Source organism: Rhizobium sp. LCM 4573, assembly GCF_001854865.1.
GTDB lineage: Bacteria > Pseudomonadota > Alphaproteobacteria > Rhizobiales > Rhizobiaceae > Neorhizobium.
Genome location: NZ_MDDW01000030.1, coordinates 1 through 113,876, shown reverse-complemented (window position 1 = coordinate 113,876; position 113,876 = coordinate 1). Strand labels below are relative to the sequence as shown.

Sequence of the window (113,876 nt, the reverse complement as noted above, 5' to 3'; positions counted from 1 at the left end):
CATCAACAGCGGCAACCGTGCGGTATTCGCTCCGGCCGACAAGGCAAACATCGGCCACGGCGATTACTACGAAGGCGCAAACCGCCCGAACTAAGTCACGGCGTCTCATCGAAGCGTGAGCTTCGCTTGAAGATCGTACGAAAAATGCCAGCCGCTCCGCGGCTGGCATTCGCAGTTCATTCAAGACACCGATTGGAAAAGGCGGGTCGCAATCGCCCTTCCGGTGCTGATGTTATCGCCGGATACGAGCGGTAACATCAATGCGAGCTTAGAATAGCGCCGCGATCGAATCAACGAGAACACGGCGTGATCTTGAACTATTCTTGCTCTCTTGATTCAGGGGTGTGGCCGACGCGCCGCAGAACAGCCTTCACGAGCCCTTGAAAATTTCTCTCCTCATCGTGAGCGGGARACTCAGCTTTTCACGGAACGATGTCCATTCTTGCCGGTTAATATCAGGCAAGCCATGGCGATATCCGTGGCCTTGCTGCCGAAACGCATGGAAAGGACAAAGCAATGAAATCCTATCTCAAGTCCGGCATTGCAGCCACTCTTCTCGCTTCCGCAGCTTTCGCGGGCTCCGCCTTTGCCCAGAGCACCGTCTATGGCGATCGATTTGACAATCGGCCTTCTCTGAATACCGAGCGGCAGAACCTCGACGAGGGCCGTTATGTAGACCCGATGTCGACCGGTAGCATCGATGGCGGTGGCCAGGTGATGTGGAGATCTCAGGGTCCTGCAGATACCTATATCGACGGCTCCCAGGATCGCGGTGACTTTTATGAGGGAGCCTTGCGTCCGCAGGACTAAAGCAGCTCTTTCAAGATACCGCTCCGCAACGGTCGCAAGCATCATGCGGAGGCAAACAAGACGAAAGCCGGCCATTTCAGGCCGGCTTTTTTTATGCGAACCGCTTGGGCAGCGCCACAGATCACCCAATGTAACACTCATGAACATCAGATGAACCAGGCTCTCAGCCGAGGTTCAGCCCGTCGCCCCTATTCTGCCGTCACTGGATCTGGGAGACGACCATGTCTGTCATCGCACGCCGTTTCGCAATCATGACGCTGATCGTGGCGCTTTTCGCGATTTCCTTCTCCGCGCTGGTCGCCAGCAACGACCGCAGCCACCGCGTTCTCGGCGGCGTCGCGCCTTGCCACCAATCGGCCGCGCCGGGCTGCGTTGCCCTGCTCTAAGGCATTCCAGCTGGCAAGCGAACGGATGACGAATTCGGCGCCTCACGTCTCGACGTCGTTTGCTTGTCAACGACTTCAGCATATAATGGCGCATGAACACACGAATCTTTTCGCTATCTCCTTTGAGCTTCATCAGCCCCAGCCCCTACGAGCCGCGCGTCTTCGACGATCCCGAACAGGCCGTCGAAGCCTTGATCGAGCTTTACGAGCGAAATACGAAATTCCTGAACGGCGCGTTCGGCGCATTGGCTGAAGGCGCTCCGATAACCGGCCGCTACCGGGCCTGCTATCCGCAGGTAAGCATCGAGACGACCTCGTTCGGGCATGCGGATTCCCGCCTCTCCTATGGACACGTGACGGCGCCGGGCATTTACACGACCACGGTGACGCGCCCGAAGCTCTTCCGRCACTACCTGATCGAGCAGCTCGATCTTCTGATGCGGAACCACGGCGTTCCGGTAAAGGTTTCGGAATCGACGACGCCGATACCGCTGCATTTCGCCTTCGGCGAAGGCGCCCATGTGGAAGCCTCCGCGGCAGCCCTCTCCGATATCCCGCTGCGCGACCTCTTCGACACGCCGGATCTCAACAATACCGACGACCTGATCGCCAACGGCGAGTATGAGGAAGTGCCGGGCGTGCCGGCGCCGCTCGCGCCCTTCACCGCGCAGCGGATCGACTATTCGCTTGCCCGCCTCAGCCATTACACGGCGACTAACGCCGAGCATTTCCAGAACTTCGTGCTTTTCACGAACTACCAGTTCTACATCGACGAGTTCGCCGCCTGGGCGCGCAAGCTGATGGCGGACGGCGGCGAGGGCTACACCGCCTTCGTGGAACCCGGCAACATCATCACCCCGGCGGGTTCCGACAAGCCGGAAACGACGATTGCCGCCCGGATGCCGCAGATGCCGGCCTACCACCTCAAGAAGGAAGGCCATGCGGGCATCACGCTCGTCAACATCGGCGTCGGCCCGTCCAACGCCAAGACGATCACCGACCATATCGCCGTGCTGCGCCCGCATGCCTGGCTGATGGTGGGGCATTGCGCGGGTTTGCGAAACAGCCAGCGGCTCGGCGACTACGTGCTTGCGCATGCCTATGTGCGCGAGGACCACGTGCTCGACGACGACCTGCCCGTCTGGGTGCCTATCCCGGCGCTGGCCGAAGTGCAGCAGGCGCTGGAGAGCGCCGTGGAGGAGGTCACCGGCTATGAAGGCTTCGAGCTGAAGCGGATCATGCGCACCGGCACGGTCGCCACCATCGACAACCGCAACTGGGAACTGCGCGATCAGCGCGGGCCGGTGAAGCGCCTGTCACAATCGAGGGCGATCGCCCTCGACATGGAATCGGCGACGATCGCGGCGAACGGCTTCCGCTTCCGCGTGCCCTACGGCACGCTGCTCTGCGTCTCGGACCGGCCGCTGCATGGCGAATTGAAGCTGCCGGGCATGGCGACGGCCTTCTACCGCACACAGGTGAGTCAGCATCTGCAGATCGGCATTCGCGCCGTCCAGAAACTCGCCGCCATGCCGGTGGAGAAGCTGCATTCCCGCAAGCTGCGCAGCTTCTACGAGACGGCTTTCCAGTAATCGGCCCTTATCAAGCGCCGGCGGCGAGCCGGCGCTTCCCATGCGCCAGGAGTATCGACAGTGCCGCCCCCATCAGGGCGGAGACGATGATGATCAGGTGCATGTTGACGCTTGCCTTCGCGAGCGTCGCGACGGCCGGACCCGCCCTGTCCGCGCCGAGCAGGAGAGCGCCTGCGGCAATTCCCGAAGGATAGGTCCCGACGCCGGCCGGCGCGTGCAAGGGCAGTACGGACGAAAGCTCTCCGCCAAGCGCGCCGCCGAAACTGGCCGCAATCGGAAAAACGCCGAGCAGCCGCAGGCACCAGGCAAACACCAGGACTTTGGTTCCCCAGTTCACGATGGTCAGCACCCAGGCCCRCACGAAGACCCCGGCATCGGCCGGAAGTCCCTCGCGAATGCTCTCGATGATCCTGTGCAGCTTGCCGGAGGATTTGCGCAGCGCAAAGCCGAAAAGCGGCCCCTTCATGGAAAAGGCGACGAGCGGGGCGGCCAGAAAGGCGATCCATAGCGGCCATTCCAGCCAGGGCCTGTTCCCTTGAAGAACGAGCCCCAGGCCGCCTGCCGCAAGCAGGGCGTGAAGATCGAGCAGCCGCATTACCAGAAGCGCCGCCGTGCCGTGCAGCAGGCCAACGCCGAACTCGCTGCGCATCAGGAGCGGAAAGCTCGTCTCGCCGCTGCGGAAGGGCAGCATGATATTCAGAATGTTATGCACCTGGGTAACATGGAAGACCTCCACGAACCTCCCCTTCGTCTGCGAAGGGAAATAGTCGTACAGGCGGTAGGCCCGGACGAAATAGGTGGAGACCAGGAGAAGCATGGCAAGCGCGACCGTGCCGTAGCCGACGACATGCCACTCGGCGACCAGGGAAGACCAGCCCCAGACATATTGGAGGAAGGCGGCATACAAGATGACGCAAACGGCGGCGATCAGCGTAAGCCGATGGCGCTGAAAGACCGAAGGCCGCCGTTCCTCTTCTATCTTGTCCACTTCAAAATCCCGAATATCGATGGCCCCTGCTATCTCTGGAGATTGGCGTTGTATGGGCTCGGGCGTTCGTATAACAAACGCCGAACGAAAGGCCAGTATTTTCCGGAGCCACCGCCTTGCACCAAATGTCCGCAGCAACACATCCGCAGCCCGTGGATTACTACCCCTACGAGCTGACGGTCCTTATCCCCGTCATGAACGAGGAGGAAAGCCTCCGTCCCATGCTGGATAGGGTCTGCGATGCCTTGAAGGGGCTCGGCAAGCCCTGGGAACTGATCCTGGTCGACGACGGCAGCACCGACCGGACGCTTCTCTATGCGCGCGAATATCTCGGCCGCGAAGGCCTGGATCTCAAGATCATCGAGTTCCAGCGCAATTTCGGCAAGGCCGCAGCCTACCAGGCCGGTTTCGATGCCGCGCAGGGCCGCCTGATCGTAACGCTCGACGGCGATCTCCAGAACGATCCTCACGACATCCCCGCCATGATAGAGGAACTCGAAGCACGCGATCTCGACCTGCTTGCCGGCTGGCGCAAGGCCCGCCAGGACGCCCTGGTCTTGAGGAAGATCCCCTCTTGGTGCGCGAACCGCCTGATCGGCTGGGTGACCGGCGTGAACATCCACGATAACGGTTGCGGCCTGAAGCTTTACCGCTCCTCGATCATCAAGCAGGTGCAGATCATCGGCGGCATGCACCGCTTCATCCCGGCCTGGGTGGCAAGCGTGATCCCGAGCACGCGCATCGGCGAAACGGTCGTAACCCATCATCCGCGGCAATTCGGCGAATCCAAGTACGGGATTTCGCGCACATTCCGCGTCTTCCTCGACCTTCTGTCGGTGCTGTTCTTCATGCGCTTCAAGGCGCGGCCGGGCCATTTCTTCGGGATGATCGGGCTGGTGCTCGGTTTCCTGAGCGGCCTGATCTTCCTTTATCTCGCCTATGTGAAGTTCCTCCTCGGGGAGGATATCGGAACGCGGCCGCTTCTACTCGCCGGCGTCGTCCTGTTCCTGTCATCGATGCAGATGATCACCACGGGCATCGTCGCGGAACTCATCACGCGCAGCTATATGGGCAGCGAAAATGCGCCCCTCTACATCGTGCGCACGACCCATAGAAAAGAAGGCTGATGGTCGAAGCCCTGAGACGACAGCCTGCACTGCTCTACCTGCTGCTCGCGGGCTATTTCGTGCTGCAGGTGGTCGCCCGGCTCAGCCTGCCGCAGTCTCTGGAACTCGATGAAGGGCAGCAGCTCTTCCTCGCCCAGTGGCTTGCGGTCGGGTACGATACTCAGCCGCCCTTCTACAACTGGCTGCAATATGCGGTCGTGTCCCTCACCGGCGCTTCGGTCGCCAGTCTTTCCGTGCTCAAGAACGGACTGCTGTTTTTCTCCTATCTGCTCTACGGCCTGACCGCCAACCGGCTGCTGCAGAACAGGGATCTCGCGATCATCGCCACTCTGGGACTGCTGACGATCCCTCAGGTGAGCTTCGAGGCACAGCGGGATCTCACCCATACGGTCGCCGTCATCTTTGCCGCCTGCCTGTTTCTCTACGGCTTCACCCGGACGCTGAAGACGCCTTCGCTCATCGGCTACGCCTTGACCGGGGCCGCGATCGGCATAGGGCTGATCTCGAAATACAATTTCGCCCTACTTCCGGCCGCGGCATTGCTCGCGATGCTGATGGAGGAGGAGTTTCGCCGCCGCCTGTTCGACTGGCGCATGCTGGCAACGATCGCGATCATCCTCCTGATCGTCGTTCCTCACGGGCTCTGGTTCCTCGAACACATGGATGTCGCGACCGGGCGCACGCTGGGGAAACTACACATAGAAGAGGAAGCTGGCCTACTGGCGACGCGGGCGGAAGGCCTGCTGTCGCTTGCGCTCGCGCTGGTGGGTTTCTGCGCCCTCACCCTGGTGCTCTTCGCCGTGATCTTCGGTCGAGGGCTTCGCGAAGCCATTCGCGCGGAAAACATCTGGACGCGCCTGATCGGCCGCATCATGGTGATCATTCTGATCGCGCTCGCCTGCATGATCCTGTTCACTGGAGCGACGCATATCAAGGATCGCTGGCTCGCGCCCTTCTTCCTGGTTCTGCCGCTCTACCTCTGCCTGAAGATCGAAGCCTCCAGCGTGCCGACGCTTCAAGGTGCCTTGAAGCGCACGCTCGGAATTTCGGCGGTCATCGCGGTTCTCGTCCTCGGGGTACTGACCTTACGGGTTCCTTTCGATTCCTGGACAGATGACGACTACGAGAAGGTGAACGTCCCCTACGGGCCCGCGGTCACGAAAATCCTGTCGGAAGGGCCGCATCGGCCCGTGATCATCGCCGCGAACGACATGCAGATGGCGGGCAATATACGCCTTCACGAAAGCGGCATTCCCGTTACCGTTCCTGGCTATCAGAGTTTCGAGCCCTCCTATCCCTGGGATAGCGAGCACCCGATCCTGCTGATCTGGAAGCGGGATGGCGAGGAGACGCCGCTGCCGAACAATCTCGCCGCATGGCTCGCCGCCAAATCGCCGGCGGCGAAAACGGTCACCGGCCATGTCACCCTGCCCTATCACTACGGGGATGGCGACGATTTCTTCACCTTCGGCTATGTCTGGGCCTATCCGCCGGAGCAGTAATCCTCGCCGTTCTCGCGAGAGTGGCCGGCACTACTCCCGCATCGCCTTCCAGCCGTGATCGAGACCCTTGCGGGTGGTTTCGATCATTTCATCCACTTTGGCGCGCGTGACGATCAAAGGCGGCGAATAGAGCATGCGGTCGCCCGTGGCGCGCAGAACCAGACCGTTGGCGAGGCAGTGGTTACGGACCTCGACACCGGCGCGTTCGCCGTCCTTGAAGCGTCCGCGTGTCTCCTTGTCGGCGGCAAGCTGCACGGCTCCGATCAAGCCGACGCTCTGGACCTCGCCGACCATGGGGTGATCCTCCAGCGACTTCAATCCGGCTGCGAAATAAGGGCCGATATCATCGCGCACGCGCTCCACCAGCCCCTCCTCCTCGATGATGCGGATATTCTCGAGTGCAGCGGCGGCGCAGACCGGATGGCCGGAATAGGTGAAGCCGTGATTGAAGTCTCCCTGGGCCATCACCTCCGCCACGCGGTCGCTTAGCAGAACACCGCCGATCGGCAGATAGCCGGAGGAGAGTCCCTTGGCGATCGGCGCCAGATCCGGTTCGAAGCCGTAATGTTGATGGCCGAACCAGGTGCCGAGCCGGCCGAAGCCGCAAATCACCTCGTCGGAAACCAGCAGGATATTGCGCGCCTTGCAGATGCGGGCGATCTCGGGCCAGTAGGTTTCCGGCGGGATGATGAYGCCGCCAGCCCCCTGGATCGGCTCGRCGACGAAGGCGGCGACGCGATCCTCGCCGAGTTCATCGATTTTCTCCTCCAGTTCGCGCGCGACCTTGAGGCCGAATTCGGCGGGAGAAAGATCGCCCCCTTCCCCGTACCAGTAGGGCTGGCCGATATGGTGAATGCCCTCGATCGGCAGATTGCCCTGCTCGTGCATCCATTTCATGCCGCCGAGCGAGGCGCCCGCGACGGTCGAGCCGTGATAGGCGTTGCGTCGGGCGATCACCAATGTCTTTTCCGGCTTGCCGAGAGCCTTCCAGTAGACTCGCGCCATGCGGAACCAGGTGTCGGTGGCTTCGGAACCGGAATTGGTGAAGAAGACGCGATTGAGCTTGCCGCCGGTATGGGAGGCGATCTTCTGCGCAAGAAGCGTGGTCGGCGGCGTCGTGGTGCCGAAAAAGCTGTTGTAATACGGTAGTTCCTGCATCTGCCGAGCGGCGGCCTCTGCGATCTCCCTTCGGCCATAGCCGACGTTCACGCACCAGAGCCCGGCAAAGGCGTCCAGGTATTTCTTGCCGRTCGAATCATAGATGTGCACGCCCTCCGCGCGTTCGATGATGCGGGTGCCCGCCRCATTCAGCTTCTTCATGTCAGAAAACGGGTGAAGATGATGGGCGGCATCGATCGCGGCGAGATTGGAAAGCGCGGGCTTGTCGTTCACGGCGTATCTCCCTGGCCGAAGGCTCTGATTGTGCCGCCAATTCTTATCGGCTACGAACTGTTTTCGGCAACACCCTTAGAAGAACGAACTCATGGCCGCTGAGACAGCCCCTCCTCGCATCGAAATCCTTCTCGTCGGCATGAACGGCGATCTTCGCGGCAAGCAGATCCCGCTCGAGCAGGAAAAGAAGGTCTGGGATGGGACGGTCCGTCTGCCCTCCTCCACCCAATCGCTGGATATCTGGGGCGACGACAACGACGACATTACGGGCCTGTCGCTCACCATCGGCGATCCGGACAGCGTCTGCATTCCCGACGAGCGCAGCCTTGCGCCCATGCCCTGGGCGCCGGAAGGCTCGAAGCAGGTGCTCGCCACCATGCACGAGATGGACGGCTCCCCGAGCTTCATGGACCCCCGCGGCATTCTTGCCGCCATGCTGAAGCGCTATGAGGACCGCGGCTTGACGCCGGTTGTCGCGACCGAGCTGGAATTCTACGTGGTGCGGGACGACTGGCGGGATACAGGCAGGCCGCGTCCACCCGAAAAACTCATGTACCGCGACGAGCCGAACGGTTTTCAGCTCTACGACATGAGTGCCGTCGACGCGCTGGACGATTATCTCCAAACGGTGCGCGCCTGGACAAGAGCGCAGGGGCTGCCGGCGGATGCGACGACCGCCGAGTTCGGTCCCGGCCAGTTCGAGATCAACCTGCTGCACCGGGCTGACGCGCTGGCCGCCGCCGACGATTGCATCTATCTGAAACGCATCGCCGAACAGGCAGCGAAGCGGCACGGGCTCAAGTCTACCTGCATGGCCAAGCCCTATGCGGACCATGCGGGTTCCGGCCTGCATGTGCATGCGAGCGTCATCGACCGTGACGGCAACAACGTGCTGGATGCCAAAGGCGGCGATCCGGTGCGGCTGAAATCCGTCTGCGCCGGGATGCTGAACACCATGCGCGACGCGCAGCTGGTCTTTGCGCCGTTTGCCAATTCCTACCGACGCTTCCAGCCCGGCTCCTTTGCGCCGGTCGATGTCGACTGGGGCTTCGGCCATCGTGGCACGGCAGTCCGCATTCCCGACAGGGACGGCCCGGCGGCCCGGATAGAGCATCGCGTCGCCGGCGCCGACGCCAACCCCTATCTGCTGCTGACCGCCATCCTCGGAGGCATGCTGCTCGGCCTGGACGAAACACTCGATCCGGGCCCCGCCACCGAGCCCGGCAAGCAGCCACCCGAAGGCACAAGGCGGCTGACGCACGACTTCCTGACGGCGGTGGAGGGTTTTTCCTCGTCACCCTTTATCCGGGATGTTTTCGGGAAGCGCTATCAGAAGCTTTATGGCGACACGAAGCGCAAGGAGGCGATCACCTACCTGCGCACCGTCTCGGATTTCGATTACCAAACCTATTTGCCGAGAATTTGATCAGCTGAGAGACTGATCCCATCAATATAGTCCCTGATTTTCATCTATCTTAAAGTCATGGTGCTTAAGGAGGCGGAATAGTTCTTAGCTTCCGGCGCTATCGATGCGTAGAGTTATAGTCAAAGCACTCCTGACAGGCCTTCTTTCCATGTTGGCGTCGCTGGCTCTTTCATTCATCTTCGTTCCGATGATGGGGGGACAGGTGGCCGGCGCCGGGCTGGTCATGACCATCCTTTGCCCTCTTGCGATTTCCATTCCCGCTTCCGGGCTGCATTACTGGCAGTCGGAAAGGGTCCGGCGTGCCGAGGCGATGACGGCAGATGCCTTGAATAAGCTGGCATTTGCCTATGAGCAGTTGCGGCTTCAATCCCGCCGGGACGGGCTTACAGGCGTGCTGAACCGGAACGCCTTTCTCGAAGAGCTGGATGCCTTCAGCCGCAAGGGCATGACCGGAGCGCTGATATTCTTCGACCTCGATCATTTCAAATCGATCAATGACCGTCATGGCCATGCGACCGGCGATGAAGTTCTCCGCCGGGTGGGCCATATACTGACCGCCTATCGAGGCCAGTTCGATATAACGGGCCGGCTCGGCGGCGAGGAATTCGCTCTTTTCCAAGGCGGGGCAAACTCCGGGGACATGTTGAAGCGATGCGAGGAAATTCGCGAACTCATCGAACGCATCGAGATTCATTCCGCTTCCGGCGCACGTGTTGCTGCATCAGCAAGTATCGGAGCATTTTACTGCTACCGGGGCTTTGATCCGCAGGACTGCCTCAAGGCTGCGGACATCAATCTCTATCAGGCGAAAGCGCGCGGGCGGAACCAGGTCGTATCATCGGCTTAGCACAAACGGCCTTCAAGCTCCTCAAATCCCGCTGCCGAACTCTTCTTCATCGGCGCGCGGCTGCGGAGCGCTGACCAGCACTTTCAACTCGCCCGCATGGATGCGCAGCTTCACGTCCCGATCCATCGGCAGCAGTTCGCCATCAATGACACAGCGGATATCGCGCCGTTCGCGAGGAAAATGGAGATCCACTTCCGTCGCCGTCATGGCGGTCACCGAGGCGTTTTCCTTCAGTTTCCCGCGCAGGATATCGAGGGTCAGCCTCGCCACGCCGGCAGGCGTCAGCGGCTCGGCGATGTAGAATCCGAGATGTCCGCGTGTCAGGCTATCGGCATACATCAGCGGATCCGGTCCAAACTCGTTGTTGGAAACCGAGATCGCCGAAACCTTGCGATGGCCGGTCTGGCCCTCGGCGTTGAACTCCACCTCGAACTCGGGCGGATTGAACATGACGCCGACGGCCGCGCGCGTGCTTGCCCTGATCTTGCCTAGCCGGGAGCCGAAGGTCATGGAATTGCGGTAGCGGACCATGCGCGCGTGCAGGCCGGCGGAAAACTGGTGGACGAAGCTCCGGCCGTTGGCGCTGGCGATATCGATATGGTCCGCCTCGCCATTGGCAAGCGCACCGAGCACCTGCCAAATATCCAGCGGCAATTTCAAGGAGCGGGCAAACAGGTTCATGGTGCCGGCCGGAACCACTCCCAGCATGGTCCCGCTCTTCCAGGCTATTCCAGCTGCCGCCGAAATCGTACCGTCGCCCCCGCCGGCGATCAGACCGTCGACGCCGGAGATGGAGGCCGCGTTTTCCATGGTCTCAACCACCTGATCGCCCGAAACCACATGGCATTCGATCTCGTGGCCTGCCGCCTTGAAGGTTCTGACGGCATGATCGCAATAGGCCTCCATGTCCGTGGTCCTGAAAGTACCGCCATCGCGGTTGAAGACGGCTACGAAATACATGGTGTCGGGGCTCTCAAGGGTAGGATAAAAGGCGGCATCATAACGGATCATCTGCCATTTGGTTGCGCATTGCGGCTTAAGCGAGATTGCGGTCTTACTGCGCTGCGCACGATGCCGTGAAATCCGGCAAAGGCGAAATTTCGCCCTACCGCAACGCACAATGAAATGATATCGTTGGATTGTCATTTCAATGATGCGCTCGCCGTTCCGGCGAAAAGCGCTCCCTTACTTCTCTTATTCCCGCCGTTCCCGTGCCATGACCGATACTGCCATTTCCTATGAATCCGCCTCCAGCGCGGAGAACAGCGCTGCCGAAAGCGCGCCGCTTTCGAAGCTTGCCATCATCCTGATCGAGATCGCTCTTGCCGTCGGCGGCTTCGGCATCGGTACGGGCGAATTCGCCATTATGGGCCTGCTGCCGGATGTGGCGGCGACTTATCAGGTGAGCATTCCCCAGGCGGGCCATGTGATCAGCGCCTATGCGCTCGGCGTGGTGATCGGCGCCCCGATCATCGCGGTCGCCGCGGCACGCATGACGCGCCGGGCGCTGCTGCTCATCCTGATGACCGTCTTTGCGCTCGGCAATATTTCGAGCGCGATCGCGCCGGATTTCTGGAGCTTCACGATCCTGCGCTTCATCACCGGCCTGCCGCACGGCGCCTATTTCGGCGTCGCAGCGCTGGTGGCCGCCTCCATGGTGCCGCCGAACAAACGCGCCCGCGCAGTCGGCCGCGTCATGCTAGGACTGACGATCGCCACGCTTGCCGGCACCCCGCTCGCCACGTTCATGGGCCAGATGATGAGCTGGCGAGCCGCCTTCCTGCTCGTCGGCGGGATCGGCGCGCTAACCGTGGCGCTGCTCTGGTATTTCCAGCCGCGCGACAAGGTTCAGGAAGGCGCCAGCATCCGCAGGGAACTCAGCGCTTTCGGCCGTACGCAGGTATGGCTGACGCTGGGCGTGGCCGCCGTCGGTTTCGGCGGCATGTTCTCCGTCTTCAGCTACATCGCCTCGACGACGACCGAGACCGCGCAAATGCCGGTGGCGACGGTGTCCATCGTGCTCGCTCTCTTCGGCATCGGCATGAATGTCGGCAATATCGTCGGCTCGCGTCTCGCGGATGTCTCGCTGAACGGCACGATCGGCGGCACGATGGTCTTCAACGTGATCGTCATGACCTTGTTCGGCGCCTTCGCGCAATATCCGGCGGTGCTCTGCCTCTGCGTCTTCCTGATCGGCTGCGGCTTTGCTGCCGGCCCTGCCCTACAGACGCGGCTGATGGATGTCGCGGCCGACGCCCAGACGCTCGCGGCGGCCTCGAACCATTCCGCCTTCAACATCGCCAACGCGCTCGGCGCCTGGCTTGGCGGACTGGTCATAGCCTGGGGCTGGGGTTTTGCGGCGACCGGCTATGTGGGCTCGGTGCTGTCGCTCGCCGGGCTTCTCGTCTTCGCCCTATCAATGGGCCTTGAACGGAAGGCGTCAGGCCGCGGCTGAAGGCGCTTCTTCCTGCTCCATGACCATGTATTTCCGGCCGTCGCGGCAGATGACATGCTCGCTGCCCCATAAGCGCAGGGCCGCAATAACCGGCTCCAGCGTTTGGCCGAGCGGCGTCAGATTGTAATCGACGCGAGGCGGCACGACCGGAAATACGGTACGCTGTACCAGTCCCGCCTCCTCCAGCTCGCGAAGCTGTTTGGTCAGCATGCGCTGCGTCACCGATGGAATGCGGCGGCGCAGCTCGTTGAAACGCAGCGTGCCCTCCTCCAACAGATGATGGAGGATGACGCCCTTCCATTTCCCATCGAGGAAACTCAAGGTCGATTCCACCGGGCAGCCCGGAAAATTATCGGTCAGTTTCGCGCGGGGTTTCGACATGGCCTCGTCCTCTCACGGTATACTTTTTGGCACTATAGACCAAAAATGTGCATTCTTGCGCGTTCGAAACATAGGCTCCATCTAGTCTCCGCACAATGAGTTCCATCGAAAGACCAAGGAGAATTCCCATGCGCGCAGTCGGGTTCAACAAGCCTCAGCCCATCAATGCCGAAACCTCGCTGATCGACATCGAGCTGCCGGTTCCGGAGGCCGGGGGGCGCGACCTGCTGGTCGAGGTCAAGGCGGTTTCCGTCAACCCGGTCGATACGAAGGTTAGGGCCTCGGCCGCGGTCGAGAACGGCCAGCATCGGATTCTCGGCTATGACGCGGCGGGCGTCGTTAAGGCCGTCGGCGCCGAAGTCTCCCTCTTCAAGCCGGGTGACGAGGTCTATTACGCCGGTGCGATCAACCGGCCGGGTACGAATTCGGAATTCCATCTCGTGGACGAGCGGATCGTCGGCGCCAAGCCGAAGACACTGAGTTTCGAGGAGGCGGCGGCGCTGCCGCTCACCGCGATCACCGCCTATGAGACGCTTTTCCACCGCATGAAAGTACAGGACAAGGTATCGGGCGCGGCCAATGCCATCCTCATCATCGGCGGTGCCGGCGGGGTGGGCTCGATCGCCATCCAGCTTGCCCGCGAGCTTACGGACCTGACGATCATCGCAAGCGGCTCACGGCCGGAAACGAAGGACTGGATCAAGTCGCTCGGAGCCCACCACATCGTCGATCACAAAAGTCCGATGGCACCGCAGATCGCGGGCCTCGGCATCGGCGCGCCTCCCTTCGTCTTTTCCACGACACAGACCGAACAGCACGTTACCGACATCATCGAACTGATCGCACCGCAGGGCCGTTTCGCCCTTATCGACGATCCGAAGGAGCCGATCGGCATCGGTCCGTTCAAGGGCAAATCGCTGTCGATTCATTGGGAAATGATGTTCGCGCGGCCCGTCTGGCAGACGGCGGACATGATCGAACAGCACAAGCTGCTCAACCACGTGGCGGAACTGGTGGATGCCGGCCGGATCCGCACCACGCTTTCGGAGACGCTCGGGCCTATCAATGCGGCAAACCTGAAAAAGGCTCATGCGATGATCGAGAGCGGCCGCACCAAGGGAAAGCTGGTGCTTTCCGGTTTTTGACGTGCGGTTTCTGACGGAGCGCCGGACCGCATAGGCGCATCCCTCGCCAAATAGGCGTAAACCACCGGGTGACATCTTACCGAGGCCGCACCGATAAGCTATGAAATCCCCTGGGCACTCTGCCGTGGGGGATTTCATATGGCGACACTTCAGACGAACAGTTTCGGCAATCCGGTTTCAGCCATTACGGGCGCGACCTGGTTCGGCTATCTTGCACGCACCGTACTCACGTTCATGTTCTGGGCGAGCGGCCTTGCCAAGCTCATCGGCTTCGATGCCGGCGTGGCCGAGATGGCGCATTTCGGGCTGGAACCGGCAACCCTCTTCAACATCGCGACGATCATCGTCCAGCTCGGCGGCTCGCTGCTCATCATTTTCAACCGCTGGACATGGCTCGGCGCGGGCGCGCTCGCCGTTTTCACCGCGCTCACCATCCCGATCGCCCACAATTTCTGGACCATGGAAGAGCCGATCAAGACAATCGAATTCCACGTGGTGATGGAGCACATCACCGTTATCGGCGCGTTGATGGTGGTGGCGTGGAAGTCTCGCTGAGGCGCGACTTTTCTCAGGCCTGCTGGACGACCACGCGGCCGCCGACCTTGGCCTTTTCGAAGAGGTCGATGACATCGTGGTTCATCATGCGGATGCAGCCGCTCGACATGGCAAGCCCGATGGTCTGGGGCTGATTGGTGCCGTGAATGCGGAACATCGTGTCGTTGCCGCCGCGATAAAGATAGAGCGCGCGGGCACCGAGCGGGTTGTTGGGACCGCCCGGCACGCCCCCGGCGTATTTCCGGTTGCGCGGATCGCGGCGCATCATGTTGGCCGTCGGCGTCCAGCTCGGCCATTCCGCCTTGCGTCCGATATAGGCATTGCCGGCCAGCGCAAGGCCGGCACGCCCCACCCCGACACCATAGCGCATGGCACGCCCCTCACCGAGTACGTAATAGAGGCGGCGTTCGGGCGTGTTGACGACGATCGTGCCTGCGGGATAGGGCGTCTCATAAGCCACTTCCTGACGGCGCAGCTCGGGCTTGATCCTGTCGATCGGCACCCTTTTCACCGGATGCTCTTCATCCGGCAGGGCGGCATACCGGTCCTGGGGGTTCATCACGCCGCTGGAAGCGCATCCGGCAAGCAGCAGAGGCAACCCGATCAGAAGTCCGCGGCGCGAAATCGACATAAAATACATCCCCGTAATTCATACCCTCATGAGTCGTACGCTACGGAGATTATGGTTAACGAAATGCTAACCGGAGATGGCAGGCGTTAATCACGAGCGCGTTAACGGGGTAAGAGGCGCAACCATCGCAATCCGCCGCTCAGGATCGAGACCGGCTTCGACCTCTGCCGCCAACGTCTCTTGAAGGTCTGGCGGAAGCTCGGATGAAGCGAGTTCCCGAAAACCCAGCGAGGCATAGAAGGGCGCATTGAAGGTAATCAGGCGGTCGGTGGTCAGCGTCGCCGCCGGAAGACCGCGCTTTCGTCCCTCCTCGAGCACCGCTTCCATGAGGCGGCGGCCGATGCCTTTCTTCTGCCAGGCGGTCTCGACGCTCATCTCCCCGATGTGAAGCCGGCCTTCCCGCTCCATGGCGGCAAGAAAGCCGACAGCCCTGTCGACTTCATCGGCGGCGACAAGCAGCAAGTCTTCTCCTAATGCCTTCTCCAGCGCCTCGCGAGGCATGACCGACGGTTCGCCGGCGAAACCGCAGGCCGCCGCCCAGACGTCGTGCGCATCTAGCTCGATCTCGGCCATCCTGCCGAGATCATCCAGACGCGCCAGCCTGATGGTTACGCCGCCCGTGCTCATTACATGTTCGGATAGACGGGGCCCTCGCCACCTTGCGGCGGTACCCAGTTGATGTTCTGGTTAGGGTCCTTGATGTCGCAGGTCTTGCAGTGCACGCAGTTCTGCGCGTTGATGACGAAGGTCGGCTCGCCGTCCTTCTCCACCCATTCATAAACGCCGGCGGGACAATAGCGCGCCGAAGGCCCGGCATAGATCTCGTACTCGGAGCGCTTCTGCAGGTCCATGTCCTTTACCTGCAGGTGGACCGGCTGGTCCTCCTCGTGGTTGGTGTTCGAGAGAAATACCGAGGAAAGGCGGTCGAAGGTCAGTACGCCATCGGGCTTCGGATAATCGATCGGCTTGTGTTGGGCAGCCGGCTCCAGCGAGGCCGCATCCGTCTTGCCATGCTTCAGCGTGCCGAAGAAGGAGAAGCCGAAGAGCTGGTTTGTCCACATGTCGAGCCCGCCGAGCGCGATGCCGACAGCCGTGCCGAACCGCGACCAGAGCGGCTTGACGTTGCGGACCCGCTTGAGGTCCTTGCCGATGGCGCTCGCGCGCCATTCATTTTCGATTTCCACGACTTCGTCGTTGGCGCGCCCCGCTTCGATCGCGGAGGCGATCTTGTCTGCCGCCAGCATGCCGGACAGAACCGCATTGTGGCTGCCCTTGATACGCGGCACGTTGACGAAGCCCGCCGAACAGCCGATCAGCGCGCCGCCGGGGAAGGAAAGCTTCGGCACCGACTGGAAGCCACCCTCCGTGATCGCGCGGGCGCCATAGGAGATGCGCTTTGCCCCTTCGAAGGTCTCGCGGATCGCCGGATGCGTCTTGAAGCGCTGAAACTCCTCGAACGGGTAAAGATACGGGTTCTTGTAGTTCAGATGCACCACGAAACCGACCGCCACGAGGTTGTCGTGCAGGTGATAGAGGAAGGAGCCGCCGCCGGTCTGCATGCCGAGCGGCCAGCCGAAGGAATGCTGCACGAGACCCTGTTTGTGCTTTTCCGGCTTCACCTGCCAGAGCTCCTTGAGRCCGATGCCGAACTTCTGCGGCTCGCGGCCCTCATCGAGCTTGAACTTGGCGATAAGCTGCTTGGCGAGCGAGCCGCGCACGCCCTCGCCGATCAGCACGTACTTGCCATGCAGCTCCATGCCACGCGTAAAGTTCGGTCCGGGCTCGCCGCTGCGCTCGATGCCCATGTCTCCGGTGGCCACGCCGATGACCGCACCTTCGTCGTTGTAGAGCACTTCGGTCGCAGCAAAGCCGGGATAGATCTCGACGCCGAGCGCCTCTGCCTTCTCGGCGAGCCACCGACAGACCAGCCCCAGCGAGACGATGTAGTTGCCGTGATTGTTCATCAGCGGTGGCATCATGAAGTTCGGCAGGCGCAGCGAACCGGCAGGGCCCAAGAACAGGAACTGGTCGTCCGTCACCGGCGTATCGAAGGGATGCCCCTCCTCCTCGCGCCAGCCGGGYAGAAGCGCATCGATGCCGACCGGATCGATAACGGCGCCCGAAAGAATATGCGCGCCGACTTCCGAGCCCTTCTCCAGGACGACGACGGAAAGCTCCGGATTGACCTGTTTCAAGCGAATGGCCGCCGACAAGCCGGCAGGCCCCGCCCCGACGATCACGACGTCGAATTCCATCGATTCGCGTTCGGGGAGTTCCATGTCTTCGCTCATTATCGATCAACCTCCACTTGGGGTTCCCTTTTTATCCGCTTCTCCTTGGCAAAAGCCGGAAAACTTGTCGAGCCGGGATGCGACACCCTCTGACCAGATAAACAGAACCGCGATTTTTTAGCGAGGATAATTAACGTTTACGTTAACGTCAATAATTCTCCTTGCTGTTTCAATAAGCATTAGTTGTCATACAACCTGATGACTTAGCAAGAGGGTTTGCGCATATCCTTGCTACGCCTTAGAGATTGGCAACCGAATCCGCAGTCGAGCCGACCCCAACATGACTTTCAACCCAGATCACCTTGCCGCGCGCCTCGCCGACCTTCATCCCGATCTTGCCGTTCTGGGGCCGGAACTGCTGAACGGCCGGCATCCTGGCGAGCACCGCAAAAATTTCGATGCAGGCGTCATGGCGCAGCCCTCCTCCCCCGAGGCCGCCGCCGCGCTCATCTCCTGGTGTGTCGAAAACGGCGTCGCCATCGTGCCGCAAGGCGGGCTCACCGGACTCGTCGGCGGCAATGTCAGCAGGGCCGGCGAAGTCATCCTCTCTTCCGCGCGGCTCAACCGGATCGTTGCCATCGATCCGGAAGAGATGACCGCCATCGTGGAGGCGGGCGTCACGCTCGAAGCGCTTCAGGCCTCGCTTGAACCTCTCGGCCTCACGACCGGCGTCGATCTCGGCTCGCGCGGATCGGCGACGATCGGCGGCATGGTTTCGACCAACGCCGGCGGCATTCTCGCCTTCCGCAATGGCGTCATGCGGCATCAGGTGCTCGGCATTGAGGCGGTGCTGCCTTCCGGCGAAATCTTCTCCGATCTGACCCGCGTGGTGAAGGTCAGCGCCGGCCCGGACCTGAAGCAGCTTTTCATCGGCGGAGAAGGCGCCTTCGGCTTCGTGACACGGGTGGTACTGAAGCTGGAACCGCAAAGGCCCTACCGCGCCACCGCGATGATCGGGGCTCAGAATGCGCGAACGGCGCTGCGGGTGATCCGGCATTTCCGATCGCTGCCGGGTATCACCCTAGAGGCCGCCGAGATGATGTGGCCCCGCTATATCCGCGACCATGCCAGGCTCAAGTCGCTGGATATATCAGGGCTTGAGGACGGCGCCTCGGCTCTGCTGATCGAGGTTTCCGGCGAAAGCGTCGAGGCAGCAACGGCGGCGCTGGAAGAAGGATTGGAAAGCCTCTGGGAGCCGCTCTCGCTCCAGGGCGGCATCATCGCCCAGTCGCTCGCTCAGGCGCGGCGCTTCTGGGATATCCGGGAGGATTCCGGCTTCTACTATGCCGAAATCCCGGATGCGGCCTCCTTCGACATTTCCGTGCCGCCAACCTTCCTCGATGCCTATGTGGCCGGCCTCGAAACACGCCTCAAAGCCATCGATCCCACCTATGCGGCCTATGTCTATGGCCACATCGCCGACGGCAACCTGCACCTGACGCTCATCAAGCGCGGTCCGCTGCCGGAGAAAGAGTTGCGCGCGGTCGAGAACGCCGTTTATTCCGGCATTTCGGAAGCCGGCGGCAGTTTTTCCGCCGAGCATGGCGTGGGCGTTGAAAAGCGCCACGGCTACGAGACCTTCGTTTCACCGCAAAAGCAGCAATTGGCACGGGCCTTGAAGAAGGCCCTCGATCCGAATGGCCTGTTCAATCCCGGCAAGGTACCATTCTGAAAGAAGCCGCATTAGCCTGAACCGGCCTTTCAAAACCGGATCACCTGCTTATAACAAGTCAGCATTCGATTTTCGTCAGGGAAGGACTTCACCATGGATCTCGGAATTTCCGGCAAGCGCGCTCTCGTTCTCGCCTCCTCGCGCGGGCTTGGCCTCGGCATCGCGAAGGCGCTCGCCCGCGAGGGAGCAAACGTCCTGCTCGTCGGCCGATCCGGTGACCGGCTTGCCGAGAACTGCAAGGCGATCAACGCCGAGGGCAAGGGCAAGGCCGACTGGGTGTGGGGCGATCTTTCCGACGACAATTTCGTGGAAGCGATGACGGTTGCCGTCAAGGAAAAGCTCGGCGGCATCGATATCCTCGTCAACAACACGGGCGGACCAACCCCTGGCACGGCTGAGGAAATGACCGCCGACAAGCTCGAAACCTTCTTCCAGTCCATGGTGCTGCGCGTCATCACGCTCACCAATGCCTTCCTGCCGCAGATGAAGGGACAGGGCTGGGGCCGCATTCTCACCGTCGCCTCCTCCGGCGTGTTCGAGCCGATTTCTAACCTCGCGCTCTCCAATACGCTGCGTTCGGCGCTGGTCGGGTGGAACAAGACGATCGCCACGGAAGTCGCGGGCTTCGGCATCACCGCAAACATGCTGCTTCCCGGCCGCATCCATACCGACCGCATCGACGAGCTCGACGGCGCGAACGCTAAGCGACAGGGCAAGTCGGTGGAGGAAATCCGCGCCGCATCGGTCAAGTCCATTCCCGCCGGCCGGCTCGGCAAGGTGGAAGAGTTCGCCGCCGCCGGCGCCTTCCTCTGCTCCGAACCCGCGAGCTACGTTACCGGCACCATGCTGCGCGTCGATGGCGGCGCATCGAAATCGGTCTAACAGAAGATAACGGCTTCTCGCGAATTTCATTTCGCTCCGGCGCAGGCAAGGTCTAAAATGCCTGCGTCAACTTGCGGAGGAGTGGAGCCATGGCATTCTCCAGGTTAGCTCTCACCACTATCGGCATTATCGCTATCGTGATCGGCCTCGTCTGGATTGGCCAGGGTAGCGGCCTCTTCCCCTATCCAGCCTCCAGTTTCATGATCAACCAGTCGCCCTGGATCGCTTACGGAGCGCTGGCGGCGCTGATCGGCCTCGGGCTCCTCTGGACCGGGCAAAGGCTCCAGAGATAGGCGGAGAGCCTTCGAGGATAAAACGGCATGCGCGCATTGCAGCGCCGCAAAGCCGCATGGAAGTTGAATTGGATTAACTCAGCTTCATAAAGCCCCATCATTACAAAGATTTAACCTGAGATCGCCGGTTTGTATGCCACGTTGGGCAAATCGGTCTTTTTTGCGCCGCAATGCAGGCAGCTCGATGGAAATATCGGGCGAAACAAGCGAGCGGTCTCATGAAGAAGCTCTGGATTCTGGCAGGCATCATCGTCGTCGCGGGGATCGCGGGTTGGGAGTTCCGCGAGCGGCTTCCCTTTCTCTCTTCCTTCGTTCACCAGGCTTCCGCCGATACGGGCGAAAGCGCGGGAGGAAGCCAGCAGCACCGCCGCTCGGGCGGACCGCCGCCGACGGTAAAGACGGTGGCGGCTCTCCGCGCCACGCTGCCCATGGAGGTCACGACGACCGGCTGGGCCGACGCGGACGAGAACACYACCATAGCGGCGCAGCAGGCGGGAACCATCCTGAGCATCGCGGCTCATGACGGCGCGATCGTCAAGACCGGCGACCTGATCGCCCAGCTCGACGACCGTACGGCCAAGGCCACGATCGAGAAGGACAAGGCACTTCTCCTGCGCGACCAGGCGACCCTTGCCCAGGCTGAAACCGCGCTTGCCAGGGCAAGCAACCTTCTCAAGGGAAATGCCGGCACTCAGCAATCCGTCGATGAGGCACGCGCCGCCCGCGACACCGCGGCGGCGACCGTCGAAAGCGACAAGGCGACGATTTCCGCCGACCAGGTGGAGCTGGACAATACCGATATCCGCGCCCCGTTCGACGGCCGGCTTGGGGACATCGCGGTCAGCACCGGCGCCTATCTCAGCGCCGGTGCTGCCGTGGTGACGATCGCCAAATACGATCCGATCTACGTAAAGTTCCACCTGCCCGAAGCCTATCTCGATACCTTGCGGAAAGGTTTTGCCGCAGGCAGCGTCGGCATCGATGCCGCCCCACAGGACTCCGCTGACGCCCCCCTTAAGGGAAAGCTGAGCTTCTTCGACAATACGGTGGATTCCGCCTCGGGCACGATTCTGGCCAAGGCGAGGTTCGACAATCCCTCAGGCGCTCTCTGGCCGGGCCAGTCGGTGAATGTGACGGTCCATTTCCAGAGTGACCGCCAGGACATCGTCGTGCCGACCGTCGCCGTCAGCCCCGGCGCCGCGGGCTCCTTCGTCTACACGGTGGGCGAGGACGGCAAGGTGCATGTGACGCCGGTGACAGTGGCGCGCGCAAACGGCAGCACTACCGCAATCGCCAGCGGCCTCGAGGCGGGCGCCCACGTGGTAATCGAAGGCCAGGTGCAGCTCGTGGACGGGGCGCAGGTGACGGAGGAGTTTGCCAATCCGCAGGATAGCAGCCTGCTCAACGCCAACGGCAATGATGGGCAGGTCGAAGTGGGAGCCGCGCGATGATCCCGCAATTCTGCATCCGCCGCCCGGTCGCCACCACGCTTCTCGCCATCGGCGTAATCCTGGCGGGCCTTGCGGGCTACCGGCTATTGCCGGTGGCGGCCCTGCCGCAGGTCGATTTTCCGACCATCAACGTCTCGGCACAGCTGACCGGCGCCTCCCCTCAGACCATGGCAACCGCCGTCTCGACGCCGCTCATCAAGAAATTCGAGACCATTCCCGGCATCAGCGAGATCAGCGCGACGAATTCGCTCGGCAATACGTCGATCGTGCTGCAATTCGATCTCAACCGGAATATCGACGCGGCGGCCGCCGACGTGCAGTCGGCCATTTCCCAAGCCAGCCGGCAACTACCGGACAACATGACGACGCCGCCGAGCTATCGCAAGACCAATCCGGCGGACGCGCCCGTGCTGCTGCTTGCCGTGCGCGGCGACAACCTGCCGCCCAGCAAGGTGGACGAGATTGCCGAGGACGTGCTTTCCCCTGCGCTCTCCACCTTGCCCGGCGTCGCGGAGGTGTCCATCTATGGCGCCAAGACCTATGYGGTGCGCGTCGAACTTGATCCCGCCAAGCTGCAGGCGCGCAATCTCGGTGTCGATACCGTTGCCACTGCGATCGCCAATGCCAACAGCCAGGCTCCGGTGGGCTCGCTGAAGAACAGCGCCCAGCAGCTCACGATCAATGCCGATACGCAGCGCACCAATGCTGATGAATTCTGTTCGCTGGTGATCGCCAATCCGAACGGCGCACCGATCCACCTGGGAGACGTGGCGGAGGTTCAGGACAGCGTCGAAAACCCGGATGGCGGAAGCTGGTATGACGGCAATTCGGCCATCATCCTCGCCATCCAGCGCCAGCCGGACGCCAATACGGTGGACGTGGTGGATGCCGTGCGCGCTAAGCTGCCTCAACTTACCGAGGAACTCCCAGCCTCGGTCTCGATCAGCGTCATGAACGATGCCTCGACCGCGATCCGCTCCGCGATCGACGACGTTCAGTTCACGCTGATGCTGACGATCGCGCTCGTCGTGCTCGTTATCTATCTCTTCCTCGGCCGGCTTTCCGCCACCATCGTTCCGGCGCTCGCCGTGCCGCTTTCTCTCATCGCCACCTTCGGCGTCATGTACCTGCTCGGCTACAGCATCGACAACATATCGCTGCTCGGGCTCACGCTGTCGGTCGGCCTCGTCGTGGACGATGCGATCGTCATGCTGGAAAACATCATGCGGCATGTGGAGGACGACATGCCGGTGATGCAGGCGGCAATTCAAGGCGCTTCTGAGGTCAGCTACACCATCGTTTCCATGTCGGTCTCGCTGATCGCGGTTTTCATCCCGATCCTCCTGATGGGCGGCGTGGTTGGCCGGCTGTTCAACGAGTTCGGCATGGTGGTGACGCTCGCCATCGTCGCCTCGGCGATCGTCTCGCTGACGGTCACGCCGATGCTCGGCTCCAGGCTTTCCGGCGCCGAGCATCATCCGGGCCTGCTCGCCCGCGTCTTCGATGCCGGCTTCAGCCGCGCGCTGAAAGCCTATGAGCGATCGGTCGGCTGGTGCCTCGGGCACCGGGCAGTCATCATGCTGCTATTTTTCGCCTCGGTCGCCGGCTCGATATATCTGTTCGAGACACTCCCTTCGAGCTTCTTTCCGACTGAGGATATCGGCCGGCTGACGATCTCGACCCAGGCGCGTCAGGATATTTCCTATCCCGCCATGCGGGACCTGCAGGCGCAGGTCGCAGCCGCCGTGCAGAAGAACCCCGCCGTCGCACATGTGACCTCGATCGTCGGCAGCAATGGCCGAAGCCCGCTCAACAACGGTACGATCTTCGTGGAGCTGAAGGACCGCGATCAGCGCCCTCCCCTGCAGCAAACGCTTCGCGAGCTGCGGCAGGCAACCGCCAAGACCGCCGGCATAAAGAGCTTCATCACGCCACAGCAGAGCCTGCGCTTCGGCGGGCGCTCGACGGCAAGCCAATACCAACTCGTGGTGCAGGCCCTCAACGCGGCGCAGACCAATGAATGGTCCGACAATATCCAGACTGCGATGCGAAGCGACCGCGCGCATTTCACCGACGTCACTTCCGATGCCCAGAGCAATGCGATCGAGGCGAATATCAAGGTCGATCCGGAAAAAGCAGCCGCCTTCGGCATTACCGACCAGCAATTGCGCGAAACGCTGCAGATGGCCTTCGGCGGCTATACGGCGGCGGAAATCCAATCGACCGGCGACAGCTACGACGTCATTACCGAGTTCGACAGCAGCCGGCAGTGGAACGACCAGATGCTGCAGGATGTCCGCGTGATGTCCTCCAACGGCTCGCTCGTGCCGCTGTCGAATTTTGCCCAGGTGGTGCGGACGACGGCTCCGGTCACCATCAACCAGACCGGCCAACTCGTCTCGACCACGGTTTCGTTCAACCTGCCGTCAGGCGTATCGCTCAGCGATGCGACGGCGGCGATCGACCGGATCAAGACGAACCTGCATATGCCCAACGACGTGTTCACCACCTATGGCGGCACGGCGCAGATATTCCAGCAGAGCCAGGGCAATACGCCGCTGCTGATCCTCGCCGCCGTGCTGACGATCTACGTGGTGCTCGGCGTGCTTTACGAGAGTTTCATTCACCCGCTGACGATCCTCTCCGGCCTGCCGGCGGCGGCCTTCGGGGCGCTTCTTGCCCTGAGGCTCTTCGGCTTCGACCTCTCCATCATCGCTCTGATCGGGCTTCTGATGCTGATCGGCATCGTCAAGAAGAACGCGATCATGATGATCGACGTGGCGGTGGAAACCATGCGGACCAAGGGTGAAATGGCAGCGGCCGCGATCCACGAGGCTTCAGTGCGCCGCTTTCGACCGATCATGATGACGACCTTCTGCGCGCTGCTCGGGGCGTTGCCGATCGCGCTTGGAACGGGCGCGAGTTCCGAACTGCGCCAGCCGCTCGGCATCGCCGTCGTGGGCGGCCTCGTGGTCAGCCAGGCGCTGACGCTGTTCATCACGCCTGTCATCTTCGTGGAGATGGACCGTTTCGGCCGCTTCCTCGCGGGGCTCGGCCGTAGGAAGGATCGCGGCCTACGGGAGGCGAACGACGATATGCCGGCGACGGTCGCGGCGGAGTAAGTCTGCCCCTCATCCGGCTGCCGCCACCTTCTCCCCGCATGCGGGGAGAAGGAAAATATGCCGCGCCATCTTTCCCTTCAGGCGGCCTGTGGAGCAAATCCCCTCTCCCCGCACGCGGGGAGAGGGTTAGGGTGAGAGGCAAGCCACTTCCCTCAAAACCCCTCCGCGAGCTTCGGAAAATCGGCTATCAGCGAATCCCTTACCCCGAAGCTGATCGGCGATCCGCGATGCTGCTTGGTATCGACCAGCAGCCTTGCGAAGATCACGCGGCGCTCGCCCTTCACGGCCCAGCCCACGAACCAGCCGAGCGGGCGGTCTCGGTCAATCTTGCCATCCTTGCCGCGCAGCCAGCCGGCGCCGGTCTTGCCCTGAATTTCCCAGCCGTCCCCGGCTTCGAAACGCGGCAGGATCGTCATGGCCATGTCGATGGCATGTTCGGAGATGGGCAACCCGCCCGTCAGAAACCGGCGCAGGAAGGCGACCTGCTCGTCGGGCGATATCCTCAGCGACGACATCAGCCAGGATTCGGTGAGCCCATCCGAAACATCGGTATTCCCGTAGCCGAAGCGCTGCACGTAATCAGCGAAGGCTTTTTTGCCCAAACGGCGCGTGATCTCCTGCGAATACCAGACGATCGAATCCTTTTCCCATATCACCGGATCGACGGATTTCCGCTCCCGCTTCGGGCGGTCGAACTTTTCCTGATAATCCCAGCGGGGATGTTCCGCATCGATCAGTATGCCCGCATCATAGCCCATCATGGCCAAAGGCAACTTGAAGGTGGACATCGGATAGAAGGCCTGGTCGCAGGCACCCCGACGATAAAGAGTATCGCCGCTGTTTTCATCGATGACGACCGTGCAGCGGATCGGCTCCGCCGCCTTTGCCGAGGCAAAATCAAGAAAAACCGCTGAAAAACCAAGAGATACTGCAAGAAGTAGGGAATTTCTGAATGCCATCGATGCGCTCCGATCAAGTTCGATGGCGCTGTTTTAGGTCGGCTTGCGGGCGTCCGACAAACGATGATATCTGCGGAGAGACATGAATCAAACTAGGCCATCGCCATGGTTCGACCACATTTGCCRCTGAACGCGCTGCGCGCCTTCGAAGCGGCCGCGCGGCATCTCTCTTTCACGCGGGCGGCGATCGAACTCTGCGTCACGCAGGCCGCCGTCAGCCATCAGGTGAAGCTGCTCGAGGAGCGGATCGGTGTCACCCTCTTCCGCCGCCTGCCGCGCGGGCTGATGATTACCGAAGAAGGCCAGGCGCTTCTGCCGACGCTGCAGGAAAGCTTCGACCGCATGGCGGAAATGCTGGAACGCTTCGAGGGCGGACATATGCGGGAGGTGCTGACGCTCGGCGCCGTCGGCACCTTCGCGGTCGGCTGGCTGATGCCGCGCCTTGCCGATTTCACCGAGCGCTATCCCTTCATCGATCTTAGGCTTTCGACCAACAACAATCGGGTCGATATCGCGGCGGAAGGGTTGGACTACACCATCCGCTTCGGCAATGGCGCCTGGCACGATATCGAAGCGGAAGCGCTGTTCGAGGCGCCACTTTCGGCGCTCTGCATTCCGCCGATCGCAAGCCAGATCAAGCATCCGGAGGACCTGGCGCGCCAGCCGCTCCTGCGCTCCTACCGGGCCGACGAATGGCCGAGCTGGTTCGAAACCGCCAGGGTCACGCCGCCGCCCATCCACGGCATGGTCTTCGACAGTTCCGTGCTGATGATCGAGGCGGCAGTTCAGGGCGCTGGCGTCGCRCTCGCGCCACCGCTGATGTTCTCGCGCCACCTTGCCGCCGGCACCATCGAGCAGCCCTTCCCGATCTACATATCGAAAGGCAGCTATTGGCTCACGCGGCTCAAATCCCGCAACGTCACGCCCGCCATGGAAGCCTTCCGCAACTGGATCATCGCGAAGGCGGAGGAGACGCGCGAGAGCTGAATTCCGCCCCTTGTCATCCGGCCGGCCTTGTGCCATCACGCGCGCTCTCAAAAACATGGGGGCGGGCAAGCGCCCTTTTCGCGTTCGGGGCTTCCACGTCCCGTTTCAAGCAGTCTTTAGCGGATCGATTTAAGGAGCACGGCCATGGCACGGGCGCTCGGGCTTGATTTCGGCACGACCAATACGGTTCTGGCACTGGCGGATGGCGGCAATGCCACACATTCCATGACCTTCACGAGCAGCGCCGGCGTGACCGATACGATGCGCACGGCATTGTCGTTCATGAAGGACCCGGTGATGGGCGCGCAGGCGCTCAAAGTCGAGGCGGGCCAGGCGGCTATCCGCCAGTTCATCGACAATCCGGGCGATTGCCGCTTCCTGCAATCCATCAAGACCTTCGCGGCAAGCCCGCTCTTCCAGGGCACGCTGATCTTCGCCCGCCGGCACGCTTTCGAGGATCTCATGGAGATTTTCCTGCGGCGGCTGAAAACCTATGCGGATGGCGCGTGGCCTTCGGATATCTCAAGCGTGGTCGCCGGAAGGCCGGTGCGTTTCGCCGGAGCGAGCCCAGATGAAACGCTCGCGGTGGAGCGCTACAATGCAGCGCTCGCCCGGTTCGGCTTTCCGGAAATCCGCTATGTCTACGAGCCGGTCGCTGCCGCCTACTATTTCGCGCAGACGCTGAAGAAGGACGCGACCGTGCTGGTGGCCGATTTCGGCGGCGGCACGACGGACTATTCGCTGATCCGCTTCGAAAGACAGGCAGGCAGGCTTTCCGCCACCCCGGTCGGTCATTCCGGCGTCGGTGTCGCCGGCGATCATTTCGATTTCCGGATGATCGACAACCTCGTCGCACCCGAGATCGGAAAAGGCGGTTTCTTCAAGAGCTTCGACAAGGTTCTGGAAGTGCCCGCCGGCTATTATGCCAATTTCGGGCGTTGGAACCAGCTTTCGATCTTCAAGACCAGCCGCGAATTCGCGGACCTGAAATCGCTGGTGCGCACGGCGCTCGAGCCTGAAAAGCTGGAGCTTTTCATCGATCTCGTGGATCACGACGAGGGCTATCCGCTCTATCAGGCGATTTCCGCCACCAAGATGGCGCTCTCGCAGACGGAAGAAGCCGAGTTCAACTTTCCGCCGCTCGGTCGTGCCGGCCGCAAGGTCGTGAAGCGCGCCGATTTCGAAACCTGGATCGCCGACGATCTGGAGAAGATCGAGGGCGCGCTCGATGAGGTGCTCGAAAAGACGAAGACGGAGCCGCAGCATATCGACAAGGTGTTCCTTACCGGCGGCACCTCCTTCGTGCCGGCAGTCAGGCGCATCTTCACCCGCCGCTTCGATGCCGACCGGATCGAGAGCGGTGGAGAACTGCTCTCCATCGCCCACGGGCTGGCGCTGATCGGGGAAAGTGGCGAAGCGGAAAAATGGGCGGCGTAAGTCTCTTTTGTGGGTTTTGTCGGTTTTGTCGACCGACAACGTCCGCTAATATCCGACAATGACCTACATCACGGACCTCGATCCCAGCCAGCTGACCGCACTTCTGCATTTCTATGCGGATGCAGGCGTAGAGTGGCTTGTCGAGGACGAGCCCGCCGACAGGTTTGCCGAGTTCGCCGCTCAGAAGGCAGCACGGGCGGAAGCCCGCGCCACGCAGCAGAGGCCGCAGCAACCGGCACAGAATGAGCCCCCCACGTCCCGAACGGGGGCGGGCTCACCGACTCAAGCTCGCACCGCTCCCGCTGCCCGCGCGGCACCCGCCGCACAACAGGCCCCGGTCGCCGTGCCGGATGGCGAAGCCGTCTCCGCCGCGCAATTTGCGGCTGAAAGCGCCCGTTCGCTCAGCGAACTCAAGACGGCACTGGAGGCCTTCAACGGCTGCAATCTGAAGAACGGCGCCCGCTCCACGGTCTTCGCGAGCGGCGATCCGGCCTCGCGGATCATGGTTATCGGCCCGATGCCGAATGCCGATGACGACCGGGACAGCATTCCCTTTTCCGGCCGACAGGGCCAGTTGCTCGACCGCATGCTCGGCGCGATCGGCCTTACGCGCGAGGCGGTGATGCTCACCAATGTCATCCCCTGGCGCCCACCGGGAAACCGCATGCCCTCGCCCGCCGAGCAGGAAATCTGCAGACCGTTCCTGGAGCGGCAGATCGCGCTTGCGGAACCCAGATACCTGCTGCTGCTCGGCAATTTCCCGGCCCGCTTCTTCTTCGGCGACGGCGGCACGATCCACAGCATGCGCGGAGAATGGCGCGACATCCGCTTCGCCGGGCTGGAGCTTGCTGCGATCGCCACATTGCATCCGCAGGAGCTGCTGGCGGCGCCGGCCAACAAGGCGCTCGCCTGGCAGGATCTTTTGACCTTCAAGTCACGACTTGAGGCCGTCTAGCGGCTGTATTTTGATCAAGATTACCAAATTATGAAAATCGCTATGCAATAAGCGCATGGCAGCGCAGCGTCTTGCCGCGTTGCGAAATCTATGTTGCGATGCAATATAAGGCGTGTCTTGGGAGGAAGATCAGGTCAAGGAACCAAGGCAATGACGACCCGCTACCGTCCGATCCATTCGGGCTTCGAAACCCTCCGCATCGCCGGCCTCTCGCCGCGCTCGAGCGAGGGTTATCACCGTTTCGGCTCCGCCACGAACGAGCAGATCACCGCGCGCGCCCTCGGCCGCTCGGGCTATATCACGCGTCCTTCGGCCATCTTCGCCGATTTCCGCGAACGTTGATCCCGGAAAGCACGCAGGAGAGCGAACCATGACGGCAGCCTTGCAGACGATCCGCACCCTTCGCGAGACCCTTCACCAGATCGGCACAGCCGTGAACGCCGCCCGCGAATACAACCGCGCCGGTGCTGATCAGGACAAGCGCGCCAACCCGGCATCCGCCGCGATCCCGCTCTAAGGATCAGCTCGCCGGCGGCGATGCCCGCCGCGCCGCCTTGCGCTCCAGCCCGAGCTGGTGCTCGCGATAGATGATGAAAATCCCCGCCGAAACGGTGATTGCCGTGCCGATCAGCATGGTCGTGGTGGGAATGTCGCCGAACAGCACGAAGGCGACGGCAATTCCCAGCAAAATCGACGTATATTCGAACGGCGCGATGGTCGAGACATCGGCGTGCCGATAGCTTTCGGTCAGAAAAATCTGGGCTATCCCGCCGCATATGCCGGAGGCGATCAGCAGCAGGGCCGATTTCAACGGCAGCGATGCCCAGCCGAAGGGAAGACTGACAAGCGCAAAAACCGAAGCCGTGAGCGAGAAGTAGAGCACGATCGTCGAAGTTTTTTCGGTACGCACCAGCTGCCGCACCTGCACCATCGCAAGGCCGCCAAGCACGGCCGACAGCAACACCGCGAGCGCGCCCAGCGCCTGTTCGGAGGCGAAGCCGCCTTCCTGGAACAGGGTAAGCTTCGGCCATGAAATGACGAGCACCCCGAAAATGCCGATGAAAACCGCCGTCCAGCGGTAGACACGCACCGTTTCTCCAAGGATCACCGCCGCGAAGACCACCGCCATCAGCGGCGATGCGTAGCCGATGGCGATCGCCTCGGGGAGCGGCAGATGCACGAGCCCGTAAAAGCCGCAGGCCATGGCGAGAATGCCCAGAAAGCCGCGCTTCAGATGCCCAGGGAAATTGTCCGTCCGGAACGCCGCCAGGAGATCGCGGCGGAAGGTCAGATAAATGACGATAGGGAGTATGGCGAAGGCGGAACGATAGAAGGTGATCTGTCCTGCCGGGATATCCGGCCCCGCCGCCTTGATGCAGGTCTGCATCACCAGAAACACGACAACGGAAAGTACCTTGAACATGATCCCCCTGAGGGGATTTAAGGCATCGGCGGCCATTTACAGCTCATCGGGGACTGGGCGGGCAAAAAATCACTGCCGCGGAAAGAAAATCGAATCCAAGTGGAGAGACCCGTCACAATTAACGGAGCGGACAAGAAAACGGGATGAAAACTGCTGACGGATCGATCAATATACGTGTCGGAAAGTTAAAATCCGTGGGCGCGCCCGCTAAGCGTCTGCCCCGGAGGAGTTTCAACAATCGTTTAGCTTTGCATGCGATTGTGCCCGCGGCAAACGGGCAAGTGCCAGTCGAACGGGCATCGGAGGTGCCCGACGCCATACCATAGCCGGTTCAGGAAGCACCATGCGAACAGATACGGGCCAGATCGTTCATCTGGCAGACTACCGCCCCACCGATTTCGTCCTGGAACGCGTCGATCTGACCTTCGAGCTTGATCCGGCCAATACCAAGGTGGAGGCAAGGCTGATCTTTCATCGCCGCGAAGGTGTCGATCCCTTGGTTCCGCTCGAGCTCGACGGCGACGAGCTGACCCTTTCCGGCCTGCTGCTCGACCAGTCCGAAATCCCGGCCGGCCAGTACGAGGCGACGGCGGAAAAGCTGACGATCCGCGATCTGCCGGCCGAGGCACCGTTCGAGATCACCATCACGACCTTCATCAATCCGGAGGCCAACAGCCAGTTGATGGGGCTCTACCGCACCAACGGGGTCTACTGCACCCAGTGCGAGGCGGAAGGCTTCCGCCGCATCACCTATTTCCCCGACAGGCCGGATGTGCTCGCGCCCTATACGATCACCATCATCGCCGACAAGGCGGCCAATCCGGTGATGCTCTCGAACGGCAACTATCTCGGCGGAGGCAATTTCGACGAGGGCCGGCATTTCGCCGCCTGGTTCGATCCGCATCCGAAGCCCAGCTATCTCTTTGCACTGGTGGCCGGCGATCTCGGAGTGGTCGAGGACACGTTCACGACGATGACCGGCCGTGAAGTGACGCTGAAGATCTATGTCGAGCACGGCAAGGAGCCGCGCGCCGCTTATGCCATGGATGCGCTGAAACGCTCGATGAAATGGGACGAGGAGCGCTTCGGCCGCGAATACGATCTTGACATTTTCATGATCGTCGCGGTCTCCGATTTCAACATGGGGGCCATGGAGAACAAGGGCCTCAACGTCTTCAACGACAAATATGTGCTGGCCGACCCCGAGACCGCGACCGATCAGGATTACGCCAATATCGAAGCGATCATCGCGCACGAATATTTCCACAACTGGACCGGCAACCGCATCACCTGCCGCGACTGGTTCCAGCTCTGCCTCAAGGAAGGCCTGACGGTCTATCGCGACCACGAATTCTCGGCCGACATGCGCTCGCGCGCCGTCAAGCGCATCGCCGAGGTGCGGCATCTGAAAGCGGAACAGTTTCCCGAGGATGCCGGTCCGCTCGCCCATCCGGTGCGGCCGACGCAATATCGCGAGATCAACAACTTCTACACGGCGACCGTCTACGAAAAGGGTTCCGAAGTCACCCGCATGATCGCCACGCTTCTCGGCCGCGACGGGTTCAAGAAGGGCATGGATCTCTACTTCGAACGCCATGACGGCGAGGCGGCGACCGTCGAGGACTTCGTGAAGTGCTTCGAGGACGCCACCGGCCGCGATCTCTCGCAATTCTCGCTCTGGTACCATCAGGCGGGTACGCCGCTGGTGACTGCCTCGGGCAACTATGACGCCAAGAGCGCCACGTTCACGCTTTCGCTCGAGCAGAAGGTCCCATCGACGCCGGGGCAGCTCATCAAGGAGCCGATGCACATCCCGCTCAGCTTCGCGCTGATCCTGGACAACGGATCGCTTGCCGCGCCCCAAAGCGTCAGCGGCGGCGAGGTGACCGGCGACGTGCTGCACCTGACCCGTGCCAAGCAAACCTTCACCTTCTCCGGGATCGCATCCCGGCCGGTGCTGTCGCTCAACCGTTCCTTCTCGGCACCGATCAACCTGCGCCTCGACCAGGCGCCGGACGATCTCGCCCATATCGCGCGGCATGATACGGATCTCTTCGCCCGCTGGCAGGCGCTGACGGACCTTGCCATGCCGAACCTCATGCAGGCGGCGCGCGACGTCCGCGAAGGCCGGGAACCGAGCTGCGATCCGGTGCTGATCCGGGCGCTTCTCGAAGCAGCAGCGGACGAGGCGCTGGAGCCTGCCTTCCGCGCTCAGGCGCTGACCCTGCCAGGCGAGGCCGACATCGCCCGCGAACTCGGCAAAAACAACGATCCGGACGCCATCCATACAGGCCGCAATGCCATCCTGTCGGCAATCGCCGAAGCCGGCTGGAAGACCTTCACGCGCCTTTTCGATGGAATGGGGGCCGAGGGAGCCTACACGCCCGATGCGGCGAGTGCCGGCAGACGGGCGCTCCGCAACGTCGCGCTTTCCTATCTGACCTATGCCGAGAATTCGCCGGTCCGCGCGGCCGAAGCCTTCGCCCTGGCGGACAACATGACCGATCTCGCGCAGGCGCTCACCCTGCTTGCGCACCGCTTCCCCGATGCGGCCGAAACGACGGCAGCGCTTGCGACCTTCCTCACCCGTTTCGACGGCAATCCGCTCGTCATCGACAAGTGGTTCTCGGTTCAGGCGACCATTCCGAGCGCCAACACGCTGGAGCGGATCAAGGCGCTGATGCAAAATCCGCGCTTCGTCTCCACCAATCCGAACCGCGTTCGCGCCCTGATCGGCACCTTCGCCTTCTCGAACCCGACGGGCTTCAATCGCGCCGACGGCGAGGGATACCGGTTCCTGGCCGAGCAGATCCTTGCGATCGATCCGAAGAATCCGCAGCTCGCCGCGCGCATTCTCACCTCGATGCGTTCCTGGCGCTCCCTCGAACCCCAGCGCGCCGATCACGCACGCGCCGCACTGATGACGATCGAACGCGCCTCCTCGCTTTCGACCGATGTGCGCGACATCGTGGAGCGTATCCTGAAAGGATGATCCTGCGGCCGGCGCCGCTTTTTCAGCGCCGGCCTAACCGTCGTTCGCCACGACTATTTACCGCTGAGCCCTTTTGGGCGCCCGGCGCCAGTGATTTGCCATATCACTTCTGCCTGAGCGCATCGAGGACGACCTTGAACGCTGCGGACGACTGGCGACGGCTTGGATAGTAAAGGTGATATCCGGGGTAAGACGGGCACCAGTCCGAGAGAACCTGCACCAGGCGTCCCGCTTCAATGTCCGGGATCGCCAGGCCGTCAGGCACGAAACCGAAACCGTAGCCGCTGATCGCTGCGTTCAGAATCTGCCTGATCCCGTTGCAGATGACCTGGCCGTCCACTCGGACCCTTAGCTCTTCTCCGTCTTTCTCGAATTCCCAGGCATAGGTTCCGCCATGTGTCGGGAGTCTGAGATTGATGCATTGATGCGATGTCAGTTCCTGCGGCCTTTTAGGAATGCCGTGCTCCTTGACGTATTCCGGGCTGCCAATCACGATCATCCGTTGATAGGGGCTGATGCACACCGAGATCATGCCTTGTGAGACGATCTCCCCAAGTCGGACGCCCGCATCAAACCGTTCGGCGACGATGTCGGTCAGCCCATAATCGACGATGAACTCGACCTTGATGTCGGGATATTGCCGCAGGACCTTCTCGAGTTTCGGCCAGAGAACCGTGTCGATGGCGTAGTCTTCTGCGGTGATGCGGATGGTACCAGCCGGCTTCTCTCCCAGCTCGGTGATTGAAAACAGCTCGCCCTCGATCTCTTCGAACCTCGGAGCGATCACGTTCAGCAGACGCTCTCCCTCGGCGGTCGGTGACACGCTGCGGGTGGTGCGGGTCAGAAGTCGAAGCCCCAGCCGAGACTCCAGCGCCCGGATCGCGTGGCTGAGACCAGACTGCGACATGCCCAACTGCGCCGCGGCTTTCGTGAAGCTCCGCTCCCGCGCCACGACAATGAAAGCCAAAAGATCGTTCACGTTGGCCCGCAGCATATCCATACACTCCATCGATTGATCGGCCACACATGCGGCCTAGGCCGCATACAACATCTGCGATTATTGCTCCTCAAGAATAAGTCATCGAAATTGGCATGTCCTCAGATACGAAAACAGCAGATTCTCGCTGACGGCAACCTTCTTTTCCCTAAGTTCGATGCGCTTCGGGGCTGTTGGCGGCAGCTTTCCCACATGTCAAATTAATGCATGGAGCACATAAGCGCTTGCGAATTGCAGCCGATAATCATTCAGACCCGCCCAGATTATATTCCTTCCGCAACCATCAGACGGCGAAGGAGAATGGCAATGGACAATGGACCTGTTGAATCTAACGACCGGCTGGCACCCGCCGGCATCGGTCGGCGCGAGCTTCTCAAGCTGACAGGAGCAGGTGCGGCTGCGGCCGGCGTAATCTCTCTCAATGCAAGTCCAGCGCTCGCCCAATACGCCGGGACCTGGGACAAGACTTTCAAGCAAAGCGATCGCGTGGTGCACCGCAAGGTCTCCTACGTCAACCGCCTCGGCATCAACCTCGTTGCGGACATGTATGTCCCGAAGGACCTCGACACGTCGCGCCACCACCCCGCATTGATCGTCGGCCATCCCTATGGCGGCGTGAAGGAGCAGACCGCCGGACTTTACGCCCAGACGATGGCGGAACGCGGCTTCATCACCATCGCACACGATGCCTCGTACAACGGCGAAAGCGGGGGCCAGCCGCACTTCATCTCTTCGCCGGAAGCCGTTGTCGAAGACTTCAGCGCAGGCGTCGACTTCCTGGGTCTCGATCCGCGCGTCGATCGAAATCGCATTGGCGTCATCGGCGTTTGCGCAAGCGGCGGTTTCGCGCTTGCCGCCGCGCAGATCGATCCTCGCTTGAAGGCGGTGGCTACCGTCAGCATGTACGACATGGGCGGCGCGAAATGGGCGTGGCAGGGTAACGAAATGCCTGCCGATGCCCGGATCGACATGCTGACCAAAATCGGCGGGCAACGCTGGGCCGAGGCCGCAGGCGCGCAGAAGCAGTATGGCGCACTGCCGGAAACCTTGACGCCGGAGACGGACGCGATCACGCGGGAATTCTTCGAGTACTACCGCACACCCCGTGGCGCTCACCCGCGCGCGACGACCGCGATGAATGTTTCAGGAGACCCGTCCTATCTGCATTTCCGGCCGTTTGACCATGTCGACATGATCTCGCCACGACCCGTTCTGCTCATCGCAGGCGAGAACGCGCACTCGCGCTTCTTCAGCGAACAGGCGATTGCGAAGGCAGCCGAACCGAAGGAACTGTTCATCGTTCCAGGCGCCGGTCACGTCGACCTCTACGACAAAGTCGACATGATCCCGTGGGACAAGTTGAAGTCCTTCTTCGACCAGCACCTGTCAGCCTAGAGCAATTCCAGCAAAAGAGCATGCGGGTTTTGCGCGCCGGAATTGCGTAAAACAAAGAGATGGAGGGGCTTCGCTATTCGGAGAAAAGCGAAACCCCTCTAGCCGGCGACTGTTAGCCGAGACTGTATCGCCACGAATGGGACGGGAATGGTCCGACCGGCCGAAGATGGCGAACACCCTCCGACCAAATCCTCGGACGGCATCAACTTCCATCAGAACAACGAGTGAGTGCTATGAACATCTCCTTTGAAAACAAAGTCGCTCTCGTCACCGGCGCTGCTTCCGGCATGGGGCTTGCGGTGGCGAAGGCCTTTGCGGAGGCTGGCGCAGCGGTCGCACTTGCCGATGTCAGCGAGAGCGCGGTTCGCGCCGCGGCTGACTCCCTGACTTCTTCGGGACACCGGGCCATCGCCATTCAATGTGACGTCGCCGACATGGAGCAGGTTGCCGCCATGGTGGAAAAGACGGTCGCGGAATTCGGTCGTCTTGACGCCGCTTTCAACAATGCGGGGGTCCAAAGCCCCGTCGCCGAGACCGCCGACGCAGATCCCAAGGATTACGACTTCGTCATGGGGGTCAATCTGCGGGGCGTGTGGAACTGCATGAAGTATGAGCTGCTGCAGATGCGCAAGCAGGGTTCGGGCGCAATCGTGAACAACTCATCGCTTGGTGGATTGGTCGGGATTGCAGAACGCGGGATTTATCATGCCTCGAAGCATGGAGTGGTCGGCTTGACCAAAAGCGCCGGGCTTGAATATGCCGCCAGGGGAATTCGGATCAACGCCATCTGCCCAGGCATCATCGAGACGCCGATGGTGACGGGAATGCTTGAAACCCAACCGGAAGCGATGGATGCACTGATGCAAGTCGTGCCCATGGGCAGCTCGGCAGAGCGGAAAAAATCGCCGACGCCGTCCTGTGGCTTTGCAGCGATGCCGCGAGCTTCATCGTCGGGCATGCCTTGCCTGTAGATGGCGGCTATACCGTTCAATAGTGGTCAGCCTTCCCAATGCTGGCCGGCACGCCGGATGAATGTCGATCGTCTTCATCCGGCGTGCCTTGCTCTTGCAATGACAGCGCGCCCTCCACGTCATTCATAGACACTAACCGCGAAGAAACCCCGAACCAATGTCCGGCAATAATCCGGCGAGAGTTCGCGATCTCCGAAGAGGATGTGATAGACGATCGGAGCCATAACCCGGTCGATGGCCTCCTCGACATCGAAGGGCGTCTCGCCGCGCGCGACTGCGCGCTCCCTCAGCGTTTCCAGATGGTGGTAGGTATATTGGCAGCATTGCGCGGCGGCTCCGCTCTGCACGCTGCCGACGACATCGACCAGCATGGCGCGGCCGACCCGCGACGACATTTCCTCGGCATATTGAACGACGAAGGCTTCCATATCCGAAGCCAGCGCTCCGGTATCGTCCGGATCGGCGATCGGCCGCATCCGGGCAACCGCGACATCCGCGAGGAGCTCGGAAAGATCGCCCCAGCGGCGATAGATCGTCGAGGGTGTCACCCCTGCCCTTTCCGCGATCATCGGAACGGTGATCTCGCTGCGGTCCATGGTTTTCAGGAGATCCTGGACGGTGCGGTGCACCTCCGCCTGGATGCGGGCGCTCCTGCCTCCCTGACGCAGCATCTCTCTTGCCATTCTTCTTCTCCTTGCCGGCTTGAGGCCGGAAACTCACAACCTTTAATGCAAAGATATTGCGTTAAGCCGTGAATGCAACTATATCCCGCTAACGCTAAAAATTTGCGTTAAGGTGAGCGCCATGAGTAAGCCGACTTCTCCCGCGATTTTCACTTCCACCTCCCGCATGACCGTCTACAGCTTCCTCGGAGCGGTCACGATTTCCGCCTGCAGCAGCGCGCCCACACCGCTTTACCACCTCTATCAGGAGCTGTTTCATCTCTCTCCGGCGATGATTACGCTGATCTTCAGTTCCTACGCCTTCGCGCTTCTGGCAACTCTGCTCACCCTCGGCGGGCTTTCGGATTATATCGGGCGCCGGCCGCTCATCCTGCTCGCTCTGTTTTTCAACGGCGCGGCCCTGATGATCTTCATGCTGGCGGAATCCGGCGCCATGCTCATGGCCGCGCGGATCGTGCAAGGCATGGGAACGGGCATTGCCTTCCCCACATTCGGCGCGGCGATCCTCGATACAGACAAGGAAAGAGGTCCGCTCCTCAACAGCGTCACCGCCTTTCTCGGCCTGATGATCGGCACGCTCGCCGCCGGCACGCTGGTTGCCTTCGCACCGGAACCCACCCGCCTCATCTATGAAGTGCTGCTCGGCGTCACGATTGCCGGCATTCTGATGCTCGCCTTCATGCCGGAAACAGCCGCCGGCCGGCCCGGCGCGCTTGCCGCCATGCGGCCGCAGGTCAGCGTTCCGCGGGCGGCGCGCTCCACGCTTCTCAGGGTCACTCCGGTCAACGTCGCCGGCTGGGCGCTCGGGGGCTTCTATCTCTCGCTTATGCCGACGCTGGTTGCCATCGCGACCGGCCTCACCTCGCCCTTCGTCGGCGGCTCCGTCGTCGCCACCCTGATGCTCAGCGCCACCGCTTCCGTCTTCATCTTCCGCACCTGGAGACCGCAGCGGGTCCTCTTTACCGGCGCGGTCGTTCTGATCGCGGGCGTCGCCGTCACACTCGTCGGCGTACACCTGCAGAATGTCGGCGTGCTTTTCCTTGGAACCGCGATCGCCGGCCTCGGCTTCGGATCGATCTTCGCCAATATCCTGCGCATCATGCTGCCGCTGGCGGCCGCGCATGAACGGGCCGGCCTTTTCTCCGCCTTCCTGGTGGAAAGCTACCTTGCCTTCGCGCTTCCGGCGATCGCCGCCGGTCTTGCGGCTCCCGCCCTCGGCCTTTCCATGACGGCCTATGTCTATGGCGGCGGCATCATCCTGCTTGCGGCGATCTCGCTTCTGGCGACCCGCGTAAGCTCTGCTCAAAGTCCCGCGACCTGCTGAAAGCGAAAGGCGCCGACTCGATTCCTGCAGATTCGCTTTCGATTCAATTGGTTAAAAAAATCTTACCGACCCTCTGGACAGCGCGAATCACTAATGATTCATTAGGGTAGATTCGGGCGAGCGGCGCGCGAATCACCACGAGGGACAACATGAATACGATGGCGGACGTGCGGCGGGCAACCGCGGCCGAGGGGCGTTTGCGTCTCAAATTTCCGGGCTTTGCGCGGCTGCGGCAGGCGCTTCCCGAAGGTGCAAAACTTTCCGTCAGGCCTATCTCCCGGCAGGAGCCACGGGTGGAGCTGGTTCTGAAACGCTCCATCCCGCTTCTCATCCTCGCCTTCCTCGCAGTCGTCGCCGCCTCCCGCATTCTCGGCATCGTCGCGGAACATGACCGCATGCATCAGACGGCGCAGCGTACCACGGCGCTGATGGCCGCGACCGGCACCGCAGCCTTTTCCGGCATGGAAAGCCTCGTCCAGAATGGCGACCGCACGGCGGCGGAGCAGCGTTTTGCAGCCTTCCTGCCGCAGGACCGCATGGAAGACGGTGCCTTCGTGCTTTTCGTCAATGAAGCGGGCCGGATATTCGGCGGCTCGGCGGCTGCCAGCGGCTATGCCGGCATGCCTCTCGCCTCCCTGCTGCCCGAAACCACGACACCTCGCCAGTTCGGCGTATTCGAGACCTCTTTCGGCGCCACGCCCTTCTATGCGGCGATCGAGCCCATCGGAAATGAGGGCGCGCTGATCGTCGCTGCCCATTCGATCGAGACGATAAACCGGCTCTGGCGCCATGAGGTTTCGCTCAACGTCACGCTCTTCACCGGCATCTCGGCAATCCTGCTGGTCATCCTCTACGCCTACTACATGCAGGTGAAGCGGGCCCGCGACGCCGACGACATATTCGTCGAGACGAACATGCGCATCGAGACCGCGCTGTCGCGCGGCCGCTGCGGCCTGTGGGATTTCGATGTCGCCAACCGGCGCCTCTTCTGGTCCAGCTCGATGTACGAGATGCTCGGCCTGCCGCCCGCCGGCAACGTGATCTCGTTTTCCGACGCGGCGCGCATGATGCATCCGACCGATGGCAATCTCTATGCACTTGCCCGCGCCATCAGCCGCGGAAACGCCAAGCAGGTCGATCAGGTCTTCCGCATGCGCCACGCCGCCGGTCATTACGTCTGGATGCGCGCCCGCGCCCAGGTCATCCGCACCGCAAGCGGCCRCACCCACGTCATCGGCATCGCCATGGACGTCACCGAACAGCACCGCCTCGCGCAGCGTTATGCCGAAGCCGACCAGCGCCTCGCCGACGCCATCGAATGCACGTCCGAAGCCTTCGTGCTGTGGGACAAGAACGACCGGCTCGTGATGTGCAACACCCATTTCCAGCAGGCTTACGGCCTTCCGGACAGCGTCCTGGTTCCCGGAACCGAGCGGACCGTCGTCAATGCCGCGGCCGCCCGGCCGGTGATCGAGCGGCGCGTCGTGGATCCGGACGGCAGCGGCCTTTCACGCACGACGGAAGTGCAGCTCGCGGACGAGCGCTGGCTGCAAATCAACGAACGCCGCACGCGCGACGGCGGCATGGTCGCGGTCGGCACGGACATCACCCTCCTGAAACGCCACCAGGAACGCCTGCGCGAAAGCGAGCGCCGGTTGATGGCCACGATCGGTGATCTTTCCGCCTCGCAGAAGAAGCTGGAGCGGCAGAAGACGGAACTCTCGATCGCCAACTCCAACTACCAGGCCGAGAAGGAGCGCGCGGAGGCCGCCAACAAGGCGAAATCCGAATTCCTGGCCAACATGTCCCATGAGCTTCGCACGCCGCTCAACGCGATCCTCGGCTTTTCCGAAATCCTGACGAACGGCATGTTTGGCCCGCTCGGCTCTCCGAAATACTGCGAATATTCGAAGGACATTCACGATAGCGGCAAACACCTCCTCAACGTCATCAACGACATTCTCGATATGTCGAAGATCGAGGCAGGACATATGAAGATCGAGACGGAAACCGTCGATCTCGCGCCCCTGATCGAAGAGAGCCTGCGCCTCACCGCCGTCCAGGCCGAGGAAAAGAATATCGCCATACGCCAGCGCCTCTCTACCGGCCTCACCATGAACGGCGACCGGCGCGCCATGAAGCAGGTCATGCTGAACCTACTCTCCAATGCCGTGAAGTTCACTGACGACGGCGGCCGGGTGGAACTCCGGGCCTGCAAAACCGAGCGGGGGCTGGCGTTGACCATCGCCGATACGGGGATCGGCATCCCGAAGGCAGCGCTCGGCAAGCTCGGCCAGCCCTTCGAGCAGGTGCAGAGCCAGTATGCCAAGAGCAAGGGCGGCTCGGGCCTCGGGCTGGCGATCTCCCGTTCGCTGATCGCGCTGCATGGCGGAACGATGCGCATGCGCTCCTGCCCCGGCAAGGGAACCGTCGTTTCGATCAATATCCCGGAAGGCGCGCTGCCCGCCGTCAGGGTCGCTTGACGGTCCGTTTGAAGACCGCCCGTACTTCCTTCGAAAGGCGAACGACCTCCGCTTCCAGCGTCCTGATGTCCGAGCAATCCCCCGCCCGGCAGACGCGCTCCAGGAGCCCCGCCGGCGCATCTTTCGGATCGAAAGGCCCGTCGATGCAAAGGCGGATGATCTGCGAAAGCTCCGTAAAGAGCCTCAGCGCCGTCAGGCAGGTTTCCAGGTCGTCCGGCTTTATCAGCCTTTCTCCGAGCGTCTTCAGCGTTTCGGCCGTGCTGAAACCGTAGGTATCGGCGGCGACACCCTTGGCCGGCGCGGCAAGCCGCAGATATTGCGCAATGAACTCGATATCGATGAGACCGCCGGGGATAAGCTTGAAATCCCAGATGTCGCGCGGCGGTTTTTCGTTTTCGATCAGCTGCCGCATCTCGGCGACATCGGCGGCGATCTTCGCGACGTCCCTCTCGGCCGAGAGCACCTCGCCTACGACGCTGCGGACTTCCTTTTCAAGGCTATCCTCGCCGCAGACCAACCGGGCACGGGTGAGCGCCATGTGCTCCCAGGTCCAGGCCTCCTCCCGCTGATATTTGCGAAAGGAATTGATCCTCGTTGCCACCGGTCCCTTGTTGCCCGAGGGGCGCAGGCGCATGTCCACCTCGAAGAGGATGCCTTCGGCCATGGGCGCCGAGAGAGCGGAGATCAGCCGCTGCGTCAGACGGGTGAAGTAACGGCTGGAATCGAGCGGCTTCGGCCCTTCGGATTCGAAGGCCTCGCCGTCGTAGTCGTAAAGCAGGATGAGATCGACGTCGGAGCCTGCCGTCAGTTCGAAGCTTCCGAGCTTGCCCATGCCCATGACGGCGATTCGCCCGCCGGGATAGGTGCCATGCGCCGTCTCCACTTCCCTGACGACGGCGCCGAACGCCGCCTCGATCACGAGGTCGGCGAGATGGGTGAAGGCGCGGGCGGCCAGCGCTCCGGAAATAGCGCCGGTCAGAAGCCTGATGCCGATCAGGAAACGCTGCTCGGCCGCGAAAATGCGCAGCCGGTCCAACAGATCCTCGTAATGGCGCGCGCCATTGAGGAAGGTGGCGAGCCGTTCGGAGAGATAGTCGCGGGTGGGCAATTCCGCCATCAGGCCGGGATCGAGCATGCCGTCGAAGACATGCGGCTTCGAAGCGATGATATCCGCCAGCCTCGGCGCGGAAGACATGATCGTCACGATCAGCGAAAGAAGGGCGGGATTGTTGCCGATCAGCGAGAAGAGCTGGATGCCCGCCGGCAGGCCCTTCAGAAAGCTGTCGAAACGCAGAAGCGCTTCGTCCGCCCGCTTGCTCTCGCCGAAAGCCCTGAGCAGGTCGGGCGTCAGTTCGGTCAGGCGCTCGCGCGCTTCCACCGATTGCGTGGCGCGATACCGGCCATAATGCCAGGTCCGGATCACGCGGGAAATGTCGGCCGGCCGCTCGAAGCCGAGCGCGGCAAGCGTCTTCAGCGTGCCGGGGTCTTCCTTCTGGCCGGTGAAGACGAGGTTTCCGTCGCTGGACGAAAGCTTGGCCTCCTGCTCGAACAGGCGTGCGTAACGCTTCTCGACCGTTCGCAGCACACTTTCGAGCTTCTCGGAAAATCCCACCGTATCGGCAAAGCCGAGCATCAGGGCGATGCGCTTCAGTTCGGCATCGGTTCCCGGCAGGTCATGGGATTGCTCGTCGCGCACCATCTGGATGCGGTGCTCGACATCACGCAAGAACCAATAGCATTCCGTCAGTTCGGCGGCGATCTCCGGCGTGATCCAGTTCGCGTCGGCCAGCGCCGCAAGCGCCTTCTCCGTCTCCCTGGCTCGCAGCGGCGGCATGCGTCCGCCGGCGATGAGCTGCTGCGTCTGCGCGAAGAATTCGATTTCCCGGATGCCGCCGCGCCCGAGCTTCACGTCATGGCCCTTCACCGCAATCGCGCCATGTCCCTTGTGGACATGGATCTGCCGCTTGATCGAATGGATATCGGCGATCGCCGCATAATCGAGATATTTGCGGAAGACGAAGGGGGTGAGCTGGCGGAGAAAATCCTCGCCCGCCGCGAGATCGCCGGCGATCGGTCGCGCCTTGATGAAGGCCGCCCGCTCCCAGTTCTGCCCGCGGCCCTCGTAGTAGATGAGCGCCGCCTCTACCGCTACCGCAAGCGGCGTCGAGCCCGGATCCGGCCTCAACCGAAGGTCGGTGCGGAAGACATAACCGTCCGCCGTGCGCTCCTGCATGATGCGGATCAGCCGCCGCATCATCCGGCCGTAGGTTTCCGAGGCGTCCAGCGGGTCGGCAAGTATGCCCGCCTCAGGATCGAAGAAGACCACCAGGTCGATATCGGAGGAGTAATTGAGCTCCCACCCGCCGAGTTTGCCCATGCCGAGCACGAGCAATCCGGAACCCTTGGCAGGATCGCCCGGATCGATAAGCCTCAGCTTGCCGCCCTCATGGCCGGCGAGCAGCAGGTGATCGATGGCCGCGGCTACGGAAGCCTCGGCAAATGCGCTCAGCCAGCGCGTCGTGTCCCTCGCGGAAAAGATGCGGGCAAGATCGGCAAGCGCCACGAGAAAGCTCAAGGCCCGTTTTGCGGCCCTCAGCGCCGTCATGACGTCGGCTTCGGTCGGTGTCTTGCCGTCCTTCGGCCGCCAGCTTTGTCGGGCAGTCTCGACCAGTCCCGCAAGCGCCGGCTCCAGCGGCGCGCTGACGGCAGTCGCCAGGAGATGAGGGGAAACCGCAGCCGTATCACGCAGATAGGGCGAAAGGCTGAACGCCGCTATGAGGAAATCCCTGAGCGAACCGTTTCCGTCCATCAGCTCGGCGATCCGAGGCTCGGTCTTGCCGATTTCCTTCAGCACCGCCGCAGCGGCTTTCGCTTCCGTCTGGTTCAGCGGACGGATAACATCCGCCCTCACCGCATCGAGCCGCCTTTCGCTCTCCGACACCTGCATCCTCCTCGAATCTCTCCCCTTCCCCAATTAGGGCTTCGGTGCGGGAAAGACCATGGTGATGGCAAGCCCCGGCGCCTCGGCATTCGTCTCGTCCGTGGCGGAGAGCTCCAGCGAGCCGCCATGCAGCTCCATGACCGCCTCAACCAGCGACAGGCCCAGACCCGTTCCCGGCTTCGAGCGGCTTTCATCGAGCCGCACGAAGCGCTTCGTCACTTCGCTTCGCTTGTCGGCCGGAATACCGGGACCGTTATCGCAGACGGAGAGGCGGAACGCGCCGTCGCGCTGGCCGAGCTTCACCTTGATGGCCGGTTCACCATCTCCTTCGGCGGAGTATTTGATGGCATTGTCGAGCAGATTGAAGATCGCTTGGCCGATCAGCTCGCGGTTTCCGCTGACCGTCAGCCCCGGCTCGATCTCGGTCTCCAGCCTCAGGCCCGCCTCTTCCGCGACCGGCTCGTAGAGTTCGGCGCTGTCGGCAGTGATCGCCGATAGGTCGACTTCCGACATTTCCGCCGCGATCGAGCCCGCCTCCACGCGGGAAATCATCAGGAGCGCGTTGAAGGTCCTGATGAGCTGGTCGGATTCGCCGATAATGCCTTCGAGCGCCGCCTGGCGGGTATCCTCGTTCTTCTCGGCCAGCGCATCGGCCGCCTTGTTACGCAGCCGCGTCAGCGGCGTCTTCAGGTCATGAGCGATGTTATCGGAAACCTGCCGCAAGCCCTCGTTCAGCTTCTCGATGCGCCCGAGCATGGCGTTCAGCGAATCCGACAGCCGGTCGAACTCGTCGCCGGAACGCCCAACCGGCAGGCGCTGCGAAAGATCCCCCGCCATGATCTTCTGGCTTGCCGCCGACATGCGGTCTATGCGTTTGAGCGCATTGCGCCCGATGCCGAACCAGATCACCAGGGCGCCGACGCCCATGATAGCCAGCGCCACCATCAGCGCCCGCCGCACGATGCTGCRGAAGCGCGCCGGCTCGCCGAGATCGCGGCCGATCATGATCCTCAGGCCGCTGTCGAGAAAGAGCACGTTGGCGGTCGCCATATGTGGACGCGCGTTACCACTCTCCGAATAGGGTTCGTAGCTGAAGGGAAAGCGCGTCCAGCCCTCTTCGTCCAGAACGCCGGGCTGCACGGAAGCGACGTTGCCGGCCAGCATCTCGCCATTGGGTCCGGCGATCACGTAGAGATTGGCGCCCGGCTGGCGGGCTCGGCGCTCCATCATTCGCAGAAGCAGATTGACCCCGCCGCGGCCATAGGCGCGCTGGATATCGCCTACCTCCTCCTCCAGCGACTGACGCGTCTGCTGCACGAGCAGCCGTTCGGACATCGCCGTCACGTAGAATACGAGGAAGGCGGCGCACAGCGCGAAGAGCAAAATATAAAGCGCCGACAGGCGTACGGCCGTCGAGCGAAACATCAGGCGGGCTCGCGTGAACAAACAGGCTACCCTTCATCCTTGATCATGTAGCCGGCGCCGCGAATGGTCTTCAGCAGCGGCCGGTCGAAATCCTTCTCGATCTTCGACCGCAGCCGCGAGACGTGCACGTCGATCACATTGGTCTGCGGGTCGAAGTGATAGTCCCAGACATTCTCCAGCAGCATGGTGCGGGTCACCACCTGTCCGGCGTTCTTCATCAGGTATTCGAGCAGGCGGAACTCGCGCGGCTGCAGCAGGACTTCCTTGCCGTTCCGTTTCACCTCGTGGGAAAGCCGGTCGAGCTCCAGGTCCCCTACCCGATAGACCATGTCCTGTTCAGGCGTACCCTTGCGGCGGCCCAGCACCTCGACGCGGGCGAGCAGCTCGGAAAAGGCATAGGGTTTCGGCAGGTAATCGTCGCCGCCGGCACGAAGGCCGGTCACCCGGTCGTCCACCTGCCCGAGCGCGGAGAGGATCAGCACCGGCGTATTGATACCGCGCTTCCTGAGCTCGCTGATCACCGAGATGCCGTCGCRGCGCGGGAGCATCCGGTCGATGACCATCACGTCATAGGCGTTTTCCGTGCCCATGAAGAGGCCGCTTTCGCCGTCGCTCGCATGATCCGCCACGATGCCCGCCTCGCGAAAGGCCTTCGTCATGTAGGCAGCGGCTTCCAGATCGTCTTCTATAACCAGAATCTTCATGTGCGGAACAATAGCGTCAGCGCCCGTTTTTGCACCATCGGATTCGCCGGCGCGGAGAGAATATCCGGTACTTGTCGCCATCTGTCGCTCCATCAAAATGTGGGAGGGCGAAATATGGGAAGGGCGCCGGCCGTTGCCGGCGGCGCCCTTCTTCAAGCCTGGTTGAACTCAGGGCGCTCAGCCCTGGTCGATCGGCAGGGCCACGAAGCGGTTGCCGCCATCGGATTCGACCTGGAAGAGCGCGCGGGTGCGGCCGTCCTTGYGGGCGGCTTCGAGCACCTTGCCCACGTCTCCGGCGGATTCGACCTTCTGGTTGTTCACCGAGAGGATCTTCTCACCGCTCTTGATGCCGCGTGCCGCAGCCTCCGAGTCCGGATCAACATCCGTTACGGAAAGGCCGGAACCGTCTTCAGCCGGGGCAACCGTGATGCCGAGACTTGCCAGCGCTTCGTCGGTCGAAGGCTTCGGCGCATCCGGCTCGGTCGTCTCGGCGGATGCCGCCTCATCGCTTGCAAGATTGCCGAGCGTCACCGGAAGCTTCTCGGCACGGCCATCACGCCATATGTCAACCTCGACCGTGGTGTTGGGGCCGAATGCGGCAACCCTCTTGGCGAGATCGCGGGCGTCCTTCACCGGCTGGCCATTCAGGGCGGTGATCACGTCACCTTGCTTGATGCCTGCCTTGGCACCCGGAGAGCCTTCCTGGGGAGAGACCACAAGGGCACCGGAGGGTTCCTTGAGGCCGAGCGATTCGGCTATATCCTGGTTCACGGGCTGGATCTGCACGCCGAGCCAGCCGCGCTCGACCTTTCCGTCCTTGATCAGATCCTGCACGACATCGTTGGCGACCGAGGCAGGGATCGCGAATGCGATGCCCACATTGCCGCCGGAGGGCGAGAAGATCGCGGTGTTGATGCCGACGACCTGGCCTTCGAGGTTGAAGGTCGGTCCACCGGAATTGCCGCGATTCACCGCCGCATCCACCTGGATGTAGTCGTCATAGGGGCCAGAGCCGATATCGCGGCCGCGGGCCGAAACGATGCCTGCCGTTACCGTGCCGCCGAGACCGAATGGATTGCCGACGGCGACGACCCAGTCACCGACGCGAACCTTCGCGTCATCGGCGAAGTTGACATAGGTGAACTTGCGGTTCGCATCGACCTTCAGCACGGCGAGGTCCGTGCGGCTGTCCTTGCCGATCAGCTTGGCTTCCAGCTCGGTGCCGTCGTCCATCACGACGGTATAGGCCGAGCCGTCCGATACGACGTGGTTGTTCGTCACGATGTAACCGTCTTCCGAAATGAAGAAGCCGGAGCCCTGAGCGGTCGGGCGCAGGCGATGCGGACGGTTGGCGTTCGGACCACGGTCGCCGGGAGCGCCCGGGCCACGGAACTGCGGGCCGCCGAATTCACGGAAAAAGCGCTTCAGCGGATGGTCGTCCGGCAGTTCGTCGAATCCACGTCCGCCGAAGTTGAAGCTGAAATTGCCGCTGTCGTCGGAGACCGGCTGCTGATCGGACTGCACGCGAACGGAAACGACCGCGGGAGAAACGGCGGATACGACGTCCGCGAAGCTCGGAGCCTGCGGCGCGTTGACTTTTACCGGATCGGCGAAGGAGGAGTAGACCTGGGCCGGAATGCCCGTCGAGAGCATGACGGCAGCAAGGCCGGCAACGGTCGATGTCTTGAGGACCGTCTTGAGGGAGGGGCGTCCAATTTTGCTCATGTTCAAGCTACCTTCTTCTCTTCAGTCACATTTGGCCGGAGCGGTCCGGCGAGGGATGTCTGGGCAGAGATATAGGAGCCTTCAGGTTAACTGCACGTGGCGAGCGGATGAAATCTTGTTAATGTTCACCGAACCCGACGGGCGCCGGAAGCACGGGAACAGCCGTTTCTGCAACGACATCCATCAAATCAACGGCTTGCGCAAAATGCGATCGCTCCCGCCATTCACTTCTTCAAAAGCTCCTCGATGCGAGCCTTCTCTTCGGCCGTCAGCGCCGGAACCGCCTGCTGGGCGGGGCGCGTACGGATGAAGACGAGAACTGCCGCAAGGCCGATCAGCAGCAGCACGATCGGTGCGGCCCAGAGAAGAATGGTCTTTGCGCTGACGCGCGGTTTCAGAAGCACGAACTCGCCATAGCGCGACACGACGTAATCGATGACCTGCCTGTCCGTATCGCCGTCGACCAGACGTTCACGCACCAGCACCCGCAGGTCGCGCGCCAGCTCCGCATTGGAATCGTCGATCGACTGGTTCTGGCAGACCATGCAGCGCAGTTGCGCCGAGAGGTTTCGCGCCCTCTCCTCCAGCACCGGATCGGAGAGGATTTCGTCCGGATTGACGGCGAGCGCCGGGAGGGGGGCGAGGAGAGCAATCAGAAGCAAAAGAAATACAAAAAATCCCCCTCTGGCCTGCCGGCCATCTCCCCCACAAGGGGGGAGAAAGCTCGTGGCACGGCCCCGCCCGGACGGAAACGGTACAGTGGGGCAGTTAAGCCCCTCCCCCTTGTGGGGAGGGGTTGGGGAGGGGTCTATCCAACGAGGCAATAGGGAACCCGCCATCACTCCGCCGCCTCCAGCACAGCCTTGGCCGGCCTTGCCCTCCTGCTCGGCGCGCCGACGCGCAGACGCCGGTCGGAGAGAGACACGAACCCGCCGATCATCATGACGAGGGCGCCGCCCCAGATGCACAGGATGAAGGGTTTCCACCAGATGCGCACGACGATGCCGCCGCCTTCTATCGGGTCGCCGAGCGACACGTAGAGCTGGCTCAAGCCGAAAGTCAGGATGCCCGCCTCGGTCGTCGGCATGCGCCGCGCCGTATAAAGCCGTTTCGATGACCAGACGTCGGCGACCGTCACGCCGCCGCGGCTAATGGTGAAATGGCCGCGCTCCTCGGTATAGTTCGGGCCGACCGCCTCGCGCATGCCGTCGAAGATGATCGAGTAGCCGCCGGCTTCCGCCGTCGCGCCCTGCTTCATCTCCATCACCGCTTCGGTCTCGAAGGTCGTCACCGCCACGACCCCAAGCACGGTGATGCCGAGCCCGAAATGCGCAAGCGCCGTGCCGAAGGCGGAACGCGGCAGGCCCTTCAAGCGGCTCCATGCGACACTGAACTTCGCCTTGCCGAAATTGGCGCGGTACCAGAGGTCGGCGATCGCGCCGAACATGCCCCAGAAGCCGAGCGCCAACCCGGCGACCGCCATGACCGGGCCGCCGTTTTCGGCGTAATAGAAGGCAAGCCCGGCAACCAGCGCCATTCCGGCCACCAGATAGAGGCGCTGAAGGGCGCCGAGAAGGTCGCCCCGCTTCCAGGCCAGCAACGGCCCGAACGGCACGGCGATCAGGAGCGGCAGCATCAGAAGACCGAATGTCATGTTGAAGAAGGGAGCGCCGACCGAAATCTTCTCTCCCGTCAGCGTCTCCAGCACCAGCGGATAGAGCGTGCCCGTCAGCACCGTTGCGGTCGCAACCGTCAGGACGAGGTTGTTCAGCACCAGCGATCCCTCGCGCGAGATCGGCGCGAACAGCCCGCCCGCCTTCAGCATCGGAGCCCGCCAGGCGAAGAGAGCGAAGGCACCGCCGATGAAGACCGCCAGAATGCAGAGGATGAAGATGCCGCGGCTCGGATCGGTCGCAAACGCATGCACCGAGGTCAGCACGCCGGAGCGTACGAGGAAGGTCCCGAGCAGCGATAGCGAGAAGGTCATGATCGCCAGCAGCACGGTCCAGATCTTCAGCGCCTCGCGCTTTTCCATGACGAGCGACGAATGGAGGAGCGCCGTTCCCGCAAGCCAGGGCATGAAGGAGGCGTTTTCCACCGGGTCCCAGAACCACCAGCCGCCCCAGCCGAGCTCGTAATAGGCCCAGTAGGACCCCATGGCGATGCCGGCGGTCAGGAAGGTCCAGGCGGCCAGCGTCCATGGGCGCACCCAGCGCGCCCAGGCCGCGTCGATCCGCCCGCCGATGAGTGCCGCCACGGCAAAGGAGAAGCTGACCGAAAAGCCCACATAGCCGAGATAGAGAAGCGGCGGATGGATGGCGAGGCCGAGGTCCTGGAGGATCGGATTGAGATCCTGCCCCTCGGCGGGTGCCGGATCGAGCCGGAGGAAGGGATTGGAGGTGAGCAGAATGAACAGCAGGAAGGCGATCGAAATCCATGCCTGAACGCCGAGCACGTTGGCCTTCAGCGTGTCCGGCAGGTTGCGCCCGAAGATCGCGATCAGCGCGCTGAAAAAGACGAGGATCAGCAGCCAGAGCAGCATGGAACCCTCATGGTTGCCCCAAACGCCCGAATATTTGTAGATCAGCGGCATCAGCGAATGGGAATTCTCCCAGACGTTCTTCACCGAAAAATCCGAGACCGCATAGGCCCAGGTCAGCACGGCGAAGGAAATAGCCACCAGGCCGAAGAGCACCAGCGACCCCAGTGGAGCGAGCGCCATCATCACCGTGTCGCGGCGGCGCGCGCCGATGACCGGCACGACCCCGACGATCAGCGCCACGGCAAGCGAAAGGACAAGGGCATAGTGACCGATCTCGATGATCATTGCGCCGTACCCTCCTCTTCCTTCCACACGCCCTGCTCCTTCAGACGGTCGGCTACCTCCTTGGGCATGTAATTCTCGTCATGCTTGGCAAGCACGCTGTCGGCCATGAAGGAATGGGTCGCCGCATCGAAGGAGCCTTCGGTCACCACGCCCTGCCCTTCCCGGAAGAGATCGGGCAGGATGCCGGTATAGCTCACCGGCACGCTTCCGCTGCCGTCCGTCACCGTGAAGGTCACGGTCGATCCGCCGCCGCGCTTCACCGATCCCTCGGCCACCAGACCGCCGAGCCGGATGCGCGTGCCCGGTGCTATGTCGGTCGTCGCAAGATCGGCCGGCATGTAGAAATAGGCGACCGACTGGCTGAAGGCGAACATCACCAGAAGCACCGCGGCGATGATGAAGCTCATGCCGCCCGCGATGATCGTGAGCCGTTTCTGTTTGCGCGTCATTGGCTCACCCCTTCCACCGCGACGCCCATCTGTTGCGCCAGCGCGACGAGCTCGCCGGAACCGGGAAACTGCTTCAACCCGCTTTTCAGCGCCGCTTCCGCTTTCTCGCGATCGCCCAGAACCGCATAGGAACGGGCGAGCTGCAGCCAGCCTTCCAGATTGTCCGGGTCTTCCTGCATCTTCGCCGCAAGGCTTTCCACCATGCCGCGGATCATCTCCTGCCGGTCGCTCTCCGACATCTGTTGAGCGGCCCTCATCTCCTCCTGCGTCGGCCCTGYGGGCGCGGCCGAGGTCGCAGGCGGCACGGTTCCGCCGTTCCTGGCGATATGCTCGCTTACCAGCTCCATCCAGGGCGCACCGGGCGGCGAATCCTTTGCCAGGGCTTCGAAAGCCGTCCGGGCTTCGTCGCGCTTGCCGGATTGCTCGAGCGCCAGCGCAATATAGAAGCGGGCGTTCGGTGTGTTCGGCTCCAGACGGAGAGCCTCCTCGAACGAGACGCGCGCAGCCTCAGTCACGACGCCGTCGCTGGCTACCACCAATGTCTCGCCGAGGCCCGCCAGCCGCGCCGGGCTGGCCCCAAGAAGCCGGATCGCATTGCGATAGGCAAGCTCCGCGTCGCCGAGCCGCATGGAGCGGTAATAGATCGGCGCCAGCAGATCCCAGCCCGCGCCATCATTCGGGTTCTGGGCAAGGTGCCGTTCGGCCTTTGCGACCAGGAGCGCGATATTGTTGCCGGGATTGGCGAGCCGCGCTTCGAGCGGCTGGGCCGGCAGGTTCGGGCTGCCGAGCATGAGGTAGAGACAGAGTCCGGTCGCGGGCAAGAGAAGGGTCATTGCGGCGGTCGTCAGTCCGTAACGGCGCGGCTTGCCTTTCTCGTCTTCCGCGCCATCGTCGCCGTCGGCGGCGGCCAGCAACCGCCGGCCGATCTCGGCGCGGGCATAATCCGCCTGCTGGGCGTCGATCAGTCCGAGCCCCTGATCCCGCTCCAGTTCCTTGAGCTGATCGCGATAGACGGCGATTTCACCGGCGTGCTCGGCCGGCTCCACCCTGGCGCTGCGCGCGAAAGGCAGGATCAGGATAGCGGCGACACCTGCCGTCAGGATTGCAAGGACGATCCATAAAACCATACTGGCCCATTACTTCAACCGGCTGGGCTTTCCAACCGCGACGCCCGTTTTGACGCGAATTTGAGGCGTTTAGCCGCAAGTTCGGCCACAGATATGAGCACTTCGCAGCCGTTCGGCCATGATCTGCGTCAAAATCCGCAACTTCTTCAGGTCAGGGGCGTCCAGGTTCCGTCGCTGTTGCGGCAGGCTGCGCCGCGTGCCGTCACGTCGCGCCCCTCGGCCGTCACCGTGTGTCGATACTGGCGGCAGTTCTGCGTGCCGACCTGATAGGGCGCGCTCGCCACGACCTCGCCCTTTACGCCGCTGCCGGTCCAGGTCACCGGCTGCCCTCCGGGCGATCCCTCAAGTGCGCGATACTCGGCCTCTAGCGCCCGCGATCGATCGCTGCCGGAAATGTCGAGTCCGCTGCGGCTGACGATGCCGCCCTGCAGCGCAGTGATATAGGGCGTTGCGGCAGCCGGCCGAGGCGAAAAAATACCCCGCGCAGGAGCATCGCCCTTGGTCGCGCAACCGCCGAGCAGGCCTGCGACGAGAAGCAGTGAGGTGGTAATTTTAAAGCTGGAACAACGCATCTTGTCAGAACCGGATGGCGGAATCGAAACGACGTGGACAGCCGACGGAACCGCTGCGGTCCCGGCATGGCATCATTATGGCATCATTGGGAAAATTCGCAAACGTGCCTATCTTGTTCTCCCATGTTTTGAGAGGCGCGAAGGAATGCGGGGCCTCCGGCTGAACGTCATCGTAGCCCTTGCCCTTTCCGGAAGGAAGTATGGCTGTTCCGATGGCATGGGTCAGGCCGCATCCTTGGTAACGCCCGGCAATAGGAGCCTGGCCTTGAGCCCGCCGCGGGGACCGCGCGAAAGCTCGAAAACGCCCTGGTATTCGCCGGTGATCTCCCGCACGATGGAAAGCCCGAGGCCGGCGCCCGGCTTGCTTTCGTCGAGCCGCCTGCCGCGCTTCATCGCCTCCTTGATCTGGTCCGGCTCGAGTCCCGGCCCGTCGTCCTCCACAGCCATTTCCACCCAGGAGCGGCGAGGCTGATCACCTCCCTCCATTCCCGGCGGCTGGGGAGCGGGAACGGCGGTCACCCAGACGCCGGTCTTGCAGAAACGGGCGGCATTCTCCAGCAGGTTTCCGACCGTCTCCTCCATGTCCTGCTGCTCCATGGCGAGCGCCAGACTGGAAGGCTGGATGGAAAGATGGAAATTCTTGTCGGGGTTGAGCCGCCGCATCACCCTGATCAATCGCTCCAGCACGGGCTCGGCCTCCGTGCGGGCGAGCACCGATTCGCGCTGGGCGGCGATACGGGCGCGGTTGAGATAGGATTGGACCTGCGCCTGCATCGCCTCCGCCTGGGATTTCACGAGTTCCGATTGCGGGCGGTCGAGCGTGCGCGATTCGTTGAGCAGCACGGCAATCGGCGTCTTCAGCGAATGAGCGAGATTGCCGACCTGCATGCGGGCGCGCTCGACGATGCGGCGATTGCTGTCGATCAGCGCGTTGATGTCGTTGGCAAGCGGCATGATCTCGCGGGGAAAATCGCCCTCGAGGCGCTCGGCTTCCGCGCGGCGCACCTTTTCCAGCGCCTTGCGCGCCGCATCGAGCGGCAGCAGGCCGTAGAGGATGGCCAGGCCGTTGACGATGAGGCTCCCCAGGCCGAAAACTGCAAGCGCGATATAGAGGCTGCGCGAAAAGGTACGGATATCCTCTTCCACCACGGCAAGATTGCCGGAAACCCTGAACCGCGCCGCGCGTCCCTCCCCGTCCAGCACGACTTCCGTCTCGGCCACCAGCACATGGTTCCCGAAGGCGTCGTTGGTCTGGTAAAACCGCTCGTAGCGGTTGTCGAAAGGCACGTTTAGGATCGAAGGCACCGCGATATTCGAGACGCCGAGCGAGGAAGAGGAAAGCGGCGTCGCCGCGAAAGTGCCGAGCGGTTCGATGATCCAGTACCAGCCGGTCTCCGGCTGCGAGAAGCGCAGGTCGCCAAGCTGCGGATTGCCGACGAGGGCGTTGTCCTCGCCGATCGAAACCGAATTGATGACGTTGTAGAGCTGGGCGCGCAGAAGATCTGTGAAGGCCCGTTCCGCCGATTGCCGATAGAGCGCCGAGATCACGATCGCGATCACCACCAGCGCCAGCGCCGACCAGGCCGTGGCGAGCAGCAGAACGCGGGCGGTGAGCGATCTCGGACCGATCCTCGTCATTTAGCCGCTTCGCTCGGGGCCTGCATCCGGTAGCCGAGGCCGCGCACGGTCTCGATCAGATCGACTCCGAGCTTCTTGCGCAGGCGCCCTACGAAGACTTCGATCGTGTTGGAATCCCGGTCGAAATCCTGGTCGTACATGTGCTCCACCAGCTCGGTCCGGGAGACCACCTGTCCCATGTGGTGCATCAGGTAGGAAAGCAGCCGGAATTCATGCGAGGTGAGTTTCAGCGGCACGCCGTCCACCGTGGCCTTCGAGGCCTTGGTGTCGAGCCGCACCGGGCCGCAGACGATCTCGGAAGAGGAGTGCCCGGCGGCGCGGCGGATGAGCGCCCGAACCCTGGCGAGCACTTCCTCGACATGGAAGGGCTTGGCGACATAATCGTCCGCGCCCGCGTCGATGCCCGCCACCTTGTCGCTCCAGCGGTCGCGCGCCGTCAGCATCAGCACCGGCATTCCCTTGCCTTCGGAGCGCCATTTCTCGACAACCGAGATGCCGTCCATCATTGGCAGGCCGATATCCAGAATCACCGCGTCATAGGGCTCGGTCTCTCCAAGATAATGCCCCTCTTCGCCGTCGAAGGCCTGGTCGACCACATAGCCGGCTTCCTTGAGCGCATCGGAAAGCTGCCGGTTGAGATTGACGTCGTCTTCGATCACCAGAATACGCATGAACCGTCCTCGTAATAATAAGCTCGGGCTTCCGTGGCCACGGCAGCATTCAGCCTACATCGGCACCCTTACGGTGACCTTACGCGGCCTTTCGCTGCCGCTACCCTGCACAAGCACGGTCACGACGCAAGTCTGCCCGTCCRACGAAGGCTCGGCGGAAAGAAGCTGGCCGCCGGTTTCGCGCACGACCCGCGATGCGGCCGATCCGCAGTCGCTTGCAACGAGAATAAGGTAATCACGCGCGGACGCTCTTTCCGGCAAAAAACCGGAGCCCCCGGCAATGCCGGCGGCGAGTATCGCTATGATCGGCAGTCGCGCCATGGTTACAACTTCCACTTATGTGACGGACAGGTTTCATATCCAGAGCATGTGGGAACTATGTAACCAAAGGCCCCTGAATGGCAAATGAATGATGCCCTCCATCCCCGCTGCGGCCTACCTGCCGCGGATGCCGCTTCCTGCAACTATCCGGCCGTAAAGAGCCACCAATCCGCCGCCCACACCGGCCAGCGTCACCGCGATATCCGCAAGCTCGGACTGCACTTCCTCGCCGAGATTGAGGCCTGTTGCCTGCAGGAGCGATGCGGCGACCGCGATCAGCGCACCCCACACCGTCTTCGACTGATACCACGCCTTCATGCCGTCCATGCTCGTCTCCTTTTTCTAGAGTAAAATGATTGCGGAGGCCGGAAGGCCGAGCGCGACTGCCCGCCCGAGCTGACATATCCGCACCGAAAGCCGCTCCTGCGGAGCGCCGAAATCCACCATCTCCGCCGCCGCCGCATAAGTGAATTGGGGGACACTCACCTCAGCCATCCGCTTCGCAACCATGTCGGACATGATCTCGACCCGATAGCGTTCTTCCGGCTCGTCCAGCGGTATCTCCGCCCCTTCCCAGGTATCAGCGTCAATCCGGCTGCGGCGCGTCCATGTCAGCCGAATATCGCCGTTCGCCTGCCGCATCCCGCGCAGATGCACGGGGGCAAGCGGCGTCTCGGCACGGGTTCCGCCCGCAAAGACCTGCGGACCGATTCGCCCTCCGCCGCTGGCTGCCGCTTCCGCCAGCCAGTTGAGGCCAAGGCCCCGCTCCTCGGGCGCCAGCCCGAGAGGCATGACGGCCCCGTCCAACACGACGACCGGCGCTGCCGTCGCGGCTCCTGCGGCAGCCGCGTCCTCGGTGCCGGCGAGCCCACGCAGCAGTCCCGATAATCGCCAGCGGTTCGGCCCGATCTCTTCCGCCTCGGCAAAGTCGATCACCTCCCAGACGCCATTCACCGCCTGGACCGCGATACGGTTTTCGCCACTGAGCAGAGAGAGCCTATCCACCGAGGAAAGGCCTCCGAAGGAGAGGTCGATCACCATCGGCCGCGCCTTGTCGAACCTCCCGAAAATGCCCGAAGGGGAAAGCGCCTCCGCGAGCAGACCTACCCGTGCCGGGCGATCCAGCACCGCCCGCGTTCGATATCCCTCGCCCGAGACGGAAGCCGAAATTACGATGCGCCGCCACGGTTTCGCAAAGCCCGCCACCCGCGCAAAGCTCGTGGCTTCTCCGGAGGAAAAGCGTGGCAGGTCGAGGAAGTGCAGGACGGGCGAGAAAGCATTCGAAGCCGTGCCTCCACCCGCCGGGTTGCCGGTTTCCGCGATCGGCGCCGTCGCGCTGGCGGGCAAATGCCGCCTGGCTTCGATGCGGCGCGTCGTCCCCTCCTCGATCCGCTCGATGATGAAGGCGCCGTCCGGCCCGTCCGCGAGCTGAACCGCATCGCCCGGCTCGGGCGATACCTCGTTTGGGGGAAGAGTGAAGTTCAGCGTCCGCCTGGCGATCCGGTGGTCGCGCAGGAGGTTTTCCACCGCGATCAGCGCCGTCTCCTCCGCCAGTACGGCCGGCAGGTCGTAGCCGAGCACGCGCAGGCTTTCCGCCCGCGCCCTTCTGGAGCGGGTGCTTGCCTGCTCATAATTCAGCGCCGGGTTATAGGACGTCAGGATCGCTTCCGCGGCGAAATCGCTGTCGTGACCGCGAAGCTCGCTCCAGAGCGGCCCGTCGTCCGGGTCAGCCAGCACGGTCAGCCGGCGCGGGGCAAGGCCGGCCTTGCTCCGGGAGCGGAAGCGCAGCCTGCCCGCATCTTCCCGCACATCCACCTGAAAGACCTCCAGCAAGGGCTCCAGAAGCGCCCGCGCCGAGGTCACCTCCCCCTGCACATAGCCAACGAGATCACCGCTGACCTCCGAGACGTCGAAATCGGCAAAACCGTGTTCCGTCAGAAGTGCTGCAATCGCATCGCCAAGCGTCGTCGCACCCAGCCGGCCATTCAGCCAGTGTCCGGTGCGCCAGTTGCCGCCGTCACTCCACACAGAAAGATCGCCCGGAAAGGCCGGATAGGGCCGCGCGTCCCAGGTCCAGACGAAGACGTGGTCCGGATCGACCATGCCCGGCCACGCGCCGCCGTCCCGCCACCAGCCGTGGTGAGCCTCCAGAAACCGCCGCTGCATGCTGTCGGAGCGTGCGCCGCTGGAGAAATGCGGCACCGCGCTTTCGGTGGATTTCGGGTCGAGAAAGACGTTCGGCTGGTTCGCGCCCTTGTCGATCGCCGCGCAGCCGAGTTCGGTGAACCAGACCGGCTTCATCCCCGGCTCCCAGGCCGTCGGTTCCGGCCTCTCCGCCCCACCCACGCGGTCGTAATGACGGCTCGACCACCAGCCGAAGATGTCCTTGTGCCGGAATGTCCAATGCTTCTGCGCCAATCCATCCTTAATGGGAGACCTGATGCGGTTTTCCCGGTCGGCGGCGCCGGCATAGTACCAGTCGTAACCCTCCCCGCCCTCGATCTGCCGCTGCAGGGCCTCCGCATCGTCGGCGGTCCGGAAGCCGTCCGGATTGCCCTTTGCGAGGTCGTCGTCCCGCCAGTCTCCGAGCGGCATGTAATTGTCGATGCCGACCGCATCGATCGAGGGCGAAGCCCAGAGCGGATCGAGGTGGAAATGCACCTCGCCGGAGCCGTCCTGCGGGTGGTAACCGAAATACTCGCTCCAGTCGGCGCCGTAGGTGACCTTGGTACCCGTTCCGACGATTTCCCGCACGTCCTCCCCCAGCCGCACCAGTTACTGCACGAACGGAAAGCCGCCTGTATCGTCGCGAAGCTGGGTCAGCCCACGCAATTCCGAGCCGATGACGAAGCCGTCGACACCGCCCGCCACCGTCGCCAGATGCGCATAATGCAGGATCATGCGGCGATAGCCTTCGTCCCGTCCCGCATATCTCACGCTATCGCCGCCCTTGCGGAAATCACCCGCGGTCGCAAAGCCGCAGAAGGCATCCACCTGTGCTCTTGCCGCTTCCGTCCTGTCGGCGCTGCCGGGCTGCGTAGGCGCCGGAAAGCAAGTGATCCGCCCGCGCCAGGGAAAGGCCGCCTGCTCGGACCCGCCATAGGGGTCGGGCAGGCCGTTTCCGGGCGGCACGTCCATCATCACGAAGGGATAGAGATAGACCTTGAGCCCACGAGCCTTGAGGTCGGCGATCGCCTGAAGAATGCTGCGGTCGCTCGGCGTTCCGCCATAGGACGGCCCACCATTGACCTGACTGATGCGATAGGCGTCCCCTCGCGAAATGCCGCTCACAAACCAGGCGCGGCTTTCCTCGCTTCTCGCGCCCATCTCGACTCCCGGCACGATCCGGCAATGGCCGGCCCGCAGGTCCGTGCCGAACCAGGAGACGACCAGCGCCACCCGTTCCAGGTTCGGGCAAACCGCCGTCAGTTCGTCCAGCGATGCCTCCCAATCGGTGGAGGCCGTCAGAGTGTTGCGGTTCATGATGCGGGCGCTGCTCTCGCCCGTCTTTTCCGTCACCCGCTCCGTCGCATAACCATGCTCCGTCGCGCCGGGGATCATCGTCACGGCGCGTATCTGCGTCTCCAACCGGCCCACCGGCCGCACCACCTCGAACTGCAGCAGCGGTATGCGATTGCCGAAAGTCTCGAGCGGCAACCTTTCGAAAACCACATAGGCAACGCCCCGATAGGCCGGCGCCTTGCCCTCCTCCTGCTTGGCTTCGATCAGCGGATCGGGAAGCTGGTCCTCCGTCCCGCAATAGACACGCATTTCCAGCGAGGTCACATCCAGCTCACGCCCGTCGGCCCAAACGCGCCGGATACGGGCGATCGGCCCCTCGCAGAGCCCCACCGCGAAATTCGCGAAATAGCGGAAGTTCTCGATCCTCGGCCCGCTCCCCTTGCCGCCCGAGCGCTCTTTCGTGACCTCTTCCTCGAAGCGCGTCGCCCAGATCAGCGTTCCGCCGATCCGCGCCGTGCCGTAGAGCCGGTTGATCGCGGTCCCCTCGTCTGCGCCCGGAATGCGTGCAGTCGCAAGGCGTGCTCCGGAAATCGTGCTGCCGCCGCCGAGTAATGCCCGGTCGACGACGCTACCTGCAAGAGCTCCGACCGCCCTGCCGACAATTGCGCCGACAGGACCGAACACGCCGCCGAGTGCAGCACCCGCAGCCTGGAAGAGGATGGTGGCCATCTGAATCCTTCAGCGCCCAGCGCTTGCCACTGGATACTCGCTTAAATTGTGATAGCGTCGGGAAATTCGGGAGCAGAAGCAGCAAGCGCCGAACCAGCCGGCGCGTCAGTGGAGATAGGCTACACTGACTCAGGCAGGAGCCCTGCTCTCGAATATGGAGGTAATGTTATGAGGCTTGTACCGATTAGCATTACGCTTAGCTTGCGAATAACCCGGACGGGCTGGTCGATCGCCGTCCGGGCCAACTTCAAAGCTTAGCAAACGGTGGGCGAGGTAGCAGCCTAGCTCACCACTCCATTACAATAGGCCAATCAGCGGATTTTTTCAATCACACCGCGTGATACGGGAAACCTGTGCACAGCTGCAATCCGCCTCCTCCACGAAGGCACGAGCGCCGAGCGCGTCACCGCGCTCTGCTCGTAGGCGTGAATGAAATGGTCCGGCCCGGCCAGAATGCCCGCATGCTTTGCGGCGCAATCCGCCCGCCAGCGGAACAGCAGGAGATCGCCCGGTTCCGCTTCACGCAGCGGCAAGGCCTGCCCGAACAGCCGCAGCGCCGCCTCGACCAGCCGGTCCTCGCCGGAGCGCTCCGCCCAATCCGGCGCATAGGGCGGCACGGCTTCCGGCTCTTCGCCATACAGCTCCCGCCAGATACCGCGGATCAGGCCGATGCAATCGCAACCGATGCCTTTCGCCGCGCCCTGGTGCCGGTAGGGCGTGCCGATCCAGCCTTCCGCCAACGCCACGATCCTCGCACCGACCGTATTCATTCGAAGATCGGGCTGCCATCGTGCACCCGCTCCCCGTCGGCATAGGAATAGGCGAAATCCGCGCCCGGAACATGCGGAAACCCGCGAAAGTTCAAGTGATTTGAGAAGCGCACCTTGCAGGTCGCGAAGGTCTTGTCGCAGCCCGCAACGATGGTGAATGCCTGCCTGACTACCAGCGCCTCGTCAGGCGGAATCCAGAAGGCCAACTCCACGGTCCCGTCTGCATTCACCTCGTGCCCCTCGACGTCGAGACTTGCTCCATCCGCCAACATCATAATCCCGCGCCGGAAAAAGCCGTCAGGAAATGCCCCGAGCCCCGAAACCACGATCCGGCTCATATCCCTTACCTCGGCAATCGCGCCCTCCGCCCGCCAAGCCGCCAAATCGACCCTGCAGCGGCTGTCTCCGAGGCTTGCGTCGCATCGCCTGCCGTAAACCCGCCCCTGCGGCTGGCTCAACCGGTGCGCGATGCTGCGCAACTCCGCGCGGAATTCTCCGCCGGCGCGTGAGACCTCGCCGATTTCGCGAACGGCCAGCAGTATATGTTCTGCTGGCGCCTGCCAGTTGACGAGGAAAAGCTCCACCTGCGCGCCGTCATATTTCCCTGCCGCCAGATCGGCCTCGCTGATCGCCGCGCTCGAAAATCCACCCGCCACTTCCGATGAATCCGCCTGAAGCCCGGTCGCCGCCTCCGTCTCACCCGCAGCAAAGCCGCTCGCCGCCAGGAAGATCGTGCCGGCGAAACTCAGATCTCCGTCATGTTCGGTGAAACCAAGTGTCACGCCATCGCGGCGCGTCACCCGCCAGCAATGGCAGATAGTCGTCGCCTCGCCCTTCAGATGCGCGGCCAGAGCCTCCGGAACCTGTCTCATGCGAGTATCTCCGTCAACGGAATGGTCGGAATGCGCCCGGCATCGAAATGCGCGAGATTGACGTCGATCCGGTCGGTATCGAAGCGAACCGGCACGTCGAATTCATAGCCGGACGTTACCGGCACACCCGCCGGCGGAATGTGCCCGGCCGCAAAGGTCACGATCCCCGTCGCCGTATCGACCTCATAGGAGGAAAACGGCTTCACCGCTCCGCCAACCGCGATCACCACCGATCCGGCCACCGGCTTGACGATCCGCCGCTGCCAGCTTCCACCCGCATCGCCATAGGTTTTCGTGAGCTGGAATGCCGCCGTCGTCCCGTCGCCGGTGCCGATCGGCTGGTCGGTGGCGGAGACGTCCCGTCCCGGCGCGCAGGACTTCCAGTCGACGGGATCGCGGAACCGGAATCCATAGAGCTGCCCGCCCCGCGCCTCGAAGAATTCCAGCACCGCGTAGAGATCGTCGATCGATTTGACGCCCGATCCGGCATCGTAGCTGCGCCGGGAATTGCGCCAGCGCTGATTGCGGTTCTCCCGCCCGTTGGAAAGGTTGACGATATCGGTGCGCCGAACCGGCCCGCCGCTGACGCCAAGCGCCAGCCGCAGTGGAAACCGCACCTCGTGAAAGCCGCTCATCGTTCAGCCTCCATTACAATCCACGCCGGCCGCGCGCGACGCTGCGCGCCAGCATGGCGGAGATCTGCCCCTCGCTCTTCCGGAAGCTCGCCGCATCGGTCGCCGTCACGTTGAAGACGATCTGCGGCATGCCCCCGCCGCCGCCCGCGGAAACGCCGAGCGATCCATCCGGACCGCGCTTCAGCGGCAGGATCGCTTCCGCGCCCGCCTCGCCCATCAGGCCCATGTCGCCGCCCATCGGAAAGAAGCTCGGGGATCGCACCACCCCGCCATCGGCGAAAGGCACCACCGAGCCCATCATGCCGCCGATCGCATTGCCGAGCAGGTTTTCCAGCGGCTTCAAACCCGCTGCGAGCCCGATGTCGGAAAGCCTGTTGCCGAGGCCGCRCAGCACGTCCTCCAGTCCCTTCCCGCCCACCGTGGCGGATCGGAGAGCACCGGTCAGCGCCGCACCGAAGCGCTGCGATCGCGCCTCCAGGTCGGCCATCACATCGGCCAGCGCCTCGGCTCCCGAAAGCGACCCGGCAAATTCGTTGTCTTCGTTTTCCATTGATGCCTCACCTGATTTGCGCATCACCGTCAGCTTGGAGAGCACGGGAAGGTGGCGCGGCATACTCACACCTCCCCCTTGAGGGGGGAGGTCATCGCGAAGCGATGGGTGGGGGTGAAACCTATTGACTTCAAACGGTCACCCCACCCCGGCACTACGTGCCGACCCTCCCCCTCAAGGGGAGGGTGACTGTCATCAATCCGGAAACGCCCGCATCAACGCCTCCAGCCCATCCCGTCCGAAAGCCGCGCCCTGCGGCCGCATCCCACCCGTCATGGCGGAAAGCTCCAGGGGCGTCAGCGCCCAGAAATCCCTGGAGGAGAGCCGCAGCAGGCAGAAACCGGTATGCATCGCCGCCTTCCAGGGAAAGGGTTCCGCCCGCACCGCTCCTCTGCCTGCTGCGGCATTCAAGGGTTTTGCGTCACGCCCTCCTCCGGGCCGGCGAAGGTTGCCGTCAGAAGATCGCCGACGATCCGCGCATAACCGGCGATCCCGCCCTCCACGCTCATCGCGGCCACCTCGTCGTCGGAAAAGAGATTGCCGCCGCCGCGAAGGCCTGCGCCGATCACCCGTATCATGTCAGCCGCCTTCAGCCGGCCGGAAGCGAAGCGCTCTGCAAGCCCGTTGAGGTCGCCGGCAGCGAATGCCGTCTCCAGTTCCGCCAGTGCCCCCAGCGTCAGGCAGAGGATGCGGTGCTCGCCGTCGATCACCGCCTCCACTTCGCCGCGTCTGCGGTTCGCCCGCCCGCCCATCCGCGATGTCATCGGATCGCTCCGAAAGTCAGTGCGCCGGCCGATTCCAGCGCCAGCTCGAACTGCACCTCGCCATTGTGGTCGCCGGAATATTCCAGCGCCGTCACCTGAAAGGGGCCGCTCACCATTCCGAAATCCGGGATCACCACCTGCCAGTTCAGGATGCTGCCGGCAAAGAAGGCCGTCCGCACCAGTTCGTCGCTCGCCTGGTCCTTGAAGATACCGGCCCCCGTCAGCGAGGCGCGCTGCACGCCCGCCCCGCCCAGAAGCTCGCGCCATCGCCCGGCGCTTTCGGCATCGGTCACATCCACCGTTTCGGCGTTGAAGGCGAGCCGTCTCGAACGCAGCCCCGCCACGGTCAGATAACTTCCGCCGTCGTCGATCTTCAAAAGCAGGTCCTTGCCCTTTTGCGCCACCATGTCCTGTCCTCTCGAAAATTGAGAAAGGCGCCGCAGGGGCGCCCGCCGTCATCGAAATGTCGCTTCCACCGAAATGCGCCGCCTGCTACTGCAAGGCGATACGCTCTTCCTCTATCGCCCCCGTCACCATGGCCTCTCCTCCTATGCGCTCCACCCAGACCGTCGCGGTGCTGGCCATCACGCAGCTCACCGGCTGGGGTACGAGCTTCGAGGTGCTCGGCGTCATGGGGCGCGTGATCGCGCCGGAACTTGGTCTTGCGAACGAAATCATCTTCGCGGGCCTGACTATCATGATGATCGTCAGCGCACTTGCCGGCCCCTTGACCGGCCGCCTGCTAGAGCGTCATGGCGCAGCCCGCGTGCTTGCTGCCGGCGCCCTGGCATTCGCGCTGGGCCTTGCGATGCTGGCGGCCGCAAACGGCCTCATGATCTATATCCTCGCCTGGATCGTCATCGGCATCGGAGGCGCATTCGGGCTCTCCGCTCCGGCCTATACCGCGGTGGTCGAGCGCGAGGGGCCGAACGCCAAGCGTACCATCGCCATCCTCATGCTCTTCACCGGCCTCTCGGTTACAATCTTCTGGCCGCTATTGAGCCTGCTCAACGGCCTGATCGGCTGGCGCTCCACCTTTGCCGCCTGCGCAGCCATTCAACTGTTCGTATGCCTGCCGCTCTATCTCTTCGCTCTTCCGAAGCCGATCGCCCGCCAGGAACAGGGTTCGAGCGCCGATCTTGCGCCCGTCGAACTCTCGGCAGCCGAACGCCGAAAAGCCTTTCTCCTCGTCGCGGCCACCACCACCATCGCCTCCTTCGTCACCTTCGGCCTCGCGCCCTCGCTCCTCGAACTGCTCCGCCAGTCGGGCGCAACGCCCGAATTCGCGCTGCAGCTCGCCGCCGCGCGCGGCGTCATCGGCATATCGGCGCGCGGCGTCGACATGCTGCTTGGCCGGCGCGGCAATCCGTTGCTGACCTCCATTGCCGGCACCGGCATGATACTGCTCAGCTTCGCCTGCCTTATGGGCCTGCCGTCTTCGACCGCCAGTCTTTGCGCCTTCATACTGCTCTACGGTTTCGGTTCCGGCGTTCTGGCCGTGGCGCGCGCTCTGCTGCCGCTCGCGCTCTTCTCGTCTCGGGAATACGGACTGCAGGCGGCCCGTCTCTCCCTGCCGCAGAACCTCGCCAATGCGGCCGCTCCCGTGGTCTTCACGGCGCTTCTCGATCGCGCCGGCTATCAGACAGCCATCGTCTTTGCCATGGCGCTTGCGCTCGCCGTCCTTGCCGCCGTCCTCATGCTGATCGCCCTGGTGCGCAGGGCGCGCGCAAAGGCATCATGACGCCGGCTCCGTCAACGCACGGAAACGAACCTCGGCGCAAAACAGCTTCGATTTCGCTTCGCGCCATATGCGCATATCCCGATACCTGAGATTCACGAGAACCGCGCCATCGAGCGCAAGCGCCGCATCGTCGAGCAGCGCACACGTCCGTCCGGCGATCTCCACCACCTCCCTGCGCCCTTCCGCACCGGACCAGATCTCCAGCGTCAGCAGATGCTCTTCCGCGTCCTCCGTCGAGCTCGAATAGTCCCTCGTCTCCATCTCGCCGAACACGATAGAGGGCATATGCGTACGGGCGAGCCAGCGATCGCGGATGCCGTCCCGGCCGATCATGCCCATCAGCGCCCCGTCGCCGGATAGCCTCGCATGGATCGCCGCAAGAAGCGCGTTCGCCGCGGTCATCGTCCTTCCTCCTCGCACTGGCAGACGAGATAGCGCCGCCTCTCGTCCGGGTCGCGCACGAGCTTCACCATGAAGGTCCGCGCGCCCTTGCGGAACCGCTGCCCCGCAGCCACATCCTCCCGAAACCGCATCCAGATGCGGTGGCTCACCGTGCCGGTTTCCGCCACGGCTTCTTCCCGCACCACATGCGAGACCGGCTCGATGCGCGCCCACATGGAGGCGAGCACGTCCCAGGTCGTGAGCGCCCCACCCTGCCCGTCCGGTTCCGAGCGCGGCACCTCGAGGTCGAGCCTGGCGGTCATCTGCCCCGGATCGAAGAAGACGATCGCCATGCTCAAAGCCTCCGCATCCGGAACGGCCCGATCAGCCGCTCATAGCCGACCGGAATCCCGGCCGGCTGCTGGTCGGGCGAAATCGCACCCCGAAAGGCAAACATGTGGCCGATATGGATCGACATTGCCCGCTTCAGCGTGTCCGGCACGTCCGCGCCCGTCTCGCCAAAGCCTGCGGCAAAATCGATCTCGATACCGTTTACCGCCCGTCCCGGCTCCGGCCTCTCTCGCAGCCAGAGCCTTGCCGGACGACCCGTCCCGTCCAGAAGATGATCTTCAAGTGAAACTTCAGAAGCGGCGCCATCCGCGTCGTAAACGGTAATCTTCTGAATCGCTTGCACCGGCGATTTCAGAATCCGAATCACGCCATCGCGGGGCCAGCGATCGAGATAGAGCCGCCAGCCCTGCGCGATCAGGCAAAGCCCGGTCTCGCGCTCCAGATGCTCGCGCGCCGTGCGGATGAGCGAGGAAAGGAGCGCATCTTCTTCGCCGCCATCGAGGCGCAGATGCGCCTTCACCTCGGCAAGCGTCAGCGGCTCCGCCGCGGGCGGACTGGTCAGGGCGTAGGTCATGGAACCTCAGTGAGTAGTGATTAGTCGGTAGTAGTCGGTGGCGAGCAGCGGCGACGAAGTGATCAAGGCGGCCGAATAGCCGCCCCTACTCACTAATCACTGCTCACTAATCACTCGCGCATCAGTTCGCAGCAAACTTCACCAGCTTGATCGCCTCGAAGTTCTGCACCCCGCCCCCCACGCGCTTGGTCGTATAGAAGAGCACATAGGGCTTGGCCGAATAGGGATCGCGCAGGATGCGAACGCCCGCCCGGTCGACGACGAGATAGCCGGCGCGGAAATCGCCGAAGGCGATCGCGAAGGCATCGGCCCCCACATCCGGCATCTCCTCGGCTTCCGCGATCGGGAAACCCATCAGCGAAGCAGGCTGGCCAGCCGTCGCCGGCGGGCGCCACAAGTAATTGCCGTCCGCGTCCTTGAACTTGCGGATATCGGCCTGGGTCTTGCGGTTCATCATGAAGGTGCCGTTCTGGCGGTGTCCGGCCTTCAGCGAATAAACGGCGTCGATCAGCGTGTCGGAGGGGCCGTTTGCGGCCCAATCGCCCGCCCGCCCCGTCGCCACGTAGCCGAGGCTGCCCCAGGCCCAGACTTCTTCCGCCACGGTGGAATAGGAAAGGAAGCCGCGCGGCTTGTTCACGCCGTCGCCGCGGATGAAGGCATCGCCCTCCTGCTCGGCGAAGACGATGTCCACCTCGCCTGCGATCCAGGCCTCGATGTCTACCGCCGCATCATCCAGCAGCGACTGCGTCGCCGCCGGCATGGCATAGAGCTCCATGGTCGGGAAGGAGAGCTCGGAAAGCTGCGGCGTGGCGGTCTGCGGCCGCGCCGCCGTCTCCGCCACCCAGCCGGTGGCAAGCCCCGTCGCGGCAAACGGCTTCTTCAGCACGGCGGAGGAAACGGTCCTGACGGTCGAGAGCGCCCGCATCGGAGAGACCACCGAGATCCGGCGGCCGATCTCCGTGTCGGTTTCCGGCGGCACGAGATAACCGCCGTCAGCGCCGGCGCCGGAGGAGAAGGCCTTGGCCTCCAGCTCGCGCAGCCCCGCTTCCTCGCCGCGCCTTACATAGGCGTCGAAGGCAGCCTTGTGCTCGGTCGCGTCCGCGGAGAACTCTCCGCCGCCACGCCCAAGCGGCGGGCGGGCCTTCTTCAGCGCCAGCTGGTCGAGCACCTTCTTCTGCTCGTCCATGGCGCGGTTGATGCGGTCCATCTTGTCGCGCGTCACCACATCCGAAGTGAGTTTCGTCTCGATCTCGTCGAGGCGGCGGTCGTTTACCTCCTTGAAGGCTTCAAAAGCCTCCATGAAATCGTCGAAGGCCGCCGTCACCGTCTCGGGCATGGCCTTCACCTCGGGCGCAATCTTTGCCTGWTCCGTCATATCGTCTTTCCCTTGAAGCTGGAGTTCAACATGAGTTTCGCCGCCCGCCGCATCTGGCGGACGAGCTCGGTTTCCTTGTCCCGGAAGAACCGCGCATGCTTGACGTTGGAGACCCTGGCCGATGGCAGCATCGGGAAGGTCACCACCGAGATTTCCCAGAGATCGGCCTCCAGGATGCGCCGCACGCCGGTCCTGGCATCGGCCCGCGCCTTGACGGTGCGAAAGCCGATCGAAAGTCCGTCGAGCGCACCGCTCTTCATCAGCGAATGCACCTCACGGGCACGGGCGACGCCTGCCGAAAGCACTCCCTCGACATAGAGGCCGCGCGCATCCTCGCGGATCACCTTCCAGGCGCCGATCGGCTCGGCCGGATCGTGCTGGTAGAGCATCCGTACGCCCTTCGCGCCGCGCTCCGTGAGGGAGTTCATGAAGGCCCCGCGCTCGATCGTATCCTTGCCGAGATCGACCTCGCCGAAGATGCTGGCATAGCCGGAAAAGGAACCGTCGCCGGTCACCCCGGCAAGCTCCAGGTTGGCGAATTTGCGCATGGCGGGACGCGGCCCGCGGTAAGCGTGCATGGGTTTCTCCTGAAATGTTTGAAAATGCGCGGTTAGCGTCCGTTCGGACGCGAACCATACCTCTCAGCCACACGGGCGAGCGCGCCGAGCACCCACCAGGCGGAAAGGCTCGCGGCGGCGGCTCCCGTCAGCATCACCTCCGTGCCGGAAAGCGCGTCTGCAATGCCGAGCCGCTCCGCCAGCCACAGTCCCGTCGGACCGCCGAAGATCAGCCCGCAGCTCATGCCTGTCATGAAACGGCTCGCCGCCTCGCGACGGCTCTTCGGCAGAAGATAGATCAGCGAAATGCCGGCTCCCGCCGTGGCGCCAAGCGCCTTCGCGGCCCAAATACCGGATAGGGCGTCCGGTTCGTTTCCAAGGTCAGCCATCGTTAATCTCTTGTTGAGGTGAAGCACATAGATCGGCGGCACGCGCGCCGCCGCAAAGCATCGGCTCAAGATGCCGGATGCCATTTCCGCAAATCTTGCGAATCCCTTAGCGGGCTTTGTTCGGACTTCGAGTCCGGCAGTTCAGAAAATGATTCAACTGTGCATCCAGGCGATGTTACCCGCCGTACACGTCCTCATCCTCGTCATGCCGGTCATCCTGCCGCCCATGCCGGACAACCAGTACTAGAATTTCATCCGGATGGATTTCATACTCGAAGAGATAGGGATCAGTAGCCGCACACCGTTCGAACCCGGCTTGACCTTGCCAATCTCCGGATGACGCGCGAGCAACTCTCGCGTGCTCCGCAGTTTCCTGCTGAATTCCCGCGCAGCCTGCGCGTTGAATTTCGCCAGATAGGTCCGTTCCGACCGGATGTAGTCCCCGGCCATAGTGGAGATACGGACTCTGTCTCATGCGGCATCGTTCCGCGATTTCTCATCCTGCGCATTCAATGCGTCTAATTCATCGAGAAGGTCGTCCATATCCATGACCTTGCCTTCACGAACCTCTTGGCGCGCCGTGGCAATTTCCAAGAGTTCACTCCCCTCCGCCATCAGGTAATATTTCAATGCCCTCACGATCACCCAGCTCCGGCTTCTGTCCGCCGTCTCGGCGATCTTCTCGATATCTTCCAGAATGTCGAGCGGCAGGCGCAGGGTGATCGGGTCGGAAAGAACGGGCTTGGTCATGGCAGCCTCCATTTGTAATACCGCGTATTACAATACAGACCATCTCCGCTCCGACTAATACCCCACCGCCTCGCGCTTCTCCTCGTCCGTCAGGAAGCTCGCCGCCCCCACCCGCGTCCAAAGCGCCTCGCGTTCGGCGGAAAGCCCTGCCACCTTGTCGAGGTCCGGCTCCAGCCGCAGCCGTTCGCCGTAAGCATCCGAAAGCCAGGCCGAAAAGCTCGCCGCCGTGCGGGAAATCAGCGGCAACACCGTCAGCCGGTAGAAGGCGCGGTTCGCCTCCTGATAGTTCGCGTAGGTATTGTCGCCCGGAATGCCGATCAGCATGGGCGGCACGCCCAAGCCCAGCGCGATGTCGCGCGCCGCCGCATTCTTCGCCTCGATGAAGTCCATGTCCTTCGGCGAAAGCCCCATGGATTTCCAGTCGAGCCCGCCTTCCAGCAGCAGCGGCCGCCCGGCATTCACCGCGCCGGAATAGCCGGCTTCCAGCTCGTCCTTCAGCCTTTGATACTGGTCGGGCGAAAGATTGCCGCCGTCCTTCGGCTGGTAGACGAGCGCGCCGGAAGGCCTGGCCGAATTGTCGAGCAGCGCCTTGTTCCAGCTTGCCGCCGCATTGTGGAGATCGAGCGCGGCACCCGCGGCCGCAAGCGGCGGAAAGCCGGAATGATCGTCGAGCGGGTGAAATAGCTTGAGATGCAGCAACCCCAAGCCTTCCGCATCGACAGGCAACCTGCGCGTCACCCCGCCGGCGCGATAGTCGTAGGCGGCCACCCAGCCGTCGCGGCCCTCCACCACGCTCACCCGGTCGGGGCGAAGCAGGTGCAGTTCGCGCAGATCTTCGCCTAGCACCAGCGGCTCCACATAGGCATTGCCGGAAAGCATCAGGTGCCCGTAGAGCGCCTCGAAGAAATCCGGCCCGCCCTGCCGGCCGTTCGGTCGCGCCAGCAGTCCGAGAACGGGATGTCCGGCAAGCTCGGTCGCGCCGTCATAGGCGAGCCAGGGCACGGCCGCCGCCGTCTCGGCGATCATCCGCACCGCCCGATGCGCGACCGGATTCCTCATGAACCCGCCACGCGAAAGCGCCGCATAGGAACGGCCGGACCAGTGCGCCGCCCCTTCTCCGGAAACCACGGCGAACCCGCCCGCCATCTTCTTCTCGACACGCTGTTCTTCAGGCACGCGCCCTCGCCCCGCCGTGGAGCCCCACGGCAGCCGGAATGGAGATTTCATGGGAAAATCCTTGCTTAAAGTGAGCAGTGATTAGTCGGTAGTGAGTAGTTAAATGCGAGGCGGCGACGCGAAAGCAGACGAGGGCGCGCCCTCACACTAATCACTAATCACTAACCACTACCGACTACTCACTAATCATCAAACCGGCCGCCTCGCCGCCTTGTCCGTGTCGTAGTCCGCCGCGATCCGCATTTCCCGAAGCGGCCTCACCCTGTCGATGGATTTCTGATAGAGCGGATGCGCCTTGTAGGCGATAAGTGCGGCCTCATCGTCGAACTCGCCATAGACCACGAAATCCACCGCATTGCCGAGCTGGTCTGTCTTCGCATTGCTGCCGATCTCCAGAAGCCGCGCATGCGGTATCTCGGTCAGCAGCGACAGGCCGGCAAGCACCGCGTTGCGATCCTCGTCGCTCCGGGCGGTGAAGAAGACGATATGGCGGATCATGTCTCACTCCAGTCTCATGCAACGCCCACGCGGCTATCACATATCCGTCCGGCCTCAAACCCCGGCAAGCGCGCGGCAAAACGCCCTTCCATATCCGGCCACCAGTTCCGCCCGGTCCGTGCCGTTTATGATGCGCCGCGCGCCCAGCCAGTCGTCCCGGCGGGGCCCGAAATAATCGCCAAGCCGCATGCCGGTGAAGCTGCCCGCCCGCATGCCTTCGATCAGGATCGTCACCGAAACCTCCATTTCCATGGCGCGGGACGGATCGCTCACCAGATCCACGCCGGTCAGTTCCGACATGGCCTCGTAGTTCCGCCGGTGGGTGAGCTGCACGAGCCCACGGCCGAGCCAGCTCTTTCCTTCCGCGTCCGGCCGCCAGTAGGGCGTCCGGACCGAGCCGAGCCGGCCGCTCGCATAGGCCTTTTCCAACCTGGCGATCGCCGCCGCGTCGGTCCTCGCCAGCGTCTCGCGCATCGGCTGCATGGTGCCGGCGGTCTCGTGAAAGGCGGTCGCCAGCACATAGGCCAGCGATTGCGTCAGCGCCTCCGGCTCTCCGCCCCCACCCCGCTTCCGCCATCCGTCGAGAACCGCGTTCAGCCCCTCCACCTGCTTCGCCCGCAGCCTGCCGCCGAAGATTTCGGCCCGCACACGCTCGAAGAAATAGCGCCGCTCGACATGCATGCCGCCCCTCCCGTTTACTGTTCTTGAGGAAATCCGAAAGTTTCAATCGGTTTAGAAAAACTAAATCGTTTTAAGCCGTTAGGCGGGTGATTTACTTTTGTGAAACCCTGTGGAACCAAGAGGCAGAAGCAACGTTAGATGGCTCGCTGAAAGGAGATCATGATGATGCACCAATCTGCCCCAGTCGCTGTCGATAACGCCCCGGCCAAGCAGCCCATCCCGCAGCATGTGCTGGACCGCCTCGAATCCGAATGGCAGCAGATGCGCGAAAACGCGCCCGCACCATCCGTCCAGATCCCCTTGAAACGCCCTTAAAGCGCGGCCGAGACATCAGACCCCGCGCACCCTCGGCTCGCCCTGTCCTTCGAGCATCAGCGCCGTCAGCGCCCAGACCAGCGCGTCCAGCCGGTCGGGCGAACGGCCACTGGAGAGCCCCTCCGGTCCGAAGTCGCACATCTGGTCCTCCAGTTCTGCGAACCGTCCGGCATGGGCCACCCGGCCCTGCTCATAGAGAGCGGCCACCGGTTCGGCGCGCAGGAATTTGCCGCGCGTCGCCCGCACCATGACCACGGGCAGGTTCGCGTCCACGCTTTTCAGCATGGCTGTCACCATCTCGCCGCCCTGGTTGACTTCGGCCACCACCCGGTCCGCCTGGAAGCGTTCGTAGGCTCTCGCCACCGCATGCGCCCAGCCGGCGGGGCTTTTTCCTTCCACCGAACAGTCCGCCAGCACCACGCCACGCCCGCCCGCCTCTATCCCGGCCACCACGATGCCGCAGCAGGAGCTTGCTCCTGCGCCTGAGGGCGGATCGACTGCCACTACGACGCGACGCAGCGCTCCGGCAAACCGGATCACGCAGGTTTCGAGGTCGGTGCGCTTCCACAGCGCATCCTCGCGGTCCTCGATCAGCTCGCCCTCGAGTTCCTGTCGCCCGAGCCGCGTGCCGCCATAGCGTCCTTCGAGCACCTGGATGAAGCCCGGCGCCAGATTGCCGGCATTGTCTCTCGTCGAAATCCTCACGAGCCGCGTTCCCGGCTCGGCGATCAGCCGTTTCAGCACCGGCACGGGACGCGGCGTCGTCGTCACGAGCTGGCGCGGATCGGCCCCGAGCCGAAGCCCGAACTGCAGCATGTCGAAAGTCTCTTCCGGGTATTTCCACTTGGCGAGCTCGTCGCACCACGCGAAATGGAACTGCGGCCCGCGCAGGCTCTCCGGGTCTTCGGAGGAGAAGATCTGCGCCACCGTACCGTTCGGCCACACCAGCCTTCGCCGCGAGATCTCGAATTCCGGCCGCTTGCTCCGAGCAACCCGGCAAATGCCCGAAACGCCGTCGATCATCACCTCGCGGGCGTCACCCAGCGTCTCTGCCACCAGCGCGATCCTCAGGTTCGAGCGCTTGGAGGCGCAGGCCAGCGCATGCACCCATTCCGCGCCCGCCCGCGTCTTGCCCGATCCCCGCCCGCCCATGATCAGCCAGGTCCGCCAATCGCCTTCGGGCGGCTTTTGCTCGCGACGGCCGAAGAGAAACCATCCGCGCTGCAGGCGCGGCGCATGTCTCGGCCACGTAGGGTGCTTCGTCGTATCAGGTTCTCTCGGCGAAGCTGATGGTACTTTCCCCCCGACGGGGAGAAGAGAGGAAGATAGACCTAGCGGCACACTCCCTCTGATCTCCCCCCTTGAGGGGGAGATGTCACCGGAGATGACAGAGGGGGGTGGCAACGGCTCGGCAGGATCAGCCTGCACGTCTGTCGAGGCGATATCCCCCTCTGCCCTGCCGGGCATCTCCCCCTCAAGGTGGGAGATCGATACGCCGCGCCCTTTCTTTCCACATGCCATTACACCACTATCAAGGGTAAGATCGCTAGCAGAGCCAGCAGGGGTTTGAAGGCCCTCGATCACCGCCGCACCGGCCTGATTGGCCTTGCGAGCAATCGTGCAAAGCTCGCCGATCCGCGTCATGCCAACCTCATGCTTGGCTAGGACTTCCGAAAAGCTATCGGGAACCGCTTCCTCACCCGGTGTCAGGCGGTTGCGGTCGATCCCCTCCCGGACCGCCGGGCTCACCGCCGTCAGCACGCCCCTCGCACTTCCAGCTCTCAAAGCGTTCGCGCGCGCGTTCCTCGATAAGCCGCTCGACTTCGCGCACCGCATCCTCATACCCGCCCTCCTCCGCCTGCCGTTCGGCCTCCAGCTCCCGGTCGCGGGCAAGCTGGCGCTGCAGGGCATCCACCTTTTCGAGCGTCCGCACGATCAGCGACATGGCATCGGTCGCGGCCTTCACGTCGGCGCGGGCGAGCTTCTGCGCTGCCTCGTCGCCGCCGTCGAGAAGCGCTTCGGCGGTGGCGCGCAGCTTGCGGAAGGTCGAAAACTGCGCGCGCATCTCCACCGTCATCTCGTTCAGCAACCGCCGCAGTTCCTCGCCGTCGGAGCGCATGCCCTCGGCGGACTTCGTCTCCAGCAGCACCCCGCGCACCGCATCGGCCAGGCGCAGATCCTCCATCCGTACGGTCTCGCCAAAGCGCGGCTGTTCCGCCCAGAGCCCGAACAGCGCCAGGTCCAGCGTCTCGAAATCATCCATGGCCGATATCCGTAAGGCGCGCGAATTCGCGCCGGTGGCCGAAACCCCACCCGCGTCAAAAGCGCTGCCGAATCCTGAAAAAAGAAAGCCCGGCTTGATTGAGGCCGGGCCAGTTGACTGGAAGCCTTGCGACCGCTGCCCTCAAAGGCTGCCCGCGGCCGCAATTCTTCGACTATGCCAAGAACCTATCAAACCACCGTCACGCCGTCAAGGATTATTTTCCTATCTCGGTGATTTTTATTGCTGTGCTCTGTTTCCGGCAGCTCATAGCTTCCGCCGCCTCCTCGTTCTGGAACAAACCGGCTCAGCCCCGGTTACGTCGCCAACCGATTGCGGAAAGGGTAGCTCATGGAAACCGGCGCAAGTCATTCTCTCCCCACCATACCCGTGATGCTCACCGTCAACGGCGAGCGCCACCGGTTCGAGCTTCATCCCTGGGTCACGCTTCTCGATCTCCTGCGCGGCCCCCTGCAACTCACCGGGACCAAGAAGGGCTGCGATCAGGGCCAGTGCGGCGCCTGCACGGTTCTCATCGATGGCGAGAGGATCAATTCCTGCCTCAAGCTCGCCGCCAGCCTCGACGGCGCCGAGATCACCACCATCGAGGGCCTCGGAACGCCGGAAAACATGCACCCGCTGCAGAAGGCCTTCCTTGACCACGACGCCTATCAGTGCGGCTATTGCACGCCGGGGCAGATCTGTTCCGCCGCCGGCCTGCTCGCCGAAGGCCATGCCCGGTCCCGCGCCGAGATCCGCGAGCTGATGAGCGGCAATCTCTGTCGCTGCGGCGCCTATACCAATATCGTGGACGCCGTCGAGGAAGTCCTGGGCCACCAGGCGGCTCTCCGGGAGGCGGCGGAATGAGGCCCTTCGATTACACCCGCGCCGAAACCGTTCGCGACGCTGTTGCCGCGCTCGTCGCCAATCCCGAGGCGCAACTGCTCGCCGGCGGCACCAATCTCGTGGACCTGATGAAATACGACGTGGCGCACCCCGCCGCCATCATCGATATCAACCACCTGCCGCTCAGGCAGATCGAAGAGCTTCCGGACGGCAGCCTGCGCATCGGCGCGCTCGTCAGCAATGCGGCCGTCGCCCATAATCCGCGCATCCGGGAGCGCTATCCGCTGCTCGCCAGTGCGATCCTGGCCGGAGCCTCACCGCAACTCAGGAACGCGGCCACCACCGGCGGCAACCTGCTCCAGCGCACCCGCTGCTATTATTTCTACGATCCCGCGAGCCCCTGCAACAAGCGCCAGCCGGGCTCCGGCTGCTCGGCGATCGGCGGCGTCAACCGTATCCACGCCATTCTCGGCGCCAGCGACAAATGTATCGCGGTCCACCCTTCCGATATGTGCGTGGCGCTCGCCGCGCTCGCCGCGATCGTCGAGGTCGAAGGGCCGGAGGGCCGCCGCGACATCCCCTTTGCCGAATTCCACCGGCTGCCCGGCGATCATCCCGAGCGCGACAACACGCTGAGCCAGGGCGAAATGGTCCTCGCCGTACGGCTGGAGGGCAATCACTTCGTCCCCCACCACAGCTACCTGAAGCTTCGCGACCGGCTTTCCTTCGCCTTCGCGCTGGTCTCGGTCGCCGCGGCCATGGATATCGCCGATGGCGAGATCATCGATCTGCGCGTGGCGCTCGGCGGCGTCGCCCACATGCCCTGGCGCGACAGTCTGGCGGAGGCCGAATTCGCCGGCGCCCCGCCGACGGAGGAGACTTTCCGCAAGGTCGCCGCGCGGCTTCTGGCCGGCGCGAAGGGCCAGGGCGGCAATGATTTCAAGATCCCGCTCGCCCATCGCGCAATCGTGCGGGCCCTCTCCCAGGCCGCCGCCGGCACGCCGCAGGATCAGACCGTTAAAGCCTTCCAATAGAGAAGCTTCGCCCATGCAAAATCATTCGCGGATCGTCGGTTTTCCTTTTTCCCGCATCGAGGGACCGCTGAAGGTCACCGGTCAGGCACACTATGCCGCCGAGCATCCCGCGCCGGGCCTGCTATACGGCTTCGTCGCGGTCTCCACCATCGCCGCCGGCCGCATCGCGGAGATCGATACGGCCGAAGCCGAGCGATTTCCCGGCGTAGTGAAAGTCTATACCCACGAAAATCGGCCCGGCGCGACCCGAAGCGACGAGAAATGGAAGGATACGGCCGCCGTGCCTGGCCACCCCTTCCGGCCTCTGGAAAACGACCGCATTCTCTATGACGGCCAGCCCGTAGCGCTGGTGATCGCCGAGAGCTTCGAGGCCGCCCGCGATGCCGCCGCCCTCATCCGCATCCGCTACGTCGCGGACGAGCCCCATACCGATATCCTCCGCGAAAGGCGGCAGGGCTATGTGCCGCCCGAGCCGCGTGGGGAAAGCATGGTGCCGCCCCCTCCCCGCGGCGAACCGGAACTGGCCTTCGAGGCCGCGCCTTGCACGGTCTCCGCGGAATACGTGCTGGAGGGAGAGCACCACAATCCGATGGAACTCTTCGGCACGACGGTGCTCTTCGAAAACGGTGGCCTCACCATCCACGACAAGACGCAAGGGCCGCAGAACACCCATGACTATGTCTGCAACGTCTTCGGCCTCGATCCCGAAAAGGTCAGGGTGAAAAACAGTTTCGTCGGCGGCGCCTTCGGCGCGGGCCTTCGCCCCAAGCACCAGCTTTTCCTTGCCGTCATGGCGAGCCTCGATCTCAAGCGCTCGGTCAAGGTGGAGCTTTCCCGCCGCGAAATGTTCTATCTCACCTGGCGCCCCGCAACCGTGCAGCGGATTTCGCTCGCGGCCGATCGGGACGGCAGGCTGCAATCGGTCATGCATCATGCCGTACAGGCCACATCGCGCTACGAGGATTATCAGGAAAACGTCGTCAACTGGTCGGGCCTCGCCTATCGGTGCGACAATGTCAGGCTTTCCTACGAACTCGCCAGGCTGGACGTCTCCACGCCGGGCGACATGCGCGCTCCTGGTGCCGCCACCGGCGTCACCGCGCTCGAGGCGGCCATGGATGAACTCTCCTACGAGGTCGGTATCGATCCGGTGGAGCTGAGGCGCCGCAACTTCGCGGATCATGACCAGAACCGGGGCAAGCGGTTCACCTCCAAGGCGCTCGACGCCTGCTACCGCGAAGGTGCCCACCGCTTCGGTTGGGACCGGCGGTCCTTTGCGCCCCGCTCGATGCGTAAGGGCCGCGATCTCGTCGGCTGGGGCATGGCGGGCGGCGTCTGGGAAGCGGCGATCGCGCCGGCCGAAGCCCGGGTCCGCCTTTCCGCCGATGGCAGCCTCACCGTCTCGGCGGCCGCCTCCGATATCGGCACCGGCACCTATACCATCCTCGGCCAGATCGCGGCCGAAACCTTCGATGCATCCCTCGACAGGGTGGAAGTCCGGATCGGCGATTCCACCCTGCCGAAAACCGGTGTCGAAGGCGGCTCGCGGACCGCCGCCTCCTCCGGCTCTGCTGTCCACGCCGCCTCGAAGGCTGTCGTCAGGACGCTGCTTGCCCATGCGAAGGGAATGGCGAACTCGCCGCTTGCCCGCGCATCGGAGGAAGACGTCTCGGTCAGCGAAGGCCGGCTCGTGCTCGAGCGCAATCATCAGATAGGGCTTTCCATAGGCGACATCATGGAGGCCGCCGGCCTCTCCTTCATCGAGGAACACGGCAAGGTCGAGCCCGATGAGGAGCAGATGAAGACGTTCATCAGCTACACCCATTCGGCCGTCTTCGTGGAAGTGAAGGTCGATGAGGAACTCTRCATCCCGCGCGTCACCCGCGTCGTCAGCGCGATCGCCGGCGGGCGCATCCTCAATCCCAAGACCGCCCGCAGCCAGATTGTCGGCGGCGTCGTCATGGGCATCGGCATGGCGCTTCACGAGGAAGGCATGATCGACCACCGCACAGGCCGGATAATGAACCACAATCTGGCGGAATATCACATACCCGCCCATGCCGATATCGAGGAGATCGAGGTGATCTTCGTGGAGGAGGAAGACGACAGGGTGAGCCCGATCGGCGCCAAGGGCCTGGGCGAGATCGGCATCGTCGGCGTCGCCGCCGCCGTCTCCAACGCCATCTTTCACGCCACCGGCAAGCGCATCCGGCATTTTCCCATTACGGTCGACAGGATTTGGGGGGCATGAGATAGGCGCTGGGTACTGGCGTCGAGTTTGCCCCTCACCCTAACCCTCTCCCCGCTTGTGGGGAGAGGGTTAGGGTGAGGGGGCAAATTCCACAGACCTTGCGAACTCCGCCAGCCCGGCAACTCACGTTCCGCAGAACGTCTTCGTTACCCGCTCCTCCGGCTTCGGCGGCACGGTGAATTCGGCAAACCCGGCGATATCCTCATAGGGCCGTTCCAGTGCCGCCAGCAGGCGCTCGAAGCGCTGCATGTCGCCGGCCGTCGCGGCAACGATCGCCTCCTCGATCCGGTGGTTGCGGGGAATGACGGCCGGGTTGACGGCTCGCATCGAGGCCGCCCGCGCGGCTGCGGATTGCGGCTCTTTCGCCAATCGCTCACGCCATGTCGCCAGCCATTCGCGTGCCTTTTCCGGCTCGGAAAAGCTTGAGAGAAAACCCTCGTCCGCCCCTTCGGCCGCATCGCAGAGCCGGCGGAAGGCCAGCGTGAAATCCGCCTGCCCCTCGTGCATGGCGCCAAGCAGCGCCTGCACCAGATCGCCGTCGCCTTCCTCCTGGCGGAAGAGCCCGATCTTGGCGCGGAAGACTTCGAGCCAGCGCGCCTGGAAATGCTCGCCGAATTCCTTCAGCACGGCATTCGCCTCGTCCACCGCCCGATCCTGGTCATGGCCCTGATCTTCGCCCAGAAGCGGCAGCAGGCATTCGGCGAGCCGGGCGATGTTCCACTGGGCGATCCCCGGCTGGTTGCGATAGGCATAGCGGCCCATGTGGTCGATGGAAGAGAACACCTTCATCGGATCGTATTCGTCCAGAAAGGCGCAGGGTCCGAAGTCGATCGTCTCGCCGGAAATCGTCATGTTGTCGGTGTTCATCACCCCGTGGATGAAGCCGATGCCGAGCCAGCGCGCCACGAGATCGGCCTGCGCCAGCGCCACGGCCCGCAGCAGCGCGAGATAGGGTTTTTGCTCACTCTTCAGCGCCGGATAGTGCCGTTCGATCACGTAGTCGGCGAGCACCTTGATCGCCTCGTTGTCGCCGCGCGCGGCGAAGAACTGAAACGTGCCGATCCTGACATGGCTTGCCGCGACCCGCACAAAGATCGCGCCCGGCTCCACCCGCTCGCGATAGACCGGCTCGCCGGTCGCGACCGCCGCCAGCGCCCGCGTGGCGCGAATGCCGAGCGCGTGCATGGCTTCCGAAACGATGTATTCCCGAAGCACCGGACCGAGCGCCGCCCGCCCGTCACCCCTTCGCGAAAAGGGCGTCGGCCCGGAACCCTTGAGTTGGATGTCGCGGCGCTTACCGCTCGCGTCCACCACCTCGCCGAGCAGGATCGCCCGCCCGTCGCCGAGCTGCGGCACAAAGCTGCCGAACTGGTGGCCGGCATAGGCCATGGCGATCGGCGCGGCCCCCTGCGGCACGACATTGCCGGCCAGCATGGCCGCAAGCCGCTTCGGGTCGGTCAAGTCTGGTTCGATCTTCAGTTCCGCCGCCAGCTTTTCATTGAACTTCAGAAGCACAGGCCCTTCCACCGGCTCGGGATAGACCGAGGCGTAGAACCTGTCCGGCAGGCGGGCATAGGAATTGTCGAACTGGAACAAGCAAAACTCCTTCACAAGCGGGCATCGGCCGCTTCCTTCAATATGGGAACAGCCGATTCTCCGAACAAGGAAAAAGCGGATTGGTTGCGCCCTTATCCTCCTCGAAGGTCCGCTTTTACCCCCCTCTGCCCCGCCGGGCAGAGGGGGGTGAACAACATGCTCCTAGTTGGAAAGAGTGCCTTGCCGGCTCACTCCTCCCTCAGCCGCACCCCGAAGCCGAACAGGAAGGTCACGAGCGCGCCGGCAGCGGCAATGCCGTAGAGCCAGGCGGCCGGACCGCTCGCCTCGCCCGCCGCGAGCTTCTCCACCAGCCCCGTCGCCGAGGCGATCATGCCGGCAAGGCCGGCGCCCACCGCATAGCCGGCGGTGGAGATGGTCGGCAGAAGCGCGCTCGTCAGGTCCCGTTCGGCAAGCGTCGCCGCCTCCATGGCCGCCTGGTTCACGTTCGCCCAGGCGGTGCCGAAGCCGGTGCCGATCGCCATCTGCCCCAGGATCAGCAGCCAGATCGAACCCTGGCTCAGCGCGACCGCGATGGCGATGAAGCCGGCGAACTGGAAGAGCGGCCCGCTGCGCAGCCAGAAATGCCGCTGCGGCAGGCTTCTCGCCCGGCTCGCCACCACGGCCACCACGCTCCAGGTCAGCGCCATCAGCACGACGATATAACCCACGACCGCCGGACCATAGCCCCAGGTTTCCGCCACCATCGGCGCCAGATAGACGCTGGCGACCGAATGGGCCGCAGACATTAGGAACAGGACCCAGAACCCGTGGCCGAGCACCGAGCGGAAACGGAAAGCGCCTTCGGGGAAGAGCTTTTTCCCCACCCGGCCGTCGAGCCTCAGCGTCAGTATGAAGAGCCCGGCGCCGGCCGAAAGCGTTGCCACCTGCATCTCCGCCCGTTCCATGACGGCCGAAAGCGACAATACCAGTGCTGCGGCAAGGCAGAGACCGATCGAGACCGGCTGGAAATGGGTGGCGGAGGCTTCGGTGGTGCGGGGCTTCACGGCCAACACGAAGACCGGCAGCAAGAGAAGCAGCGGTGCGCTCGCAAGGAAGGATATCCGCCAGGAGAAGGCCTCGGTCAGCCATCCGCCGGCCACCGGGCCGGCAAGCGCCGTCACCGCCCAGACGATCGCCTCCACCGCGAATACCTTGGCGATCAGCGCCGAAGGGAAATTGGCCGGGATGAGGCTGTAGCAGATCGCCACGATCAGCCCGTCCGCTATGCCCTGCAGCAATCGCCCGGCGAGAATCCAGGAGAAGGAGGGAGCGGCGAGCGCCATCAGCCCGCCCAGGGCGAAGACGAAGCTGGAGAAGAGGAGAGCGGTCCGCGTGCCGAAGCGGTCGCGGAAGGCGGCCGCCCCCGTGCCGCCCGCGATCGAGCCGATGAAATAGAGGCTGTAGGCCCAGCTGAAGGCGCTCATGCCGCCGAGTTCGGCGGCGGCGAGCGGCATGGCCGCGACGATCGCGAACTGGTTGAAGGCATGCAGGCCGATGCCCGCCGAGATCAGGCCCAGCATGAGCCCATGGCTGCCGGCGAACAGAGCCGACCATTCCGATTTCATATCCCCGTGCACGCCGTTTGTCGCCGAAGCCTCTGCCATTTCGTATCCTCTGTTTCAGGTCGGCGGGGAAGCTACAACCTCAAGCACGCTTGAGGTCAAGGGCGGCAGGCTGAATCATAGTTCAATAATAACAACCACTTGCATGAAACGTCGTCGCCATGCTCCATGACACGGCCGGTAATCGCGAAAAACCGATTGAAGCCTCCCGAATCTTCATCTCCCATCAGAATATCCGCCCGGATCGGCCAGGCATGCGCGCCTGCATGGGTACTGTTTCTAACAGGCGTGATATTTTAGCTACAGCTTTTTAAGCATTTTGCCCTACCATTCCCTCACCCACACGAACGGAGGGAAGAATCATGAAGGCAATTTTCATCCTCGCAGCGTCGGCCGCCATGACCGCCTCTTCCGTGGCTTATGCTGCTGACGCTGTCGAACAGATTCCCGAAGCTCCCGCAGCCGTGGAGACGCCCGTCTTCACCTGGGACGGCGCCTATATCGGTCTGCACGCCGGCCATGGCTGGGGTGACGGCGAGGTCGAAATCCTCGGCGACGAGTCCTTCGACGGTTGGCGCATGGGCGGCTTCGTCGGTTATAACTGGCAGATGTCCAGCGGCTTCGTCGTCGGTGTCGAAGGCGACGTGAACTACGACTGGAACGACCACGACTATGCCGGCGGCATCGAAGTCAAGTCCGGCTTCTCCGGCTCCGTACGCGGCCGCGTCGGCTATGCCTTCGACCGGGCGCTGCTCTATGCGGCAGGCGGCTGGACGGCCACCAACCTCAAGATGGAAGGTGCCGGCCTCGATGAAGACGACACTCTGCACGGCTGGACGCTCGGTGCGGGCCTCGACTATGCCTTCACCGACAACGTCTTCGGCCGCCTCGAATATCGCTACAACGACTTCGGCAGCGGCGATCTCGGCGGCCTCGACGCCGATTTCAACCAGCATGTCATCAACGTCGGCATCGGCGTGAAGTTCTAAGCACCCGGGATGCGGGGACAGGCCTGCCGGGGACGGCGAGCCAGAATGGAGAGGAAAGCCGCCCGAAGTGGAAGCTTCGGGCGGCTTTTTCTGTGATGCGCATGCCAGGTGGCCTGGTGGAATCCCTCCCTGCACTGCGCTAGTCTCGATACGGTCGTATCGAGGGAGGGCGAGCATGGCCAGAACCCTGCGGATCGTGTTGTGGAGCGTTTTTGGCGCTGCGGCCCTGTTCCTGCTCGGCGGTGCGGCATGGCTCCTTTCTCTGCCGCAGGACGTTGCTGCCATAGCGGCTCCGCCCGTCCCGCAGGAGGAGACCCGCGCCACGCTCGAAGCCCTGAAGCCGCCGAAGCGCCAGCGCCCGCTGGTGGCGATCATCGGCATCAATGATGCCACGGAAACCACCGACTACCTGATGCCCTACGGCATTCTCAGACGGGCCGGCGTCGCGGACGTGATGGCGCTCGCGACAGGTCCGGGCCCCGTGACGCTCTATCCGGCACTCAAGGTCGCTCCGCAGGCGACCACGGCCGAGTTCGATACCGCGCATCCGGAAGGCGCCGATTACGTGATCGTCCCCGCGATGAGCCGCGATGACGATCCAGCCGCGCTGCGATGGATCAGGGATCAGGCCGCCAAGGGCGCGATCATCATCGGCGTCTGCGCCGGCGCCAAGGTGGTGGCCGCCGCCGGACTGCTCGACGGCAGGCGGGCAACCACCCATTGGCATTACCTGGACGAGCTGCGGGAGAAGCATCCGGCGATCCGCTATGTCGCGGACCGGCGACTGGTGGTCGACCGGGGCGTTGCGACCACCACGGGGATCAGCGCCTCCATGCCGATGTCGCTGACGCTCATCGAGGCGATCGCCGGGCGCGAAAGGGCCGAAGAGGTTGCCCGCGATCTCGGTCTCGCGGACTGGGATCTGCGTCATGCGAGCGAAGCCTTCAAATTCACCCGCTCCTTCGCCACCACCGCGATCGGCAATACCGCAGCCTTCTGGAACCGCGAACAGCTCGGTCTGGAGCTCGCTCCCAATGCCAATGAGGTGGCGCTGGCGCTGGTGGCCGATGCGTGGTCGCGCACCTATCGCTCGCGCGCCGTCACCTTTGCCGCCTCCGCAGACGGCGAGACCAGCCTCGTGGGCATCCGCATCCTTCCTGACCAGATCGCCACGGATTGGACGCAAGCCCGGGCACTTCCGGCCATGGGCGGCCTGAAACCGGCGGACGCTCTGGACCGGGCGCTCTCCGCAATCGAAAGCCGCTACGGATCGCGCACCGCAGATTTCGTCGCCTTGCAGCTCGAATATCCGCGTCAGGACAACGACCGCTGAACGTTAGTCGCCATTCTGCCGGCATCTGGCTGCGAGATAAAACGACAACTCACTTTCGTCTCCCCCAAAAGGGTGATGTCAAATCCTCGGGATGTGCCATCATCCTCATGCCTAAAACAGAACTGCCGGGGGCTCGGACGGGAAAAACGGCCGGGCCCCCACTTTTTTGAGGCTCGTACCTGCGTCACTGGCCGGAAGGTCCGCGCCCTGGCGGACCGGCCCGGACCTTCCGGCCCCTGATGTTGCCGGCGAGCAAAGCGGATTTCGCGCACCCCATTTTTTTGCACCGCCCCGTGTCGGTTTCCGCAAACCTCGAACGTCCTTCGTTCGTGAACGTCCCCGAGCGCGCCTTGCAATGCGCTTCGGTTTTTTGAGCCCATGAACGAAGGAGGACCCGATGACGCGTGTTGTTTCAACTCTCTGGTTCGATAAGGAAGTCGAGGAAGCGGTCGAATTCTATGTCTCAATCATTCCGGATTCCCGGATCATCCGCAAATCCACCATGCCCGCCGAAACGCCGAGCGGCCCGCCCGACAGCGTCATCAGCATCGATCTTTCGCTGGGCGGGCAGAACTTTTCCGCCTTCCAGGCCAGCCGGCCGGAAGCCTTCAACTTCTCCTTCTCGGTCGCGGTCGGATGCGAGAGCCAGGCGGAAATCGACCGCATCTGGAACGCGTTTCTTGAAAACGGCGGCTCGCCCCAGCAATGCGGCTGGCTCAAGGACCGATGGGGCCTTTCCTGGCAGATCGCTCCGCGCGGCCTCGTCGATATGATTGCCAGCCCCGACCGGCAAGCGGCGAAGCGGGCGGCGGAGGCCATGTTCGGGATGGTGAAGCTCGACATCGCGGAACTGGAGCGGGCGTTCCGGGGATAGCTGGCACTCGCCGTCAATAGAGCCACATGCTTGCCAGGATCGCGCAGGCAAGGGCCAGATTGAGCCCGATATAGAACGCCATATCATGATGGTGGTTCGGAAGGCGCTGCATGTTCATCTCCTCCTTGGAAGAAGAACATGCAGGACGCCTTCAGGTTCCGTAGGACTGAATACCGGAGCAGGCCGCTGCCTGCGAAGCGAACTAAGCCCCTACCCTCTCCGGGCTGTAGCCCGCCTCGCGGATCGCTTCCTCGGCCACGGCGGCATCGCCCTCGACCGTCACCCGCTTCGATACGAGATCGACGGTGACCGAGGCGCCCGGCAAAGCTTCGCCGAGCGCTCCGCGCACGGACTGCTCGCAATGGCCGCAGGTCATGTCGGGGATATTGAAAATCGCAGTCATCGGTAACTCCTTTTCTATAAAAATCCTTCTGCACCTTCCCATGGCAGGAAGGTCAAGGGATGGTTGGAAATTCCCCCTCTGGCCTGCCGGCCATCTCCCCCACAAGGGGGGAGAAACACGCGGCAACGCCTATGCCCCAGACTGGAGCGGCGCGGCGGGCTAAGCCCCTCCCCCTTGTGGGGAAGGGTTGGGGAGGGGTGTTTCAAACAGATTCTCCGCAGGCGGTCTCAAGCGCGCTGTTTCATCTTCTTCACCGGCGGCGCCGCGTCGCCGGCAAGATCGTCGAGGATCGGGCAGTTCGGCCGGCTGTCGCCGCTGCAGCAATGGGCGAGGTGCTTCAGCGTCTTCACCATGCCCTGCATCTCGGTGATGCGGCGCTCCAGATCCTTGATATGGGCGCTCGCCACCTCCTTTACCGCCGCGCTCTCCCGGCTCTGGTCCTGCCAGAGCTTCAGAAGCGTCTCGGTCTCCTCCAGCGAGAAACCGAGCGAGCGCGCCCGCTTGATGAAGCGCAGGATGTGCACTTCATCTTCGCCATAGACCCGGTAATTGTTGCCGGTTCGGCCCATGGGGCGGATCAGCCCGATCTCCTCGTAATAGCGGATCATCTTGGCCGAAACGCCGGACGCCTCTGAAGCCTGGCCTATGTTCATCATCGGTCTCCATATATCTGTCTTGACGCAATTCCGGACGTAAAACCGGTTCCCACTTTTGCTGGAATTGCTAGGGCTTTACAGCCTTCAGCCTCAGCGCGTTGCCGAGCACGAAGACGCTGGAAAGCGCCATGGCCGCAGCCCCGATCATCGGCGAGAGCAGCCAGCCGAAGGCCGGGTAGAGCGCGCCGGCGGCAACGGGGATCAGCGCCACGTTATAGCCGAAGGCCCAGAAGAGGTTCTGCTTGATGTTCCTCATCGTTGCCTTGCTCATGCCGATCGCCGCAACCACGCCGGAAAGCTCGCCGCCGACCAGCACCACATCGGCGCTTTCGATCGCGACATCCGTACCGGTGCCGATGGCGATGCCGATATCGGCTTCCGCCAGCGCCGGCGCGTCGTTGATGCCGTCGCCCACGAAGGCCACCTTGCGGCCGCCGGCGCGCAGTTCGTGCAGCGCCTTCACCTTGCCTTCTGGCAGCACTTCGGCCACGACCTTGCCTATACCCACCTGGCGGGCGATGGCCTCGGCCGTGCGGCGGTTGTCGCCGGTCACCATGGCCACCTGGACGCCCATCTGCTGCAAGGCCTTGATGGCATCGCGGCTTGCCGGCTTCAGCGGATCGGCGACGGCAATGGCAACCGCCACCCTGCCGTCGATCGCCGCATAGATCGGCGTCTTGCCCTCGTCGGCAAGGCGTGCGGCGGCTTCCGCAAAACCTTCCACCGAAAGGTCCAGCTTCTCCATGAACCGGTCGGCGCCGACGGCCACCTTGCGGCCGTCAACCTCGGCCCGGATACCGTATCCGGTGACGGATTCGAACCCTTGCGTCTTCGGCACCGCGATGCCCCTTGCCTCCGCCGCCTTGACGATGGCCTCGGCAATCGGATGCTCCGACTGCGCTTCCACGGCGGCGACCAGGCGAAGCGCCTCCTGCTCGTCGAAGCCTTCGGCGGTCACGAGGTCGGTCAGCTCCGGCCGGCCCTTGGTCACCGTGCCGGTCTTGTCGAGCACGACGATCCCGACATTGCGCAGCTCCTGCAGGGCCTCGCCCTTGCGGAAGAGCACGCCGAACTCTGCGGCCCGGCCACCGCCCACGACGATCGAAGTCGGCACGGCAAGCCCCATGGCGCAGGGGCAGGCGATGATGAGCACGGCTACCGCATTGACGATCGCATGCGTGAGCGCCGGGCTCGGGCCGTAGAAGAACCAGACGGCAAAGGTCAGCGCCGCCAGCACGATGACGGCCGGCACGAACCATGCGGTGATCCGGTCCACCAGCGTCTGGATCGGCAGCTTTGCCCCTTGCGCCTGCTCCACCATCCGAATGATGCCGGCCAGCATTGTATCGCGGCCCACCTTGTCGGCACGGAAGCGGAAGGCGCCGGTCTTGTTGATCGTGCCGCCGATGACGGTCGAGCCTTCCGCCTTTTCCACCGGCAGCGGCTCGCCGGAGATCATCGATTCATCCACGTTCGAAGAGCCGTCGATCACCGTGCCGTCCACCGGAATACGCTCGCCGGGCCGGATGACCACGATATCGCCCGCGACCACCTCGCCGGCGGGAAGATCGACGACCTTGCCGTCGCGTTCCACCCGGGCGGTCTTGGCCTGCAGGCCGGCGAGCTTCTGGATCGCCTCGCCGGTGCGGCCGGTCGCGCGGGCCTCGAGCAGCCGGCCGAACAGGATGAGCGTGACGATGACGGCCGCCGCCTCGTAATAGACGTAACGGGCGCTTTCCGGCAGCAGATGCGGCGCGAACGTCGTCACCAGCGAATAGCCGTAGGCCGCCAGCACGCCGACGGCGACCAGCGAATTCATCTCCGGGTACCCACGGAAAAGCGTCGGCAGGCCGATCCTCAGGAATCGGAAACCGGGCCAGAAGATCACGGCGGTCGCCAGCACGAAGTAGAGATAATAGAGGTTCTGCGTCTCCACGATCCCCATCAGCCAGTGGTGGAAGGGATCGTAGAAATGGCTTCCCATTTCCAGCACGAAAAGGGGCAGGGTAAGCAGGAAGGCTGTCGCGAGATCGCGCTTCAGCGCGCCCTCCTCGCCGGCATGCATGTGCATGTGGTCGTGGGCCTCATGGCTGGCGGCTTGCTGGTGGGCAGAGTGATCGTGAGCGTGGTGGCTGTGGCTTGACGAATGCCCCCTCACCCCGCCTCCGCTCCGCTCGGCGACCCTCTCCCCGGCGGAGAGAAGGTGGCTCGAAGGACCGGATGAGGGGGCGCCCTCAATCGCATGGCCCTGATGGTGCGCATGCTGAGCGAGGTCCGTTGCCTCAGCCAACATCCCCGCCTCGTGCAGCGCGTGCCGCATCGCGGCGGCGGGGATCTCATAGCCGACCTTCTTGATCGCCTTTTCAAGGTCTTCCGGGGAAAAGCCTTCCGCCGACTCCACCGTCAGCTTCTTCGTGGCGAAATTGACCGCGCTCTTGTCGATACCCGGCACCTTCGCGGCGGCGTTTTCCACCCGGCGCACGCAGGAGGCGCAGGTCATGCCCTCGACGGGAACGGTGAAGGGTTCGATGGGACGGTTCGGTTTTGCAATTTGATTCATGGCAGGAAATCTCCATTTCCCGCCCTATGTGGACCTTCCCATGATGGGAAGGTCAAGAGCCTTCCTCAAGATTTCTCAGGCGTGCGCTCCGTCTCCCGCTTCCACCAGGAATTCCATGCCGTTGCGGGCACCGATTTCAAGCACCCGAGGGATATCCGGCGGCGTGTTCCGAGGCGGAAAATCCGTCGTGCCGTCCGGCACAAGCTCGCCCGCCTCGCTGAAGAAGGCCTCGTGTATCCGGCCGGGAGAGTTGATGACGAGCATGCGCGCCGGCGCCTGACCCACATTTCGGAAGGCGTGCACCGCCCCGTTCGGCACCTTCACGCAATCGCCCGGYCGAGCCGATATATTCTCCTCCCCCACCCTGAACGCATACTCGCCCTCCAGCACATAGAAGACCTCGTCGTCTTCAGGGTGCCGGTTCGGCGGGGCGCCCGCGCCCGGCGCGCTGCGCACCTCCACCATGCAATAGCCGCCGTTCTCCGGCGGCCGGACATGGAAGCGGATGAGATTTCCAAGCAAATGATAGGTATCGCCGCGATCTGCGCTCATTGCCGTTCCTCCTCGAGGGGAATGCGGATCATCGAACAGGATGATGGAGCAAGGCGCGGCTTTCGCAATCAGCCATTTGGGGGAGGACGCGGAAGTAGGGGTAGGATTGAACCATATCCGGGATACGGCTATCTTATGAGAAAGGAGATCAGCAATGTCTGCTCGAGACAGGATCAGGCGTTATCGGGAAAGCGGAGGAGCGGCCGACCTCGTGCGGGTCGAGGTCCTGGTCCCCAAAGAACGCCGCTCGGATATCCTTTCCCAGGCCGCGGACATGCGGAAGGATCACCGCCAGAAGAAAGAGCGGCTGCAACGGCACCTCGATCTTGCTCTCGACCGTTACAGGCTGCGTGTCCTCGACAATATCGATCTCGAACGGTTGCCGGGTATCATTGAAAGATCCCGCGTGGTGGCAAACGCCCTCGTCGAGCGGGGTGATGCCCGAGCCTTTGCGATAGGCCGGCGCATGCTTGCCGAACTGGAAGGCTGACAACCATGGTGCTTACGGCGCTGCAGAAGAAGGTCATGCTTCGAAAGGCAATCTCCGAGCCGGAGCTTTTGCCGATGCTGCCGGACGTTCCCGAGCAATGGGTGCCGGAAGCGTAAGCCGATTTATTCCTTCACCCCATATCGCGCGAGCAGTTCCGTCAGCGAAACCGTGTCGGCCTCGCCGCTGTCAGGCTCATCCTGTCGCTTCGTGGCAATGTCGCGGGCTTCCTCCCCCACCGTCAGCGGCCAATCGACCAGATAATCCTCGTAATCCTCGATATCGACTTCCGCCTCGCTGATCGTGCGGCCGCGCGCCGAAATACCAGCAAGGTGCACGGTTTCCGGATCGCCGGAAACCAGCGGGTGCCACCAGTAGAGATCCCTGCCCTCATGCACGAGGCGGTAGCCGCAGGTCGGGGGCAGCCAGCTGATCTCGCCAACCGTCTCGGGGGTGAGCTGGATGCATTCGGGAACCGTCGCCTGGCGGTTCTCGTAATCGGAACAGCGGCAGCTATGGCCGTCGAGCAGGCGACAGGCGACCGAAGTGAAGGCCACCTCGCCGGTGTCCCAGTCCTCCAGCTTGTTGAGACAACAGAGGCCGCAGCCGTCGCAGAGGCTTTCCCATTCCTCCGGCGTCATCTCGTTCAGCTGCCTGGTTTTCCAAAAAGGTTCGTCAGTCATCGGTCCTGCATCGGACGGGCATCACATTTGTGGCATTCCGGAACAAACCGGCCCCATTGTCCTTTATCCTGTTGCGATTTGGCTATCGCGCGTCAACCATTTGTCAGCTATTGCTGAATAACGGTGGGAGGCTCATGCTCTTGATCCCTTGAGGGGACGGCGTCAAGCACATCCCATCGAAAAGAGCGAGGAAACTCAAGGCGGGAACAACCAAGGTGCAGGACGAGCCACAGTCATCAGAAGAGCTCCCTCCCGGGCGTCCGCGCAAAAAGCGCCACATCCTGCTCCGTATCGATTCCTGGATCGATTCCACTGTCTGGAACCTCGGCTTCCGGCTCGGCGAAATCTGGGAGGAGATCACCATCTTCTCCCGCAAGTTCCGCGTCCGGGGCTGGAAGCGGGCCGTCTTCGAGGTGGCCGGCGAGGCCATGACGCTCGGCACGGCAGGCGCAGTCGCACTTCTTGCGCTCGCCCTTCCCGCCTTCGAGGAAACCAAACAAGATTGGCGAAACCGGGGCGATTTCGCCGTAACCTTCCTCGACCGCTACGGCAACGTCATCGGTCATCGCGGCATCATCCATGAGGATTCGGTGCCGATCGACGAGCTGCCGGACCATCTCATCAAGGCGGTGCTCGCCACCGAGGACCGGCGCTTCTTCACCCATTTCGGCATCGACTTCATGGGGCTTGCCCGCGCGCTCAACGAGAACGCAAAGGCGGGCGGCGTCGTGCAGGGCGGCTCGACCCTTACCCAGCAGCTCGCCAAGAACCTGTTCCTCACCAACGAACGGTCGCTCGAGCGCAAGATCAAGGAAGCCTTCCTCTCGCTCTGGCTGGAGGCGAACCTTTCCAAGAAGGAAATCCTCTCGCTCTATCTGGACCGCGCCTATATGGGCGGTGGCACGTTCGGGGCGGCGGCGGCGGCGCAGTTCTATTTCGGCAAGAACATCGCGGAGGTGAATCTGGCCGAATCCGCCATGCTCGCCGGCCTCTTCAAGGCGCCCGCCAAATATGCCCCGCACGTGAACCTTCCGGCCGCCCGCGCCCGCGCCAACGAAGTGCTGTCGAACCTCGTGCAGAGCGGCATGATGTCCGAGGGTCAGGTGATCGGCGCGCGGCGCAATCCGGCGACCGTCATGGACCGCGCCGAAGCAAAGGCCCCGGATTTCTTCCTCGACTGGGCTTTCGACGAGGTGCAGCATCTCGCCGATGCCGGCAGGTTCCGCGAACATTCCGTCATCGTGCGCACCACGATTGACACCGGCCTGCAGCAGGCGGCGGAAGCGGCGATGGAATCGAGCCTTCGCGAATATGGCGAGGGCTACAAGGTCAAGCAGGGCTCGCTGGTGATGATCGAGAACGGCGGAGCCGTGCGCGCCATGGTCGGCGGCCGCGATTACGGCGAGAGCCAGTTCAACCGCGCCACCCGTGCGCTGCGCCAGCCGGGCTCCTCATTCAAGCTCTACACCTATGCGGCCGCCATGGAGAGCGGCATGACGCCGGAAACGGTGATCTCCGACGCGCCGATTACCTGGAACGGCTGGTCGCCGCAGAACTACGGCCGCTCCTACAAGGGCAAGGTCACGCTGATGACCGCCATGTCGCAATCGCTGAACACCGTTCCGGTGCGGCTTGCCAAGGAAAAGCTCGGCACCAAGGCGATCGTGGAAATGGCAAAGGCGATGGGCATCGAAACGCCGCTCAGGAGCGACAAGACCGTTCCGCTCGGCACATCGGAAGTGACCGTGCTCGACCAGGCGACGGCTTATGCCGTGATGCCGGCGGGCGGCATGCAGTCCCGCCGCCACGGCATCTCGCAGGTGCTCGGCTACGGCGGCGAAGTGCTCTACGATTTCCAGCGGGACGAGCCCCCGGCAAAGCGGGTGCTTTCGGAAGACGCCACGAAATCCATGAACCGTATCCTGACGACCATTCCCTATAACGGCACGGCGCGGCGCGCAGCCGTCGAGGGCGTGCTGACGGGCGGCAAGACCGGCACCTCGCAGAGCTATCGCGACGCCTGGTTCGTGGGCTTCACGGGCAATTACACGGCCGCTGTCTGGTTCGGGAACGACGATTTCACGCCGATGAAGGAGATGACGGGCGGCACGCTGCCGGCAATGACCTTCAAGAAACTGATGGACTATGCGCATCAGGGCATCGAGCTCCGGCCCATTCCCTTCATCGACAATCCGCTGCCCGGCGGCGACCACAAGGGCGGCCAGGCGGTGGCGAAGAAGGAGGAAGGCAGCGAAACCGACCTGCCGGCGCTCATCCGGCCGCGCTCGCTCTCGGCGGAATCGACCCGCGTGCTGCGCCAGATCGCCAAGGATCTGAAGGCGGCCGGCCCGCTCCTGCCCGGTACGCCGAAGGTCGCAGAAGCGGATGTGACCGAGGCGGTTATCAAGCCGGCGGCGGGCGGTACAGAGACGCGATAGGCTTCAGGCGGCGGCCGGTCTCAACAAGGCGGGCAGGCAGGCGATATAGAGCGCGGCACCGGCGACCCAGACCCAGCCGTTCCACGCTCCCGCCGTCTGCGCGTAGAGAGCGGTGAAGCCCAGCGGCCCGATAATGGACGTCAGGTTCGTCAGACCGGCGAGCATTCCCTGCAGCCTACCTTGCGCATCATCGCCGGCAGCGCGCGACAGCATGGCCTGCAGGGCCGGCATGCCCACTCCCCCGGCCGCCAGCAGGAAGAGGATCGGCAGGACCATCCACCCCTGCGTGGCGAAGGCCAGGGCCAGAAAGCCGGCCCCATCCGCCATCATGCCGAGCAGCAGGGTCCGCCGTTCACCGAGTCTCGCGGAAAGCGGACCGGTGACGAAAGCCTGGAACAGCGCATGCACGGCGCCGAAGGCCGCGAGCGACAGGCCTACCGTCGCCGTTTCCCAATGGAAGCGATCCTCGCCGTAGATCACCCAGAGTGCTGCCGGCACCTGACCGATCAGCTGCATTGTGAAGAAGACGCCAATGAGCGCCGCAAGGCCGCGCAGAGGGCCGTCCAGACGGAAGGCGGCGAGCGGATTGATGCTTGCGGGCCCTTCCGCATCGCTCCGGCTCGGCCTGGGTTCGGTGAGGAAAATGAACGCAAGCAGAAATCCGACACCATTGAGAAAGGCAGCCGCCATGAAAGGCGCATGGGCGGATATGCCGCCCATCAAGCCACCGGTCGCAGGGCCGGCGATCACGCCGCCGCCGAAGCAGGCGCCCATGAAGCCGAACCAGCGCGCGCGTTCGCCTTCCCGCGTCATATCGGCGATCGTGGAGGCGGCCACCGCCCCGGTCGCGCCGGTGATCCCCGCGACGATCCTGCCGATATAAAGCACCCAGAGCACCGGCGCCGCCGCCATGACGGCATAATCGACCGCTGCTCCGGCGAGCGAGGCAAGCAGCACCGGCCGGCGGCCGTGCCGATCCGATAATCGCCCGAGCAGCGGCGCGAAAAAGACCTGCATCAGCGCATAGAGCGACAGCAGGATACCGTAGTGCCCCGCCACCTCATGCGGCGGCACGAGCTCGCGCAGCAGCGCCGGCAGGACCGGCATGACGATCCCGAGCCCCATGGCATCAAGAGTGACCACGGCCAAAGCAACGGCAAGCGACCTGTTCATGTGAAAACCTCAAGCCCGACACCGCCGGGAATTTATCAACGATAAGGGAATGGACAAAAACTTTATCAATGATAAATTGTCAAGAGCAGGAATGGAGCCAAGATGACGAAACTGGATCGGGAAACGGTGATCCGCGCGGCACTCGGCCTTCTCAACGAGGTCGGCGTCGACGGCCTGACGACGCGCAGGCTTGCCGAGCGGCTGAGGGTTCAGCAGCCCGCCCTCTACTGGCATTTCCGCAACAAGCGGGCGCTGCTCGATGCGCTGGCCGGGACGATGCTGGCGGAAAGGCACATACGCTCCATGCCGAGGGAGGGCGAAGACTGGCGCGTGTTCCTCAGGGAGAACGCACAGAGTTTTCGAAGCGCCCTGCTCGCCTATCGCGACGGCGCCCTCATCCATGCCGGCACGCGGCCGGCTTCACCGCAGTTCGATGCCGCCGAAGCGCAGATCCGCCTGCTCTGCGGGGCCGGTTTCAGCGCGAGGGAGGCCGCCCAGGCGCTCGCCGCGATCAGCCACTACACGGTCGGCGCCGTCATCGAACAGCAGGCGGCGGAGGCGGACATGGCCGAGCGGCAGGGGATGGAAGCGCCCGCGGCACCTCCGCCGCCCGCGTTTCTGCAGCAAGTCTTCGATGAGCTGGAGAATGCCGGGGCGGATGTCACCTTCGATTACGGCCTCGACACAATCATCGCCGGCCTCGAGCGAAAGCTTTCAGGCGGCTGATACAGCCGTTCGACCTGCGAGCCGGAGTCAGAAGTTACAGTTTCACGCCGACGCTCGCCAGAAAGCTTTCCATGCGGTGGTCAACCTCGGCCTTCGTCTCCGCCCATGCCGGGAACGACTGGAGAAGATTGTCGTGCCAGGCGATCAGGTTCGGGTATTCCCTGAACGGAAACTTTGCACGATCGACCTGCGAGAAGGGAGCCGCGATATCGATATCGGCAAAGGTCAACGCATTGCCAACCATGAACTTGCGGCCTTGAAGATGCCGGTCGAGTACCTTCGCTGCGGCGCGGATCTTACCCTCGGCAAATCTGATGAGGGATTCGTCCTTCGGTACGCCCATCACCGTCTTCCCCACGCGCTCATCGAAGATTGTGGTGGTGAAGGTGCGCCACTGCTCGCCGGACCAGAACATCCACTGAAGCACCTGGAAGCGCTCCTCCTGCGTGGTTCCGACCAGCGGCGAGTTCACCTTGGCGGCGAGATACAGATTGATCGCAGAAGCTTCCCAGAGAATGGTGTCTCCATCCTCCAGAACAGGCGTCAGACCGTTGGGATTGAGGCGTGATTTGAACTCGTCGGTCTGGCTCTCGCCTTTGAAGAGATCAACGTTAACGCGGTCGAGTTCAATGCCCATGATGTTCGCGGCGGTGTTCACGCGACGCAAGCTGCCTGAGCCCGCATCACCATAGATCTTGATTGTCATGACTGTTCCTTTCGGTTCGGGGCCCGTGAACGGGCGGCCGAACGTCAAATCCCACATTCTATTTTCGAATGACAGCCGTGCTTGGCGAATGCTATCTATTCCGAATTGGAATTGTTCGGGGCAAACGTGTTGGATAAGCTGGATGCGATKCGGATGTTCGTGCGGGTCGTGGAAAGCGGAAGCTTTTCGCAGGCAGCGCGAGACCTGAACATCAGCCAGCCTACGGTCAGCAAACAGCTCGCTGCGCTCGAAGCGCGGCTCGGGACGCAACTCCTCGCGAGAAGTTCGCGTGCCCTTGGCGTGACGCCCGCGGGACAGGAATATTACGAGGCCACCGTCCGTATCCTTCAGGATATCGATTTCGCCGAAGAGAGGGTCCTTGAAGGGCAGTCGGCTCCCTCGGGGCTGGTCCGCGTAACCCTCTCGCCCGCCTTCGGGAGGATGTTCGTTATCCCCCGGCTGGCGGATTTCAGGAGCCGTTTTCCTGAGGTCGCGATCGAGATGGAAGTCTCGGGGCGGCACGTTGACCTTATCGAGGAGGGGATAGACGTCGCAATCCGCATCGGTCGGCTTTCGGATTCAGCACTCGTCGCCCGCCGCATCGGCGACATGCGGATGATAACGCTCGCCTCCGCCGGCTATCTTGCCCAACACGGCACGCCGCAAACATTAGACGAACTGCGCGATCACCAGCGTATCGGCTATGTCTACCAGGGCGATATCATCGGCTGGGGTTTCCAGGCAGACGGCCGGCAGGTCACGGTCGACGGCGGGGGAGCATTCCGCACGAACGACGCCGAGCATGTCCGCGGTGCGGTTCTCGCGGGCCTCGGCATCGCCCACCACGCGAGCTGGCTGTTCACGGATGTACTGGCCTCCGGCGAGGTCATACGAATTCTGGACCAGCACGCGCCGCCGCCCTTTCCGATCAACGCTGTTACCGTTGCCGGTCGGCGCATGCCCTCCCGCGTGCGGCAGTTCATCGATTTCCTCGCTGCGATTTGCGCCGAGGAGCCGGAATTGAGGATAGGCGGCGGTTAGCCATGGAACGAGTAGCCCTCCTCCATTCCTTCTCAAGAGAATCAATGCTAAGGCCTGACCCAAGCAATCGTTCGAGGGCCCGGTTTCAGGTGTTTCGTGTCCCCTTTCTCATCGCCGTCGCGCTTGCCATCGCCTTCGGCGGCGGTATCTGGTCGACACTCGTGGCGCTCGATGCGACGGTGGGGTTCGGCGCCATAAAACTCGGCCCCTGGGAGGCATTCCCGGACGCGCAGACCTCCAAGGCCGATCCTTACGCGAAATCGCACCGGGCAAATGCCGGCAAGCTCCTCTATGCGAGCGCCGAAGGGCTCGTCTTCACCGCCGCGGTCGACAGCGCCGGGGCGCGGCTTTCCGGCGACTGCACCTACCGGCTTTCCGGCCACACGCCGCCGGCGCGTTTATGGACGCTGTTTGCCACGCGTCCCGGCGGCGCGCCGCCCTCAATCACCAGCGACCTGCCGACGGCGCTGAACTCGCGCATCGTGCTGCGCCAGCCGGACGGCAATTTCACGATAGACATCTCCGCCTCCGCAAAGCCCGGAAACTGGCTCGCCGTCTCCGCCGGCCAGCCCTTCCGCCTGACGCTCACACTGTTCGATACGCCAACGGCGGGCAGTTCCGGCCTCGTGGATCTTTCCATGCCCTCGATCGTCAAGACCGGATGCGGGAATGCTTAAATCCCTTGGCCTGAAACTCGCGCTGGCGATTGCTACCGGCCTTATCGGCGCGGCCCTGCTGCATCTCGTGATCGTGCTCTCGCTGCCCTATTTCAGCGAGCGCGACGCCTATACGCGCGTGCTCGCAAAGGGCGAGCGCCACCGCTTCTATCCGCTTGCCGAAAAGCCAGATCAGGCAGGGCTCGCCAAGGACGACCCTTTCCTCGACGTGGCAGTGTGTTCCTTCGATATCGGCAGCGGCCCCATCCGCGTGATGGCGCCGGGCAACGTGCCCTTCTGGTCGCTCGCCGTCTATGACGGCGCCTCGAACGAGGTCTTCTCGATCAACGACCGCACATCCGTCGGCGGGGTGCTGGATGTGGTGATCGCAACGCCCGTGCAACTCACGCTTCTGCGCAAGTCGCTGCCGGAGCCTATCGCGGAATCGATCCTAGTGGAGACGCAGGCGGCGGAGGGTTATATCGTGCTGCGGAGCATGGTGCCGCAACCGAGTTTTGCAGCATCGGCGAGGCAATTCCTCGCCCAGGCGACCTGCGCGCCTTTCGAGTGGCGGGCCAGAAACCAGTTCTGATTTCACCCCGCAGGAGCGGTCACTTCTGCTCCGTGCGAACCAATGCGTTTTCAGCCTGCCGGCGGGATGTATCCCCGACGCGCTCGTAGCGCACGCCGGTGAAGAGCARCAATTTGCCCTCCTTTTCCTGCGGCCTGCCGACATGCACCGGCGACCGCCTGCTCGGCCTCAAACGCCATCTGTTCAATACCACGATCTCTGCCATGCTCGTCTCCATTCCAGGGTTCGAGACGGATGAAGGGCGGATCGATTTCACCCCGCCCTTCGGAGGGCCTCACGCAATTCCCGGCAACCTCACCTGCCGAACTTGCGCTTCTTCAGCGCTCCTTCATCCACAGCGCGGCGACACCTATTCCAAGACCGGCTTCGCCTGGGCCGGGCTTGATGTGCTGACGTCTTTCCGGTGAACCGATGAGGAAACCGCCGGACGCCGAACATGCGGTCAATTCAGCCATAAGTCGGTTAACGGACTATTTACACTACCGAGGCATGTGGCTCCGTGCCGCCCCTGCCCGCTGCAAAAACGCAGAAGACCGGCATTTGGTTCACGCGCTCAGCAGGAGAAATTACCGGCTCGCGACATGGCCGAACGTCCATGCCGGGATGGGACGAACCTGTTTCAGAATGGTCTGCTTTCACCTCCCATTAACCCTTACAGAGTTAGCATCCGGTAAACAGGATCGGGAGAGGTCGGCGCCATTTCCCCATGACCCACTTTCCTGCCGGGATCTCCCCGGAGCGCGCAACGCCTCCGGGTTTGTTTTGCGTAGTGAGTATGGCTGTGATCGACCAGTTTCGAGATCTTGAGAGGCCCGCGGCCATGCGCAGGAAGGATGTGGTTTTGATGGCCACGATAACCAGTTTCGAAAGCCTTGCCCGCCCCTCCCGTTCGGAACTGCGGCAGTTCGCCGAACTCTTCGCACCGCTCTTTTCCGCCTCCACCGAGGAAGCCCGCCGCCAGGCGGTCGCGGCACTCTCCCAATGCCCGAACGTGCCGCCGGCGGTCGCCTTCTTCATCGCGACCCAGCCGATTGCGATCGCCGCACCGTTTCTCACCGCTTCCGCCTGCCTGGATGACGAAACGCTGGTCGCCATTGCCCGTACGCAAGGGGAAGCCCATGTCCGGGCGATCGTCCGGCGCGAGGCGCTGTCGCCGACGGTGATCGATGCGCTGGTTGGCCTGCGATACCCGAAGGAAGAGACCGATGCGAAGGCCGACACCGCGCCTGCCGCCGGGGCGGACAAGCCGGCCGCGCCCCCATCCGTCCCTTCGTCCGTTCGGGCCGGGACAGAAAGCTCCGAAGCAGCAGAGGCCCCGGAAACGCAAGGCAAGGACCGCCTGGAGCGCGAGGAAGAGCTTCGCGAGCAGATCAAGGCGCTGGCCGCCCACATCGACCGGCCGGCGAGCGACCGGCTCGGCCTGCGCAGCCTCACCCCGGCGCAGGAGGCGCTGCTGGTGCGGTTCGCCCGCAATCGCGAGGCAGGCTTCTTCGCGAGCGTGCTTGCCGATGCGCTTTCGGCCAGCCGCTGGCTTTCGGAGCGCATCATGCTCGACATTTCCGGCCAGCAGCTTGCCGCCACGCTGAAGGGGCTCGCCATGCAGCCGGCCGACGCGCTCTTCATCCTCGAGCGACTTTACGACCACCTCTCGGAACGCATGAACGGCGAAAGCCGGGCCGAGGCCCTATGGGGAAGGCTCGACGGGGACGAATGCTACCAGCGCGTGGAGGCCTGGCGGCGCGCCGACAGCTATACCTATGCGGCCGGCCCRCGGACGATCTCCGAGGAAAGCGAGCTGGAAGCGCACCACGCCGTGCGGCCGCAACTGGCGGCCGCCAGCTCGCGCAGGGCGCCGCAGGCGGTTCGCCGGCGCTGATTATCCTTCCGGCTTCACCACTTCGAACAGATCGCCGATCTCGTCCGTTTCCAGCTCCACGAGCCAGAGATCGGGATCGAAGCGCAGCTCGCGCGCCAGCGCCTCCTCGACCTCGTGGGGCTGCGCCTTTTCAAGGCGCAGCTCGAACTTGCGGGCGCCATCATCCGTCTCGTCGAAGAAGTTCTGGGGCGCCGGCGCGAACAACGTTTCCAGCCCATCGCGCCCGCGCTGGCGAATGAAGATCGCGCCCGCCTCTTCCGCGCCCTTCTTCTCGATGGCGGCAAACCCGCCGGCCGAAAAGACGCGGCGGATAAGGGCGGAGGCGAAGATATCGGAACGGATGCGCATGKGTTTGTCTTATGGCGGTTCAGCGGGAAGGGCAAATGGTGCGATGCCCGAATTGCCCTCACCCTAGCCCTCTCCCCGTTTTGACGGGGAGAGGGAACTTGCCCCACGCAATCTTACCGGAATGAGGAGAAGGGCGCGGCATATCCCTTCTCCCCGTCAAAACGAGGAGAAGGTGGCGGTAGCCGGATGAGGGGCAATTTGAGCCGGAAACTACAGGGCGCCGATCGACTTCAGCTTCTTCAGGACCTGTTCGTTCGGCTCGCCGGTCTCGGGAAGGCGGTAGTGCTTTTCGAAACGGCGGATCGCCGCCTTGGTCTGGTCACCCGCCACGCCGTCGACGGCGACATCGGCATAGGCGATATTGGAAAGCCCGCGCTGGATCTGCAGCACGAGTTCGGACGGCGGGAGGATGGTCGATCTCGATGCCGACACCTGCCTTGCAGCCCCGCCTGTATTAATCGGCGGGCGCGTGGACGGGCTCTTTTCCGCCGAGCGGATGGCGGCGGCGACCGGATCTTCCCCCGCATGAATGTTTTCCGCCGGACGGGCGGCGGGCACGACGGTCACCGGCGCGCGCGGAGCCTCTGCCGGCTGCTGGGCCGGCTCAGCCGTGCGGGTCGCCACCTGCGTCCCCGCCTTCAGCGCCGCGAGCAGTTCGGTACTGGCGCCACCGGTACGTTCGAGGCCCGCGGCCTCCTGGAAGGAGAGGATAGCGGCGGCGGTGCGCGGGCCCATCAGCCCGTCGTCGGCGCCTTCATAGAGGCCACGGCGGGAAAGCTCGCGCTGGACTTCGGCGATCAGGGCCCGGTCGGGCGCCGTCTGCTGCGGCACCTGCGGCGCCTGAGGCGCTTGAGCCCCTGGAGCGGGAACCGGAGCCGAAACCGGGGCCGCAGCCGGCATCGTTCCTGCGCTTTCGGCCGGCGCCGATTCATCGGCCCGCTCTATGCGGAATGTGGTGACCTCTTCAGGGGCTGCACGCCGCATGGGTCGGTAGCCGGCGATCGCGTTCGGATATTCCAGATCGCGGGTTGCGAGGAAGGGTGACGGGTGCCCGCCCGGCTGATACCAGAGGGCATTGGCGGCAACGAAGCTGAACACGACGATAAAGGCGGAGGCGCCGGCCACGATGCGCGGATGGCGCGCGGCCGCGGCGCCGAGCGACCCGGCCACAGCCCCAATCCCAGCCCTGGCCCCACCGGCAACCGCCGTGGCCAGGCGCAGGGGAAGACCCGGCCCCTTGGCCGGCTTCCTCCTCTCAGGCGATTTTCGCTTTCGCGCGGTCATGGTCAAAATCCCGTTCGTCCGTCATGGGCGCTCCCCTGCCTACCTTGAGGCGCGGGGGAAATTCGATCGTCTGCTCCTGCGCCGCATCATCGCGGCGTATCGCGCCGGAGCCATCCGCCGGCAGCAGGACCGTCACCACGGTTCCCTCGCCGGGACGGCTTCTGATCTCGAAGCGGCCGCCATGCAGCGCCACGAGACCCTTGACCAGCGACAGGCCGAGGCCGGTCCCTTCGTAACGGCGGGCGAAATCATTATCAACCTGCATGAAGGGCTGGCCGATCAGTTCCAGCTTCTCCGCCGCAATCCCGATGCCGGTATCGCTGACGGAAAGGACGAGATCGCCGCCGTCGAGCGCCGCATCGATGGAGACGACGCCGCGATCGGTGAACTTGATGGCATTGCCGGCCAGATTGATGAGGATCTGCTGCACGGCGCGGCGATCGGCGACCACCTCGCCCAGCCCCTTCTGCACGCGGCAGGTGAGCGTGATTTCCTTCTCGCGGGCGGAAAGATCCAGCATGGCGCGGCAGGCTTCCATCGCATCGGCGATGCGGAAGGGCTCGGTCAGGAGTTCGTAGCGTCCGGCCTCGATCCTGCTCATGTCGAGCATGGTGTTCACGACCGAGAGCAGATGCGCGCCCGACTGGCGGATGAGGCCCACATATTCCCGCTGGCGCTCGGTTTCGAGCTTGCCGAAATATTCGCCGGCCAGCACATCCGAAAAGCCGAGAATGGCGTTGAGCGGCGTGCGCAGCTCATGGCTGACGGCGGCCAGAAAACGCGATTTCGCCTCATGCGCGGACTGGGCCTCGGCCGTGCTCCGGACGGCTTCGGCGCGCAGCGCCGCCTCCTCGGACGTATCGCGAAGCTGGGCGAAGACCTGGTGAAGCTTTCCTTCGGGATCGCGAAGGGCGGTCATGTCCAGCCGAACATAGAGGAACTGCCGGCCGCCGGACGCGCAGAAGGGACGCTCGACCCGGACTTCGACGAGCGCGCTCTCGCGTCCCTGGCGCAGGGCATCGAAGGCCTGCATGAGGGCGATGCGGTCGGAGACATGCACCAGCTCGGCAAAGACTGAGCCGGTCGGCGCGCGCAGGTTTGCCGGCAGGCCAAGGCGATCGCGGCCACCCGCCTTCACCACCACGCCCTGCGGGTCGAGAATGAGCGCAAGGCCGGGGCATGCGGCGAAAACGGCGTCATCCGGCTCGAGAGCGGAAAGCGGCATCGCCGTGGAGCGCCGGAAGGCGAAGGCAGCGGCGGCGGCCACGAGGAAGAGCGAGAGAACGACGGCAGCGCCGACCGGCAGCGCCAACGAGGGGCTCGCGACGAAACTGAGCGCGAGCGGCACGCAGACGAGCGCGGCGAGGCAGGAAAAGGCAAGCCGGCGCAGGAAGGCGACCTCGCCCGCGGGCGCCCGATCACCTTCGCCGAGACGCTCCAGCCATCGGAGCGCGGCATGGTCGACCAGTTCGACCGCCCAGCCGGCAATGTTACTCAATACGCGCACGCCAAATCCTGAAAACAACAGACTCATTCGTTGAAGGAACAATAGGTCCATGCGGCTTAAAGAAAGGATAAAACAACCCCTTTTGAAGGTTCCAGGGACCCCGAAATCCCGCTTTGACACACAATCGCGGGGACTTCTGCGATCATGGTTAACGGGGCGTAAGCAACGGATTCTGCTAGATTTTCCGCCTTTCGTTAACCTTTGTGGCAAGGGCAGCCTCCGCAAAGGCCATAGCTTTCGGGCCCCTGCCGCATTTATGCTTAACGGCAATCGCTAAACTTGTACTCGAATTCGGCTCAAACCTGTCTCAAACGAGGGCAGACTGAAATTCCGGAGAAATTTATTTAAAAATCGAGCGATCATGTCAAAGCGCTGTTCGCTTCCCGGCTGTAAGGTCTCAGCCAGGACCGGAAGCAGACCGGCGGCCGCCGCGGCGGCGAGATGGATTAGAGGGTGACGGGATAATGTGGTTTCTGATCAAGGGAGGTTTCTGGTTCGCGGCGGTGCTCGTCGTGCTCTCCTATTTCAGCTCCCGCCCCGCCCCGGAAACCGAGGCCGTTTCCGGGCTGCAGGTCACCGATACGCTGCGGGTCGCCACCGAGGCCTATCAGTATATGAGCGGCCTGTGCGCGGAAAAGCCGGAGGTTTGCGAAAAGGGCGCCGAGACCCTGATGCTGCTCGGCCACCGGGCCCGCGAGGGCGCGCGGGTCGCCTTCGAGATTCTGGACAGCCAATTCACGGAAGACGGCAAGGCTCCCCTCGCCGCAGACGAGCCGCTCGCGGAGCTTGCCGATCCCGATCCCACGCCGTTTCCCGGCAAGGGCGGCGCCGACACGATCATGACCGGAGCCATTCCGCTGCCGCAGCCGAAGCCGCTTCACTGAGTTTCTTCATGCGATTCCAAAAGCTTGCGCCGCGTTCCTTTGAGGTTCACGGCGCCTGACTGCCTGCCCTGTATCTCGGCATCCTGCCGGCGCCGCGAGGAATGATCTCCTCGCGGCGATTTTTTTGCTGTTTTCCCCGAGGCGGTTCGTCCCTATATGAGGACTGAACATGCACTATTTTCTACGCATGTCGTTATCGCAAACCTGGCGCAAGCCGTTGCACGACATGCTTTAGCAGGAGCCGCCATGGCGAGCCTCGACCAGATCATCGACGATTTCGCCTTCCTCGACGAATGGGAAGACCGCTACCGCTATGTCATCGAACTCGGCAAGCAATTGCCGGAGCTTGCCGAAGACAAGCGGACACTCGAGAACAAGGTGCAGGGCTGCGCGAGCCAGGTCTGGCTCGTCAGCCATTCCGATGGCGCGGACGACCCCGTGCTGACCTTCGAGGGCGATTCCGACGCACATATCGTGCGCGGGCTGGTGGCGATCGTGCTCGCCGTCTATTCCGGCAAGCGCGCCTCCGAGATCGCCGCGACCGACGCGATCGAGATCTTCGACCGCATCGGGCTGGTGGAGCACCTCTCCTCGCAGCGCGCCAACGGGCTGCGCTCCATGGTGCGGCGGATCAGGCAGGAAGCGACAGCGAAGGTCGCGGCTTAGGCCTTCATCGTAGGCACCCCTCCCGGCCTGCCGGCCAGGAGGGGTAACGAAATCACAACACCGGCCGATAACCCTCCGCGCCCCAATGGTGGCTGCGGCGTCGCCGTTCCGGCGCGGGCGGGGCATAATGCCGGGCAAGCGCCAGGAGTGCGGCGCGCAGCATCAGCTTTGCCGAGCGCACCGGCCATTGCCGCTYCCGCTCCACCAGTTCCAGGCCCTTCAAAAAACAGCAGACATCGACCGCCACCCCGGCAAGCTCAGGGCCCATCGCCTCCACCGCGCGGGAGACGCGATCGCGTGCGGCCAACGCGCTTTCGGCGATTTCCGTCTGTCCGCCCGCCTGCCCCTTGCCGCGGCTTGCAAGCCTCGGCTCCCATGAGGCCGTCACGCGCGGCTGCAATTGCGCCCTGGTGAAATCCGCAAGCAGCCGCTCGCCCGCTGCGATCGCCTCCTCCGGCAGGAAGCGGGCGCCGTTGCGATCCTTGATCCTGGCAAGCGCCGAAAGCGGCGATTCGACGAGGTTGCGGCGCACCGGCTGGCGGGCGCCCTCCACCTCGATGTTTTCCACCGCGATCTCGCGATGCTGGTCGCCGAAGCTTTCCTCCCCCTCGATCAGCGCGCGGCGCAGGAAGGCGGAGGCTTCGGGACTTGCCGACGCCCTGCCCTCCACGATCCGCAGGAGACCCGTCGCCTCTGCCGCGCGAAGGGTGGCGCGTGAATAGGCGCGGCCCTCCTCTCCGAGCATCAGCGTTTCGCCGTCGGGCGAGGGCGTGACGGCGCATTCGCCGCGGGCAAGCTGGCGGATGAGGCGCAGCATTTCCTTCCTGGCGGCACGCGCCAGCTTCGCTTCGCTTGCCTTCATTTCAGTGATGGGCGCTTCAATCATGAGCCGACATCTCCGAAAGCCCGAAGACGGCGGCGACGATGCGCTCCACGGCGGAGACGAAATCATCGAAGGCGGGATCGTCGCGGCGGTCCTCCACCACATGGCAGGCATGGCCGACCGTGGTACGATCGCGGCCGAAGGCATCGCCGATATCGCTGAACGACATCCGGAGCGAGACGTGGCAGACATACATGGCGATCTGCCGGACATGGCAGGACGGCCGGCGGCGGTCCCGCGGCGGCATCACCCGATCGCCAAGCAGCACGACCATCTCGCTCACGAGCTGCCGGACGATGCGGCAGGTATTCCGCAAGGGTAGGCTGAGTGTCATGAGTATCGGCAGGCGCCCCGCACGGAATAGAGCGGGAGGCGGCGGCGGGGAGGCATTCGGAAGCTTCTCAAAAGGCATGACAACTCCTCAACGAATAGGAATTAATTCATACACCTTAGAGCAAGAGCGGGGATGCAGGAAGCTATGCGCCAGTTGTGCTTTGCTGAAATTCCTTAGGCTTTTCAACAAAGGGGAAACGAGATATGGGAATTTTTTCCTTTTATCGTCCCCGCTATACGGCACAATCCTACAACGCGAAGACGCGGGTTTTGCGTGAGGTTCGCGCCGAGCGCGGCGAGGAAGAAGCATGAATGCGGCAGCGCGGGCCGCGAAGAAAACCGATGCCTGAGATCGGCAAATCGCGCCGGCTCTCTGCCGGGCGGTTCTCCCCGCCATCATTCAAGGGAGAGAGTATGCAGCGCTGCCACGCATGACGCGTTCGGCGCTGCAGTTCTTCGTAGACGGTGCCCGTGGGAACCGGATCGAGGGGCTGCCGCCCCTCCCTAATCACGCCCGCTTGCGGCGCTGACCGAGGCCCATTTCCTTGGCGAGACGCGAGCGCGCCTCGGCATAGGCGGGAGCAACCATCGGATAATCCGCCGGCAGGCCCCACTTTTCCCGGTATTCTTCCGGGGTCATGTTGTAATGGGTCATCAGGTGGCGCTTCAGCGACTTGAACTTCTGCCCATCCTCCAGGCAGATCAGGTAATCGTCCTCGATGGACTTCTTGATCGGGACCGGAGGCTTCGGTTTTTCGACCGTCGTGGCGGCGGGAGCCGGAGAGGAGGTGTTGGTGAGGGCCGAGTGGACATCCGAGATGAGGTTCGGAAGGTCGCCCACGGGGACGACATGGTTGCTCACATAGGCAGCGACGATGTCGGCGGTCAACTCCACCAGCAGGTCCTGGCCCTTGCCCAGTGCGATCTCTGTCATTTCACGTCTCCTGTTCAAACTGTGACGACGAGGCCCGCGACCTCCGCGGCACCCGTCCGAGTGGAGCATTTCGTGGACAGGACACCACCCAGCCGCATCGTCGCGAAGACATGAAACCTACCCCTAGATTTCACACGGCGAGGAGGCGTTCATGGCCTCGGATATGGCCTCGAAGGAGGTTTTTCCTTCAAACCCCGAGTGTTTCCGCCAGCTTTTTCCAAAAGGATCGGCCAGACATGCTCGGCATTCTCGGAAAGACGCCTCTTCAAGGCAACATCAGCGCTCAACTACTTTGGAATTAGACCTCTTGCAAAAGTCGTTCAAGTGCGAAATCTGGTAATAGGGGTCATTTTTCAGCTCTACACCAAAAGAACAGTGCAATTACTCCGATAAATTCGGAAAATATTGCCTGTTTAAGAGGCTAATAAATCTGCAGTCCCTATTATATTCGCTTTTCGTGCTCGCTCATTTCATCGCAAACGGAGCGCGGCGACAGCGAATAGCCGACCTGATGCGCCGCCTTGGCAAGCAAATGGGCCGAAACCGGGGCGGTCAGGATAAAGAAGAAGAAACCGGCAAGCGCGCGGGCAAGGGTGGCGAGATCGCCCGAATGCACGCCGACGGCGAGCAGCATCAGCCCCGAGCCGACCGTGCCGGCCTTGGAGGCCGCGTGCATGCGGGTATAGATGTCCGGCAACCGGTTGATGCCGATCGCCGCGATCAGCGCGAAGGCGGAGCCGGAAAGGATCAGCCCGGCGGTCGCCAGCGCAAGAAGCATGTCCATCAGGCCTTCCTCCCCTTTCGCGCCGCCAGGGACGCGGATTTCGCCTTCGCCCGGCCGCCTGCCCTGCCGGCGGTCTTGCTGGCTGTCTTGCTGCCGGATGCCGCGGCTTCGGCGGGCGCCGGCGCCGCCTCGGACGATCCGTCGCCCCCGCGCGCCAGGATGAAGCGGGCAAACGCGACCGTTGCCAGAAAGCCGACCAACCCCAGCGAGATGGCGATATCGATATAGAGCGTGAAGCCGGTCCGGATCGCGATCACACCGATGAAGCCGATGACGATGCCGACCAGCATGTCGAGCGCCACCACCCGGTCCGGCAGGGTCGGCCCCTTGATGACGCGGTAGACGGTCAGAAGAAAGGCGATGCCGAGGGCGACGAGGCCGATGGAGATAGCGACGGAGAGGACGGTATCGGGCGCGCTCATCTGAACGCCTCCATGATCTTGCGCTCGAAGCCCTCGGCGATATCCCGCCTGGTCGCCTCGATATCGGAGCAATCGATCGCATGCACGAACAGCGTCTTGCGATCGGCCGAGACGTCGACCGAGAGCGTGCCGGGGGTCAGCGTGATGAGGTTGGCGAGCAGCGTGATCTCGAAATCGCGGTCGACCGTCAGCGGAAAGGCGAATATGCCGGGCTTCAGGTCCATGCGCGGGCTCACCACCATGACCGCAACCTTCCAGGCCGACAGCGCGAGTTCCTTGAGGAACAGCAGGCAGAGCGACAGGATGCGGCCGAACCGTTTCCAGTAACCGCGGCCGCCTATCTCGTCGCGCACGATCCACAGGCAGAGCGTCGCGAGCAAAAAGCCGAAGGCGAGGTTGTGGAAGCTGGCGCTGCCGGTGATCGCCACCCAGACGGCGGTAAAGAGCGCGCTGACGATGATCGTGCTCATGGCGTGCCTCCGGCGGGAATGGGCGTGCCTCCGGCGGGAAAGACCGAACGGATATAGGCCGACGGATCGGCAAGCCCTTCGGCCGCCGCCTGCGAGAGGCCGATCAGGCTTTCCGGGAAGAGGCCGAAGACGACGGCGAAGGCGACGAGCCCGGCGATCGGCAGCACGACCGTCATGCCGGCCCTTGGAGCGGGCGGGGCGTCGTGGGCCCGCGGGCGCCAGTAGGCGAGCAGGAAGACGCGGCCGAGCGCGATCGTGACGATGAAGGCCGAGACGAGGATCGCGGCGGCAAGCCACCAGGCGCCAATATCGAGCGCGGCCTTCAGGAGCGCAATCTTGGGCCAGAGGCCGAGGAAGGGCGGCAGACCGGCGACGGCCAGGAAGAGGATGAAGGAAGCGGCCGAAAACCAGGGCGCGCGGACATAAAGCCCGCCGAGCGCCGAAAGAGAGAAAGAGCCGCCGAGGCGCGCCGCCTCGCCCGTCACCAGATAGAGCGCCGTCATCGCCACGATGGAATGCAGGGCATAGAGGATCGCGCCGCTGACGCCGGGTTCGGTGCCGATCGCGACGCCGGCCATCATGTTGCCGATGCCGGCGATGACGAGATAGCCGGCGAGTCGTCTCAAGTCGTTCTGCGCCAGCGCGCCGAGCGCGCCGAGCAGCATGGTGAGCGCGGCGGAAACCGCGATCACCAGGCTCAGTTCCTCCCGCTCGACGGGAAAGAGCATGACCATGATGCGGATCAGCGCATAGATGCCGACCTTGGTCAGGAGGCCGCCGAAGAGGGCGGAAACCACGATGCGGGGCGTATGATAGGAGGCCGGCAGCCAGAAATTCACCGGGAAGGCGGCGGCCTTCATCGCGAAGGCCAGCACAAAGAGAGCGCCGAGCGTCATGGTCGGCGCGGTCCCCCGATGATYGGCCGCCTTTTCGGCGATATCGGCCATGTTGAGCGTGCCGAAGATGGCGTAGAGATAGCCGACGGCGATCAGGAAGAGTGTCGTGCCGAGGAGGTTGAGGATCGCGTATTTCAGCGCGCCGTCGATCTGCTCCCGCTCGGAACCGAGGATAAGGAGGCCGAAGGAGGAGATCAGCAGGACTTCGAACCAGACATAGAGGTTGAAGACGTCGCCGGTCAGGAAAGCTCCGGTCACGCCCGCCATCAGCAGGAGCAGGAAGGGGAAGAACCCGTAGCGGCGGCCGCTGGTATCGATATCGCGCAGCGCATAGATGCCGCCGGCGAGCGCCGCGAGTGCTGCAACCAGCGCCATGATTGCGCCGAAGAGATCGACCGTGAAGGCGATGCCGAAGGGCGGCAGCCAGCGGCCCATAGTCATGGTGACCGGCCCGCCGGACCAGACCTTCCAGAGCAGCGCGCCATCGATCAGCACCAGGAGCCCGAGCGCCGGCACGGYGAGAAGGCCATGCAGGTCTATGCGGTGGCGGATCATCATCAGCACGGCGCCGGCGCCGAGCATCAGCGCGACCGGCAGCACGACCAGCCAATCGACGAACGTGGTCGGCGCAAGCACCAGGGCTGCGGAGAGATCGACGGGGGTGGAGGAAGGCGCGGCCATTAGAGGTTACCTCCCGCCCGGAAGTCTTGCCCCTCATCCGCCTGCCGGCACCTTCTCCCCGCTGGCGGGGAGAAGGGCGCAAGTGGCATCGCATTGCCCAGATCATCGAGACCGAGCATGGCACGTCCCCTCTCCCCGCGTGCGGGGAGAGGGTTAGGGTGAGGGGCAAATTCGAAATACGCCGTCATCTTCATCAATACCCCAGCGGCGGAAGCGGTTCGTCGCCCGGTTCGGCAAGCCGCATCTCGTCCGTATTGTCGGTGCCGAGCTCCTGATAGGCGCGGTAGGCGAGCACCAGCAGGAAGGCGAAGAAGGAAAACGAGATGACGATCGCGGTGAGGATCAGCGCCTGCGGCAGCGGATTGGCGGTGCCGGCCGGCAGGGCATCCAGACCCGCGCCGATGATCGGCGGCACCTCGCGCGTCAGCCGGCCGGAGGTGAACAGCAAGAGGTTCACTGCATTGCCGAGGATCGCGATGCCGAGCAGGATGCGCACGGTGTATTTCGACATCATCAGATAGATGGCGACGGAAAAGAAAACGCCGATGAGCAGGGAAAACAACATTTCCATCAGTCGTGATCCCTTTCTTCCAGCGCAAGCGCGATCGAGGTGATCGCGCCGACGACGACCAGATAGACGCCGATATCGAAGGACACGACGGTGGCGAGCGGCACCTCCACGCCGAAGAGAGTCGGATAGATCCAGAGCCCGGTCATGAAGGGCACGCCGGCAAAGACCGATATCACGCCCGAGACGACGGCGACGAGCAGTCCGAAGCCGGCGATCGACATGGGATGGAAGCGGATGGCGCGGCGCACGGCCGAAACCCCGTAGGCGATACCGTAAATGGCGAGCGCCGAAGCCGCGATCAGTCCGCCGATGAAGCCGCCGCCCGGCTCGTTATGGCCGCGCAGCAGCACGAAGACCGAGAAGAGCAGCATCAGCGCGGTGATGAAGGGCGCGACGGTGCGCAGGATCAGCGTGTTCATGGCTGCCCCCTGTCCTTGCCCGGAACATTATCCGCCAGCCGGCGCGTTCCCGTCGCCCGGATGCGGATGAGCGCCAGCACCGCAAGGCCGGTCACCATCACCACCGCGATTTCGCCCAGCGTATCCGTGCCGCGGAAATCGACGATGATGACGTTCACCACATTCGCGCCGTGGGCGATCACCTTGGAATAGGCGTTGAAGAACTCCGTCAGCGCGTTGTTGAAGGGCGCCTGGGTGGCTTTCAGCAGCAGAAGCGCGAAACCCAGCCCGCAGGCGATCGCAACCGTCGCATCGAACAGCATCTGGCCCACCGGCCGGTGATCGCGCGGCGAGAGCCTGAGCCGGGTCATGACCAGAGCCAGAATGACGACCGAGAGCGTTTCCACCATGAACTGGGTAAACGAGAGATCCGGGGCGCCGAAGAGCAGGAAGATGACCGCGACCGCAAAGCCCTGGATGCCGAGGGAGACGATCGCCGTCAATCGGTCCGCCGCCTTGATGACCGCGAAGAGGCCGATCAGCGCGATGGCAAGGAAGGCATATTCCTGGATCAGTACATCCCGCGGCCAGGAAGGCATATCCGGCAGTTCGCCGAAGAGGAAGAGCGGCAGGATGAGCGCCAGCGCCACGAGGATGAAGCTTGCGGTGATATAGACTTCCAGCCTACCCGGCTGGACGAAGCGCGTGACCGAGACGGCAAGCCGCACAAGGCCGGAGATGAAATGATCGAAGCCTCGATCCGGCCCCGGACCCAGCGCGGCAAGCAGCCGTACCATGGCGGCGCGGGCACGATCAATCCCGAGATAAACCAGGATGCCGAGCGCTACCGTCACGACCGAGAGCAGCAAAGGCAGGCCGACATGCGGCAGGGTGGAGATGGTGATCGTCACCGGCTGGCCCTTGACCGCACTCGCCATGGGCGAGGAGACGTAAGCATGTGCAAGGCCCGACGCGAGGCCCGCCAGCAGCCCGAGACCGGCCAAAACCACCGGCCCGAGCCAGAGCAGAACCGGCCCCTCATGCGCGTGTTTCGGCGTCTCGACGGACTTGCCGATGAAGGGTTTCAGCCCCACCGCGAAGGCGACCGCGAACATCAGCGCATTGCCGATGACCGCAACGGCCGTAAACATGATCGAGCGCGGATCGCCATGGGCGAGCGCGTAATAGATCTCCTCCTTGGCGAGGAAGCCGAAGAAGAGCGGCAGGCCGCCCATGGAAAGCGCGGCAAGCAGGCCGGCGGCGAAGGTGACCGGCATGGCTCGGCCAAGCCCGCCGAGACGGGTCACGTCGCGCGTGCCGGCCTCGTGATCCACGGCGCCGGCGACCATGAAGAGCGCGCCCTTGAAGAGCGAATGGGCGACCAGGTAGAGCACCGCCGCCTCAACCGCATGATCGGCGCCGAAGCCGGTCAGCATCACCAGCAGGCCGAGCGAGGCCATGGTGGTATAGGCCAGCATGAGCTTCAGGTCGGTCTGACGGATGGCGAGCAGCGTGCCGGCGATCAGCGTCACGCCGCCGAAGAAGGGCAGCAGGATCTGCCAGGCCGGCGTATCGCCCATGACCGGGTTCAGCCTCATCAGCAGATAGACGCCGGCCTTCACCATGGTGGCGGAATGCAGATAGGCCGAAACCGGGGTCGGCGCTTCCATGGCGTTCGGCAGCCAGAAATGGAAGGGAAACTGCGCCGACTTGGTGAAGGCGCCGCCGAGCACCAGAAGAAGAGCGGCGAGATAGAACGGGCTTTCCCTGAGGCCGTCTCCGACATGGACGAGCAGCGAGAGCTGGGTGACGCCGGTAATGTTCCAGAGGAAGATCAGGCCGGCGAGCAGCAGCAGCCCTCCCCCGCCCGTCACCACCATGGCCTGAAGTGCCGCGCGGCGGGCTTCCGGGCGCTCRTGATCGAAGCCGATCAGCAGGAAGGAGGTGATCGAGGTCRGCTCCCAATAGACGAAGAGCATCAGGAAACTGTCGGAAACGACGAGCCCCAGCATGGCGCCCATGAAGAGCAGAATGAAGGAGAAGAAGCGCCCCTGCTGCGGATGCCCCTTCATGTAGCCGCCCGAATAGAGAACGATCAGCGTGCCGATGCCGGTGATCAGCAGCGCGAAGGTGAGCGACAGCCCGTCGAGGAACCATGAAAAGGAGAGATTGAAGCTCGGCACCCAGGCATAGCCGCCGGTAACCACCTCGCCCGCCGCGACATCATCCAGAAAAGTGCAGAAATGCAGGAAGGCAAAGGCCGGCGCCAGCGCCAGCAGCCAGGCGGCCCTGTGGCCGAAGGCGCGCGTGGCGGCCGGAGCGGCAAAGGCGGCAATAAAGGGCAGGAAAAGACAAAAAAACGTCAATGCCGGCGCACTGGCAGCCATATCCTCTCCCGAAATCTTCAATTTGGACCCCGCCCGCCCCCGGACGGTCGTCATCCTCATTAGGCGAATGAATACGGTGCCTCAAGAATTTTCGGTCGCGATGCACAGAAAGCCGGCTTTTCGTCGCACCCGGCAGACCCTATCTATCCAGAAAACGAGAGGAATATTCCGATGTCCGACGTCACCACGCCGAAAGTCCACAAGAGCGATATCGAATGGCGCGAGCAGCTCACGCCCGAGCAATACCGCATCCTGCGCCAGGCGGGCACCGAGCGCGCCTTTACCGGGCCCTATTGGGACAGCAAGGAAAAGGGGCTCTACCGCTGCGCTGGCTGCAACGAGCCGCTGTTCGTCTCCGACACCAAGTTCGATTCCGGCTGCGGCTGGCCGAGCTATTTCGAGCCGGTGAAGCCCGATGCGGTGACYGAGCACCGCGACAGCTCCCACGGCATGGTGCGCACGGAAATCCGCTGCGCCAATTGCGGCGGTCATCTCGGTCATGTCTTCCCCGACGGCCCGCCGCCGACCGGGCTTCGCTACTGCATCAACGGCCACGCCATGGTGTTCGAGCCGCTGGGATAATGGTGGCTTCTCTCTTCCCGAATATGGA

108 protein-coding genes and 3 pseudogenes (1 of these 111 running past the window's edge) are annotated in these 113,876 nt (G+C 63.4%); 45 read left to right on the top strand and 66 right to left on the bottom strand.

From position 1 onward, the window contains the following. The 4 genes from LCM4573_RS27030 to amn all read left to right on the top strand — a co-directional run. Positions 1-94, top strand: partial view of a hypothetical protein gene (locus LCM4573_RS27030; protein ID WP_071009696.1) — the 3' end only. 158 nt of this gene lie to the left of the window's left edge; only the last 94 of its 252 coding nucleotides appear in the window; the start codon falls outside the window, past its left edge; it ends in the stop codon at positions 92-94. A 422-nt stretch (positions 95-516) separates the two neighbouring features. After that, positions 517-810: a hypothetical protein gene (locus LCM4573_RS27025; RefSeq protein WP_071009695.1), complete on the top strand. Its 294-nt coding sequence runs from the start codon at positions 517-519 to the stop codon at positions 808-810. Between the two features lie 221 nt (positions 811-1,031). Further along, positions 1,032-1,196 (top strand): hypothetical protein, encoded by a 165-nt coding sequence (locus LCM4573_RS28200; RefSeq protein WP_157895546.1) that lies wholly within the window; start codon positions 1,032-1,034, stop codon positions 1,194-1,196. Positions 1,197-1,288: 92 nt separating this feature from the next. Then, positions 1,289-2,788 carry an AMP nucleosidase gene (gene amn / locus LCM4573_RS27020; protein WP_071009694.1) on the top strand — a complete coding sequence of 500 codons (1,500 nt, stop codon included), beginning with the start codon at positions 1,289-1,291 and terminating at the stop codon, positions 2,786-2,788. 10 nt (positions 2,789-2,798) lie between these two features. Here amn and LCM4573_RS27015 read toward each other — a convergent pair whose 3' ends face one another. Beyond that, on the bottom strand, positions 2,799-3,776 hold the full coding sequence (locus LCM4573_RS27015; RefSeq protein ID WP_071009693.1) for a lysylphosphatidylglycerol synthase domain-containing protein: 978 nt from the start codon (positions 3,774-3,776) through the stop codon (positions 2,799-2,801). Between the two features lie 125 nt (positions 3,777-3,901). Here LCM4573_RS27015 and LCM4573_RS27010 point away from each other — a divergent pair, with 125 nt between their 5' ends. After that, on the top strand, positions 3,902-4,903 hold the full coding sequence (locus tag LCM4573_RS27010; protein ID WP_071009692.1) for a glycosyltransferase family 2 protein: 1,002 nt from the start codon (positions 3,902-3,904) through the stop codon (positions 4,901-4,903). Beyond that, on the top strand, positions 4,903-6,405 hold the full coding sequence (locus LCM4573_RS27005; protein WP_071009691.1) for a glycosyltransferase family 39 protein: 1,503 nt from the start codon (positions 4,903-4,905) through the stop codon (positions 6,403-6,405). The genes LCM4573_RS27010 and LCM4573_RS27005 overlap by 1 nt, the downstream gene beginning before the upstream one ends. Before the next feature lie 30 nt (positions 6,406-6,435). On the opposite strand, the gene LCM4573_RS27000 is transcribed toward LCM4573_RS27005, so the two are convergent. Further along, on the bottom strand, positions 6,436-7,797 hold the full coding sequence (locus LCM4573_RS27000; protein WP_071009690.1) for an aspartate aminotransferase family protein: 1,362 nt from the start codon (positions 7,795-7,797) through the stop codon (positions 6,436-6,438). Positions 7,798-7,888: 91 nt separating this feature from the next. Here LCM4573_RS27000 and LCM4573_RS26995 point away from each other — a divergent pair, with 91 nt between their 5' ends. After that, complete coding sequence (locus tag LCM4573_RS26995; protein WP_071009689.1) at positions 7,889-9,223, top strand: glutamine synthetase family protein; 1,335 nt, start codon at positions 7,889-7,891, stop codon at positions 9,221-9,223. 103 nt (positions 9,224-9,326) lie between these two features. After that, positions 9,327-10,070: a GGDEF domain-containing protein gene (locus tag LCM4573_RS26990; RefSeq protein ID WP_071009688.1), complete on the top strand. Its 744-nt coding sequence runs from the start codon at positions 9,327-9,329 to the stop codon at positions 10,068-10,070. Positions 10,071-10,091: 21 nt separating this feature from the next. On the opposite strand, the gene LCM4573_RS26985 is transcribed toward LCM4573_RS26990, so the two are convergent. Further along, positions 10,092-11,030, bottom strand: coding sequence for a diacylglycerol kinase family protein (locus LCM4573_RS26985; RefSeq protein WP_071009687.1), 939 nt, complete (start codon positions 11,028-11,030; stop codon positions 10,092-10,094). Between the two features lie 256 nt (positions 11,031-11,286). On the opposite strand from LCM4573_RS26985, the gene LCM4573_RS26980 reads away from it, so the two are divergent. Continuing rightward, positions 11,287-12,525 carry an MFS transporter gene (locus LCM4573_RS26980; protein ID WP_083347650.1) on the top strand — a complete coding sequence of 413 codons (1,239 nt, stop codon included), beginning with the start codon at positions 11,287-11,289 and terminating at the stop codon, positions 12,523-12,525. Here LCM4573_RS26980 and LCM4573_RS26975 read toward each other — a convergent pair. After that, positions 12,511-12,906, bottom strand: a complete 396-nt coding sequence (locus LCM4573_RS26975) for a helix-turn-helix domain-containing protein (protein WP_071009686.1) — start codon at positions 12,904-12,906, stop codon at positions 12,511-12,513. The genes LCM4573_RS26980 and LCM4573_RS26975 overlap by 15 nt on opposite strands. 128 nt (positions 12,907-13,034) lie before the next feature. Between LCM4573_RS26975 and LCM4573_RS26970 the strand changes: the two genes are divergently transcribed. Beyond that, positions 13,035-14,051 (top strand): zinc-binding alcohol dehydrogenase family protein, encoded by a 1,017-nt coding sequence (locus LCM4573_RS26970; RefSeq protein ID WP_071009685.1) that lies wholly within the window; start codon positions 13,035-13,037, stop codon positions 14,049-14,051. A 138-nt stretch (positions 14,052-14,189) separates the two neighbouring features. Then, positions 14,190-14,606, top strand: coding sequence for a DoxX family protein (locus tag LCM4573_RS26965; RefSeq protein WP_083347648.1), 417 nt, complete (start codon positions 14,190-14,192; stop codon positions 14,604-14,606). Between the two features lie 13 nt (positions 14,607-14,619). On the opposite strand, the gene LCM4573_RS26960 is transcribed toward LCM4573_RS26965, so the two are convergent. From LCM4573_RS26960 to LCM4573_RS26950, 3 genes are all read right to left on the bottom strand, one after another. Continuing rightward, positions 14,620-15,237 (bottom strand): L,D-transpeptidase, encoded by a 618-nt coding sequence (locus LCM4573_RS26960; RefSeq protein WP_071009714.1) that lies wholly within the window; start codon positions 15,235-15,237, stop codon positions 14,620-14,622. Positions 15,238-15,327: 90 nt separating this feature from the next. After that, positions 15,328-15,864: a GNAT family N-acetyltransferase gene (locus LCM4573_RS26955; RefSeq protein WP_071009684.1), complete on the bottom strand. Its 537-nt coding sequence runs from the start codon at positions 15,862-15,864 to the stop codon at positions 15,328-15,330. After that, positions 15,864-17,528, bottom strand: coding sequence for an electron transfer flavoprotein-ubiquinone oxidoreductase (locus LCM4573_RS26950; RefSeq protein ID WP_071009683.1), 1,665 nt, complete (start codon positions 17,526-17,528; stop codon positions 15,864-15,866). The genes LCM4573_RS26955 and LCM4573_RS26950 overlap by 1 nt, the downstream gene beginning before the upstream one ends. A 280-nt stretch (positions 17,529-17,808) precedes the next feature. Here LCM4573_RS26950 and LCM4573_RS26945 point away from each other — a divergent pair, with 280 nt between their 5' ends. From LCM4573_RS26945 to LCM4573_RS26925, 5 genes are all read left to right on the top strand, one after another. Then, entirely contained in the window at positions 17,809-19,200 is a 1,392-nt protein-coding gene (locus LCM4573_RS26945; protein ID WP_071009682.1) for an FAD-binding oxidoreductase, read from the top strand. A 93-nt stretch (positions 19,201-19,293) separates the two neighbouring features. Next, the gene (locus LCM4573_RS26940; protein ID WP_071009681.1) at positions 19,294-20,082 is read left to right on the top strand and encodes an SDR family oxidoreductase; all 789 of its coding nucleotides are present in this window, start codon (positions 19,294-19,296) and stop codon (positions 20,080-20,082) included. 89 nt (positions 20,083-20,171) lie between these two features. After that, positions 20,172-20,375 (top strand): hypothetical protein, encoded by a 204-nt coding sequence (locus LCM4573_RS26935; RefSeq protein ID WP_071009680.1) that lies wholly within the window; start codon positions 20,172-20,174, stop codon positions 20,373-20,375. Between the two features lie 218 nt (positions 20,376-20,593). Then, complete coding sequence (locus LCM4573_RS26930; protein WP_071009679.1) at positions 20,594-21,826, top strand: efflux RND transporter periplasmic adaptor subunit; 1,233 nt, start codon at positions 20,594-20,596, stop codon at positions 21,824-21,826. After that, complete coding sequence (locus LCM4573_RS26925; RefSeq protein ID WP_071009678.1) at positions 21,823-24,948, top strand: efflux RND transporter permease subunit; 3,126 nt, start codon at positions 21,823-21,825, stop codon at positions 24,946-24,948. Before LCM4573_RS26930 ends, LCM4573_RS26925 begins: the two co-directional genes overlap by 4 nt. Positions 24,949-25,100: 152 nt before the next feature. On the opposite strand, the gene blaOXA is transcribed toward LCM4573_RS26925, so the two are convergent. Beyond that, the gene (gene blaOXA, locus LCM4573_RS26920) at positions 25,101-25,907 is read right to left on the bottom strand and encodes a class D beta-lactamase (RefSeq protein WP_071009677.1); all 807 of its coding nucleotides are present in this window, start codon (positions 25,905-25,907) and stop codon (positions 25,101-25,103) included. Between the two features lie 105 nt (positions 25,908-26,012). On the opposite strand from blaOXA, the gene LCM4573_RS26915 reads away from it, so the two are divergent. The 5 genes from LCM4573_RS26915 (at position 26,013) to LCM4573_RS28195 (ending at position 29,803) form a co-directional block, all read left to right on the top strand. Next, on the top strand, positions 26,013-26,894 hold the full coding sequence (locus tag LCM4573_RS26915) for a LysR family transcriptional regulator (protein WP_071009676.1): 882 nt from the start codon (positions 26,013-26,015) through the stop codon (positions 26,892-26,894). 144 nt (positions 26,895-27,038) lie between these two features. Next, positions 27,039-28,331, top strand: coding sequence for an Hsp70 family protein (locus LCM4573_RS26910; RefSeq protein WP_071009675.1), 1,293 nt, complete (start codon positions 27,039-27,041; stop codon positions 28,329-28,331). A 58-nt stretch (positions 28,332-28,389) separates the two neighbouring features. Further along, on the top strand, positions 28,390-29,286 hold the full coding sequence (locus LCM4573_RS26905) for a uracil-DNA glycosylase family protein (RefSeq protein WP_071009674.1): 897 nt from the start codon (positions 28,390-28,392) through the stop codon (positions 29,284-29,286). 150 nt (positions 29,287-29,436) lie between these two features. Beyond that, entirely contained in the window at positions 29,437-29,628 is a 192-nt protein-coding gene (locus LCM4573_RS26900) for a hypothetical protein (protein WP_071009673.1), read from the top strand. A 28-nt stretch (positions 29,629-29,656) separates the two neighbouring features. Continuing rightward, complete coding sequence (locus LCM4573_RS28195; protein WP_157895545.1) at positions 29,657-29,803, top strand: hypothetical protein; 147 nt, start codon at positions 29,657-29,659, stop codon at positions 29,801-29,803. Between the two features lie 3 nt (positions 29,804-29,806). Here LCM4573_RS28195 and LCM4573_RS26895 read toward each other — a convergent pair whose 3' ends face one another. Next, the gene (locus tag LCM4573_RS26895) at positions 29,807-30,745 is read right to left on the bottom strand and encodes a DMT family transporter (protein ID WP_071009672.1); all 939 of its coding nucleotides are present in this window, start codon (positions 30,743-30,745) and stop codon (positions 29,807-29,809) included. A gap of 307 nt (positions 30,746-31,052) precedes the next feature. Between LCM4573_RS26895 and pepN the strand changes: the two genes are divergently transcribed. Continuing rightward, positions 31,053-33,701 carry an aminopeptidase N gene (gene pepN, locus LCM4573_RS26890; RefSeq protein WP_071009671.1) on the top strand — a complete coding sequence of 883 codons (2,649 nt, stop codon included), beginning with the start codon at positions 31,053-31,055 and terminating at the stop codon, positions 33,699-33,701. A 103-nt stretch (positions 33,702-33,804) separates the two neighbouring features. Here the strand turns inward: pepN and LCM4573_RS26885 are convergent, their stop codons facing one another. Continuing rightward, entirely contained in the window at positions 33,805-34,695 is an 891-nt protein-coding gene (locus tag LCM4573_RS26885) for a LysR family transcriptional regulator (protein ID WP_071009713.1), read from the bottom strand. 309 nt (positions 34,696-35,004) lie between these two features. Here LCM4573_RS26885 and LCM4573_RS26880 point away from each other — a divergent pair, with 309 nt between their 5' ends. Both LCM4573_RS26880 and LCM4573_RS26875 read left to right on the top strand, forming a co-directional pair. Next, the gene (locus tag LCM4573_RS26880) at positions 35,005-36,093 is read left to right on the top strand and encodes an alpha/beta hydrolase (protein ID WP_071009670.1); all 1,089 of its coding nucleotides are present in this window, start codon (positions 35,005-35,007) and stop codon (positions 36,091-36,093) included. 233 nt (positions 36,094-36,326) lie between these two features. Further along, positions 36,327-37,087 (top strand): annotated as a pseudogene (locus tag LCM4573_RS26875) (glucose 1-dehydrogenase). Between the two features lie 96 nt (positions 37,088-37,183). On the opposite strand, the gene LCM4573_RS26870 reads toward LCM4573_RS26875, so the two are convergent. Next, entirely contained in the window at positions 37,184-37,747 is a 564-nt protein-coding gene (locus LCM4573_RS26870; protein ID WP_071009669.1) for a TetR/AcrR family transcriptional regulator, read from the bottom strand. Between the two features lie 121 nt (positions 37,748-37,868). Between LCM4573_RS26870 and LCM4573_RS26865 the strand changes: the two genes are divergently transcribed. Together LCM4573_RS26865 and LCM4573_RS26860 are read left to right on the top strand one after the other, a co-directional pair. Next, complete coding sequence (locus tag LCM4573_RS26865; RefSeq protein WP_071009668.1) at positions 37,869-39,071, top strand: MFS transporter; 1,203 nt, start codon at positions 37,869-37,871, stop codon at positions 39,069-39,071. Between the two features lie 158 nt (positions 39,072-39,229). Further along, entirely contained in the window at positions 39,230-41,554 is a 2,325-nt protein-coding gene (locus LCM4573_RS26860) for a PAS domain-containing sensor histidine kinase (protein ID WP_071009712.1), read from the top strand. On the opposite strand, the gene LCM4573_RS26855 is transcribed toward LCM4573_RS26860, so the two are convergent. From LCM4573_RS26855 to LCM4573_RS26755, 21 genes and pseudogenes are all read right to left on the bottom strand, one after another. Next, on the bottom strand, positions 41,541-44,501 hold the full coding sequence (locus LCM4573_RS26855) for a bifunctional [glutamine synthetase] adenylyltransferase/[glutamine synthetase]-adenylyl-L-tyrosine phosphorylase (RefSeq protein ID WP_071009667.1): 2,961 nt from the start codon (positions 44,499-44,501) through the stop codon (positions 41,541-41,543). The two genes, LCM4573_RS26860 and LCM4573_RS26855, sit on opposite strands and share 14 nt — an antisense overlap. Positions 44,502-44,528: 27 nt before the next feature. Then, positions 44,529-45,920 (bottom strand): HAMP domain-containing sensor histidine kinase, encoded by a 1,392-nt coding sequence (locus LCM4573_RS26850; protein WP_071009666.1) that lies wholly within the window; start codon positions 45,918-45,920, stop codon positions 44,529-44,531. A gap of 26 nt (positions 45,921-45,946) precedes the next feature. Continuing rightward, the gene (locus tag LCM4573_RS26845) at positions 45,947-46,705 is read right to left on the bottom strand and encodes a response regulator transcription factor (protein WP_071009711.1); all 759 of its coding nucleotides are present in this window, start codon (positions 46,703-46,705) and stop codon (positions 45,947-45,949) included. Positions 46,706-46,801: 96 nt separating this feature from the next. Next, entirely contained in the window at positions 46,802-48,349 is a 1,548-nt protein-coding gene (locus tag LCM4573_RS26840) for a Do family serine endopeptidase (RefSeq protein WP_071009665.1), read from the bottom strand. A 224-nt stretch (positions 48,350-48,573) separates the two neighbouring features. After that, a complete protein-coding gene (locus LCM4573_RS26835; protein WP_071009664.1) occupies positions 48,574-49,011 on the bottom strand; it encodes a cytochrome c-type biogenesis protein in 438 nt (145 codons plus the stop codon). Positions 49,012-49,187: 176 nt separating this feature from the next. Then, positions 49,188-51,176: a heme lyase CcmF/NrfE family subunit gene (locus LCM4573_RS26830; protein WP_071009663.1), complete on the bottom strand. Its 1,989-nt coding sequence runs from the start codon at positions 51,174-51,176 to the stop codon at positions 49,188-49,190. Further along, on the bottom strand, positions 51,173-51,625 hold the full coding sequence (ccmE, locus tag LCM4573_RS26825; protein ID WP_071009662.1) for a cytochrome c maturation protein CcmE: 453 nt from the start codon (positions 51,623-51,625) through the stop codon (positions 51,173-51,175). Before ccmE ends, LCM4573_RS26830 begins: the two co-directional genes overlap by 4 nt. Further along, entirely contained in the window at positions 51,622-52,752 is a 1,131-nt protein-coding gene (gene ccmI / locus LCM4573_RS26820; protein ID WP_071009661.1) for a c-type cytochrome biogenesis protein CcmI, read from the bottom strand. Before ccmI ends, ccmE begins: the two co-directional genes overlap by 4 nt. A 146-nt stretch (positions 52,753-52,898) precedes the next feature. Beyond that, a complete protein-coding gene (locus tag LCM4573_RS26815) occupies positions 52,899-53,324 on the bottom strand; it encodes a hypothetical protein (RefSeq protein ID WP_071009660.1) in 426 nt (141 codons plus the stop codon). A 222-nt stretch (positions 53,325-53,546) separates the two neighbouring features. Further along, positions 53,547-54,962 carry a HAMP domain-containing sensor histidine kinase gene (locus LCM4573_RS26810; RefSeq protein WP_071009659.1) on the bottom strand — a complete coding sequence of 472 codons (1,416 nt, stop codon included), beginning with the start codon at positions 54,960-54,962 and terminating at the stop codon, positions 53,547-53,549. Then, the gene (locus LCM4573_RS26805) at positions 54,959-55,633 is read right to left on the bottom strand and encodes a response regulator transcription factor (RefSeq protein ID WP_071009658.1); all 675 of its coding nucleotides are present in this window, start codon (positions 55,631-55,633) and stop codon (positions 54,959-54,961) included. Before LCM4573_RS26805 ends, LCM4573_RS26810 begins: the two co-directional genes overlap by 4 nt. Before the next feature lie 54 nt (positions 55,634-55,687). Further along, positions 55,688-55,954 (bottom strand): hypothetical protein, encoded by a 267-nt coding sequence (locus LCM4573_RS26800; protein WP_071009657.1) that lies wholly within the window; start codon positions 55,952-55,954, stop codon positions 55,688-55,690. Positions 55,955-56,068: 114 nt separating this feature from the next. Continuing rightward, on the bottom strand, positions 56,069-56,281 hold the full coding sequence (locus LCM4573_RS26795; RefSeq protein WP_071009656.1) for a hypothetical protein: 213 nt from the start codon (positions 56,279-56,281) through the stop codon (positions 56,069-56,071). Positions 56,282-56,296: 15 nt separating this feature from the next. Continuing rightward, a pseudogene (locus LCM4573_RS26790) lies at positions 56,297-60,145 on the bottom strand (glycoside hydrolase/phage tail family protein). A gap of 311 nt (positions 60,146-60,456) precedes the next feature. Next, entirely contained in the window at positions 60,457-60,915 is a 459-nt protein-coding gene (locus tag LCM4573_RS26785) for an NlpC/P60 family protein (protein ID WP_071009655.1), read from the bottom strand. After that, positions 60,912-61,787 carry a DUF2163 domain-containing protein gene (locus LCM4573_RS26780; protein WP_071009654.1) on the bottom strand — a complete coding sequence of 292 codons (876 nt, stop codon included), beginning with the start codon at positions 61,785-61,787 and terminating at the stop codon, positions 60,912-60,914. The genes LCM4573_RS26785 and LCM4573_RS26780 overlap by 4 nt, the downstream gene beginning before the upstream one ends. Further along, positions 61,784-62,422, bottom strand: coding sequence for a DUF2460 domain-containing protein (locus LCM4573_RS26775; protein WP_071009653.1), 639 nt, complete (start codon positions 62,420-62,422; stop codon positions 61,784-61,786). The genes LCM4573_RS26780 and LCM4573_RS26775 overlap by 4 nt, the downstream gene beginning before the upstream one ends. A 13-nt stretch (positions 62,423-62,435) precedes the next feature. Then, entirely contained in the window at positions 62,436-62,972 is a 537-nt protein-coding gene (locus LCM4573_RS26770) for a phage tail tape measure protein (protein ID WP_071009710.1), read from the bottom strand. A 195-nt stretch (positions 62,973-63,167) separates the two neighbouring features. Beyond that, complete coding sequence (locus LCM4573_RS26765) at positions 63,168-63,383, bottom strand: rcc01693 family protein (protein ID WP_071009652.1); 216 nt, start codon at positions 63,381-63,383, stop codon at positions 63,168-63,170. Next, positions 63,380-63,736, bottom strand: a complete 357-nt coding sequence (locus LCM4573_RS26760) for a gene transfer agent family protein (RefSeq protein ID WP_071009651.1) — start codon at positions 63,734-63,736, stop codon at positions 63,380-63,382. Before LCM4573_RS26760 ends, LCM4573_RS26765 begins: the two co-directional genes overlap by 4 nt. Beyond that, entirely contained in the window at positions 63,733-64,143 is a 411-nt protein-coding gene (locus LCM4573_RS26755; RefSeq protein WP_071009650.1) for a phage major tail protein, TP901-1 family, read from the bottom strand. The genes LCM4573_RS26760 and LCM4573_RS26755 overlap by 4 nt, the downstream gene beginning before the upstream one ends. 128 nt (positions 64,144-64,271) lie before the next feature. Between LCM4573_RS26755 and LCM4573_RS26750 the strand changes: the two genes are divergently transcribed. Then, positions 64,272-65,477, top strand: coding sequence for an MFS transporter (locus LCM4573_RS26750; protein ID WP_071009709.1), 1,206 nt, complete (start codon positions 64,272-64,274; stop codon positions 65,475-65,477). Here the strand turns inward: LCM4573_RS26750 and LCM4573_RS26745 are convergent. The 10 genes from LCM4573_RS26745 to LCM4573_RS26695 all read right to left on the bottom strand — a co-directional run bounded on the left by LCM4573_RS26745 (position 65,472) and on the right by LCM4573_RS26695 (position 72,209). Then, on the bottom strand, positions 65,472-65,879 hold the full coding sequence (locus tag LCM4573_RS26745; protein ID WP_071009649.1) for a DUF3168 domain-containing protein: 408 nt from the start codon (positions 65,877-65,879) through the stop codon (positions 65,472-65,474). The two genes, LCM4573_RS26750 and LCM4573_RS26745, sit on opposite strands and share 6 nt — an antisense overlap. Then, complete coding sequence (locus tag LCM4573_RS26740; RefSeq protein WP_071009648.1) at positions 65,876-66,211, bottom strand: phage head closure protein; 336 nt, start codon at positions 66,209-66,211, stop codon at positions 65,876-65,878. The genes LCM4573_RS26745 and LCM4573_RS26740 overlap by 4 nt, the downstream gene beginning before the upstream one ends. A 2-nt stretch (positions 66,212-66,213) precedes the next feature. Then, positions 66,214-66,783: a head-tail connector protein gene (locus LCM4573_RS26735; RefSeq protein ID WP_071009647.1), complete on the bottom strand. Its 570-nt coding sequence runs from the start codon at positions 66,781-66,783 to the stop codon at positions 66,214-66,216. A gap of 121 nt (positions 66,784-66,904) precedes the next feature. Further along, a complete protein-coding gene (locus LCM4573_RS26730) occupies positions 66,905-68,158 on the bottom strand; it encodes a phage major capsid protein (protein WP_071009646.1) in 1,254 nt (417 codons plus the stop codon). Then, positions 68,155-68,736, bottom strand: a complete 582-nt coding sequence (locus LCM4573_RS26725; protein WP_071009645.1) for an HK97 family phage prohead protease — start codon at positions 68,734-68,736, stop codon at positions 68,155-68,157. Before LCM4573_RS26725 ends, LCM4573_RS26730 begins: the two co-directional genes overlap by 4 nt. Before the next feature lie 32 nt (positions 68,737-68,768). After that, positions 68,769-69,104 (bottom strand): DUF6107 family protein, encoded by a 336-nt coding sequence (locus tag LCM4573_RS26720; RefSeq protein ID WP_071009708.1) that lies wholly within the window; start codon positions 69,102-69,104, stop codon positions 68,769-68,771. Positions 69,105-69,575: 471 nt separating this feature from the next. Further along, on the bottom strand, positions 69,576-69,854 hold the full coding sequence (locus tag LCM4573_RS26710) for a CopG family ribbon-helix-helix protein (protein WP_071009707.1): 279 nt from the start codon (positions 69,852-69,854) through the stop codon (positions 69,576-69,578). A gap of 54 nt (positions 69,855-69,908) precedes the next feature. Further along, complete coding sequence (locus LCM4573_RS26705; RefSeq protein WP_071009643.1) at positions 69,909-71,081, bottom strand: phage portal protein; 1,173 nt, start codon at positions 71,079-71,081, stop codon at positions 69,909-69,911. A gap of 138 nt (positions 71,082-71,219) precedes the next feature. Continuing rightward, positions 71,220-71,528, bottom strand: a complete 309-nt coding sequence (locus LCM4573_RS26700; protein ID WP_071009642.1) for a Dabb family protein — start codon at positions 71,526-71,528, stop codon at positions 71,220-71,222. A gap of 54 nt (positions 71,529-71,582) precedes the next feature. Continuing rightward, on the bottom strand, positions 71,583-72,209 hold the full coding sequence (locus LCM4573_RS26695; protein ID WP_071009641.1) for a glycoside hydrolase family 19 protein: 627 nt from the start codon (positions 72,207-72,209) through the stop codon (positions 71,583-71,585). Between the two features lie 159 nt (positions 72,210-72,368). On the opposite strand from LCM4573_RS26695, the gene LCM4573_RS28190 reads away from it, so the two are divergent. Beyond that, the gene (locus LCM4573_RS28190) at positions 72,369-72,524 is read left to right on the top strand and encodes a hypothetical protein (RefSeq protein WP_156176971.1); all 156 of its coding nucleotides are present in this window, start codon (positions 72,369-72,371) and stop codon (positions 72,522-72,524) included. 15 nt (positions 72,525-72,539) lie between these two features. Here the strand turns inward: LCM4573_RS28190 and LCM4573_RS26690 are convergent, their stop codons facing one another. Both LCM4573_RS26690 and LCM4573_RS26685 read right to left on the bottom strand, forming a co-directional pair. After that, complete coding sequence (locus LCM4573_RS26690) at positions 72,540-73,751, bottom strand: DNA-packaging protein (RefSeq protein ID WP_071009706.1); 1,212 nt, start codon at positions 73,749-73,751, stop codon at positions 72,540-72,542. A gap of 469 nt (positions 73,752-74,220) precedes the next feature. Continuing rightward, positions 74,221-74,787, bottom strand: coding sequence for a hypothetical protein (locus LCM4573_RS26685; RefSeq protein WP_071009640.1), 567 nt, complete (start codon positions 74,785-74,787; stop codon positions 74,221-74,223). Between the two features lie 348 nt (positions 74,788-75,135). On the opposite strand from LCM4573_RS26685, the gene LCM4573_RS26680 reads away from it, so the two are divergent. From LCM4573_RS26680 to LCM4573_RS26670, 3 genes are read left to right on the top strand one after another with little or no spacing between them, the layout of a single operon-like run. After that, positions 75,136-75,651: a (2Fe-2S)-binding protein gene (locus LCM4573_RS26680; protein WP_071009639.1), complete on the top strand. Its 516-nt coding sequence runs from the start codon at positions 75,136-75,138 to the stop codon at positions 75,649-75,651. Beyond that, on the top strand, positions 75,648-76,664 hold the full coding sequence (locus tag LCM4573_RS26675; RefSeq protein ID WP_071009638.1) for a xanthine dehydrogenase family protein subunit M: 1,017 nt from the start codon (positions 75,648-75,650) through the stop codon (positions 76,662-76,664). Before LCM4573_RS26680 ends, LCM4573_RS26675 begins: the two co-directional genes overlap by 4 nt. 13 nt (positions 76,665-76,677) lie before the next feature. After that, positions 76,678-78,915, top strand: coding sequence for a xanthine dehydrogenase family protein molybdopterin-binding subunit (locus tag LCM4573_RS26670; RefSeq protein ID WP_071009637.1), 2,238 nt, complete (start codon positions 76,678-76,680; stop codon positions 78,913-78,915). 123 nt (positions 78,916-79,038) lie between these two features. On the opposite strand, the gene LCM4573_RS26665 is transcribed toward LCM4573_RS26670, so the two are convergent. Together LCM4573_RS26665 and LCM4573_RS26660 are read right to left on the bottom strand one after the other, a co-directional pair. Then, positions 79,039-80,511, bottom strand: a complete 1,473-nt coding sequence (locus LCM4573_RS26665) for a YdiU family protein (protein ID WP_083347646.1) — start codon at positions 80,509-80,511, stop codon at positions 79,039-79,041. Positions 80,512-80,699: 188 nt separating this feature from the next. Next, on the bottom strand, positions 80,700-82,115 hold the full coding sequence (locus LCM4573_RS26660) for an MFS transporter (protein ID WP_083347645.1): 1,416 nt from the start codon (positions 82,113-82,115) through the stop codon (positions 80,700-80,702). A 320-nt stretch (positions 82,116-82,435) separates the two neighbouring features. Between LCM4573_RS26660 and LCM4573_RS26655 the strand changes: the two genes are divergently transcribed. The 3 genes from LCM4573_RS26655 to LCM4573_RS26645 all read left to right on the top strand — a co-directional run bounded on the left by LCM4573_RS26655 (position 82,436) and on the right by LCM4573_RS26645 (position 85,269). Continuing rightward, positions 82,436-83,062 carry an outer membrane protein gene (locus tag LCM4573_RS26655; RefSeq protein WP_071009635.1) on the top strand — a complete coding sequence of 209 codons (627 nt, stop codon included), beginning with the start codon at positions 82,436-82,438 and terminating at the stop codon, positions 83,060-83,062. Positions 83,063-83,237: 175 nt separating this feature from the next. Beyond that, positions 83,238-84,395, top strand: a complete 1,158-nt coding sequence (locus LCM4573_RS26650) for a DJ-1/PfpI family protein (RefSeq protein ID WP_071009634.1) — start codon at positions 83,238-83,240, stop codon at positions 84,393-84,395. A 397-nt stretch (positions 84,396-84,792) separates the two neighbouring features. After that, a complete protein-coding gene (locus LCM4573_RS26645) occupies positions 84,793-85,269 on the top strand; it encodes a VOC family protein (RefSeq protein WP_071009633.1) in 477 nt (158 codons plus the stop codon). 202 nt (positions 85,270-85,471) lie between these two features. Here LCM4573_RS26645 and LCM4573_RS26640 read toward each other — a convergent pair whose 3' ends face one another. The 4 genes from LCM4573_RS26640 to LCM4573_RS26625 form a co-directional block, all read right to left on the bottom strand. After that, positions 85,472-85,672: a heavy-metal-associated domain-containing protein gene (locus LCM4573_RS26640; protein ID WP_071009632.1), complete on the bottom strand. Its 201-nt coding sequence runs from the start codon at positions 85,670-85,672 to the stop codon at positions 85,472-85,474. A 227-nt stretch (positions 85,673-85,899) separates the two neighbouring features. After that, positions 85,900-86,325: a Cu(I)-responsive transcriptional regulator gene (gene cueR / locus LCM4573_RS26635; protein ID WP_071009704.1), complete on the bottom strand. Its 426-nt coding sequence runs from the start codon at positions 86,323-86,325 to the stop codon at positions 85,900-85,902. 70 nt (positions 86,326-86,395) lie between these two features. Further along, positions 86,396-88,888, bottom strand: a complete 2,493-nt coding sequence (locus LCM4573_RS26630) for a heavy metal translocating P-type ATPase (RefSeq protein ID WP_071009631.1) — start codon at positions 88,886-88,888, stop codon at positions 86,396-86,398. A 75-nt stretch (positions 88,889-88,963) separates the two neighbouring features. Beyond that, positions 88,964-89,440: a cupin domain-containing protein gene (locus tag LCM4573_RS26625; protein ID WP_071009630.1), complete on the bottom strand. Its 477-nt coding sequence runs from the start codon at positions 89,438-89,440 to the stop codon at positions 88,964-88,966. A gap of 154 nt (positions 89,441-89,594) precedes the next feature. Here LCM4573_RS26625 and LCM4573_RS26620 point away from each other — a divergent pair, with 154 nt between their 5' ends. Beyond that, complete coding sequence (locus tag LCM4573_RS26620) at positions 89,595-89,930, top strand: hypothetical protein (protein WP_071009629.1); 336 nt, start codon at positions 89,595-89,597, stop codon at positions 89,928-89,930. Between the two features lie 224 nt (positions 89,931-90,154). Here the strand turns inward: LCM4573_RS26620 and LCM4573_RS26615 are convergent. Beyond that, positions 90,155-90,610, bottom strand: a pseudogene (locus tag LCM4573_RS26615) (YcgN family cysteine cluster protein); the annotation flags it as partial. A gap of 215 nt (positions 90,611-90,825) precedes the next feature. Here LCM4573_RS26615 and LCM4573_RS26610 point away from each other — a divergent pair. Next, positions 90,826-93,048 (top strand): transglycosylase domain-containing protein, encoded by a 2,223-nt coding sequence (locus LCM4573_RS26610; protein WP_071009628.1) that lies wholly within the window; start codon positions 90,826-90,828, stop codon positions 93,046-93,048. 3 nt (positions 93,049-93,051) lie between these two features. Here LCM4573_RS26610 and tet read toward each other — a convergent pair whose 3' ends face one another. Continuing rightward, positions 93,052-94,221: a Tet(A)/Tet(B)/Tet(C) family tetracycline efflux MFS transporter gene (gene tet / locus LCM4573_RS26605; RefSeq protein ID WP_071009627.1), complete on the bottom strand. Its 1,170-nt coding sequence runs from the start codon at positions 94,219-94,221 to the stop codon at positions 93,052-93,054. Positions 94,222-94,323: 102 nt separating this feature from the next. On the opposite strand from tet, the gene tetR reads away from it, so the two are divergent. Beyond that, positions 94,324-94,947 carry a tetracycline resistance transcriptional repressor TetR gene (tetR, locus tag LCM4573_RS26600; RefSeq protein WP_071009626.1) on the top strand — a complete coding sequence of 208 codons (624 nt, stop codon included), beginning with the start codon at positions 94,324-94,326 and terminating at the stop codon, positions 94,945-94,947. Between the two features lie 34 nt (positions 94,948-94,981). Here tetR and LCM4573_RS26595 read toward each other — a convergent pair whose 3' ends face one another. Next, on the bottom strand, positions 94,982-95,653 hold the full coding sequence (locus LCM4573_RS26595) for a glutathione S-transferase family protein (protein WP_071009703.1): 672 nt from the start codon (positions 95,651-95,653) through the stop codon (positions 94,982-94,984). Between the two features lie 126 nt (positions 95,654-95,779). Between LCM4573_RS26595 and LCM4573_RS26590 the strand changes: the two genes are divergently transcribed. From LCM4573_RS26590 to LCM4573_RS26570, 5 genes are all read left to right on the top strand, one after another. Continuing rightward, positions 95,780-96,694 (top strand): LysR family transcriptional regulator, encoded by a 915-nt coding sequence (locus LCM4573_RS26590; RefSeq protein ID WP_157895544.1) that lies wholly within the window; start codon positions 95,780-95,782, stop codon positions 96,692-96,694. Between the two features lie 89 nt (positions 96,695-96,783). Further along, the gene (locus tag LCM4573_RS26585) at positions 96,784-97,371 is read left to right on the top strand and encodes a DUF1214 domain-containing protein (protein ID WP_071009625.1); all 588 of its coding nucleotides are present in this window, start codon (positions 96,784-96,786) and stop codon (positions 97,369-97,371) included. Then, positions 97,364-97,942 (top strand): DUF1254 domain-containing protein, encoded by a 579-nt coding sequence (locus LCM4573_RS26580; RefSeq protein WP_071009624.1) that lies wholly within the window; start codon positions 97,364-97,366, stop codon positions 97,940-97,942. Before LCM4573_RS26585 ends, LCM4573_RS26580 begins: the two co-directional genes overlap by 8 nt. A 113-nt stretch (positions 97,943-98,055) precedes the next feature. Further along, positions 98,056-98,349 (top strand): hypothetical protein, encoded by a 294-nt coding sequence (locus LCM4573_RS28395; RefSeq protein WP_071009623.1) that lies wholly within the window; start codon positions 98,056-98,058, stop codon positions 98,347-98,349. Positions 98,350-98,723: 374 nt separating this feature from the next. Then, positions 98,724-99,818 (top strand): DUF2336 domain-containing protein, encoded by a 1,095-nt coding sequence (locus tag LCM4573_RS26570; protein WP_198539796.1) that lies wholly within the window; start codon positions 98,724-98,726, stop codon positions 99,816-99,818. On the opposite strand, the gene LCM4573_RS26565 is transcribed toward LCM4573_RS26570, so the two are convergent. The 3 genes from LCM4573_RS26565 to LCM4573_RS26555 all read right to left on the bottom strand — a co-directional run bounded on the left by LCM4573_RS26565 (position 99,819) and on the right by LCM4573_RS26555 (position 102,984). Next, the gene (locus LCM4573_RS26565) at positions 99,819-100,166 is read right to left on the bottom strand and encodes a DUF1491 family protein (protein WP_071009621.1); all 348 of its coding nucleotides are present in this window, start codon (positions 100,164-100,166) and stop codon (positions 99,819-99,821) included. It abuts the gene before it with no gap. A 210-nt stretch (positions 100,167-100,376) separates the two neighbouring features. Continuing rightward, a complete protein-coding gene (locus tag LCM4573_RS26560) occupies positions 100,377-101,450 on the bottom strand; it encodes a peptidoglycan-binding protein (protein ID WP_071009620.1) in 1,074 nt (357 codons plus the stop codon). Then, positions 101,422-102,984, bottom strand: a complete 1,563-nt coding sequence (locus LCM4573_RS26555; RefSeq protein WP_083347642.1) for a HAMP domain-containing sensor histidine kinase — start codon at positions 102,982-102,984, stop codon at positions 101,422-101,424. The genes LCM4573_RS26560 and LCM4573_RS26555 overlap by 29 nt, the downstream gene beginning before the upstream one ends. A gap of 437 nt (positions 102,985-103,421) precedes the next feature. Between LCM4573_RS26555 and LCM4573_RS26550 the strand changes: the two genes are divergently transcribed. Continuing rightward, positions 103,422-103,841 carry a DUF5330 domain-containing protein gene (locus LCM4573_RS26550; protein WP_071009618.1) on the top strand — a complete coding sequence of 140 codons (420 nt, stop codon included), beginning with the start codon at positions 103,422-103,424 and terminating at the stop codon, positions 103,839-103,841. A gap of 246 nt (positions 103,842-104,087) precedes the next feature. After that, positions 104,088-104,507, top strand: coding sequence for a SufE family protein (locus tag LCM4573_RS26545; protein ID WP_071009617.1), 420 nt, complete (start codon positions 104,088-104,090; stop codon positions 104,505-104,507). Positions 104,508-104,559: 52 nt separating this feature from the next. Here the strand turns inward: LCM4573_RS26545 and LCM4573_RS26540 are convergent, their stop codons facing one another. The 10 genes from LCM4573_RS26540 to LCM4573_RS26490 all read right to left on the bottom strand — a co-directional run bounded on the left by LCM4573_RS26540 (position 104,560) and on the right by LCM4573_RS26490 (position 113,266). Then, a complete protein-coding gene (locus tag LCM4573_RS26540; RefSeq protein WP_244505425.1) occupies positions 104,560-105,393 on the bottom strand; it encodes a DUF6456 domain-containing protein in 834 nt (277 codons plus the stop codon). Next, a complete protein-coding gene (locus LCM4573_RS26535; protein ID WP_244505424.1) occupies positions 105,386-105,802 on the bottom strand; it encodes a helix-turn-helix domain-containing protein in 417 nt (138 codons plus the stop codon). The genes LCM4573_RS26540 and LCM4573_RS26535 overlap by 8 nt, the downstream gene beginning before the upstream one ends. 429 nt (positions 105,803-106,231) lie before the next feature. Further along, positions 106,232-106,657 carry a MucR family transcriptional regulator gene (locus LCM4573_RS26530; RefSeq protein WP_046795734.1) on the bottom strand — a complete coding sequence of 142 codons (426 nt, stop codon included), beginning with the start codon at positions 106,655-106,657 and terminating at the stop codon, positions 106,232-106,234. A gap of 442 nt (positions 106,658-107,099) precedes the next feature. Further along, positions 107,100-107,444, bottom strand: a complete 345-nt coding sequence (mnhG, locus tag LCM4573_RS26525) for a monovalent cation/H(+) antiporter subunit G (RefSeq protein ID WP_071009699.1) — start codon at positions 107,442-107,444, stop codon at positions 107,100-107,102. After that, complete coding sequence (locus LCM4573_RS26520; protein ID WP_071009616.1) at positions 107,441-107,863, bottom strand: cation:proton antiporter; 423 nt, start codon at positions 107,861-107,863, stop codon at positions 107,441-107,443. Before LCM4573_RS26520 ends, mnhG begins: the two co-directional genes overlap by 4 nt. After that, on the bottom strand, positions 107,860-108,333 hold the full coding sequence (locus tag LCM4573_RS26515; protein WP_071009615.1) for a Na+/H+ antiporter subunit E: 474 nt from the start codon (positions 108,331-108,333) through the stop codon (positions 107,860-107,862). The genes LCM4573_RS26520 and LCM4573_RS26515 overlap by 4 nt, the downstream gene beginning before the upstream one ends. Continuing rightward, positions 108,330-109,910 carry a Na+/H+ antiporter subunit D gene (locus LCM4573_RS26510; protein ID WP_071009614.1) on the bottom strand — a complete coding sequence of 527 codons (1,581 nt, stop codon included), beginning with the start codon at positions 109,908-109,910 and terminating at the stop codon, positions 108,330-108,332. The genes LCM4573_RS26515 and LCM4573_RS26510 overlap by 4 nt, the downstream gene beginning before the upstream one ends. Positions 109,911-110,103: 193 nt before the next feature. Beyond that, positions 110,104-110,481 carry a Na+/H+ antiporter subunit C gene (locus LCM4573_RS26500; protein ID WP_071009612.1) on the bottom strand — a complete coding sequence of 126 codons (378 nt, stop codon included), beginning with the start codon at positions 110,479-110,481 and terminating at the stop codon, positions 110,104-110,106. Further along, positions 110,481-110,900, bottom strand: coding sequence for a Na+/H+ antiporter subunit B (locus LCM4573_RS26495; RefSeq protein ID WP_071009611.1), 420 nt, complete (start codon positions 110,898-110,900; stop codon positions 110,481-110,483). Before LCM4573_RS26495 ends, LCM4573_RS26500 begins: the two co-directional genes overlap by 1 nt. Beyond that, positions 110,897-113,266, bottom strand: a complete 2,370-nt coding sequence (locus LCM4573_RS26490) for a putative monovalent cation/H+ antiporter subunit A (protein ID WP_071009610.1) — start codon at positions 113,264-113,266, stop codon at positions 110,897-110,899. The genes LCM4573_RS26495 and LCM4573_RS26490 overlap by 4 nt, the downstream gene beginning before the upstream one ends. A 171-nt stretch (positions 113,267-113,437) precedes the next feature. Here LCM4573_RS26490 and msrB point away from each other — a divergent pair, with 171 nt between their 5' ends. Next, complete coding sequence (gene msrB, locus LCM4573_RS26485) at positions 113,438-113,848, top strand: peptide-methionine (R)-S-oxide reductase MsrB (protein ID WP_071009609.1); 411 nt, start codon at positions 113,438-113,440, stop codon at positions 113,846-113,848. Positions 113,849-113,876 lie beyond the last annotated feature (28 nt).

Excerpts from the sequence above, each read along its gene's own strand:
- LCM4573_RS28190 (WP_156176971.1), top strand. The coding sequence starts at position 72,369 with ATGATGATGCACCAATCTGCCCCAGTCGCTGTCGATAACGCCCCGGCC.
- LCM4573_RS26720 (WP_071009708.1), bottom strand. The coding sequence starts at position 69,104 with ATGGCTGACCTTGGAAACGAACCGGACGCCCTATCCGGTATTTGGGCC.
- LCM4573_RS27005 (WP_071009691.1), top strand. The coding sequence starts at position 4,903 with ATGGTCGAAGCCCTGAGACGACAGCCTGCACTGCTCTACCTGCTGCTC.
- LCM4573_RS26555 (WP_083347642.1), bottom strand. The coding sequence starts at position 102,984 with ATGAGTCTGTTGTTTTCAGGATTTGGCGTGCGCGTATTGAGTAACATT.
- LCM4573_RS26515 (WP_071009615.1), bottom strand. The coding sequence starts at position 108,333 with ATGAGCACGATCATCGTCAGCGCGCTCTTTACCGCCGTCTGGGTGGCG.
- LCM4573_RS26535 (WP_244505424.1), bottom strand. The coding sequence starts at position 105,802 with ATGCCTTTTGAGAAGCTTCCGAATGCCTCCCCGCCGCCGCCTCCCGCT.
- LCM4573_RS26500 (WP_071009612.1), bottom strand. The coding sequence starts at position 110,481 with ATGGAAATGTTGTTTTCCCTGCTCATCGGCGTTTTCTTTTCCGTCGCC.
- LCM4573_RS26870 (WP_071009669.1), bottom strand. The coding sequence starts at position 37,747 with ATGGCAAGAGAGATGCTGCGTCAGGGAGGCAGGAGCGCCCGCATCCAG.
- LCM4573_RS26940 (WP_071009681.1), top strand. The coding sequence starts at position 19,294 with ATGGATCTCGGAATTTCCGGCAAGCGCGCTCTCGTTCTCGCCTCCTCG.
- LCM4573_RS26725 (WP_071009645.1), bottom strand. The coding sequence starts at position 68,736 with ATGCACGCTTACCGCGGGCCGCGTCCCGCCATGCGCAAATTCGCCAAC.
- LCM4573_RS26640 (WP_071009632.1), bottom strand. The coding sequence starts at position 85,672 with ATGACTGCGATTTTCAATATCCCCGACATGACCTGCGGCCATTGCGAG.
- LCM4573_RS26895 (WP_071009672.1), bottom strand. The coding sequence starts at position 30,745 with ATGGCCGCCGATGCCTTAAATCCCCTCAGGGGGATCATGTTCAAGGTA.
- LCM4573_RS26735 (WP_071009647.1), bottom strand. The coding sequence starts at position 66,783 with ATGACCTACGCCCTGACCAGTCCGCCCGCGGCGGAGCCGCTGACGCTT.
- LCM4573_RS26620 (WP_071009629.1), top strand. The coding sequence starts at position 89,595 with ATGTCTGCTCGAGACAGGATCAGGCGTTATCGGGAAAGCGGAGGAGCG.
- LCM4573_RS27025 (WP_071009695.1), top strand. The coding sequence starts at position 517 with ATGAAATCCTATCTCAAGTCCGGCATTGCAGCCACTCTTCTCGCTTCC.
- LCM4573_RS26580 (WP_071009624.1), top strand. The coding sequence starts at position 97,364 with ATGCTTAAATCCCTTGGCCTGAAACTCGCGCTGGCGATTGCTACCGGC.
- LCM4573_RS26660 (WP_083347645.1), bottom strand. The coding sequence starts at position 82,115 with ATGGCAGAGGCTTCGGCGACAAACGGCGTGCACGGGGATATGAAATCG.
- LCM4573_RS26855 (WP_071009667.1), bottom strand. The coding sequence starts at position 44,501 with ATGCAGGTGTCGGAGAGCGAAAGGCGGCTCGATGCGGTGAGGGCGGAT.
- LCM4573_RS26700 (WP_071009642.1), bottom strand. The coding sequence starts at position 71,528 with ATGATCCGCCATATCGTCTTCTTCACCGCCCGGAGCGACGAGGATCGC.
- LCM4573_RS26760 (WP_071009651.1), bottom strand. The coding sequence starts at position 63,736 with ATGACATCGCGGATGGGCGGGCGGGCGAACCGCAGACGCGGCGAAGTG.
- LCM4573_RS26755 (WP_071009650.1), bottom strand. The coding sequence starts at position 64,143 with ATGGTGGCGCAAAAGGGCAAGGACCTGCTTTTGAAGATCGACGACGGC.
- pepN (WP_071009671.1), top strand. The coding sequence starts at position 31,053 with ATGCGAACAGATACGGGCCAGATCGTTCATCTGGCAGACTACCGCCCC.
- LCM4573_RS26560 (WP_071009620.1), bottom strand. The coding sequence starts at position 101,450 with ATGACCGCGCGAAAGCGAAAATCGCCTGAGAGGAGGAAGCCGGCCAAG.
- LCM4573_RS26980 (WP_083347650.1), top strand. The coding sequence starts at position 11,287 with ATGACCGATACTGCCATTTCCTATGAATCCGCCTCCAGCGCGGAGAAC.
- LCM4573_RS26985 (WP_071009687.1), bottom strand. The coding sequence starts at position 11,030 with ATGTATTTCGTAGCCGTCTTCAACCGCGATGGCGGTACTTTCAGGACC.
- cueR (WP_071009704.1), bottom strand. The coding sequence starts at position 86,325 with ATGAACATAGGCCAGGCTTCAGAGGCGTCCGGCGTTTCGGCCAAGATG.
- LCM4573_RS26865 (WP_071009668.1), top strand. The coding sequence starts at position 37,869 with ATGAGTAAGCCGACTTCTCCCGCGATTTTCACTTCCACCTCCCGCATG.
- LCM4573_RS26945 (WP_071009682.1), top strand. The coding sequence starts at position 17,809 with ATGACTTTCAACCCAGATCACCTTGCCGCGCGCCTCGCCGACCTTCAT.
- tetR (WP_071009626.1), top strand. The coding sequence starts at position 94,324 with ATGACGAAACTGGATCGGGAAACGGTGATCCGCGCGGCACTCGGCCTT.
- LCM4573_RS26705 (WP_071009643.1), bottom strand. The coding sequence starts at position 71,081 with ATGAAATCTCCATTCCGGCTGCCGTGGGGCTCCACGGCGGGGCGAGGG.
- tet (WP_071009627.1), bottom strand. The coding sequence starts at position 94,221 with ATGAACAGGTCGCTTGCCGTTGCTTTGGCCGTGGTCACTCTTGATGCC.
- LCM4573_RS26955 (WP_071009684.1), bottom strand. The coding sequence starts at position 15,864 with ATGAGCACGGGCGGCGTAACCATCAGGCTGGCGCGTCTGGATGATCTC.
- LCM4573_RS26880 (WP_071009670.1), top strand. The coding sequence starts at position 35,005 with ATGGACAATGGACCTGTTGAATCTAACGACCGGCTGGCACCCGCCGGC.
- LCM4573_RS26530 (WP_046795734.1), bottom strand. The coding sequence starts at position 106,657 with ATGACAGAGATCGCACTGGGCAAGGGCCAGGACCTGCTGGTGGAGTTG.
- LCM4573_RS26805 (WP_071009658.1), bottom strand. The coding sequence starts at position 55,633 with ATGCGTATTCTGGTGATCGAAGACGACGTCAATCTCAACCGGCAGCTT.
- LCM4573_RS26935 (WP_071009680.1), top strand. The coding sequence starts at position 20,172 with ATGGCATTCTCCAGGTTAGCTCTCACCACTATCGGCATTATCGCTATC.
- LCM4573_RS26565 (WP_071009621.1), bottom strand. The coding sequence starts at position 100,166 with ATGCGCATCCGTTCCGATATCTTCGCCTCCGCCCTTATCCGCCGCGTC.
- LCM4573_RS26710 (WP_071009707.1), bottom strand. The coding sequence starts at position 69,854 with ATGACCAAGCCCGTTCTTTCCGACCCGATCACCCTGCGCCTGCCGCTC.
- LCM4573_RS26645 (WP_071009633.1), top strand. The coding sequence starts at position 84,793 with ATGACGCGTGTTGTTTCAACTCTCTGGTTCGATAAGGAAGTCGAGGAA.
- LCM4573_RS26900 (WP_071009673.1), top strand. The coding sequence starts at position 29,437 with ATGACGACCCGCTACCGTCCGATCCATTCGGGCTTCGAAACCCTCCGC.
- LCM4573_RS26595 (WP_071009703.1), bottom strand. The coding sequence starts at position 95,653 with ATGACAATCAAGATCTATGGTGATGCGGGCTCAGGCAGCTTGCGTCGC.
- LCM4573_RS26630 (WP_071009631.1), bottom strand. The coding sequence starts at position 88,888 with ATGAATCAAATTGCAAAACCGAACCGTCCCATCGAACCCTTCACCGTT.
- LCM4573_RS26910 (WP_071009675.1), top strand. The coding sequence starts at position 27,039 with ATGGCACGGGCGCTCGGGCTTGATTTCGGCACGACCAATACGGTTCTG.
- LCM4573_RS26780 (WP_071009654.1), bottom strand. The coding sequence starts at position 61,787 with ATGAGACAGGTTCCGGAGGCTCTGGCCGCGCATCTGAAGGGCGAGGCG.
- LCM4573_RS26965 (WP_083347648.1), top strand. The coding sequence starts at position 14,190 with ATGGCGACACTTCAGACGAACAGTTTCGGCAATCCGGTTTCAGCCATT.
- LCM4573_RS26970 (WP_071009685.1), top strand. The coding sequence starts at position 13,035 with ATGCGCGCAGTCGGGTTCAACAAGCCTCAGCCCATCAATGCCGAAACC.
- LCM4573_RS28200 (WP_157895546.1), top strand. The coding sequence starts at position 1,032 with ATGTCTGTCATCGCACGCCGTTTCGCAATCATGACGCTGATCGTGGCG.
- LCM4573_RS26675 (WP_071009638.1), top strand. The coding sequence starts at position 75,648 with ATGAGGCCCTTCGATTACACCCGCGCCGAAACCGTTCGCGACGCTGTT.
- LCM4573_RS26680 (WP_071009639.1), top strand. The coding sequence starts at position 75,136 with ATGGAAACCGGCGCAAGTCATTCTCTCCCCACCATACCCGTGATGCTC.
- LCM4573_RS26995 (WP_071009689.1), top strand. The coding sequence starts at position 7,889 with ATGGCCGCTGAGACAGCCCCTCCTCGCATCGAAATCCTTCTCGTCGGC.
- LCM4573_RS26975 (WP_071009686.1), bottom strand. The coding sequence starts at position 12,906 with ATGTCGAAACCCCGCGCGAAACTGACCGATAATTTTCCGGGCTGCCCG.
- LCM4573_RS26795 (WP_071009656.1), bottom strand. The coding sequence starts at position 56,281 with ATGGACGGCATGAAGGCGTGGTATCAGTCGAAGACGGTGTGGGGTGCG.
- LCM4573_RS27010 (WP_071009692.1), top strand. The coding sequence starts at position 3,902 with ATGTCCGCAGCAACACATCCGCAGCCCGTGGATTACTACCCCTACGAG.
- LCM4573_RS26810 (WP_071009659.1), bottom strand. The coding sequence starts at position 54,962 with ATGACGAGGATCGGTCCGAGATCGCTCACCGCCCGCGTTCTGCTGCTC.
- LCM4573_RS26750 (WP_071009709.1), top strand. The coding sequence starts at position 64,272 with ATGGCCTCTCCTCCTATGCGCTCCACCCAGACCGTCGCGGTGCTGGCC.
- LCM4573_RS26815 (WP_071009660.1), bottom strand. The coding sequence starts at position 53,324 with ATGCGTTGTTCCAGCTTTAAAATTACCACCTCACTGCTTCTCGTCGCA.
- LCM4573_RS26685 (WP_071009640.1), bottom strand. The coding sequence starts at position 74,787 with ATGGATGATTTCGAGACGCTGGACCTGGCGCTGTTCGGGCTCTGGGCG.
- LCM4573_RS26550 (WP_071009618.1), top strand. The coding sequence starts at position 103,422 with ATGTGGTTTCTGATCAAGGGAGGTTTCTGGTTCGCGGCGGTGCTCGTC.
- LCM4573_RS26960 (WP_071009714.1), bottom strand. The coding sequence starts at position 15,237 with ATGTCGATTTCGCGCCGCGGACTTCTGATCGGGTTGCCTCTGCTGCTT.
- LCM4573_RS26745 (WP_071009649.1), bottom strand. The coding sequence starts at position 65,879 with ATGACCGCGGCGAACGCGCTTCTTGCGGCGATCCATGCGAGGCTATCC.
- LCM4573_RS26545 (WP_071009617.1), top strand. The coding sequence starts at position 104,088 with ATGGCGAGCCTCGACCAGATCATCGACGATTTCGCCTTCCTCGACGAA.
- LCM4573_RS26740 (WP_071009648.1), bottom strand. The coding sequence starts at position 66,211 with ATGGCGATCGTCTTCTTCGATCCGGGGCAGATGACCGCCAGGCTCGAC.
- LCM4573_RS26520 (WP_071009616.1), bottom strand. The coding sequence starts at position 107,863 with ATGAGCGCGCCCGATACCGTCCTCTCCGTCGCTATCTCCATCGGCCTC.
- ccmE (WP_071009662.1), bottom strand. The coding sequence starts at position 51,625 with ATGACGCGCAAACAGAAACGGCTCACGATCATCGCGGGCGGCATGAGC.
- LCM4573_RS26655 (WP_071009635.1), top strand. The coding sequence starts at position 82,436 with ATGAAGGCAATTTTCATCCTCGCAGCGTCGGCCGCCATGACCGCCTCT.
- LCM4573_RS26785 (WP_071009655.1), bottom strand. The coding sequence starts at position 60,915 with ATGAATACGGTCGGTGCGAGGATCGTGGCGTTGGCGGAAGGCTGGATC.
- LCM4573_RS26905 (WP_071009674.1), top strand. The coding sequence starts at position 28,390 with ATGACCTACATCACGGACCTCGATCCCAGCCAGCTGACCGCACTTCTG.
- LCM4573_RS26885 (WP_071009713.1), bottom strand. The coding sequence starts at position 34,695 with ATGCTGCGGGCCAACGTGAACGATCTTTTGGCTTTCATTGTCGTGGCG.
- LCM4573_RS26990 (WP_071009688.1), top strand. The coding sequence starts at position 9,327 with ATGCGTAGAGTTATAGTCAAAGCACTCCTGACAGGCCTTCTTTCCATG.
- LCM4573_RS26495 (WP_071009611.1), bottom strand. The coding sequence starts at position 110,900 with ATGAACACGCTGATCCTGCGCACCGTCGCGCCCTTCATCACCGCGCTG.
- blaOXA (WP_071009677.1), bottom strand. The coding sequence starts at position 25,907 with ATGGCATTCAGAAATTCCCTACTTCTTGCAGTATCTCTTGGTTTTTCA.
- LCM4573_RS28195 (WP_157895545.1), top strand. The coding sequence starts at position 29,657 with ATGACGGCAGCCTTGCAGACGATCCGCACCCTTCGCGAGACCCTTCAC.
- LCM4573_RS26830 (WP_071009663.1), bottom strand. The coding sequence starts at position 51,176 with ATGATCATCGAGATCGGTCACTATGCCCTTGTCCTTTCGCTTGCCGTG.
- LCM4573_RS26695 (WP_071009641.1), bottom strand. The coding sequence starts at position 72,209 with ATGCATGTCGAGCGGCGCTATTTCTTCGAGCGTGTGCGGGCCGAAATC.
- LCM4573_RS26775 (WP_071009653.1), bottom strand. The coding sequence starts at position 62,422 with ATGAGCGGCTTTCACGAGGTGCGGTTTCCACTGCGGCTGGCGCTTGGC.
- LCM4573_RS26650 (WP_071009634.1), top strand. The coding sequence starts at position 83,238 with ATGGCCAGAACCCTGCGGATCGTGTTGTGGAGCGTTTTTGGCGCTGCG.